This window comes from Shewanella pneumatophori (assembly GCF_023283895.1).
In the GTDB taxonomy this organism is placed as follows: Bacteria; Pseudomonadota; Gammaproteobacteria; order Enterobacterales; family Shewanellaceae; genus Shewanella; species Shewanella pneumatophori.
The window spans coordinates 1-115,343 of sequence record NZ_JAKILB010000004.1; the positions used below are offsets into that span (position 1 = coordinate 1).

Genomic DNA, 115,343 nt, shown 5'->3' on the forward strand with positions numbered 1-115,343 from the left:
GTTCCAATTGGTAGAACAGCGGTCTCCAAAACCGATGGTTGCGAGTTCGAGTCTTGCTACCCCTGCCAAATTCAGAAAAAGCCGAGCATTAGCTCGGCTTTTTCGTATCTGTCGTTTAGCATTATTTTACTTGTGAATTTTATACTGGTTGGCATTGACTGTTATTGTTGCTAAACGCTAATGTTGGCTGAAAAACCTGCAATTAGTCACTTACTCCTTAAATAGTGCTTTACCTTTTAAAGCAGTTTAAGCATAATGCGTTCCGTCAACAGGGGTATAGTTCCAATTGGTAGAACAGCGGTCTCCAAAACCGATGGTTGCGAGTTCGAGTCTTGCTACCCCTGCCAAATTCAGAAAAAGCCGAGCATTAGCTCGGCTTTTTCGTATCTGCAATTTAGCTTAATGTTATCGTCTGCTTGAGTTGCTTGAGTTGCTTGAGTTGCTTGAGATAGTTGCTGGGCTTGTGAGGTTGTTATTATAAACCTGTTTAACTAAGCGGGCGCTTACTGTTATGCTTTCGCTAATCCATTTATATCCTCTATTCGATTGAGTCGTCATGGAAAAGAATGCTTACCTTGATGCCATGGGCATTACTCGCTGGAAAAAAGCTGTGCCTCAAAATGAAGTACTCACAGTGCTGGTAAACCCACTTAGAATTAAAGAGGTTGATAGCCCTATCATTAGTAAAGTGCTTGCTTTGATAGGTGTTGATATTGCTCATTGTCGTTTTGCTGTTAGGGCTGAAGCTAACGCTAATGTGATTTGGGATATGCGTGGTAAGCAAGCGGTTGCTGGTGACGATAGACTCATTTCTGCTCCTATTAATGAACTTGAAGCAAATATTGAAGCTAAAAGGGCGTTGTGGGGCAACATGCAGGCTTATATGGCTAAAAAGGGAATATGATGCTTCCTGTATTGTTATCTGAAGATATGTCTTCTCAAATGGCTATTGTTGCTTCGAGAGCTCACAGTCACCCGATGAGTGAAGCAAGTATTAAGAGCTGTTTTGGTCATTTGTATACAAGCTTTGGGATTATCGAAGATGATTCGCTTTGTGGCTTTGCGATTTTGCATCAAATCTTTGAAGACGCAACCTTGATGGATATTTGTGTTGATCCTCTATCTCAAGGAAAGGGCTTTGGCAAAGCGCTACTAACAGCCGTTATTGCTGCAAGTAAAGAAAAGGGGGCTGAGGTACTTTTACTTGAAGTGAGACAATCTGGTTCTACTGCAAGAGCACTATATGAATCGCTTGGTTTCGAAACTACAGGTGTGCGTAAGGGCTACTATAAAACCCAAACTGGCACAGAGGATGCGATATTGATGCAGTTGGTATTAACCATTACAGACTAAAGCGAGTCGACTTAAGGCTAAATAAATTAGTACAAATAAAAATAGCGCCCAAAGGCGCTATTTTTATTGCTACAAAGAGGATATTACTTAACTTCTTTGCCTTGGGCTTGCAGATCTGCGTGGTAGCTTGAGCGAACTAGTGGACCACAAGCTGCATGAGTAAAGCCGATGCTTTCTGCAAGCTCTTTTAGCTCATCAAACTCAGCAGGCGATACATAGCGCTCTACTGGTAAGTGGAACTTAGATGGCTGCAGATACTGACCTAAAGTTAGCATTTCAACGTTATGAGCGCGTAAGTCATGTAATACTTGTGCGATTTCTTCGTTGCTTTCACCTAGACCCATCATCAAACCTGACTTGGTTGGAATATTAGGGTGACGATCTTTAAACTTCTTCAATAGATCAAGCGACCATTGATAGTTAGCACCTGGGCGCGCTTTGCGGTAATGCATTGGCGCCGTCTCTAGATTGTGGTTAAACACATCTGGTGGCTCAGTGGCTAAGATCTCCAGTGCTGCATCAATACGGCCGCGGAAATCAGGAACCAAAGTTTCAATCTTAATCTCTGGATTGAGTAAACGAATTTCGCGAATACAATCAGCAAAGTGCTGTGCACCGCCGTCACGTAAATCATCACGGTCAACTGAAGTAATAACAACGTACTTCAATTTCATATCTTTAATGGTTTGAGCTAATTTCTTTGGCTCTTCAGCATCAGGCTTTAGCGGACGACCATGGGCTACATCGCAGAATGGACAGCGACGAGTACAAATCGCGCCTAAGATCATAAAGGTCGCGGTGCCGTGGTTAAAGCACTCAGACAGATTCGGGCAAGATGCCTCTTCACAAACTGAATGTAAGCCATTTTTACGCAGAGCTTGTTTAATATCGGTAATACGCTGATTTGATGCAGGTAACTTTACTCGCAGCCAATCAGGCTTTCTAAGCATGGTGTCACGTTCAGATGGCACCACTTTCACAGGGATGCGCGAAACCTTATCGGCGTCTCTTAGTTTAACGCCAGGTTGTAATCTTTCAGGCCTATTCATATGACTCTGGTAATCCTTGGTGGTGAACTAGCTTATCTAAACCGAGTTCTTGGCTGAGAGTTTCAATTAGCTGCAGACCTGCGTCTTCGACGGTTTGTGGTCCACCAAGCTGCTTGCATTGGATCATTTCCATACCAGCGTAACCACAAGGGTTAATACGCTGAAATGGCGACATATCCATATCGACATTAAGGGCCAATCCATGGAATGAACATCCTTTACGGATCCGTAAACCTAAGGATGCAATTTTGCGTTCTTCAACATAAACCCCTGGTGCATCAGCTTTGGCATAGGCTTCTATCTGATGACGCTTAAGCATGTTGATAATGCTTTGCTCAATATGGGTGACAAGTTGGCGTACACCCACTTTAAGCCGCTTAATATCGAGGAGAGGGTAAACAACCAGCTGTCCTGGCCCGTGATAGGTCACTTGGCCACCTCGGTCAACCTGAATAACAGGAATGTCACCTGGGTTTAGGATGTGCTCACTCTTGCCTGCTTGGCCTTGAGTAAATACTGGATTATGTTCAACAATCCAGATCTCATCTTGACTGTTTTCATCGCGATTATCTGTGTAGTGCTGCATTGCATGCCACACAGTTTCGTAATCTTGTTTACCTAAATTGCGAATGTGCAAAGCGTTGTCGTACAAGGGCAACCTCTCCCCTCAAATATTTGTGGGGGCTATTATACGCTGCAAAATGACAAATGTAATCTAGATCACATTTATCATTGATGAGTAATATTTAAAGTACGCGTTTTACACCGTCAATTGCGGCCAATTCGGTGTAAAGTTGTTCAATGTGATCTTTACTGGTTACTGTTACGCGGATAGTTACTGAGTAGTAAGTACCTTTGCTTGATGCTTTAGTTGATGGTGCGTAGTCACCTGGAGCTAAGCTTTGTGCTACAGCTACAACGCGATCAGCTAGTGTTTCGCTTGCATCGCCAACAACTTTAAATGGAAATGAATTAGGAAATTCCATTAACTCATCAAATTTAGTCTCTAACATTTTTTTGCTCTCAACAATTTCAATTACACTTATATGGTGGCAATTATACCTAATTCAAGGCCGATGCGCTTGTTTGATAGTAATGCTTAGTAGATGTGGATTCACACTTTGGTTTTTGCCAATAAACTTACAGGTGAAGTGAACTACAAGAAGTTAGCTGCTGATGAGGGCGGGAACTGTTAAAATATTGATGCAAATAGAGATAAGTTAAAAAACTAAAAAGCCACCCGAAGGTGGCTTTTTGCTAGGTTACTTTAGCTTAGCTAAACCAGCCAGAAAACATCTGCTTAAAGTAATCCATTAATTTGCTAAACCAGCTACCTTCATTAACTTCTTGTAGAGTAACAAGTGGGAACTGAGCAATATCTTTACCGTTAAGTTGGAAATAGATACGACCAACAGTTTCACCTTTAGCAATTGGTGCTTTTAGCTCTTTGGTTAGTTCAAAGTTTGCTTGTAGGTTTTTAGCTTGGCCGCGGCTGATTGTGATTGGTGTATCAGTGGTTACACCTAGATCAACAGTTTCACGATCGCCGTACCATATCTTCTGGGTAACGAAAGTGTCACCTGCAGAATATGGAGTAACTGTTTCAAAGAAACGGAAGCCATAGTTAAGTAGTTTCTTACTTTCAGCTTTGCGTGCAGCTTCACTCTTAGTACCCATAACTACCGAGATTAGACGCATGCCATCTTTCGTTGCTGAAGTAACAAGGTTAAAACCTGCACCTGAAGTGTGGCCCGTTTTGATACCATCAACACTTAAGCTTTTATCCCATAACAAGCCATTACGGTTGTACTGCTTAATGCCGTTATAAGTGAACGATTTCTCTTTGTATACTGCGTATTCTTCTGGTACGTCACGAATAATCGCAGCACCTAGAATCGCCATATCGTAAGCGGTGGTTTTGTGGTTATCTGAATCTAAACCATGGCTGTTTTCAAAATAGCTATCTTGCATATTTAGCTGTTTTGCCCATGAGTTCATTAAATCAACAAAGCCGTCTTCGGTACCGGCAATATGTTCTGCCATAGCAACACAAGCATCGTTACCTGACTGAATAATAATGCCTTTGTTTAGATCTTCTACAGAAACGGTTTTACCGACTTCGATAAACATTTTTGAAGAGTCAGGGAAGTTCTTCGACCAAGCATTTTTACTGATGGTTACTTCATCGCTTGGAGAGATGTTGCCAACTTTTATTTCGTGACCAATAACATAACTGGTCATCATCTTGGTCAAACTGGCTGGATTTAGGCTTTCGTAAGCATTTTCTTCTGCGATAATTTGGCCTGTGTTGTAGTCCATTAACACATAAGCTTTAGCTGCTACAGTAGGTGCATTTGGGGTGACAACAGGAGCGGCTTGTGCTGACAATACGGCGACTGAGCTCGCAAGCAAAAGCGTTTTTAGAGGTTTGTTCAGTAAATTCATATTAATAATGCACGTCTTAATAGTTTGGTATGAAGAAAGTGTAATTCCTGCGAGTATATCATTAGTCGACAACGGAATTCAGCGTTGGTTCATTAAACATGGTTCATTCAGTAAGCAGATAACTGCTTGGGTAACCCTCTGTTTTTAGCTTTTCTGTTAGCTTATTGGCGAGAGTTGACTGAGAAATCGGTCCAAGTTGCAATCTATATAAGTTATCGCCGCTTTGAACTCGGCTTTTTACTTGGTATTTTTGCTCAAGGCTGTTAGCTAAACTTTCAATGCGCTCTTTACTCGAAGATGCGACAACTTGAATATAATGTTGCTTAGTACCTTTTAATTCTGCAAGCGCGGCTGATTCTGGAACGGCGATATAAATGACTTCTAAGCTAACGTTTGCTGTTCCTGTTTTTAGCATGTCGAGTCGGTGAGCGGCTGCATAGGAGAGATCGATAACACGGTCTTCATGGAACGGACCTCTATCGTTTACGCGCACTATAACGGTTTTGTCATTTTTAAGGTTAGTGACCTTTACGTAGCTAGGCAGTGGCAAAGTTTTATGAGCCGCTGACATAGAATACATATCATAGGTTTCGCCGTTTGAAGTCAGGTGGCCATGAAACTTAGCGCCATACCATGAGGCAATACCTTTCTCTGCGTAGCCTTCGCCTGTACTCATCACATTGTAGCTTTTACCTAAAACGGTGTAAGTGCTTTTGTTACCGCCGCGGCTGTAGGGCTCATACTTAGGGTGAGCGTCTTCTACTTTGGTTACATCTGGCGCAGAGGTGGGGGCCTTATCGTTGTCAATCTCATAACGACCGCTACTCGAACACGCTGAGAGCGCTGCAATGACAACTAAAATACTAAGGACTTTATTGAGTAACATAAGCTTTCTTTAATTCCTGACTAAACTGATAAACCGCCATAGCATACAGTGGGCTACGGTTATAACGGGTGATAACATAAAAGTTCTTAAGCCCTAACCAGTATTCATCGTGATCAGCTTGCTCAAGTTTAACTAACATAGCTGGCTGTGACACATCTAAATCCATAGACTCTGCTAGTGCGACTTCTGGTGATAAGATATCTGCAACCTTGTAGTGCAAGCGCTCACCAGACCATGTTTTTAGGTTATCAGGTAAGTCTTTATTCAAGGTTAATTGTAATGTTACCGGTTGACCTTTTTGCCAGCCATGCTGGTGAAAATAGTTAGCTACGCTGCCTATGGCATCTGCTTTACTGTTTAACAAGTCACGCTTACCGTCATTGTCAAAATCGACTGCGTAGTGGCGGTAGCTAGACGGAATAAATTGGCCAAAGCCCATTGCTCCAGCATAAGAACCTTTCAAGTTATTAATATCTAACCGCTCTTCCTTTACTAATGACTGCAAGTTTGCAAATTCACTGCGGAAGAACTTAGCTCTTGGTGGATAGTGGAAGCCTAAAGTATAGAGGGCATCTTTTACTGGGTAGTTACCCATATAACCGCCGTAAAAGGTTTCGATACCGATAATTGCTACGATAATTTGCGGGTCGACATTAAATTCTTTTGAAGCTTTAGCAATAAGATCCGCATGTTCATTCCAAAAGGCTAAACCTTTATCGAGACGCTTTTCAGTTAGAAAAATAGGGTAGTACTGATGCCAAGGTTTAGCTTCCCAAGGCTTAGTCATAGCATCAATTACTGCTTGGTTGTATTCGGCATTGGCAATGAATTGGCTGATTTCGTCAGGCTCGAAGCCTTTTTCAGTTTGAGTTTTCATAAACTCAGCTTTGAGTGCATCAACTTCAGCTGATGTTGGGGCTGCAATGGCAGAGCAAGAGAGAAAAGTGAAAGCCATAGGTGTAACTAAGCGCTTAAAAAAATTCATTTACAGGCAGTCCTTATTAAACGAATAGCATTGTGGTAGGTAATATTGAATGCGCCACAATGCTAATAATGTTGTGTATTGAGCTATTTTACCTATCGATAAAACGTCTATGAGTATGGATACTCATTAAGATGCCAAAACCGACCATTAGTGTCAGCATAGATGTACCACCATAACTGATTAATGGCAACGGAACACCTACAACGGGTAAAAGGCCTGAAACCATACCAATGTTGACAAAAATATAGACGAAGAAGGTTAAGGTAATACTACCCGCTAGTAAACGAGCAAAACTGGTTTGCGCGCGTGAGGCAATGACCAAGCCGCGGCCAATAATATAAAGGTAAAGTGCCAGCAGCAGTAAAGCACCGATTAAACCAAACTCTTCACCGATAACTGCAAAAATAAAGTCAGTATGACGCTCAGGTAAAAACTCCAATTGCGATTGAGTTCCCTGTAGCCAACCTTTTCCAAATAGACCGCCAGAACCAATGGCAATCTTAGATTGAATAATATGGTAGCCTGCACCGAGAGGATCTTTTTCTGGGTCGAGCAGGGTCAATACACGAGTACGCTGGTAGTCATGCATTAAGAAAAACCACAGTACAGGTAACATAGCCAGTACACTACCAATGAAACTACCTACAATACGCCAGCTCATACCCGATAAAAACAGTACGAAAATACCCGAGGCGGCAACCAAAATTGAGGTGCCAAGATCCGGCTGTTTAGCAATTAGGATTGTCGGAACGAGTAAGATTACCCCTGCACCAGCGAGATAGCGCTTTTTAGGTGGCAGTGGGAACTTACTGATGTACCACGCCATAGTAATAGGGAAGGCGAGTTTCATTAGTTCAGATGGCTGAAACTCCATAAAACCAAGGTTTAACCAGCGCTGTGCCCCTTTATTGATTTCACCAAAAAAGTGCACACCTATCAGTAGAATAATACCTGTTATATAGATTGGAAACGCCCAGCGTCTGAGTACCTCTGGGTTAATTTGCGCAACCGCGAACATCACCACTAACGATAAGCCCATGCGAAAAAGCTGACGATCCATCAGCGCGAGATCTTCACCGCCAGCAGAGTAAATCACGAAAAGTCCAAAGCCCATCAGTGCTAATAGACCGAATAACAGTGGCAAGTCTATGTGTAAGCGTTGCCAGATGTTTGGACGGGTATTGTGTGCACTCATTTTGTTTTATTCCATGAATCTCTTAATAAATACTCATCGAGCAGAGCTCGAGCAACAGGGCCAGCGTTAACACCACCCCAACCGGCGTTTTCAAGTACAACGGCTAGTACAATCTTAGGGTTTTCATAAGGCGCGTAGGCCACGATGAGGGCGTTATCGCGTAGGCGCTCATCAATATTTTCCGCATCGTATTCTTCATCTTGCGCCACACTAAATACCTGCGCGGTACCGGTTTTCATTGCTGCTGTGTACAGCGCATCGGTAAAGCGTGACTTATGGGCTGTATCACGCATCGCTTCATTGATGATGTCCCAGTTTTTAGGATCTTTTAATACAATCGGTGGCAACTCATCTGGTGGGGTGTCGATTTTTGCCGTTTGGTCTTGAATTGACTTGAGCATATGCGGCACAAAACGGCGGCCGTTGTTAGCTAAAATCGCCGTAGCATTAGCAAGTTGCAGTGGCGTGGTGGTCCAATAGCCTTGGCCAATACCTACAGAAATTGTGTCACCGATATACCAAGGTTGGTTATAGCGCAGACGCTTCCAGTCTTTAGATGGCATGATGCCTGCTGATTCTTCAAAAATATCTACCCCAGTGCGCTCACCAAAGCCAAATGGCTGCATAAAGTTAGCAATGGAGTCGACTCCTGTTTTGTAAGCTAAGTCGTAAAAATAGGTATCGCAGGAGCTAACGATTGCGCTGTTAACATCTACCCAGCCGTGGCCCCAACGTTTCCAGTCACGATATTTCCGTTCAACCCCTGGGATCTGCCAAAAACCAGGATCCCAGATACGGGTTTTTGCGGTAACAGTTTTGTTCTCTAAGCCAAGTAGGGCTAAGTGAGGTTTTACCGTTGATGCCGGTGCATATTGGCCTTGAGTAGCACGATTAATCAATGGGCGCGATTTAGAGTTTAAAAGCTCGCTATAAGCTTTACTGCTAATCCCGTGTACAAACTGATTTGGATCGTAAGTCGGGCTCGATATTAGCGCTAAAATGCCACCATCTCTTGGGTCTATCGCTACAATAGAGCCACGACGGCCATTAAGCAGTTCTAAGGCTTTTTTCTGTAGGTTAAGATCTAGCGTTAGATAGATATCTTGTCCTGGAACTGGGGGCTCTGATTTTAGGGTGCGAATAGTTCGACCGCGGTTATTGACCTCTTCTTCAAGGTGACCGGGTTTGCCAAGTAACATACTCTCATAGAACTTTTCGATGCCTTGCTTACCAATATCTTTGGTTGCGGCGTAATTTGCCCACAAATTGTTGCGCTCTAGAGATGTTTGGTCTCGGCTATTAATCTTGCCTACGTAACCTAAAGCATGGGTCATTAAACCGTTATAAGGATAATGGCGTTTTAGACCTGCCTCTACAGAAATCCCCGGGAAGCGATGCTGGTTAACACTAAATTCGGCAACTTGCTCTTCGGTAAGCTTGTTTTTAATGGTTAACGGTTTAAAGCGGCGGTGATATTTGAGCGCATCGAGTACGTTTTCTTTGTCATCAGCAGACAGTTCAATAACCTGACTTAACTCATCCAAAGTTTCGCTGACGTTTTTAACCTTTTCAGGCACCATCTCTAACGAGAAAAATGGTTGGTTTTCAGCGAGAAGCTGGCCATGGCGGTCGTAAATAAGACCACGGCTCGGGGCAATAGGAACAACACGAATGCGATTGTCGTTTGAGCGAGTTTCGTAATCTTTAAAAGAGGTGATTTGCAGATTATAAAGATTTGCGAGCAATAAGCTCAGCAGGATAAACACACATAAAAACGTAAACAGGGCACGACTTTTAAATAGCGACGCTTCGGCCGCATGGTCGTTCATGGTTATGCGCTTTCTTGGGGACACTTACATTCTCTCCTGCTTAAAAAAGGGTGCCAAGCACATATCCTATCCTGTTAAGGCCTGTTCAGTTTATTATGATGTCGATATTATTCTCTATGGTATGGATGATTATTATTAATGCTCCAGCCTCGATAAAGGCTTTCAGCAACAATCACACGTACCAAAGGGTGAGGCAGGGTTAATGCAGATAGACACCAGCTTTGTGCTGCGGCCTGTTTGCATTCCGGTGATAAACCTTCAGGGCCACCAATCAACAAGCTAACATCACGGCCATCGAGTAGCCATTTATTCATTTGCTCTGCTAATTGCGGTGTTGTCAGGTTTTTACCTGGTAGATCCAGGCTAACGATATGGTTCCCTTTAGGGATCGCTGCCAACATTAACTCGCCCTCTTTTTGCAGAATGCGAGCTATATCGGCATTTTTACCACGTTTGCCAGCGGGGATTTCAATTAACTCGAGCGCCATATCTCGAGGAAAGCGGCGCTGATATTCTTTGAAACCTGTTTCAACCCAATCTGGCATGCGGGTTCCAACTGCGACTAACTGAATCTTCATTACTCAGGCTTTTCTGACCAAAGTTTTTCAAGCTGGTAGAAATCGCGAGTTTGATCTTGCATTACGTGCATGATCACATCGCCTAGGTCTACAAGAACCCATTCACTGCTCTCACGGCCTTCAACACCTAAAATGCTAAGACCAGCACGCTTAGATTCAACCACTAGATTTTCAGCGATTGCTTTAACGTGTGTTTTTGAGTTACCAGTACATACAACCATAAAATCGGCGATGTTTGATTTCTCTGATACGTCCATTACAACGATATCTTTTGCTTTAAGGTCTTCAACCTTATCAATTACAAATTGCTTTAACTCTGCGCTTTCCACGCTGGTACCCCATTAATTTTAAGACAGCGCGATAGTATAGCAGTATTTCAGATCTAGATTAATAGCTCTGCCTATAAATATCTGCGTTTTGCGTAGGGTTTATTCTGTTTTGCTTAAGAAGTCGGTCTGGTAAAGCTGGTGTTGTTGAATATAAGTTTGAATGGATAGTGGCATTGTTGTAGCTGGAATACTGCCGTGCTGCAATTGCTGGCGTATCGCGGTTGATGAAATATCTTGCTCTAGGATATCAAGCATAAATATCTCGCCAGTACCTAATGTGCTTGGTTTTTCATTATTATGAATGTGTAGTTTGAGTAATGCTTGAATGGGGTCTTTATCTGTGAGCTGCCAGCCGGGGCGCTTACATACAACGATGTGGCAAAGACGAAATAATTGTTGCCATTGATACCATTTATTGAGATTTAAAAATGAGTCCATTCCCATGATGAAATAAAATTCATGCTGAGGGAAAAGCATATTGAGTTGCTCAAGGGTTTTTGCGGTATAAGAGGGGGTTTCTCTTTTAGCTTCAATATCACAGACTTTAAAGCCTGCTAGTTCGTCACAAACAAGCTGCGCCATCGCTAATCTATCTTGCGTGCTGACATGTGTCCCTTGTTTGTGAGGCGGAATATGGTTTGGCATCAGCCAGATCTCATCCAGCGCAAGCTGCTGCTTAACCTCTTGCGCTGGACGAATATGGCCGAAATGTATCGGGTCAAATGTGCCACCTAAAATGCCGATTTTCATTAGGCGAGATCAATATGGCTAAGTTTATGGTGAGCCTTAGGATCAAATAATAAGCTGACATGGCTTAGGCCTGTCCAATCCTCTATACCTTGCTGCTTAAGCTTTAACTCGATTGCTGAAGTGGCTGCAAGCAGGCTTTCAACATGGTTAAGCTCAAGGCGGTTGAGCGCGGTTTGATAGATAGGCTTGCGTTTATCCCAGATCCGCAGTTTACTCCATACCCCCTGTAGTGGCTGGCGATTATTTTGTGTGGACTTTAGTTGCATTAATATCCCGAGCTCTTTAAAGACTGACCAAAGAATAATCGGCATAGCAACGCCCCCGCTTTTAAGCTGCGACAGAATGTGCTGTGCTTTATCTTGCTGATTATTGAGCATGGCATCGGTTAGCTGAAATACGCTAAAACGCGATTGATCTTCAAAATATTGGCTCAGTTGATCGCAATCAATTGCTGCATTGGGGCTCAGCAACTGCAGTAGCTGTAAGGCTTGATCCGCAGCTAGCAAATTACCTTCATATAGGGCAAACAGCATTTCTCGCGGATCTCGTCCCATAGATAAACCATAGTGATTTATCCGTCCGTCTAACCAGCGCTGAAACTGTGCACCTTCTGGCGTAGTGCAAGGAACATATAGTCCCTTAGCATCTAGGCTTTTAAACCATTTACTTTTGGTTTGTTCACTGGCGAGCTTTGGCCCTGTTAATATCAGTAATACATCTGGGTTATCCATTTGCATTAATGATTGCAGCATGGCGCTGCCTTCAGTGCCAGGTTTCGCTTGGGGAAGTGTTAACTCAATAATGCGGCGGCTTGAAAACAAGCTCATTGCTTGCCATTGCTCATAAAGCTCATTCCAGCTAAACCCGGTTTCTTGGGTTAACTGAATTTTCTCTTCAAAGCCTTGGCGTTTCGCCTCAGTATGCAGTGCTGCTCGGCTTTGTTCGCATAACCACGGGTCATCACCGAAAATAAGGCAACATTGAGGTAAAGGAGAAAGCTGGCGCACTAGCTGATCTGGGTAGACCCGCATTAATTGACCTCTGCTGCCGCCAGAGTTTGAATAATTCTGTCAGCTGCTTGAATACGCATCTCTTTTAGCAGAAGTTCCATTTCACGGCTTTTTGCTAATGCGGTACGCGGATCATCAAGGTAATCACGGTGGATTGCTACGTCAAAGCGCTGTGATTCGGCTTCTGGTAGCTGTACTGCAAAACTAACCTGATAGGTAAGCTCATATTCAGCAACGTTACCAGTAGGATAGATTGAAAGGGTTGTACGGTCTAAAGAGTCGTTGATGATCCTTAGTGCTGCAACGTCGTCATTAGGAGACACCACTGCAATACTGTTTAAGCGAAGGCGTTCACGCACTAGGCGAGTTAGTTCGCTGTATTCATCTTGACTACTAAGGCTTAGGGTTTGTAGCTGCTCAGGAATAGAGTAGCTACCTTGTAACCTAAAGCCGCAACCCGCACTGAGTAAAATGCTCAGTGCTAAGGTTGCTAAAATTATGCGTTTAATTAGCATAGGCTTTATATTGTCTTCCTTGTGTATAAAGGATTAGTTAGCAACGATATTGAGCAGTTTGCCCGGTACGTAGATAACTTTACGAACTTCTTTACCTTCGGTGTGCTTGATCACGCCGTCTTCAGCCATACCTGCAGCTTCAACTTCTTCTTTGCTTGCATCTGCAGCAACGGTGATTTTAGCGCGAAGCTTGCCGTTAACCTGAACGATAATCAGCTTGCTGTCTTCAACCAAGGCAGATTCATCAACCTTTGGCCATAACACATCTTCAATTGCACCTTGGTTACCTAATTCATTCCATAATACAAAACATGTATGTGGAATGATTGGGTATAGCAGACGGATAACAGCATTTAATGCTTCTTGCATTAGTGCTTTATCTTGCTCTGTTTCAGTCGGTGCTTTTTGTAGACGGTTCATCAATTCCATGATTGATGCAATCGCGGTGTTGAACATCTGACGACGTTCAATATCATCACCCACTTTAGCAATTGTCTTGTGTAGTTCACGACGCAGCTCTTTTTGGGCAGCGTTTAGTGATTTAACATCAAGCTCAACAGTTGGGCCTGTTGCGATATGATCGTGTGCAGTTTTCCACAAACGTTTAATAAAGCGATGCGCGCCTTCAACACTTGATTCTTGCCACTCAAGCGTTAGCTCTGGTGGTGCTGCGAACATCATAAATAGACGTACTGTGTCTGCGCCGTACTTATCAACCATTTCTTGTGGGTCGATACCGTTGTTCTTAGACTTAGACATCTTACTCATACCGGTATAAACCAGTTCATTGCCTTCGCTGTCTACGGCCTTAACTGTGCGACCTTTGTCGTCAGTTTCAAGTACAGTTACATCAGATGGAGCAACCCAAATACGTGCGCCTTTCTCATTGGTGTAGTAGTAAGCATCAGCCAGTACCATACCTTGAGTCAGTAGACGTTTAGCTGGCTCATCAGAGTTCACTAGACCAGTGTCACGCAATAACTTGTGGAAGAAGCGGAAGTACAATAGGTGCATACAAGCATGCTCAATACCACCAATGTATTGATCAACTGGCAACCAGTAGTTTGCTTTTGCAGGATCAAGCATTTCGTCTGCATCAGGGCTACAGTAACGAGCGTAATACCAAGATGATTCCATAAAGGTATCGAAGGTATCTGTTTCGCGGAATGCTTCTTGACCATTAACAGTGGTTTTAGCCCACTCTTTATCAGACTTGATTGGGCTTTGGATACCATCCATAACCACATCTTCTGGCAAGATCACTGGTAATTGATCTTCAGGAGTTGGCATCACTGTGCCATCTGCCAAAGTGACCATTGGAATTGGTGCACCCCAGTAACGCTGACGAGAAACACCCCAGTCACGTAGACGGAAGTTTACTTGGCGCTTACCTTTACCTTCAGCTGTTAGCTTGGCATCGATTGCGTCAAATGCCGCTTGGAAGTCTAAACCGTCAAATTCAGCAGAGTTAAATAGCACGCCTTTTTCAGTGTAGGCTTCTTCGCTGATATCAACGTCGCCGTCAACAGGCTTAACAACTGCTTCGATGTTTAGGCCGTACTTTTTAGCAAACTCATAATCACGTTGGTCGTGAGCAGGAACCGACATTACCGCGCCGGTACCGTAGTTCATTAATACGAAGTTACCTACCCAGATTGGCACTTCTTTACCCGTGATTGGGTGAATAGCATTTAAGCCTGTAGCAACACCTTTCTTTTCCATTGCAGCCATAGCAGCTTCAGTGGTATCAGCGTTTTTACATTCTTCAATGAACTCAACAAGAGCTGGGTTGTTAGCGGCTGCTTGTTCAGCTAGTGGGTGAGCAGCAGCAATAGCAACATAAGTTACGCCCATAACAGTGTCAGGACGAGTCGTGTAGATATCAAAGCTCTGATCGCTACCTGCAACCTGGAACGTCATCTCGATACCTTCGCTACGACCGATCCAGTTACGCTGCATGGTCTTAACTTGCTCAGGCCACTCTTCTAACGTATCGATGTCGTTTAGCAGCTCTTCAGCGTACTCAGTGATTTTAATGAACCACTGTGGGATCTCTTTTTGCTCAACTGTGGTGTCACAGCGCCAGCAGCAACCGTCGATAACTTGCTCGTTGGCAAGAACGGTTTCATCGTTTGGGCACCAGTTAACAGAAGAAGTCTTTTTGTACACTAGGCCTTTTTCATACAGCTTAGTAAAGAACCACTGTTCCCAGCGATAGTATTCTGGGGTACAAGTTGCGATTTCACGCGACCAGTCATAACCGAAACCTAGCATTTTTAGCTGGTTCTTCATGTAGTCGATGTTTTCGTAAGTCCAAGGTGCTGGTGCAGTCTTGTTTTTGATTGCAGCGTTTTCAGCAGGCAGGCCGAAAGAGTCCCAACCGATTGGTTGAAGCACGTTTTTACCTTGCAGACGTTGGTAACGAGAGACAACATCGCCTATGGTGTAGTTACGTACGTGACCCATGTGCAGTCGACCCGATGGGTACGGAAACATAGAAAGGCAGTAGTACTTTTCTTTGTTTGCGTCTTCGGTAACTTCAAATGTTTTGGTGTCTTGCCAGTGCTGCTGCACTTTAGCTTCAATTTCTGAAGGAGTATATTGCTCTTGCATCAATCTATTTCCGGCCATGCCGCCTATTGTTTGATCTAGCGCTATAACAGCGCGAGTTATATCGACATAGAATAAACTAGAAGTGAGTCATTAAAAAGGTTCGTTGAAGGAGTATTTACCATGAGTGACCAAAGTACCGCGCTACTTTCGCTTTACGAAGCCCTAATTGAGCATATAAAAACTCAATATAGAGATGATAACTCATTGACAGTAAAGAGTTTGTATAAGCAAGTACAGGCGAGTAAGCAATACTTAGCAATAAAGCAGCAAGCAAAGGAAGAAGAGCTTGCTTTAGTGGAACAATTTTTAAAACGTGACATTGCCAGTTTCCTCCAAGAGCAAAATGCTTCCGATTTGAGTCATAGTCCGACAATGATTACTGTGGAAAACACGTTATGGCATTGGTTAAGTGAAATAACCGACCGTAGCCAATTGGAATGGCATGAGGTTGCGCAGGACTTTAAGCATCACGGATATTATGAAAGTGGTGAAATTGTCGGCCAAGGTAATATGGTGTGCACGGCCTGTGGTCATGAGTCTAAAATTGAGTTTCCGGGTGTGCTTTCTGACTGCACAGAATGCGATAATAATGAGTTTACCCGCGAGGCTTTAGCGCCTTAAGTTTGCAAGCTTGCGGTTACAAACTTTCTATCGCAATGACAACTGCATGAGTGGTAAATAAAACAGCCGTTAGATTTTAAATATCTACCGGCTGTAATTTTTATTTGCTTATTAATACGTTGAGTTAGCAACCAGTATTAATTGTGGAATACTGTGGCTGACTAGCAGCGGTTGCCGCTTGGACATATTTGAAATAGCACAAGTTATCGCTTACGTCGCCATCGTCATTATCATCGTAGCCAATATAAAGCTCACCACGTCCTTGTTCTTCAACCACAAAAACATCGTCTAGCTCTAGCCATTCGACGAGATCTTCATTGTCTAAGTAGCCATAGATCAGGCGAGTGTTGTAATTGCCATCACCATTAATATCGATATCAGTAATGTCGTCGCGACTGCCGTGCGGGCGTTTGTTAAGGCTAGGCATTTGTGTTTTGGCATAAACAAATGTGTTCGCAGTTTTCGCGCTAGCCTGAATTTGCTCAATTACTTCACTTTTGGCGTCACTTGATAAGTCGATAAACTTTGGTGCGGCAGTGACGGCTAAAATACCGAGGATAATGATCACTACGACCAGTTCTATTAACGTGAATCCTTTCTGTTTTGAACGTTGCACAACTTCTTCCTAATTACTGCAAGGGTCGCGATTATAAAGCTTATAAACAGTACAGGCCATTGCCCGAAAGTACTAAATAAAGTATGACCTTTCATTAGCTTAATGTCTGATACTAATACACCATCTTCAAATTGTGGTAGCTGCTGGGTGATATTCCCTTGTTCATCAACCACAGCGGTTACGCCGTTATTTGTTGCACGAACTAATGGTCGACCTAGCTCTACTGAGCGCATTTGCGCAATTTCCATATGCTGCAGCGGACCATTTGAGGTACCAAACCAAGCATCATTAGACACTGTCATTAACAGGTCTGTATTATCATTCATATTGGCGCGTAATTGTTCAGGAAAGGCAATTTCGTAGCAAATCGCTGGCGATACTTGGTGGCCAACAGCATTCAAATTTGGCTGAGTGAATTCACCTCGAGCGAACGATGACATTGGTAAGTTGAAAAATGGTGCTAGTGGTCGTAGCAATGATTCAAATGGCACAAATTCACCAATTGGCAGCAGGTGATGTTTCTTAAATTCATTACTGCCATCACCGAGGTAGTCTGGCTCGCTTTGTTGCTTATGGTTGTAATTACCCAGCACGATAAGAGAATTATAAAAAGCATCGCCTTGGTTGCTAATAATGCCAGTGATGATGGCTATATCATTTAAGTTAGCAACTTTACTAGCGTTATAGAGAAAATCCTTCACCATATATTCTGGTGCAGGAATAGCAGCTTCTGGCCAAATAATTAAATCGGCTGCAAATTCAGGCCGTGATAGATCCATGTATTTGAGCATGGTTGGCCATAAGGCGTCAGGATCCCATTTCATGCTTTGGGGAATGTTACCTTGTACTAAAGCAACTTTTATTGTTTCACCATTAGGCTCAACTTGTGAGGTCATCGGTGCAATAAACGTTAGCGCTGCAAGTGCAGGCACTGCGATGGCGAAACTTTGCCAGCGTTTAACAGCTAATAATGCGATAGCGCCAGCAAGCATCGCCACAATAAAGCTTAAGCCTAAGGTGCCAACCATTGAAGCAATTGGCTTTAACGGCCCCTCAGTTTGACTGTATCCGGCCCATAGCCAGGGAAAGCCGGTTAATACCCAGCCGCGCATCCATTCTGCAATGGTCCACAGCGCTGGAAACAGTAATAAATTTCGGCTAATAGATGTGTTTGGGGTTAGCTTTTGTAGCAAGCAACCAGCAAGAGCTGGATACAGAGCGAGATATAACGCCAGTAGCGCCATTAAGCCCATGGAGGCAATTAGCGGCATACCACCGTATACGTCCATACTGACATGAACCCAGCTAATACCAACAGAAAAGCAACCAAAACCAAAGCTTAGCCAATAACGGAAAGCTTGCTTTGCAGTTAGGTCTGCACTTTGATGGATCACAAAGGCCATGGCTACTAGGTAAAGTGGCCAAATAGAATAGGGAGCAAAAGAAAGCGCCGTAGTGGCACCGGCCAAGTAGGCCAGCACCATTTTCGAACGCGGATGATGGGCTAATGCCCGAAGTTTATTCAGCATACAGCCTCATCATTGGGTCGAGATAACGTTAGTCAGTGATTATGCTACCGACTCATCATGGCTATGATTGTTATCTGGGAACTTGACTCTAAGTTGGATTAAGCGACGAGTGTCTGCGTTAACCACTTTAAACTCAATATCTTGGATCATGACTTTTTCATCACGCTCTGGCAAATGGCCAAATGCGTGCGACACCATGCCGCCAACAGTATCAAACTCTTCGTCACTAAACTCAGTACCGAATGCTTCGTTGAAGTCATCGATAGGAGTTAATGCCTTAACCATGAATACTTGTTTAGCAACTTGTTTGATTTCAGTCTCTTCTGCAGAGTCATGATCAAACTCATCTTCGATATCGCCTACGATTTCTTCGAGAATATCCTCAATCGTAACAAGACCTGACACGCCGCCATATTCATCGACAACAATCGCCATATGGTAACGTTGAGAACGGAATTCTTTCAGCAAAACGTCAACACGTTTACTTTCAGGAACAACAACAGCAGGGCGAATTACTTGACGTAATTCAAACGGCTTTTCATTGTTTTTGAAGCCATACTGAAGTAAGTCTTTCGCAAGCAAAATGCCTTCGATATGATCTTTGTCTTCATTGACTACTGGAAAACGAGAGTGTGCCGAACTGATAACGGTAGAGAGAACTTCTTCTACGCTGTCGTCAATTTGGATAGCTACAATCTGCGCCCGTGGGATCATAATATCCCGCACACGTAGATCGGAAACTTCTAAAACACCTTTAATCATTTCGCGGGTGTCTTCGCTGATCACTTCACGCATTTCTGCGTCGTGAATTACGTCAACCAAGTCTTCGCGATTTCTTGGTTCGCCCTGGAACAACTGACTTACTTTCTCTAACCAGCCCTTCTTTTGGGCGTTAGTACTCGGTGGGATATCGTCACTCATAGTGTTTTCCTGACTCAGATGAGCCAATTATTGCTCCTTATAAGGATTGTTATAACCAAGGCTTTCAATGAGTTGAGTCTCTAGTGACTCCATCTCTTCAGCCTCGAGATCTTCAATATGATCATACCCTAGCAGATGGAGGCAACCATGTACAACCATGTGTGCCCAATGTGCGATTAGGGGTTTGTTTTGATCAATTGCTTCTTGCTCGACTACCGCCGCACAAATCACTAAATCACCTAGTAGTGGTAGTTCAATGCCCGGTGGTGCCTCAAACGGGAAAGACAATACATTGGTTGGTTTGTCTTTACCACGATAAGTACTATTTAAGCTTTGGCTTTCTTCGACGTCAACGATACGAATCGTTAATTCTGCCTCGCTCATTGTATCTCTGATTGCAGTTTTTACCCAAAGTTCCAATTCGGCAGCAGAAGGTAGTGTAAAGCCTTCTACTGCGATTTGAACATCGAGATCGATAATCAGTTGATTATCACTCATGGTTTACGGTTTCCTGTAGTTGGTATTGGCTGTCTTTGTTGCCTTTACCTGATTGTGCTTTTAAGTCGAATGCTTCATAAGCTTCAACAATGCGAGCCACCACTGGGTGACGCACAACATCTTTTGCTTGGAAGAAGTTAAAGCTAATCTCTTCCACTTCACCTAACACTTCAATCGAGTGACGTAGGCCAGACTTTTGATGCTTAGGTAAGTCTATTTGGGTAATGTCACCTGTAATCACTGCTCGAGAATTAAAACCGATACGTGTCAGGAACATTTTCATCTGTTCAACTGTGGTGTTTTGGCTCTCATCGAGAATAATAAACGCATCGTTTAAGGTACGTCCGCGCATATAAGCAAGTGGCGCGACTTCAATAACGTTACGCTCAATTAAGCGCTCAACCTTTTCAAAGCCCATCATTTCAAATAGTGCGTCATAAAGTGGACGTAAATACGGATCGACTTTCTGGCTCAAATCTCCCGGTAAGAAACCCAACTTTTCTCCGGCTTCTACTGCTGGACGAGTCAGCAAGATACGACGTACTTCTTGACGCTCTAAAGCATCAACAGCTGCTGCTACAGCAAGGTAAGTTTTACCGGTACCCGCAGGGCCAATACCAAAAGTAATGTCGTGATTAACAATATTGCGCACGTAGTCACTTTGGTTTGGATTACGCGGCTTAATAACACCGCGCTTAGTCTTTATATACAACTCACTTTCATCACGCGGCGTTTCCATATCAAGGGCAATCGCCTCTTGAATCGCGACATGAACAGCATCTGGCTCTAAGTCAGGTGTACTGCCTTTGAGTGGCTGAGTTTCAATATAAAGATCTTTCAATAGGTTGTTGGCCGTTAAGCAGTTTTTCGGCGCACCTACAATTTGAAAGTGGTTATTACGATAGCTAATTTCTACACCAATTCGGCGTTCTAATTGTTTGATATTGTCATCAAATGGGCCGCAAAGCGACGCTAGTCGGCGGGTTTCCGCAGGCTCTAAATACAGGTTGAGCGTGGTTAACTTATTTGACAAAAAATCACTCCATTAATCTTGGTCTAGTTATACGTCTTTCATGCTAGTTTACGAGCCATCTTTAATAATTGCGAATGGTATTTATCATAGGCAATTAAGAAGAAAAAAGCGGCATCTCAGGATGCCGCCTTTAGCGTGTTTCGAATTAGCGATTTTACCAGTTTAAGCAGGCTTAAACTGGGTTACACCTAAATCGTCATCTTTCTTATATTTGGCCATAATATCAGATGGGCGCAAATCACGACGTAAGTCCATTTCATCTTCACCACGGATAAACACACCGCGCAATGAGTTGGTGTAAACATCAACGATTTCTACATCAACAAAGCCACCAATGTGCTCTGGTGATGCTTCAAAGTTTACTACTCGGTTAGTCTCAGTACGGCCGCGAAGTTCCATTGGGTTCTTCACTGATGGGCCTTCAACTAAAATACGCTGTACAGTCCCTAACATTTGGCGGCTGTAGCGCATAGCTTGCTGAGTGATACGGTCTTGTAAGATAGCAAGACGCTCTTTTTTCTCATCAAGGCTAACATCATCTGGCAGATCTGCCGCAGGCGTACCAGGGCGTGCGCTGTAGATAAAGCTAAAGCTATGGTCAAACTGTACATCTTCAATCAGCTTCATAGTGTCGGCGAAATCTTGCTTAGATTCACCAGGGAAACCAATGATAAAGTCAGAGCTGATTTGAATATCTGGGCGTGCTTTACGCAGACGGCGGATAATCGACTTATATTCGATAGCCATATGGCCGCGCTTCATCTGAGTTAGAATTAGATCTGAACCCGATTGCACAGGTAAGTGTAAAAAGCTCACCAATTCAGGGGTGTCTTCATATACATCAATAATGTCTTGAGTGAACTCAATTGGGTGGCTGGTGGTAAAGCGTAAACGGTCAATACCGTCAATTGCAGCAACGTAACGTAAAAGCTCTGCAAAGGTACAGATCTCATCATCATGGGTTGCACCACGATAAGCGTTTACGTTTTGTCCAAGCAAGTTTACTTCACGTACGCCTTGCTCTGCCAACTGGGCGATTTCTAAAATGATATCGTCTAGCGGGCGACTGACTTCTTCACCACGAGTGTATGGCACAACACAGAAAGAGCAGTATTTACTGCAACCTTCCATAATTGATACGAAAGCACTTGGGCCTTCTGCGCGCGGCTCTGGCAGGCGGTCAAACTTCTCAATTTCTGGGAAGCTAACATCAATTACTGCTTTCTTACCGTCTTTAATCTGATCGATCATTTCAGGTAAACGGTGCAGAGTTTGAGGGCCAAAGATTAGATCAACACACTGTGCACGCTCTTTAATCGCTTTACCTTCTTGTGAGGCAACGCAACCACCAACACCAATAATCAGTCCTGGCTTTTTGTCTTTTAATGTTTTCCAGCGGCCTAGCTGATGAAACACCTTTTCCTGTGCCTTTTCACGAATAGAGCAAGTGTTAAGCAGCAGCACATCAGCTTCTTCAGCATCGTCTGTTAATGTGTAACCTTCGTATTCGTCAAGAAGATCAGCCATCTTAGAAGAGTCATACTCATTCATTTGACAGCCCCAAGTTTTAATATGGAGTTTTTTACTCATCAGTCTGTATCACTCTAGAAGCACCGAAAAAAATAGCGCGACATTTTAACGCCTAAGTTAGCTTGTGGCTAGCATTTGGCCATTAATAAGTGAATTTATTCTGCAGCGGTTAATCTCCATGTGCTGAGCATGGGGTTAGCTGACTCAAGTGCAATTTCAGAGTCATTGACTGTAAAACCTTGTGACTTAGCCATTTGCATACTGCTTTGTTTCGCTTGATGGATAATTTCGACTCTCATCTGCTGATTAAACTTTTGTAAGGTATCTTGGGTATATTGATATAGCGAATATTCAAATGGTGTACGATAAATCACGCTTATGTGTTCCATATCATTAGATACTGGCTCAGCGCTGCTTTGAAGTGACATCATTGATGACAGTGCGAGTATTGCCAAGGTAAGTGTCTTCATCGGTTCCTCACTCATTAGTATGTTGTAGCTGTAAATTAGATAGTTTTAGTGTATGTGATGGTTATAGATGAGCCTTTGTGGTTTGTAAGCAGGTGTGAGGAAAGCTTGCTTCAGACACATTTGTACACGTAAGAGCTGCCTTAGACATGAAACGACATATTTAGTGTTGGTTTATTTACAAAGCAGGCGGCGAGAATTTGCTGAGCATCAAATACTACAAACTTTCTTATATAAAGCGATTATTCGGATGTCATTTAGGTGTAAACTCGGAAACGAAGAATCGTTCAGGTGGCAGGAGATGCAACGCAGTGGAACAGACAGATACAAAAAGCAGCGTATATGACGCAGTTGTAGTTGGTGGTGGCATGGTTGGTGCTGCTACGGCTATTGGTCTTGCTCAGCTAGGATTAAACGTGGCTGTAGTTGAAGCGTTTGCGCCAAAGGCCTATGACAACGAGCAAGCACTCGATCTACGTGTATCTGCAATTAGCGCTGCATCAGAAGCGTTACTTGAGCGCTTAGGTGCCTTATCTGGGTTAGATGATGTGCGTAAAGTGGCCTATAAAGGATTAGAAACCTGGGAGCTTGAAGGCTGTATTACCCGCTTTCATAGTGATCAAATTGGTTGCTCTCACTTAGGTCATATCGTTGAAAATCGTTTGATTCAATTGGCACTTTGGCAGCGTATGCAGCAGCTCGATAACATCGCGCTTTTTTGTCCTGCAAAAATCGCCACTTTATCTAGAGAGACAGCGCAAGATGTCATTGCCGTGACGCTAGATAATCAAGATAGCTTTACAACACGCTTATTGATTGGGGCTGACGGTGCTAACTCTATGGTGCGCCAGTGGGCCAATATTGGTATTAGTGGCTGGGACTATGCTCAATCGGCCATGCTGATTAATATTGAAACCGCCTGCGCAGAGCAAGATGTAACTTGGCAGCAATTTACTCCAAACGGTCCACGTTCTTTATTACCTTTACCGGGGAATAATGCTTCGCTAGTTTGGTACGATGAAGCTAATAAAATAGCCCAGTTAACTCAGCTCAATAATAAAGCCTTACAAGCGCAAATTGATCAGCACTTTCCGAGCCGGTTAGATAGAGACTTTACCGTGGTAAGCAAAGCGAGCTTTAAGCTCACGAGGCGTCACGCGCAAACTTATTATCGCAATAACTTAGTGATCCTTGGTGATGCCGCCCATACTATCAACCCGTTAGCAGGGCAGGGAGTCAACCTCGGCTTTAAAGATGTCGAAGCTTTAGTGACAACGATTGGCAAACATCTTGAAGATAAGGATGGCTGGTGGCAAACGCCTGTGTTGGCTGAGTATCAAAAGTCTCGCTATCGTGACAATCAATTAATGATGTCGACGATGGATCTTTTCTATGCCAGCTTTAGTAATGATATTTTGCCGCTTAAACTGCTCCGTAATGGCGCATTAAAACTGGCCAATATAGATAGCCCAATTAAGAAGCAAGTGCTTAAGTATGCTATGGGCTTTTAAGTCATTAATGATTTAGAAAAAACCGAATGCAGTGCGTTCGGTTTTTTTATGCGGCTATTTAGTCATTGTCACTTTATTCTAACTAGATTTGCTTAAGATTAAAGTGAGCGGATTTAATAAAGCTGAAAGCAAATTTGCGTATAATTTGTTGGTAGCCTATTTGAGTGCTAAAATGTCGCGTTTTTAATTTTGCTGCTAGCGCAAATGCTCAGTGGCAAAACTTAAGTAAGGCGATAACAGACTGAGTACTATGAGCAATATTAAACTGATAGTTGGGCTTGCAAACCCCGGCGCGCAGTATGAGCGAACACGCCATAATGCTGGTGCGTGGTACGTAGAAGAACTCGCTAGAGTCTGTGGTGCCACATTAACATTAGATAGCAAGTACTTTGGCATGACAGCAAGAGCAACCTTGCATGGCAAAGATGTACGGCTGTTAATTCCGACAACCTTTATGAACTTAAGCGGTAAGTCGGTTGGTGCATTGGCGAATTTTTTTCGCATCGCACCAGAAGAGATATTAGTTGCGCACGATGAGCTAGATATGCCGCCGGGCGTTGCGAAGTTTAAGTTGGGTGGTGGCCATGGCGGTCATAATGGCCTTAAAGATATCATTGCAAAACTTGCGAATGATAAAGGCTTTTACCGTCTACGTATTGGTATTGGTCACCCAGGCGATAAAAGCCAGGTGAGCAATTATGTACTAAGTAAAGCTTCCCCAACCGATCAAGAGCTGATGGATGCTGCCGTTGATGAAGCAGTGCGTTCAACAGAAGTCTTGTTCAACCAAGATATGGCAAAGGCGATGCATAGACTGCATTCTTTTAAAGCTTAAACAAGTGCTTGGAGCTTTGCTTCAAGTCATTCATTGATATAAAGGTAACAATATGGGTTTCAAATGCGGCATCGTAGGCCTGCCAAACGTTGGTAAATCAACACTTTTCAACGCACTAACTAAAGCTGGTATCGAAGCGTCGAACTTCCCGTTCTGTACTATTGAACCAAATACAGGTGTGGTTCCTGTGCCGGATCCACGTCTAGATGCATTGGCTGAAATCGTAAAGCCAGAGCGTATCTTAGCAACAACAATGGAATTTGTTGATATTGCAGGTCTTGTTGCTGGTGCATCTAAAGGTGAAGGTTTAGGTAACAAGTTCCTAGCTAACATCCGTGAAACAGATGCAATTGGCCACGTTGTGCGTTGTTTTGAAGACGACAATATCGTTCACGTTGCTAACAAAGTGAGCCCTGCAAGCGATATCGAAGTGATTAACACTGAACTTGCTCTTGCTGACTTAGATTCATGTGAGCGTGCTATTACTCGTCAAGCAAAGCGTGCCAAAGGCGGCGATGCAGAAGCTAAGTTTGAAGTGGCTGTTCTTGAAAAGATGCGTCCAGTATTAGACGAAGGCAAAATGCTACGTTCTATGGAGCTAACTAAAGAAGAACTGGCTGCTGTTGGTTACCTAAATTTCCTAACGCTTAAGCCAACGATGTACATTGCTAACGTAGCTGAAGATGGTTTTGAAAATAACCCTCACTTAGATACAGTAAAAGCAATCGCAGCAGAAGAAAATGCCGTTGTTGTTGCAGTATGTGCTGCAATTGAATCTGAGCTTGCAGAAATGGATACCGAAGACCGTGAAGAGTTCATGGCGGACCTAGGTTTAGAAGAGCCAGGCCTGGATCGTGTTATTCGTGCAGGTTATGACTTATTAAGCCTACAGACTTACTTTACTGCTGGTGTTAAAGAAGTTCGTGCTTGGACGGTACGTGTTGGTGCAAGCGCACCACAAGCTGCTGGTGTTATTCACACTGATTTTGAGCGTGGATTTATTCGTGCACAAGTTATGGCGTACGATGACTTCATCACTTATAAAGGTGAAGCAGGTGCTAAAGAAGCTGGTAAGCTTCGTGTAGAAGGCAAAACTTACACTGTTAAAGACGGTGATGTAATGCACTTCCTATTTAACGTATAACTCTAATCATACGTTGGAAAGCAAACGGCGACTTACATAGTCGCCGTTTTTGTATGTGTAATTTGTCGTGCTAACCCGAATGCTTTTAATCTTCTCTGCCGTAAGTAGGTTAGCGAACGATATAAAAGTAGGCCTTTAGCATATAAAAAGTGGCCTGAAGTAAAAGAATGTACTGCGCTTAAGCGGTAAAATTCACTGTTACTGCTAATGAGACAACTAAAAAGCGCTAAATATCTCATGAAAAAGGCGCTTTTTTGGGTGTCTGTTGCTCAGTTTGGTGAACTTATCGCCGAACAATGCTTTTTCGATAGATTTGCAGAAAAAAGCAGTTGACCTGATTAACCCGAATAAGCATAATACGCCCCGTTCCCCAGACAGGGGGCAGTAAAGAAAGATGGCAATGTAGCTCAGCTGGTTAGAGCACAGCACTCATAATGCTGGGGTCGCAGGTTCAAGTCCCGCCATTGCTACCATCTTCTTTAGCTAACTTTGTTAGCAGCTTATCTTCTCAGGATGTAAAATATGAGCATCGTGTTCTGGATGTAAAACAGAGTCTGTGCGGGAGTGGTGGAATTGGTAGACACGCCAGATTTAGGTTCTGGTGCCGCAAGGTGTGAGAGTTCAAGTCTCTCTTCCCGTACCATTTAATTCAAGTGATGAGCTTAGGCTTGTAACTGAAAGCAAGATTTTTGGGGTATCGCCAAGCGGTAAGGCACCGGGTTTTGATCTCGGCATTCCCAGGTTCAAATCCTGGTACCCCAGCCATCTTTGGCAATGTAGCTCAGCTGGTTAGAGCACAGCACTCATAATGCTGGGGTCGCAGGTTCAAGTCCCGCCATTGCTACCATCTTTTCAAGATGTAAAATATGAACATCGTGTTCTGGATGTAAAGCAGACTCTGTGTTGGAGTGGTGGATGTTGATGTTTAGATACGCCGATTCAAACGCCATCTTAATCAAGATGTAAAACTAGATGCAGTGCGGGAGTGGTGGAATTGGTAGACACGCCAGATTTAGGTTCTGGTGCCGCAAGGTGTGAGAGTTCAAGTCTCTCTTCCCGTACCATTTAATTCAAGTGATGAGCTTAGGCTTGTAACTGAAAGCAAGATTTTTGGGGTATCGCCAAGCGGTAAGGCACCGGGTTTTGATCTCGGCATTCCCAGGTTCAAATCCTGGTACCCCAGCCATCTTTGGCAATGTAGCTCAGCTGGTTAGAGCACAGCACTCATAATGCTGGGGTCGCAGGTTCAAGTCCCGCCATTGCTACCATCTTTTCAAGATGTAAAATATGAGCATCGTGTTCTGGATGTAAAACAGAGTCTGTGAGGGAGTGGTGGATGTTGATATTAGACACGCCGATTCTAACGCCATCTTAATCTAGATGTAAAACTTGATGCAGTGCGGGAGTGGTGGAATTGGTAGACACGCCAGATTTAGGTTCTGGTGCCGCAAGGTGTGAGAGTTCAAGTCTCTCTTCCCGTACCATTTATTTAGCATGACTAGCCAAGGCTGGTTATGAGTAAGAAAGATTGATTGGGGTATCGCCAAGCGGTAAGGCACCGGGTTTTGATCTCGGCATTCCCAGGTTCAAATCCTGGTACCCCAGCCATTTTTAAAAGGTTGAGTAATTGACCTTGTCTTATAAGCTCTAGAGGTTGTAAGATGAAGCAAGGTAACTTGCAGTAAAGTTCGATGCGGGAGTGGTGGAATTGGTAGACACGCCAGATTTAGGTTCTGGTGCCGTAAGGTGTGAGAGTTCAAGTCTCTCTTCCCGTACCATCGAATTCAACAAAATTTATTGGGGTATCGCCAAGCGGTAAGGCACCGGGTTTTGATCTCGGCATTCCCAGGTTCAAATCCTGGTACCCCAGCCATTTTGTAGTTCATCTTAATCAAGATGTAAAACTGATTCAGTGTGAGAGGGGTGGTAGTTGATATTAGACACGCCAGCTTTGAACACCATCTTAATCAAGATGTAAAAACAGATGCAGTGCGGGAGTGGTGGAATTGGTAGACACGCCAGATTTAGGTTCTGGTGCCGTAAGGTGTGAGAGTTCAAGTCTCTCTTCCCGTACCATTTATTTAGCATAACTAGCCTAGGCTGGTTATGAGTTAGAAAGTTTGATTGGGGTATCGCCAAGCGGTAAGGCACCGGGTTTTGATCTCGGCATTCCCAGGTTCAAATCCTGGTACCCCAGCCATATAAAAGAAAGCTCATCTCCGGATGGGCTTTTTTGCGTTTGGCGTTTTATAATCTTTCGAATCGCTTTCGCATATCTTGTTATTCTATTCTGACCTGCACTTTAACGTTTTCAATGACAATGAAACTTTAGTCACTGAAAGTTGTAATCGAACAACTACAGTAACTGCATTTATATCATTGAATTACTTTGTTAAATATTACCTTGAGTGGATCAATTTCTATTTTTGCTAGGTATAATAAACTCGCAAAAATAATTGCAAATTACTACTGAGGTAAATTCTCTCGTTTATTTTAGTGGTGAAAACGTTGGCTACAGCTCCTATGGAATCAATGATGACACTTCCCTTTATATTGCATATCCCAAGTGCAACTCTTGCCGTTGAACTACAGTTACTCTCTCCCTTGCCTGATGGACGTAATACACTGCATTGGCAACTTGAGCTTAGTGAATTGCGTAGCGAACATGATATTAGCCTGGCTGAGTTTTATAACGATGCGGAATTTGTGGTGGCGGCCACTACAGGTCAGATCTATAAAGGTAATGTTGAAGGCGAGTTGAGTCTGGTATCAAGTTTGCCAGTGATGGGGATAGACGGTGGCAAAGGCTGGCTTGATAAAACAAGGCAAGAGTTTTGGTATGCCATTACAGCTGAAATGGATGATGAGCAAGGCGATCGACTTTATGGCTGGTCTTTAAGAGATTGGAGCCTTATTGCCGAAATGCAATTGCCAGAATATCTCGATATTCAGCAGCTACATCGTCGTAGTGACAGTAACTTTCTTTTTTATCACAAACGTAGCAGAGAATTGCATAAAAGAAGCCAAGGATTCTGGGTTATTAACCCTGTTACAGCAGAGGCTGACTATCATGCTCTCGACAGTCTTCCCGCAGCAGGTCGATTCAAAACTCGCAATATGCTTGCCCTTTGTCCTAAACGAGATCTCGCATTGCTGCCATGTGTCGACGCTCTGCCATGCAAAGAAAGCGATGCTGATCTGCAACTGGGATTTCAGCTGCAACTTATCGACCTAAACAGCTTCAACACTTTATGGGTAAGTACAGTCCGCTGGCTGGGTAATGATACCGAGCAGATGCTTGATATCGAGGTACGCCAGACTCTAAAAGCGTATTATGCTGGTGAAGAGATAGATGACGATGAGGTGGAAGATGCCCTTGAGGATTGGGTTGATACCCTTAAAGGTATTCGTTTTTGTGATAATGAAGATGCTTGCTGGGTGTGCTGGAAAGATGGCGGGTTACGTAAGATTTATTTGAGTCATCCTCAGCAAGATTATCAATTAGCAGGCGTGTCAGCGCTCGTGAAACCGACGCAACTAGATGAGTCTCAAGATTTGCCGAATCCACTGAATCAGGTGGCATTTAATCAATATGGTTATCACCTGCAGACGTTAAGTGAACAACAATTAGCAGTGATCGACTTTGATATTAAAGTGGTCGATATCAGCAAGGTTAAGCCTTGTGATAATGAATCTGCACAACTGATGGTTAGTTATCAACATGGCAAGCAAGCAGAATTAGATATGTCTGAGATATATAGAATGGCATATACCCAGGAAGGCCTCAACGTCATTAATATCGACTATCTAGCTTTGCCGAACTGTTTGCTTGAGGGGCTGCGGCAAATGCAACAGCGCATGGCTTGTTTGGCTGAGCATGTTAAAGGCAACCGTCTTGAGTGGCTGGTCGAGGATAGGGACGGCAGTCAGCGAACAGAAGCGGAGTTTGCAGCGATGGCTATTAAGTTACCGGGTGCTGCAGAGTTGATGGTGCAGATGGTTGAGGATTTCTGTGCTTATGCAGATGCTTACTCCCTGAGAAGTAGCCAACATAAAGCTGCCTTGTCAGATATTGTTTCGACGTTGGCTGAATTTGACATCGCACATTTAGCTTTAGTTAGTCGCTATTTGAATACTATTGATCTGGGCCGTTTCGGGGCCTGTCATATTCAGCATACATTACCACTTATTCAGCAGAAATACGGTCAGAGCCTGCTTAACAAACTTAAATACAACAAGTTTATCAAAAGTCTGCCTGCAGAATTGACCAATACTCATCTGTAAAATGATAGTCAGTTGAATGATACCAATCAGTATAAACATTTAGTCACTCAGCGAGAGTTTAGCGGTTTTGAGGTAAGGCAACGAGTGAAGAGCATAGTTGCTCTACGTTCAAGCTCGTTAACACAGCATCAGAATCGCTAAAACTCGCCATTTTGGAGCGTTTTTGGTTGCCTACTTCTACGTTGAATAGCTTGATAAGGGAATAACCATTATTGCAGCTATTCGTCTTGAATTAGTTTGCCAAAAACCGCTCTGAGTAGATCAAATCCTTATACTGATTGGTATAATCTGGACGCATAAAAAAACGCACTCAATCGAGTGCGTTTTTTATTACTGCTTGTTCAGCTTAATTCAGCAAGAATTAGTGCTTAAACATTGCAGAGATTGATTCTTCGTTGCTTACGCGGCGAATTGCTTCAGCCATAACAGTAGACATAGTTAACTGTGAAACTTTGTCTAGCGCAGCAATTTCAGGGCTCAATGGAATCGTGTCAGTAACAATGACTTCATCGATTACAGATTCAGCGATGTTCTTAGCAGCGTTACCAGAGAATACTGGGTGAGTAGCATAAGCGAATACGCGGTTTGCACCGTGCTCTTTTAGTGCTTCAGCAGCTTTACAAAGTGTACCGCCAGTATCGATCATGTCATCAACGATGATGCAGTCACGGCCTTGTACGTCACCAATGATATGCATAACTTGAGCAACGTTCGCTTGTGGGCGACGCTTATCAATAATTGCTAAGTCAGAATCATCTAGTAGTTTAGCGACTGCGCGTGCGCGTACAACGCCACCGATGTCTGGAGAAACAACAACAGGGTTCTCTAGGTTCTTAGCTAACATATCTTCTAGTAGTACTGGGCTACCAAATACGTTATCAACAGGAACGTCGAAGAAACCTTGAATTTGCTCTGCGTGAAGATCACAAGTCAATACGCGGTCAACACCAACGCTTGAAAGGAAATCCGCAACTACTTTAGCTGTAATAGGTACACGAGCACTACGAACACGACGGTCCTGACGCGCGTAACCAAAGTAAGGAATAACCGCTGTAATACGACCAGCTGATGCACGACGAAGCGCGTCAACCATAACGATAAGTTCCATTAGGTTATCGTTAGTAGGAGCGCAAGTAGATTGAATGATGAATACATCCGCACCACGTACATTTTCATTAATTTGGACACTGATTTCGCCGTCACTGAAAACGCCTACCTCTGCGTCTCCAAGTTTACAAAATAGACGATCGGCTATCTTCTTAGCGAGACTAGGTGTAGCGTTACCGGCAAAAAGTTTAATGTCAGGCACTGTAGGAACCTCAGGCGTATGCTTCATGATTGTGGCTGGGATTAAAAAAGGTTATCCCAGAAAGTGGTTAAGGTTGAGCTAATCTCAACATTAACGGCGATTTATTTGCCCCTTTTGCAACAAAGCCTTTTATTGATGCAGGCAGTTTCGCCAATACATCTTTAGCTTCATGCTCCTGTTCGAATTGACCAAAAACACATGCTCCGGTTCCGGTCATTCTGGACGGCGCATATTCTAGCAGCCAGTCTAAGGTTTTGGCAACTTGAGGGTGACGTTTTGCGACTAAAGCTTGGCAGTCATTTTTCCATTCGCTGCTCATTAATGCATCAAGGCTGACTTTTGCGGTATTTCGCGGCAGATCTGGATCTTGAAAAATCTCAGCGGTCGATACATGAACCTCTGGGATCAATACTAAATACCAAGGCTGGTTTGGCTCAACATTAACCAATTTCTCGCCAACACCTTCGGCAAATGCTGCGAAACCATTAATAAAAACAGGTACATCAGCACCAAGGCTTAATCCTATTTCCGCAAGTTCGCTGCTTGATAATCCCGTATTCCACAGTTGGTTTAACGCGACAAGTGTCGTGGCTGCGTCTGATGAACCACCACCGAGTCCACCGCCCATAGGTAGGCGTTTATCAAGCCAAATTTCTGCACCTAGCTGACAATTTGTACGAGTCTGTAGGGATTTTGCGGCCTTGAGAATTAAGTTATCGCTGTCGGCAACAACGCCAGCCATATTCGAGTGTAACTTTAGGGTTGGCTGATTTAAAACTTTGAAATCTAAATAATCACAATGTTCAACAAATTGAAATAATGTTTGAAGTTCATGGTAGCCATCTTTACGGCGGCCATTAATGTGCAGGAATAGATTCAGTTTTGCAGGGGCTGGCCAGCCCAATGAAAGTTGCGTAGTCATAAAGAGTTCTCAGTACCTGACAGTGGTTTTATCAGTGTTTGGTTTTCCGGGGCAAGCGCTTGCCATTTATTCAGCTGTAATTTGAGGCGCAGATCGTCGCGGGTTAAGTTGAGCAATCTTGGTACATCAGCCCCACTTTGTTTCTGCCAGCTTTTAAACTCAACTTGCCAAGGTGGTAATTGCTGAGAGTTAATTAACTTACTTGGCCTTTGCTGGCTATCGCTACTAATAAGCTTATCGCCTTCAGTAAGTTGGCCTGTTAGCCAAAGGGGTAAAGAGTCAATAGGAATAGGCCAACCAGAGACTCGGGTCAACAGACGTTGGGCATTGGTGTCTTGATAGGTTTTACCGTCGACATCAAGCGTAACAAGTCCCTCTTGACTAGTTAAAGACAATATCGTCGTGCCCAACATAGTGGTGAGGGTTAACTCGTCTCTTTGTGGGCTATGTAGCCAATATATATTAGTGCTAAACCTGTCTTGTGAGGTTCTCACGGCGAGTTTACCTTGCATTTCCCAGGCGCTAGCTTGCTGCACTTTGTTAACAGAGACGGGAATAAGGTTGTCTGGTATGGTAGTTGAGCAACCACTAATGAAAATAGTGCTAAGCATCACCCATAGATAAGTGTTTTTTGTGAACCGGCTCAAATTATTCATCTATTACTGATATAAAAGAGCCCTTATGATACGAGGGCTTGGATAAATTACCAATGCCCATATGCAAAAATAACCAATTGCACAATGCTCATTGCGGTCAAAGCGTAAAATATCTATGTGAAAATAGTTAAAAAAGTGATGCTAATTGAAAAAATGGGTAAGAACCGAGATTATTATTCGGTTTTGTTAAGCGTATTCTGTTTTTAACAAAATCAATTCAGTAGAATGGCAGCCATAAATGAGATGCCCAAGAGTCCAGAACGAGTCAAATGAGCCTTGTAGCAATCGGAATTAACCATAAAACGGCCACGGTCGACCTACGTGAGAAAGTAGCTTTCGCACCAGACAGAATTCATGATGCCATGAAGAGTCTTGCGTCTCTTACTCCATCGGGCGAAGCCGTCATTATTTCAACCTGTAACCGTACAGAACTTTACTGTAATAACAGTGAAGCCGCTGATGTGGTTGCGTGGCTGGAAGAATATCATCAACTGTCCCATGAAGCTGTTGAGCCTTGCCTGTACCAATACCAAGATCAAGAAGCAGTAAAGCATTTGATGCGTGTATCTGCTGGTTTAGATTCACTGATTTTGGGTGAACCGCAAATTTTAGGTCAAGTTAAGCAATCTTTTGTGAAGGCAAAAGAGGCAGGCAGTGTCGGTTCAACAATGGATAAGTTATTTCAAAATACCTTTTCCGTTGCTAAAAAAATCCGAACTGAGACTGAAATTGGGGCTGCTGCTGTCTCGGTAGCATTTGCTGCTGTGAGCATGGCAAAGCATATTTTCTCATCACTGAGTACGACCCAAGTATTATTGGTCGGTGCTGGTGAGACTATTGAGTTAGTTGCGCGTCACTTAAAAGACAATGGTGTGAGCACCATGGTGGTTGCAAACCGTACAATTTCACGTGCTGAAGCCATGTGTGAAGAGTTCGGCGCCACCGCTATTACACTCGAACAGATCCCAGATTTTCTCCCTAAGGCCGATATCGTGATATCCTCTACGGCTAGCCCTTTACCAATACTCGGTAAAGGCATGGTAGAAAAAGCGCTTAAGCAACGTCGTCATCAACCTATGTTATTGGTTGATATAGCAGTTCCTCGAGATATCGAGGCTGAAGTCGCGGATTTAGATGATGCATTCCTCTATACCGTCGATGACTTGCAAAGCATTATTGAACAGAATATGGCCTCTCGAAGAGAAGCCGCCCAGCAAGCAGAATTAATTGCAGACGATCAAGCTCATCAATTTATGGAATGGATCCGCTCATTAGAGTCGGTAGACAGTATCCGTGAATATCGCACCCAAAGTATGGCGATTAAAGATGAGTTGGTAGAGCGAGCGGTCAATAAATTGGCCCAAGGTGGTAACTGTGAGCAAGTCTTACTTGAACTTGCCAATAAGCTCACCAACAAGCTGATCCATGCGCCGACACAAGCGCTTACCGCTGCGAGTCGCCAAGGGGATTTAAATTCTCTTGGACAATTAAGAGCTGTGCTTGGACTAGATAAAGACTAAGGTTAGCGTTTAAATGAAGGACAGTGTGATTCGTAAGCTTGAAGGCTTACTTGAACGTAATGAAGAAGTATTGGCGTTACTGAGCGATGCTGGTGTTATCGCTGATCAGGAGCGTTTTCGCGCCTTGTCTAAGGAATACTCTCAATTAGAAGAAGTGGTTAAAGCTTTTAAAGCATTTCAACAAGCAGAAGAAGATTTAGAATCTGCCAAAGAGATGATGGAAGAAGACGACGCCGATCTTAAAGAGATGGCTCAGGAAGAGTACAAAGAAGCAAAAGCTACAATTGCAGTGCTAGAAGATGAATTGCAAATTCTGCTACTGCCAAAAGATCCTAATGATGACAATAACTGCTTTATCGAAATTCGCGCCGGTGCGGGTGGTGATGAAGCGGCTATTTTTGCTGGCGATTTATTCCGTATGTACAGCAAGTTTGCCGAAAGCAAACGCTGGCAGATTGAAGTCATGAACACCAACGAAGGTGAGCATGGCGGTTTTAAAGAAGTGATTGCTAAAATCAGTGGCGACGGTGTTTACGGTAAGCTGAAGTTTGAGTCAGGCGGACACCGTGTACAACGTGTGCCAGAAACAGAGTCTCAAGGCCGTGTTCACACCTCTGCTTGTACAGTGATTGTATTACCAGAAGTGCCAGAAGCTGAAGCAATTGAAATTAATAAAGCCGACTTGAAAGTGGATACCTTCCGCGCATCAGGCGCTGGTGGTCAGCACGTAAACAAAACTGACTCGGCAATCCGTATTACCCATATTCCAACGGGTATTGTTGTAGAGTGTCAAGATCAGCGTTCACAGCACAAAAACCGTGCCCAAGCGATGAGCGTACTTGCTGCACGTATTCAAGCAGTAGAAGACGAGAAGCGTCGCAGTGCAGAAGAAAGCACCCGCCGTAACTTGGTATCTTCTGGTGATCGTTCTGAGCGTATTCGTACCTATAACTTCCCACAAGGTCGTGTTAGTGAGCACAGAATTAACTTAACTCTGTACCGTCTAGGCGAATTTATGGAAGGCGATATCGATTGCGTTATCGAGCCTCTCATTTTAGAGAACCAAGCGGATATGCTTGCAGCACTAGGTGAAGCATAAGCTTCACCTCTCTCATACTGTGCTACAGATGAATAAGGATATTCCTTGCAACTAACTATTTCAGGGGCACTTAAATGGGCCTCTTCTCAGCTTGAAAGCATTTCAGACTCAGCATCACTCGATGCTGAGGTGATGCTACTTCACGTTATTAGCAAACCGCGCAGCTATCTATACACTTGGCCTGAAAAAAGCTTAGAGCCAGAAGAAGTGTCTGAGTTCAAGCAAATGCTCGCCAAACGCTTACGCGGTAATCCTATTGCCCACATTGTTGGCGAACGTGAGTTTTGGTCGCTGCCGTTTAGGGTTAATCCAACCACGCTTATTCCACGCCCTGATACTGAAATTTTAGTTGAGACGGCGCTGAATCTACCTTTAGCTGAAAACGCTAAAGTACTCGATTTGGGGACAGGAACTGGCGCGATTGCTTTGTCACTGGCCCATGAGCGCAATGAATGGCAAGTGTGTGCAATTGATAAAGTGGAAGATGCTGTTGCATTAGCCAAAGAAAATCGCACTAACCTAAAGCTTGAACAAGTTGATGTGTTTCAAAGTGATTGGTTTGATGCCGTTGAGTGTTACGACTTTAACTTAATCGTGTCTAACCCACCTTACATTGACGAAGAAGATGAACACTTATCTCAAGGTGATGTTCGTTTTGAGCCACAAAGCGCGTTAACCGCACCGTTAAGAGGTTTTGCTGATCTGTTTCATATTGCTGAGTGCGCACGTGATTACTTAGCACCTGGCGGTTACTTGCTGCTTGAGCATGGCTATCAGCAAGCGATTGAGCTTAGAGAAAAGTTAGTTGAACTGGGCTATGAGAACGTGGCAACAGTGAGAGATTTTGGCAGTAATGATCGCTGCACTATTGGTCGTTGGCCGCGTTAAATCGCTAACATCAGTTACTAAGAGGCACTATTTTTATAGTGCCTTTTTTATTGGCAGTTTTGTTTAAATTAAGAGATTTAAAAAAGTACAAGGCTAAACTTTGAGCAGTTCTACAGCTTGTATTCGCGGGATATTGGTTATGGATTCAGGTATGGGGTACACTAGCCGCCTTTATCAGCTAACAGACCTTTATTCATGGACACTTTTTACAGTTTATATCCAGCGTTTAAGCACATGCACATAACGCTTATCGCGACCAGCGTATTGTTTTTCTTAGTCCGTTTTGTGCTCCATATGCGTAAATCTCCTGTACTACAAAAGAAAGCCATTAAAATAGCGCCTCACGTTATTGATACTTTCTTACTGCTTTCAGGTTTGATCTTGTGCTTCCAAATTAAGCAGTATCCTTTTGTCGATCCTTGGATGACTGAAAAGTTGGGCGCTGTAGTTGCTTATATCGCATTAGCGACTATCGCACTTAAAGCAGATCGTAACGCGTTATTTAAAGTATTTGCGGCATTCGGCGCAATTGGTTGGGTTGTATATGCAGCTAAACTTGCGATCCTTAAGCAAGGGGTGTTACTCGGTTAATGGCTGATTTAACCCAAAAAGATTCTATTCAACTGCCAGAAACGGCTTTTGAAATTGCTGAGCATTTAGGTTTTTCTAAGCTTAAAAATGCCAACTGGGCTTGGTTAGAATTAGCCGGCTCAGTGCTGAGTTTTTACGTGGTCGATAGACATGAGCGTTTAAATGGACTATTTCGTTGGTTCTATAACGACTTAGGCTTTTGTCCTCGTCAAGACTATTACAGCGCAGAGTCAGCGGATCTAGGCAAATGCATCACCTCAAGACAAGGTAACAGCACCACCTTAGCAACGGTATTAATGCTGCTAGCAAAGCAGTTAGATTTGAAGCTTGAGCTGTTGTTATTGCCAGGTCAAACTGTTCTGTATAGCCGTATTGATGATGTGGTGCGCTACATTGACCCATTAACGGGTGCAGATTTGTCAAAACATCAGTTACATGTCTTTGTGCGCGGTGAGTTAGGTAATGCAGCTAAGTTTAAGCCTAGTTACTTAAAACCAGCGAGTGTTAAGCGCATTCTTTCGCGTATGCTTCATGAAATGAAAGCCGGCAGTATTGTTGCGCATAATTTCGAGCCTGCACTTGAATGTTGTAACTTGTTGCTGCAATGGCATAGCGACGATTTAAACTTAAATCGTGAACGTGCTTTTATCGCCCAGCAACTGGGTTGTATTAGTGTTGCTGCGGCTGACTTAACCCATTTTGTTGAGAACAGTCCGCACGATCCAGTGATTGAATTGGTGAAAATGCAATTGAAAGAACTTAAAGAGGAAGTTGAGACTTTCCATTAAGTAACACAACAGGGCCAATAAGGCCCTTTTGTGTTGATACACCCGTGTGAAATAGATTTACCTTAGTAAAAATAGCGCGCAGTGTTAACAAGCAATACGCACTAGCTGCGCAATAAAAACAAAAATAGCGACACCAACAAATTGATGTAAAAAATAATAATTAGGCAAAAACTGCCAATTTCAAGGGGATAGACTTCATGAGTAGTACGGATACAGTGACCAGTGCGCTGGTGACGAACGACGCAACCGCGTTAGGTATTTTGGCTGTAGTGCTTGGTTTTGTGTTTTACACCAGTAATAGCAGTAATGCGTTTTGGAAGAAGTTTTATACATTCGTACCTGCATTATTGATGTGTTACTTCCTGCCGTCTTTGCTAAATACTTTCGATATTATTGATGGTAATGCATCGCAGCTTTATTATGTCGCTTCACGTTATCTATTACCTGCTTGTTTGGTCTTATTGATTTTAAGTGTCGATTTAAAAGCGATTTTGTCATTAGGCCCTAAAGCGATTGTGATGTTCTTAACTGGTACTGTTGGTATTGTTATTGGCGGTCCAATTGCATTATTAATTGTCTCGGCAATTCACCCAGAAATTTTAGGTGTGACAGGGCCTGATGCTGTATGGCGCGGCATGACCACGCTAGCGGGTAGTTGGATTGGCGGCGGTGCCAACCAAGCCGCAATGAAAGAGATTTACGAAGCGGGCGGTGATATCTTTTCGATTATGATCACCGTTGACGTGATTGTGGCTAATATCTGGATGGCGGTGCTGCTGTTTATGGCATCAAAAGCTAAGCAGATAGATGCCAAAACTGGCGCTGACACGTCGGCGCTTGAAGCATTAAAAGATAAAGTTGAGAAGTACCACGCTGAAAACGCACGCATTCCAAGTTTAAATGACTTGATGATGATTGTAGCAGTTGGTTTTGGTGTCACAGGTCTAGCGCATATTGCCGCGGATTTCTTAGGACCATTTTTTGAAACTAATTATCCGTGGACCCGTGATTACAGCTTAACCTCGAAATTCTTCTGGTTAATCGTCACTGTGACATCAATTGGTTTAGCTATGTCATTTAGTCCTGTACGCCACTTAGAAGCGGCAGGAGCATCAAAAGTGGCTTCAGCGTTTTTATATATTCTAGTGGCGACCATTGGTTTGCATATGGATGTATCAAAACTCGCCGATACCGAAAACCTTTGGTACTTTGCCATTGGTATGATTTGGATGATAGTGCACGCAAGCTTTATGCTAATCGTGGCTAAATTGATTAAAGCGCCGCTGTTTTATATGGCGGTGGGTAGCCAAGCCAACGTTGGCGGAGCAGCATCGGCTCCTGTTGTTGCGGCAGCATTCCATCCAGCTTTGGCGCCAGTAGGTGTGCTCCTTGCGGTATTAGGCTATGCTTTAGGCACTTATATGGCATGGATTTGCGGCCAGATTTTACAAGCTGTGGCGAGTTAACGCGGCAGCGACAATGTATTTGAATAATGCCGAGGCAATGGCCTTGGCTCACGAAGAGAGAAAAGATTGATGAGCAATAAAATCATTAGTTTAGGTTCGATTGAGATCGCTAACGATAAGCCATTTGTGTTATTTGGTGGTATGAACGTGCTTGAGTCACGTGACTTAGCAATGCAAATTGCAGAGACCTATGCTGAAGTGACGCAAAAACTAGGGATCCCTTATGTGTTTAAGGCGTCTTTTGACAAGGCTAACCGCTCATCAGTGAACTCTTACCGTGGCCCAGGCATGGAAGAAGGCTTAAAGATTTTTGAAGAAATTAAGTCAACCTTCAACTTGCCATTAATCACTGACGTACATGAAGTACACCAGTGTGCGCCAGTTGCTGAAGTGGTTGATGTTATCCAGCTTCCTGCATTCCTTGCTCGTCAAACCGATTTGGTGGTTGCTATGGCAAAGACCGGCGCTATCATCAATGTGAAAAAACCACAGTTTTTAGCGCCACACGAAATGCGTCATATCATCACTAAGTTTAACGAAGCGGGTAATGATGAAATCATGCTGTGTGAACGTGGTTCAAGCTTTGGCTACAACAACTTAGTTGTTGATATGCTAGGTATGGATGAAATGAAGCAAACCGGCTACCCAGTGATCTTTGATGCGACTCATGCGCTGCAACGCCCAGGTGGACGTGCCGATAGTGCTGGTGGACGCCGCGCTCAAGCTACTGAACTTGCACGTAGCGGTATGGCACTTGGTTTAGCGGGTTTGTTCATTGAAGCCCATCCAGATCCTGATAACGCTAAGTGCGACGGTCCATGTGCATTGCCACTGCATCAATTAGAGAACTACTTAACACAAATGAAAGCCATTGATGATTTAGTTAAGTCGTTTGACCCTATCGACACTAGTAAGTAAGTTTAAAGTATTTTATTCTTCTAGTTAGTGGTTAAAAAATATAAAACCCTGTTTTATCACAGGGTTTTATTGTTTTTATCGATATGATTTAAGTTTAAATACAGATTGGGCATTTATTCTAGTAGGTTATAAAAATACTCGGTATTAAGCCGTATTATGGCATTTACAGCCATTTGTTCAGTTTAATGTGAGACATAATAAAATAGGTTGAATGATGAAAGCAGATAAACAGGCGCTTGAGGATCAAGGGCCGCAAGGGATGTTGGGTAAAGCGTTAGATAGCATTGAAAGAGTAGGTAACAAGTTACCGGATCCTGCAATGCTATTTTTGATTTTAATGTTTGCAGTATGGGCGTTATCGGCATTGTTGTCAGGCGTAAGCTTTGATGCCATAGACCCACGTACTAATTCACCGATTGTAGTGAATAACCTGTTAAGTGCTGATGCATTAACGCACTTTTTAACCTCGATGGTGACCACATTCACTGCATTTGCACCATTAGGCGTAGTGTTAGTGGCAATGTTAGGTGTGGGTGTTGCTGAGCATTCGGGTTTTATTAACACAGCGCTTAAGCGCATGTTGAAAATTACTCCTGCTAAGTTTCTAACTCCTGCAGTTGTGTTAGTCGGTATTATTTCTCATACCGCCACTGATGCTGGTTATGTGGTAGTTATTCCGCTTGCTGGTGTGATCTTCTTTACTGTTGGTCGTCATCCTTTAGCGGGTATTGCAGCAGCGTTTGCCGGTGTATCTGGTGGTTTCTGCGCTAACTTTATTCCATCAGGTATTGACCCATTGCTGCAAAGCTTTACTCAAGCTGCGGCACAAATTGTTGATCCAGATATTGAAGTTAACCCGCTAAATAACTGGTTCTTTGCAGCATCATCCTGTATTCCAATCACGCTACTTATTTGGTATCTAACAGATAAAGTGCTAGAGCCTCGCCTTAACCGCACGCACAAGGTTAACCGTGAAGAGGTAGATCTTCCTGCAATGGAAGAAGAAAAGCCATCTGAGATCAAAGCATTCCGCATCGCGACTTTAGTCATGGTTGTGGCGATTGCAGCATTCTTCTCGTTAACTGTGCCAGAAACCTCAACACTGCGTGACGCTGATGGTTCACTAACCAGTTTTAAAGCGCCATTGATGCAGTCAATTGTACCGCTTATTTTTATCTTCTTTATGCTGCCAGGTTTGGTATACGGTTATATGACCGGAGCCTTTAAGACTTCAGGCGATGTTGTTCAGGCTATGTCTAAATCGATGAGCGGCATGTCGCACTACATCGTTATGGCCTTTTTCTGTGCGCAGTTTGTGGCGGCATTTTCGGCATCTAACCTTGGTGCTTTGATTGCGGTTGAAGGTGCTGGTGGTCTTAAAGCACTTAACTTACCTGCTGAAATTACCGTTGTAGGTATGATTATTCTAGTGGGTTTTGTGAATCTATTTGTGGGTTCATCATCGGCTAAATGGGCATTGATTGGTCCTGTACTTGTGCCAATGTTAATGCAACTTAATATCAGCCCTGATCTATCCCAAGCGGCATATCGTGTGGGCGACTCAAGTTCAAACATCATTACACCACTGATGCCATACTTCCCGCTGGTTGTTGTTTATTGTCAGCGTTATGTGAAGAACATCGGCATTGGTACACTTATCTCTATGATGCTGCCATTTAGTTTAGCGCTGCTATCTATTTGGAGTGTGTGGTTACTGGCTTATTGGGCGTTAGGTTTCCCACTAGGACTCGGGGCTAGTTACACTTACGGGCTGTAATTTATTTATCGGGTTTACATCAAAAAGCCAAGTCAGTGATGATTTGGCTTTTTGTATTTTCAGTAGTTATTTTCAGTATTAGTGAATTAGTGCCAACAATGCATTTTGTGCTGGCATAATAACGTTTTTCTTAAGCCGCAATTTAATCTCTATGACTTGGATCTTTTTTACCTTTCTTGCAGCCTTTATGCAGGCGTGGCGCAATGCGTTTCAAAGTCAGCTCAGTAAAGATGTCAATATTGCAGGTGTGACGCTGGCGCGCTTTATTTGGGCAACCCCGATAGCTATCGCCTATTTGGTAGGACTATATATTTGGCAGCCCGTAGGTTTACCTTTTATTACCGTTAAATTTAGTGCCTATGTGCTGGGCGCTTCGGCAATGCAAATACTGGCAACAGCCTTAATGGTAAAACTGTTTAAAATGAAAAACTTTGCCGTGGGGGCTGGGCTTGCCAAGAGTGAAGCCTTGGTTGCAGCGATTTTAGGAGTGGTATTTTTTGGCACCGAGCTATCGTTTTTAGGTTGGATAGGCGTGCTGATAGGTGGTATCGCGGTATTTATGCTCAGTAGTAAAGGCGGCGTTAAACAGCTTTCATTTGCGACTATATTACTTGGGCTTGCCTGCGGAGCTGCCTTTGCGCTGACTTCCTTGTGGGTGCGGGAGGCGAGTTTAAATCTAGATTTACCGTTTCCGCACCGCGCTGCTTGGGTGCTGCTATTTGTGATTGCGATTCAAACCACTGTTCTGCTGATTTACTCAAGTCTTGTTGATAAAAATACCCTTGAGGGCTTAATGCAAAGGCCCAAACTGACGTTATTAACTAGTGCTACAAGCTGTATTGGTTCAATTGGTTGGTTTAGTGCTATGTCGCTACAAGCTGTGCCTTATGTAAAAACGCTTGGCCAAGTTGAGGTGTTCTTTACCTTACTTATCGCAACGCTATGGCTAAAAGATAAGGTAAAGATTAAGGATATGCTGGCGCTGATCTTAATTGCTGTAGCTGCAATATTGGTGATGTGGAGCTAAAACGGTTTGCGCTATGACTTGTTTGCAATAATCAGTTTACTTAGCTGGATTGATACTTGCGCGCAAAGTACACCTAAAGTAGCGCCAGCAAGTAGATCGCCAAGGAAATGATAGTTTTGGCCTAATTGCCCAGCAATTGCTCCCAACATAGCCGCTAACCAAAGCGGGTAAAACTTAGGCAAGCGCCACCAGAAAACACTGACAAGCGCAAAGGTAAACAGCGCGTGACCGGATGGAAACGAGTTATAGGCTGTACCTGCCATAAAAGGGTGAAACCCCTCAACACCGTGGGTTATCCAAGATGGATTTCCGCCACTGTCCAAATGCAACCAGGTTTCTGGCCAAGTCCTGCCAAATACCCATTTAGCACCAACTCTTAGAATGGTGGCACTCATTAAGGTGAAGACAAGTGCTAATGCCAGATCCGCTACTTTGCCTCGAAATTTAGCGACTAAACAGCTCAAAATAACCAACCCTGACAGCACTTCAAATAATAAAGGCATTTGGCTTAAAGGCTTAAACAAAGCACTAGCATCAATGTTGTGATGCATCCAAGTTGAAATGGGACGGTCTAGAAAAAGCACACTGAAAATAACTAAACAGCAACAAGCTAAATACAGCCATAAACTTGTTCTAAGTGATAGAAATGCGGTTGGCGCGGAGTATTGCTGCTTATTTAGTGTGGAATTATCAGGCGACATGCTTTTAGGTCATAAGCGAAGAATTGCTACGATTGTAGAGGCCAACATGGTCTGCTTCAAGCTGTTGTAATAAGGTTTATTGCTGAGCGTTACAAAGTGCAGGGTCGTTATCTACAAAAAACTTAGCGTAATCGACTAACAGTAGTCTACTTAGATTTCGCTGCTCGCATTGCAATTGCAATACACACTCCGGCACCGCCCCAAGTTATGGTTAATGCCAGAATCATCATAATAATTGCACCGGTAGTCATGTGCGGCTCTCCTCATCTCGCAGGTTTTTTATTTGGATCTCGCGAAACTAAGCTAATAAATATAGCGGCAAACAGCATGAGCGCAATCAAGCCCCAGCCGAGAAAAATCTGATCTGCAATTGGGTAATCTTCATAACCATTTCTTAAGGTATTGATTAGATTCTTAATCAATATGATGGCCAACATTATTGGCCCAATAAAGCGGAGGCAAAGGTTAAACCATTTACCGACACTGAACTCGCTGCATTGGTTGGCATAGTCACGGATATCGGCAATTTTAAATAACCAGGTCAGAATAATTAACTCGATAAGGCAGCTTGTTAGTAAGGCTATGTTATTTATAAAGTAATCGACTAGGTCTAAAAGCAGTAAACCACCATTACTTGAAAATGCCATTGAAACCGTAAACCCGGTGCCGCACACCATTAGCGCTGCTTTTTTACGTGATATTGCAAGTTTATCGATTACGGCCGCAACAACTGCTTCAATAATGGAGATATGTGAGCTAATGCCTGCAACAACTAGAGCCAGAAAGAACAGCGGCCCTAAAATGTAAGGCAGTGGCAGGAGGTTAATGGCTGCGGGGATTGTCACGAAAGCCAGACCTACACCAGATGTCACCACATCGGTTATGGGCTTGGCTTGCTCTGCCGCCATATAACCGAGCACCGCGAAGATCATAATGCCGCCTAAAATTGAAAAACCGCAGTTAATCAATACCGTCATAAAAGCATTGTTGTTGATATCTGATTTTTCAGGCAGGTAGCTGGAGTAGGCGAGCATAATGGCAAAACCAACACTTAAAGTGAAAAAGATCTGTCCATATGCCGCAGACCAAACTTTAACATCTAAAATCATGCTGAAATCAGGCCTAAATAGGTAATTAAGTCCGTCGAGCGCGCCGGGTAGCAACACAATCCTGCCAATTAATAGTAATACCATAATAAATAGCAGTGGCATCATTATTTTACTTGCTCGCTCAATACCGCCTTTAACGCCGCTAAAAACCGCTAACGAAGTAATTCCCCAAGCAATTGCCATCGGAATAGCTATATGAAATTGCAGAGATCCCAATTTAGTGGGCGAGTTATCACCAAGTTGCAGGTACTCGTTAAAAAAGAAACTATTGGTATCGGTGCCCCAACTTTGGGTGATTGAAAAGACAAAATAAGAGATGGCCCAGCCGATAATTGCTACGTAATAGATAGCGATAACGGCTGCGATAAAGACTTGAAACCAACCGAGCCATTCCAGCTTAAAGCCAAGCGACTCTCCAAGCTTGGCAAATACACGAGGAGCTGCGCCGCGATGTTTATGCCCTAGGCTAAACTCCATTATCATAAATGGGATACCGGCGGTTAACATGGCAAATAAATAGGGGATAAAAAATGCGCCACCACCGTTTTCGTACGCCATATAGGGAAAGCGCCAAATATTACCTAGACCAATCGCCGAACCAACTGCGGCGAGAATAAAACCTGTCCTTGAGTTCCATTGCTCTCTTTGCATGAGCTCTGCCTTTTTGTCTAACTACAAAAATGTAAATACAGAACTAATTCTAGTCAGGATTATAAAATACGTCGTATTAGTTTATGAATTATCAACTTTTTCTAGCTTTTATTGATTGTTAATAAACAGAGGTTTGCCTAGCCGCAGTTGTGTTGCTAGCGGCTAAATCTATAGGCATTGGGATAGATAGGGTGAGTAGGTGATATTGCTAGAACAATTAGAGGTGGCTTACTCGTATTTAGCTTCAATCTGTTTAATTTGCTGCAATAAAGATTGATTAACGGGGACTTTAAGCTGGTGGACAGCCGCTCTTTGCAATACAAAGCCGTTAATGGCATCAATCTCAGTTTTTCTTTGATGTTGTACATCTTGATGCATCGACGAGAAGTTATTCGCCGTTAGCTCAATAACTTGATAAACCCGTTGTAGAAGAACATCTAAATCAAGTTCAATGCCGTCATGCTTTGCTACCCCTACCAATTCGCTTACAGCATCTGCAATAACTTGATTATATTTGTCTGCAGCTAGCTCACCATTAGGACAATTGAAAATCGCGGTGAGCGGATTTATAGCAAGGTTAACAGCAAGTTTTTGCCACAATAGCGGTAAGATCTCGCTATACCAATTACTATGGGGAATAGCAGTTAGTAACAACTGTTTTAGCGGTACTGGCAGTTGCGGTAATTGCGTCAGCACTTGGCTGCTACCTAACTGAGTTAGGCCACTACCAGTTTGCTTTACCTGCCATTTATCTAATTTCAGCGCGCCTTGAGAAGTGGTGCCTAGACTTAGTCCGCGGCCTTTAAGTAGTGAGATAACCTCTAAGTGAGGGCCCATTCCATTGTGTAGCAATAGAATGTGTGTGCTAGTTGAAAGCAGCGGTAAAATGGGTTTAAGCGCATCACTGACTTGATAGGCTTTAACACAAACAATCAGTAGATCAATTTGGCTAAGATGAGTTTGATAGTCAGCTTGGCCGATAAGCGCAGCTTTACGGTTAATGATTTGCTCATCAAGAGTTGTAAAATGTAGCGATTGCACTGATGAAAAAGCGTCGCGGCTAATAAAACTCAACTGACTTTGTGATTGCTCAGCTAATTGATGATAAATAAGCTGGCCAATTGCGCCGGCACCTAAAATGCAGATCTTGATCAAGGCCGATTTTTTAATAGATTGTGTAGGCATTATTGGTTATCAGAATCGAAAAGTTTAGCTGCTTTAAAGTAACGATTGTAAAGCCAGTGGCTAGTATAAAAAAGTAAAATACCGACCATATCGGCGATGAAATCTGCAAATGAAGCGCTGCGATATGAAAGCTGGGATTGCACGATTTCGATAAATATAGCGTAGCCAGCTAGAATGACTGCAAGCAGGTACCACTTAGGCTTGAAGGCTAGGTAGGTCAGATAAGACAGCATAAAAAAGCTACCAACATGGCCAATTTTATCAAGGTTAGGGATCCCACTTGGATAGTAGTTTGGCTTAGAGAAAACCAAGTAACTTACTAAGATTAGCGTTAATGCTAGTGCCCACTTAAAAATAGCCTGTCTATTGATCACGTCATCGTCATTTGTGTTATTTGCGTCAATCATAAGAAAACCCATAGCTAAAGTCACCTCTAAGCCGAGATTTCAGACGATTTAATGGTTTATTTGCTTCAAGTTCAGCAGCGCAATGCGTAAAATACGCCCATAAACATTTTTAAGGATCAAACTTATGCCTTCAATGGATATTGTTTCAGAAGTAAATGAAGTTGAACTGCGTAACGCGGTTGATAATTCAGTTCGTGAATTGAAAGGACGCTTTGATTTTCGTGGCAAAGAAGCCACCATCGAGTACAAAGACCATGTGGTTACTCTCACTGCTGAAGATGATTTTCAGGTTCGTCAGCTAGTTGATATCTTACGTATGCAGATGAGTAAGCGTAACGTAGATCCTAAATCAATGGATGTTGATGAGAAAGCGGTTCACAGTGGTAAAACCTTCTCTTTAAAGGTGAGATTCAAAGAGGGTATTGAAACCTTAGTTGCTAAAAAGCTGATTAAGCTGATTAAAGACAGTAAGCTGAAAGTGCAATCATCTATTCAAGGTGATTCAGTTCGAGTGACTGGTAAGAAGCGTGATGATTTACAAGCAGTCATGGCGCTTGCTCGTGAGTCTGAACTAGGTCAACCATTCCAGTTTAATAACTTTAGAGACTAATCTACCTAGGTATTTTGTCTCTATAAGGGCTGCATTAGCAGCCCTTGTAATATGGATTAATCTTTTAGCTTATTAATTTCTTCGTTAACTTCATAACCTTTATCGGTGATGATTTTCTCCAAAACCACCAAACGATGCTGAATGCTTTTCACTTCATCAATAAGCTTCATTTTGTCACTACTATCTATTTTTGCTTCAAGCTGCTTCATGCGAAAGCGGTATTTAAAAAAGTCAGTTCCAAAGATGGCAAAAACAATGATTGCAACGATAATAATTTGACCGATATCCATATTCTTTCCTTTTACTATTCCAAGTTAGTTATTTTGTTAACATAGCTTAAAGCAAATAAAGGGCCAAGTTTAAAAGGCTTTTATTTCATGGCTTTAGATTTCTCTCCGTCAAAGCTGAATGTCTAAAGTCACAAAAATTATCGATATTACTCATTTGTTAGTGAGCTAAACCATCGTTAGAAATTGCCAAACTTAGCTTAATTTCCGAACTCCTTGGATCTATCTTGCTTTAGTAATTCATCTTGCTCCTGTTCATTTGAGGCAGGATTAGGTGCATATTTTTGTACTAGCATAATTAGCCCAAGTACAGGGAAGCCGATTAAGCTAGCTGCAATAAAGAAACTCACATAATCAAAGGCATCAATATAGGCGCCAGAGAAGCCAGCAACGAATTTAGGGAACAATAGCATAATAGATGACAATAATGCATACTGAGTCGCGCTGTAACCGCTGCTGGTTAAGCTCGATAGATAAGCGATAAAGGCGGCTGTTGCGATACCCGCGCTAAAGTTATCTACCGAAATCGCAAAGGTTAAAAAGCTAACGTTGTAACCAATCATGGCTTGGTAGGCGAATAATAAGTTAGTGACAGCAACTAACAGGGCGCCAAGAAAGAGTATTTTCATGGTGCCGTAGCGGGCGATTAATAAGCCACCTGCGCCAGCGCCAACGAGTGTCATAATCAAACCGTAGATTTTACTTAATGTGGCGATTTCAGTTTTTGAAAAGCCCATATCTACGTAAAACACGTTGGCCATAATCCCCATCACTATGTCGGAAATTCGATAACAAGAGATCAGCAGCAAAATAAGAATTGCACTACGACCATAGCGTTTAAAGAAATCAATAAAAGGCAATACGCTGGCGGTATAAAGCCAAGATAGACTGGCGGCAATAAATTTGGGGTATTTAGCGGCAAATTTATTTTTAAGTGCAGCTTCTTTTTCATCTGCATCTTTTGTTTCAACAGTGGGTTCGCTGCTAAATAATGTGGTTAAAATACCTATCATCATTAACCCCGCCATAGCGATATAGGCAGTTTGCCAAGAAACTAAGCTGTAAGCTTCGCTATCAGGCTCAATCCAAGCGGCAATGGTGAGCGCACCTGCGGTGGCTACAATCATAGCGCTACGATAACCGACTTGATATGCGGCGGCGAGCGCGGCCTGCATTTTTACCGGAGCGGATTCAATTCGAAAAGCATCGATAACAATATCTTGGGTCGCCGAGGCAAAGGCAACCATTAAGGCAAATAGCGCGAGCCTTTCAAGATCAATCAGCGGGTCGCTTTGGCTCATACCTAGTATGGCAATCACCAGCAGTAACTGAGCGAACATCATCCAGCCACGTCGCCGGCCTAAGAGTCGAGTAAATATAGGTAGTGACATGCGATCAACTAACGGCGACCATGCCCACTTAAAGCCGTAGGCCAGTGCTATCCAGCTAAAATAACCAATCGCGGTACGGTCAACGCCTGCCTCCCTAAGCCAAAAGGATAAGGTTGAGAATACCAACATTAAGGGCAGGCCAGCAGAAAAACCGAGCAGCAATAAGATGAGGACTCGTTTGTGACAATAGATGGATGCGGCGTCTTTAAAACGCGAAAAGAAAGAATGCACGGAGGCGGTTCACCTAAGTTTAACACTGAGTCATTCTAGCTTACGTAGGACAGTGGTAGGGTTCAAGATAATATTCAGTGCTGTGCCGAGTATGGTGCTTTTTATTGCAATCAAATATTGATGACTGCGACTAATAATATAGAAAGATAGGCAGCTCTTAAGCGTAATAAAAGTGATTATCAAATTGATATAATAAAAATTTTCCAATAAAAAGCCCAAACCATAATTGGTTCGGGCTTTGGTTGAGTATTCAATACTCAGGTGTAAACAATGGTATGGTTGCTAAGGTCTGATCCCTATACAGCCTTGAGGAATTTGACCTCCGAGACTTAAATAGTCGCAGCAGTCGTCAATTTGCTTTCGCAAAAATTGATTTCCTCTAATCGCCCAAGAGGGCCATTTATCAAAGGCATGTAGTAAGTGCCAAAACACTCGTTCCATATCTGTTTGCGCATCACCCTGATGATTGTACATCTGCCATTCTTCAAGGGTGTCCCATAGATACATCTGGATTTCATTGAAGTCGAGTTGATCACTCAAAAATGCTTTTCCATAGAAAGCCAGCTGGGGCGCCTTACCATCAATGAACTCATCCGCTGTCATTGAGCCGCCTCCTTAATTTTACCAAATAAGTATAGGCACATAATGACGGCGGCTGCTCGAAATATTTCGTTTTAACTGTACTTTTGTTGCAAACTCGTTAATTCTTAATCGGTTATTAAAGCCTATTAATTGAATCTTAAGTAATCTAGAGCTTGCGCGAAAATAACTCTTAATCTCGAGGTAGTAAGGTGGCTTTCTTTAGCACTATGTCTGTAACCGGAAAGTCAGGCCATTCTATTTTGGTATTAAATTCAGTTGGTACTAGAGACATTGCTTGGAGCACTTCCATACCTGAGCTGACTTCACCAAATACTGCGTAACCCCAGCGACGAGAAGAGGGATCTAATTTCTCGTTGTCTACCACGTTGAAATAAAACTGGCTGGTGGCAGTATGTGGCTCGCCTTCACGCGCCATTGCAATGGTGCCAGTGAGATTTGATAAACCGTTGCCCGACTCGTTAACAATAGGTTCTGCTGTTGGTCTTTCTTCTTTATTTAAGTCTAAGCCGCCACCTTGAACTACAAAGTCGGCGATAACGCGATGAAAGAGCGTATTGTCATAGTGACCTTTAACCACATAAGTCAGAAAGTTATCAACGGTTATTGGCGCGCGGGTTCTATCAAGTTCCACTACGATTTTACCCATGCTAGTATCTAACTCTACTTGCGGGTAAAGCGTGTTGGGTTGGATATCGACGGCATAGCTGAGCTGACTTGCAAGTAATAAGCTAATAGGTGCCAGCGCTTTTAAAATCCAAGATTTCATTTTATTTCCTTATATTTACGTAAGCGGCCTGGTTATTGTTGAATGAACTGGTTTAGTTCAGGATCGTTAATAATGTCGCGAGTCAATTCACCAATAAGTTTGTTCATCTCAAGTTCAAGCGTCGCAAAATCTGCTCCAAGAGGGCCTTTTAATAACCCTTTGGCACGATAGCGCTTTGTTAGTTCTTGATTAGCGTTTTTGGCTATGACGTTAATAATCACTTGGCTGTTAGCTTCAAAACCGAAAGTGCTTTCATGTACGTCAGTGAGTAACTGTTCTAGCTGAATTTGCATATGGTTTACTGCGCTTGGGTCGATTCGATAACCCGCTTGAGTAAAGCCTTGTCTAAAGACTTGATCCATCTGTACTCTTGGCGCTTCAGTTGGGCTGACTAGGCGTGCCGCTTTGTCGCCATCATTAAAGCGGACAATAAAGTTGGCAGAACGAGTATCTATCGTCTCTAGCGCTACAGGAAGTTCGGTCTCTGTTTGCACAGTAATCGCTGGAACTTCTGGATTTAATGCTATGTGAGATGGACCTTGGCTAGCGCAACCAACCATAGTTAAAGTGGTTGTCAGTATTAAAAGTAAAGATTTCATTATTATCGTAAATTAGCAAAAAATTGATGGCCTCAGCATACCAGAATAGCGTTGGTATTCCAGCGCTACACAGTTCTTTTTATTGATAGCTCAACGAGTGGTGATAATGTTATGTACGACATTTATTATCGCTATATGTGGCAGGATAGCTTTGGCGTTGAAGCGGGTTACTTTTCAGGAAGCGGCGGTATTATGAGCGCATTTGTGGGGATAATAGCCAAAGTTAATCACATAGAATATAACGGCTTTAGAACAGCTCTGTATGGCGAATATATGCTGTCTCAAAGCAATCGCCTTTACGCTAAATTGGGGGCTAGCGCTAATGAGCTTAGCTACGATTTAGAAGCTAGTAATGATAGCGTTAAGTCTATTAGTGATAGGGATGTTGACCTGTTCACCGCTGTAGGTTGGGGGATTCGATTTAAATCGGGTTTAGGTATGAACATTGAGTACCAATATATTCCAATTCAAGAACTAACTGTACAAAACTTGAGTATTGGTATGAGTTATCGTTTTTAATCCTTCTTGTGTAAGTTCCCCCTCTAAAGTAGCGCTACCTAAGGCGCTATTTTTGTGACTTATTCTCAGTTGATTTACAAGTACGCAACAAAAAGTCGCTGATTCACTTTTAACCAGCTTCAGTTCCAGTTAGAGTAAAAGGTCAAATACTCGCTTGGAGCTAACGATTGATACCTGCCAATGATCTGCCTTGGAGTCCTAAAAGGCTCACTAGTTCAAACGCACCTTTGAGCTTAATTGATGATGCTGGCTGTCCGGTTTACGGCCATTTTGACGGCCCGGTAACTCAGCTGGGAATTGAGCAGTTCAAGTACTTTAATGAAATGGATAACCCCGCATCTAAGTGGGCTAAGTATTTTGATTATAAGCAGTTTCAGTTTGTTAGCATCGTCACGCCGCATTACGTTATTGGTGTGGCATTGGCTGATATACGCTATGTAGGCAGTGCCTTTTGTTACCTTTACGATATAAAACAAAACCAGTTAATAGAAAGTAATTGGCTTAAACCTTTTGGCTTAGGCTATCAAAGTGCAGAGTCACCAATGCAAGGTATTGGCAAAATATCCAGCGGCAAAGGCTCTATAGCGTTTGTGATAAACGAAGGGGCGTGGCAGCTCAAGCTTGATACCTTAGGTATTGAGGCGGATTTGAGCTTGCAGCCTCAGGCGTTGAGCTTACCTATGGCTATGTGTAACCCGACTGGCTATAACGGCTGGACCTATACCCAAAAACATAACGGCTTAGCGTTGAAGGGGAGTTTAGTGATAAATCATGAGCCGCAGCCGCTGCAACGAGCCACTGCTGGTTATGATTTTAGTGCGGGTTATATGCGCCGTGATACCAGTTGGCGTTGGGCCAGTATTAACTGTATCAGCGAGCAGGGCACTATAGGCTTGAACTTAGCTGCCGGCGTTAATGAAACGGGCTGTCATGAGAATGTATTTTGGCATAACGGCGAGCGGCACTTACTTGGGGCTGTGCACTTTCAATTTACTCGTCCCAGAGGCAAAGATAGTTCTACTGGGCAATGGCGTATTTACTCAGATAATGGCCAAGTAGAACTCAGTTTTATGCCGAAAAACTGCCGCCAAGAGAAGCTTAACCTAGGGGTTCTAAAAAGTAACTTTAGGCAGTACATCGGCTATTTCGATGGCTATATCATAGATAGTTTTGGCGAGGAACATAGGTTAAACCGAGTGCTAGGGCTAACTGAAGATCACTTTGCCCGCTGGTAGCGACCGATGCATCGTCGGCGTATTCGAGCATTAGCGTCAGACTGATAAATACAAGGATAATAAAAGATGGATTTTAATTCACTGATTGCTCATCCCGAAGTGTTGCTACTGGTGTTAGCACCAGTATTCTTTGTGTGCATTTTACTCGAGTGGTATGTCGGTGACAGGCAAAACAAGTTACCCCTTAATGCTCGTTATCATTTACCTGAAGTACTGTGTAATTTCGGGTTGGCGGCTATGCATCAATTGACCGATATTCTCACGGGGTTATTGATTGCGAAATTGTACTTAATGTTTTTTGGTTGGCGCTTATTTGATATTGAAATGAATGCCGCAACTTTTGTGGCGCTAATGGTTGCGCAAGACTTTTGCTATTACTGGTTTCATCGTGCTAGTCATCGTGTTCGCTGGATGTGGGCAGCGCACGTAGCGCATCATAGCTCTGAAAACATGAATTTTAGTACTGCATTTCGTCAAAGCTTAATGTATCCATTAGCTGGCATGTGGATTTTCTGGTTGCCATTAGTGATTGTCGGGTTTGATCCGAATTGGGTAGTCTTTGTGGTGCTTTTAAACCTTGGCTTGCAGTTTTTTGTGCACACGCAATCAATTAAGTCGTTAGGCATATTTGAATGGGTGTTTAACACACCGTCACACCATAGGGTGCATCATGGTCGTAATCCGCAATACATAGATAAAAACTATGCTGGTATTTTGATTATTTGGGATCGACTATTTGGTACTTACGAAAAAGAGGTTGGGACTGTCGAGTATGGAATTACTAAACCAATAAATAGTTTCAATCCGCTGGTGGTCACATTTACAGAGTGGCGCGATATGTTTGCTGAGTGCTTTGCTCCTAATCGCACACTATCTCAGCGCTTAGGCGCCTTGTTTGCTCCGCCAAATACTCAAAAACCAGAGTTACCGCCACAAGTTGAGTTAACTCACTCTAAGGTTATAAAAGATAAATCTTAAGTTACTGGCGAATGGTCATGCTCGAGACAACCAATTGGCTTATCGTTATAAGCTATTTGTGATGGAGCTTATTGGTCGCGGGCATCATTCTGCTCAAGATTAGCTCTTTCTTGAATGACATCGGCACTGCAACTCGTTGATCGGGTATTGGTTGAAGAGAAAGCTAAAGGATAATTGCCTTAATGGTAAACGTGGCCCTATAAAAAGGTGAGCTTAATGCTCACCTTCAATTGTTTTGGCTATCGTTATTTTGACTTTGGCTTGCCGTAGAGCGCACTTTGAGGATGTGGCTCATCATTTGTTTGGGCTTCTAGATCTACTTGGGTATCAAAAGCATCCATATCTTGCGCCTTTTTGCTGATCTTTTGTGCCTGCAAAATAACGAACTTACCGTTAGAGGCAACCGTGGTGCAGTTTTTAAAGATCCGTTGTAATTTTATGTGGTAAGCCAAGTGACGATTACCTACAACATGTAAAATGCCGCCATTCTTTAAACGTCTAAAGGCGTCTAAAAACATCTGCCACGCAATATGGTCGGTGATAGCTTCACCTTGATGGAAAGGTGGGTTGCACAAGACAAGATCTGGGCGGAAGCCTTCGCTCATATTGGTTAAACAATCATCCCAGCCAAAAGTGGCTTGCTCACCGACAAGCGCAGGATTATCAAGTTTATTCGCTTGCCAGTTTTCTCTTGCTGACGCAACGGCCATTTCAGAGTCGTCAATAAAATGAATATAAGCTTCTGGGAAAACCTGTTTGGCGTGCAAGCCTAAAATACCGTTACCGCAACCTAAATCGACAATTGACTTAAAGTCACCCTTTGGCATGTTATCCAGCATGATGCGTGCGCCAATATCTAACTTATTAGCAGCAAATACATTGCTTAGGTTGCTGATCTGCAAATTAAGCTCTGGTACTGACCAAGTTGTGGCTTTTGGTAAAGTGCGAGCTTTGCCATCACTAACACAAGTGATAACTCGGGTCTTTTTCCAAGTCAGGCTGGCGCTCGCAGGGCCAAGATTTTGGCTAATGGTTTCTAATAACGATTTATTAATCGATTTAGCTTTAGCACCAATCAATACTTGCGTGCCTGCTGGCAGAACTTGTGACAGTCTGCTTAGCTGGTGGCCGAAGTAGTTAAGGTTTTTAGGTAACTTCATCAATACCAATTCAAGACCTTGTGGCAGCTCATCACGGCTATTTACCCAAGTTATGGTATTAGTGGCTAATTGATTACGTTCAAGGTTTTGGCTTGTGCCAAGTAAACTTGTTTTTGCGTCAGTTTCTAATGTTAGCGGCCAGCTTGGTGCTATTGATAATAGCCCAGCAGTTAGCGCACCGAAGTTATCGTTTATAACCGCAGTATTGACAGGTTTTTGCTCGCTATCAATTAAGTGCTTTATAAGGTGCTCATCGGCAGCGTCCCATGCCTGCAGATTCGATTCTTGTCTGCTAGGGTAACGGAAGAGTTCGAGTTCAACACCCGATACAGAAAATTGTGTAGTCATATGCCAATAAGTGCCAAATAAATTAGGGCGCATATTATCGCAGATTTATGATCTCAGGTATATGATGTCAATGATGGACTTTTCGACTCCGTAAGTGGCTATGATCAATAGAGCAAAAGCTAGAGGCAAAGATGAAGCAAGATGACTTTGATTTCGAGCAACTTGGGCGTGTGCAGAATAAGACTGAAGCTAAAGCTGACACTCATGGAAAACTTGATGATAACCATAGTGAAAAAGCTAATGCTAGTGTTGCTCATGACGCTCAGGCAGAGACAGTAATAACTAAAGTCAAAATAGATACTGCCAAGGCGGAACAAATACAAGCAGCTGAGCTATCTGCTCCATATACCCTTATTAAGGGCTATTTAAATACTGCTCAGCAGGCTGCTCTACTTAAAGAAGTTGAAGATTACCCGCTTACTCGTCCTGCGGTGTTTGTTTTCGGCAAGCATCATCCTATTCCACGCAGCCAAGTGTGGTTTGCTGATAAAGGTTGTGATTACTTTTATTCGGGTTTATTTATCGAAGCGCAGCCTTGGCCTTATTACGCGCAAAAGCTGCGTTTTAAACTGGAACGTGAATTTGGTTTACAAACCAATGGTGTTTTAGTCAATCGCTACGCAGATGGCCACGAGTCGATGGGCTGGCATAGTGACGATGAAAAAGAGATCCAGTCAGGTACTGATATTGCGTCGGTGACATTGGGCGCTAGCCGTGACTTTTTTATTCGCCATAAACAAACATTGCAAAAAGAGTGCGTGAATTTAGAGAGCGGTGATTTACTGATCATGCACTGGCCGATGCAGAGCGATTGGGAACACTCTTTACCTAAGCGGTTAAAAGTTGATGCAGCAAGGATCAATTTTACTTTTAGATGTTTAATACCTAATTACCATCAGCAAAAGTAGGACTTGGGGGGGATATACAGCTTAAGGCAGGTTTTATGCTCAGGACTGGTTTCTTGCTCAGGGCTGTGTTCAAGCTCAAGGCTGCTAGTCAGTTGACCTTTAAAGGCGTTAGCAGTACTCTGCCGCAATCGCATTTATGCCTTATTCGAGAACATCGTTATGTCAGTAGCACAGATCATTACCGAAAAACTCACCGCGGCTTTGTCTCCGTCGCATCTAGAAGTGATTAACGAAAGCCATAATCATCACGTACCGCCAAACTCAGAAACTCATTTTAAAGTGATTATTACTAGTAGCGAGTTTGAAGGTAAGCGTCTTATTGGTCGTCATCGTGCAGTAAATGAAGCCTTAGCTGATGAATTTGCTCAAGGCTTGCATGCATTATCAATGCACACATATACCCCACAAGAGTGGGTCGAAGAGACAAACGTGCCGGATTCGCCAAAGTGTAAAGGCTAATTTAGCCCTATAAGCCTGCATGGATAAATGAAAGCCACAGCAATTTGCTGTGGCTTTTTTGTATGTCGGTTTTCAAGCTTGAGCAAATACCTCTGTCATATTGCTGGAACAATATGTAGCTGTAATAGGTTTAACTTTTATGGGGACTACTCGTTTTATGTCTGCACTAGGCTTGGCTGCTGTTTGAGCGCAAATGTTATCAAATCGATTTTCATGAAAAAACTTTGTGATAGTTATTGTTGACTACAGCTCTAGGCTAGGTGAGTATCACTTGCTATAAAAATAGGCTTATTGTCTTTGAGATAAATAGTCAAATAAATAATAGGTTCACGGGCACGCGCTTTGTGAGTGTATATAACTTAGGTGAATTTGGAGAATTAGCATGCCGTTATTAGATAGCTTTACCGTTGACCATACTCGCATGAATGCGCCTGCAGTACGTGTTGCAAAATCGATGGCGACACCTAAGGGCGATACAATCACTGTGTTTGATTTGCGCTTTTGCGTGCCAAACAAAGATATTTTAAGTGAGCGTGGTATTCATACTTTAGAGCACCTTTTCGCAGGTTTTATGCGTGATCACTTAAATGGCGGAGATGTTGAAATTATTGATATCTCGCCAATGGGGTGTCGCACCGGTTTTTACATGAGTCTCATTGGTACGCCGAGTGAATCAGTAGTCGCAGATTCATGGTTAGCAGCAATGCAAGATGTATTGAAAGTTGCAGCGCAATCAGAGATCCCTGAACTAAACGAGTATCAGTGCGGAACTTACGAGATGCATTCATTGGATCAAGCCAAAGATATTGCCCGCAATATTATTGCCGCAGGTATCAATGTTAACCGTAATGATGACTTGAGCCTAAGCGATGAGATTTTAAAAGGTCTCTAATGAGATAAAGCGTTAGGTTAATGTCTAAAATATACGAAAAAGCAGCTTAGGCTGCTTTTTTTGTGTCCATTGCTCAATTATCCGATAAAACTAATTGTTGTTTGAACCTAAGCGGCGGCCATAGTCGGCTCCGAGCACTCTTAATGTTGGGGGATGATGTTTAAGTTAAATGCGCAACCTGAATTTAAGTTTTAGGTTTTTGCCAAACGACCATCGCTGCATATTGTTAACAATATGCATTCAGTTATTCGCTTATTTAGCTTTTATGCATGCTTTTGGCCCTGAATTACGGCTATTCGATTTTGCGATATGTGAGCCATTTTGCAGGGGTAAAACATAGCTTGAAGGGCGTTTTATTTGCCAAAATAGCTAAGTGACGTAGATCTCAAAAGCTTAATTAAGCACCACTTAGACAAAAGTGTAAATTTTATTATTAACAATAACTATAACAGTGTTATGAAAGCGTAAAAGTTAATTAACCTCTTTAAATGTATGGAGAATGTGGCCTGTAGCTATATTAATTGATTCTTAATATCTTCGCAGATTTAGGATGTTTGTTATAAAAATGGCTTCAAGCTTTTAAAACAGACACAATTTTCATGGCGAGTCGGTGATATTTGGGGTAAAATGCGCGCGACCAGCGTGATTTTGATCGCATTTTGGCGATAAATTAGCGCTAGCTCAACACGAATTAGAGGTTTGTTTAAAACTTGTGTGTTTAGCAGGAACGCGGCGCATTGTCTTTCCTTCATAACGTAGTGCTTGTGGATATGATTACAATAAAGAAAGGATTGGACCTGCCTATTGCAGGTGGGCCAGAGCAAGTTATCCATGATGGTAATACCATCAAACATGTAGCTATTTTGGGTGAAGAGTATATTGGCTTACGTCCTACCATGAAAATTAAGGTGGGAGATAAAGTTAAAAAAGGTCAGGTTCTTTTTGAAGATAAAAAAAACCTTGGCGTGATATACACAGCTTCAGCAAGTGGCACAATTTCCGAAGTTAACCGGGGCGCTCAGCGTGTTCTGCAGTCTGTTGTTATAGAAGTGGAAGGAGATGACAGTATCTCTTTTGCTAAATATGACGCCACTGCTATCGACACGCTAGAGTCACAGCAAGTACGTGACAACCTGATCCAATCAGGCTTGTGGACTGCTTTGCGTACGCGTCCTTTCAGTAAAGTACCAGGCGTTGATGCAACTGCCGCTGGTATTTTCGTCACCGCTATTGATACTCAACCATTGGCAGCAGACCCTGCTGTCGTGATTGCAGAGCATAAAGCTGACTTTGAAAACGGCTTAAAGCTACTTTCTAAGTTAACTGAAGGTAAGGTTTACCTTTGTAAAGCACCAGGCGCTGATATTCCAGCGGCTAATGCTCAGGTTGAAGAATTTGCTGGTCTGCATCCTGCTGGATTGCCAGGCACACACATTCACAACCTATTACCAGCTTCTGCTACGAGAACAGTTTGGCACATCAACTACCAAGACGTAATTGCGTTTGGTCAGTTGTTTACAACCGGTGAGATTAACGCTCAGCGTGTTGTTGCTATTGGCGGACCTAAGGCTGCTAAGCCTCGTTTAGTTCGCACTCAATTAGGCGCTTCTATGGCGCAACTAGTTGAAGGCGAAGTTGCTGATGGTACTGTTCGTTCTATCTCAGGCTCTGTTTTAAACGGCCGTAATGCGATGGGGCCTCATGCTTATCTTGGTCGTTACCATAGCCAAGTGAGCTTGTTAGAAGAAGGCACTGAAAAAGAACTATTTGGTTGGGCAATGCCTGGTGCAAATAAGTTCTCTATTACTCGTGCATTCCTTGGGCACCTTTCATCTTCTCGTCTATTTAACATGACTACGAGTACTGGTGGTAGTGACCGTGCAATGGTGCCAATTGGTAACTATGAGCGCGTGATGCCGCTAGATATTCTGCCAACTATGTTACTTCGTGATCTGGTTTCTGGTGATTACGACGGCGCAGCTACATTAGGGGCGCTTGAGCTAGATGAAGAAGACTTGGCACTGTGTACTTTCGTATGTCCTGGTAAATATGACTACGCGTCATATCTACGTGACTGCTTAGATACGATTCTGAGGGAAGGCTAATGGGCTTAAAACAGTTTTTCGAAAATATTGAACCGCAATTTGAAAAAGGCGGTAAATATGAGAAGTTTTATGCACTTTTTGAAGCTGCATATACTGTCTTTTATACGCCAGGTTATGTGAACAAGGGTCGTACCCATGTTCGTGATAACTTGGACCTAAAGCGTATGATGATTACGGTTTGGGCATGTACATTCCCGGCAATGTTTTTGGGTATGTTCAACGTCGGCTTACAAGCACAAGACGCTTTAGCTGCTGGCTTTGCTACTCCTGATACTTGGCAGGTAGCACTTTTCGGTATGTTTGGTACTGAGTTGACTGCAGATTCGGGGGTTGCCGCATTAATGTGGTATGGCGCCTGTTGGTTCTTACCCATATACGCTGTGACATTCGCTGTCGGTGGTATTTGGGAAGTGCTATTTGCATCAGTACGTGGGCATGAAGTTAACGAAGGTTTCTTTGTTACCTCAATCCTTTTCGCATTAACACTACCTGCAACAATTCCTTTATGGATGGTTGCACTAGGTATTACCTTCGGTGTTGTTGTTGCGAAAGAGATCTTTGGTGGTACAGGCCGTAACTTCCTAAACCCAGCACTAGCTGGTCGTGCATTCCTATTCTTCGCTTACCCGCTAAATATGTCTGGTGACACCACTTGGGTTGTTGCTGACGGCTACTCTGGTGCTACGGCACTGAGCCAAGCGGCACAAGGCACACTAGAATACGGTTTAACTCAAGACTGGTGGAATGCATTCTTCGGTTTCATTCCGGGTTCAGTTGGTGAAGTGTCTACACTAGCTATCTTGATTGGTGGTGCAGTTATCATCTACACCCGTATCGCATCATGGCGCATCGTAAGTGGTGTAATGGTCGGTATGATTGCCGTTTCTTACCTACTTAACTTTATCGGTAGCGATACTAACCCAATGTTTGCTATGCCTTGGTACTGGCACCTTGTTTTAGGTGGCTTTGCATTCGGTATGATGTTTATGGCGACAGACCCAGTTTCGGCGTCTTTCACTAATAATGCAAAATGGGCTTACGGTATTCTTATCGGTGCTATGGCAGTATTCATTCGCGTTATCAACCCTGCGTTCCCAGAAGGCATGATGTTGGCTATCTTGTTCGCGAATCTATTTGCTCCATTATTTGACCATTTCGTGGTTCAGTCGAATATTAAGCGGAGGATTGCACGTGGCTAGTAATAAAGATTCTTTCGGAAGAACACTATTTGTTGTTGTTGGTTTGTGTTTCATCTGCTCAATGTTCGTTTCGACGGCAGCAGTATTGTTGAAACCAACTCAGCAAGAAAACAAACTTCTTGATAAGCAAAAGTACATTCTAGAAGCTGCTGGTCTTATCAACCCTCGCGAAGGAAAAGTTGAAAAGTCTACAATTTTGTCAACATACGATAAGTATGTTGAAGCTAAGTTAGTTGACCTTAAAACTGGTGATTTTGTAGAAGGTGATGCCAACACTTTTGATACCGAAAAAGCAGCACGTACTCCAGCAACATCGTTTGTGCCACAAAATGACATTGCGTCAGTTAAACGTGTAGCAAATAAAGCCGTTGTATATTTAGTACATGATGACAATAAGCAGCTACAAACAGTGATTATTCCTGTTAAAGGTTACGGCTTATGGTCAACGATGTTTGCTTTCTTAGCGGTTGAGCCAGACTTGAACACGATTCGTAGTTTGGTTTACTACAGCTTCACTGGCTCTGGTGAAACTCCAGGTCTAGGTGGTGAAGTTCAAAACCCACAGTGGATCGCGAAGTGGACTGGTAAGAAGCTATATAACGACAAGGGTGAACTTGCGATTAGCGTAACGAAAAACCCTGCTGTAGCTGCTTCTCCATACGGTGTTGATGCATTGTCTGGTGCAACGCTTACTGGTAACGGTGTACAAAACTCACTTGAATTTTGGTTAGGTGAAGAAGGTTTTGCACGCTTTATCGAAAAGGCTCGCAATGGAGGGCTTAGCTAATGGCTGATGCTAAAGAACTTAAATCGGTTCTCATAGGACCTATTGTCAGCAACAACCCAATTGCTCTACAGATTTTGGGTGTATGTAGTGCCTTGGCTGTAACCAGTAAAATGGAAACCGCTTTGGTAATGACAATCGCACTTACTGCTGTATGTGCTTTGTCTAACCTATTTATCTCGCTGATCCGTAACCACATTCCAAGCAGTGTACGTATTATCGTGCAGATGACGATTATTGCGTCGCTAGTAATCGTGGTTGACCAAGTACTGCAAGCTTACGCTTACGATGTTGCAAAGCAGCTTTCTGTATTCGTTGGTTTGATTATTACTAACTGTATCGTAATGGGCCGTGCTGAGGCTTATGCGATGAAGACTCCTCCTATGATGAGCTTTATGGATGGTATCGGTAATGGCTTAGGCTACGGTGCAATCTTGTTATCAGTTGGCTTCGTACGTGAATTATTCGGTAATGGTTCACTATTTGGCATTGAAATCTTAAGCAAGATTTCAGACGGTGGCTGGTATCAGCCTAATGGCCTATTGCTGCTTCCTCCTAGTGCGTTCTTCCTGATCGGTGCATTGATCTGGATTATTCGTGTGATGAAGCCTGAGCAAGTTGAAGCGAAAGGATAAGCATAATGGAACATTATATTAGTCTATTAATCCGTTCTGTTTTCATTGAAAACATGGCGCTATCCTTTTTCCTTGGTATGTGTACTTTCCTAGCGGTATCTAAGAAAGTAAAAACAGCCATGGGTCTAGGTGTTGCAGTTATCGTTGTACTGGCGATTTCAGTACCAGTTAACCAAATCATCTATCAAAGTATTCTTGCTCCAGGCGCATTAGCTTGGGCAGGTGTTCCAGATGCTGACTTGAGCTTCTTGAAGTTCATCACCTTTATCGGTGTGATTGCAGCTTTGGTTCAAATCCTTGAAATGACATTGGATAAGTATTTCCCACCACTTTATAACGCGTTGGGGATCTTCCTACCACTTATCACTGTAAACTGCGCAATTTTCGGTGCGGTATCTTTCATGGTTGAGCGTGATTACAACCTAGGTGAAAGTTTAGTGTTTGGTATTGGTTCTGGTATCGGTTGGGCGTTAGCACTTGTGCTACTTGCTGGTATCCGTGAAAAGTTAAAATATGCTGATGTTCCTGATGGGCTTCGCGGCTTAGGTATTACCTTTGTTACCGCTGGTTTGATGGCTCTAGGTTTCATGTCGTTCTCAGGTGTGTCTCTGTAAAGAGGCACCATAACGACGTCTTAATTTGAACCTTTAAGGATAAGTTAATGGGTATTCTTGAATCTACACCAATCGATGTATATCTCGGTGTGAGTATGTTTACCGCAATCGTATTGGTCTTGGTATTAGTGATTTTATTCGCTAAATCAAAGCTAGTAGCAAGCGGTGACGTCACAATCGGCATCAACGATGATGCAGATAAAGCAATTAAAACTGCAGCTGGTGGGAAGCTACTGGGCGCACTAGCAGAAAGCGGTATCTTCGTATCGTCTGCTTGTGGCGGCGGTGGTACTTGTGGTCAGTGTAAAGTACACGTTAAGTCAGGTGGCGGAGATATTTTGCCAACTGAAATGGACCATATCAGCAAAGGTGAAGCTCGTGGCGGTTGTCGTTTATCTTGTCAGGTAAACGTAAAAACTGACATGGAGATTGAACTAGAAGAAGAGATCTTTGGTGTTAAGAAGTGGGAATGTGAAGTTATCTCTAACGATAATAAAGCCACTTTCATTAAAGAACTTAAGCTTGGTATTCCTGATGGCGAATCAGTGCCTTTCCGCGCTGGTGGTTACATTCAGATTGAAGCGCCTGCTCACCATGTTAAGTATGCGGACTTTGATGTTCCTGCAGAATACCGTGGTGACTGGGAACACTTTGGATTCTTTAACCTAGAATCGAAAGTTGATGATGAAACAATCCGTGCATATTCAATGGCGAACTATCCTGAAGAGGAAGGTATCATCATGTTAAACGTGCGTATTGCGACTCCACCACCACGCAATTTAACTTTGCCTTGTGGTAAGATGTCTTCGTACATCTGGAGCTTAAAAGCGGGTGATAAAGTGACTATTTCAGGTCCATTTGGTGAGTTCTTCGCTAAAGAGACTGATGCTGAAATGGTATTCATCGGTGGTGGTGCAGGTATGGCACCTATGCGTTCACACATTTTCGACCAATTGAAGCGTCTTAAGTCTCAACGTAAGATGAGCTTCTGGTACGGTGCGCGTTCTAGTCGTGAAATGTTCTATGTAGAAGATTTCGATGGCCTAGCGGCAGACAATAGTAACTTCCAATGGCATGTTGCACTGTCTGATCCTCAGCCAGAAGATAACTGGGATGGTTACACTGGCTTTATCCATAACGTATTGTACGAAAACTACTTACGTGACCATGAAGCGCCAGAAGATTGTGAGTATTACATGTGTGGCCCACCAATGATGAACGCTGCTGTAATCGGTATGCTTAAAGATCTTGGTGTCGAAGATGAAAACATCCTATTGGATGACTTCGGTGGCTAACCCTTCTCTTATTGGAGATCTAGGTCAATATGTTTAAGACCTTAGTAAATTGGCTGGCCCTTATCGGGTTAGCCTTTTTTATTTCAGCGTGTACTAAACAAGCTGAAGTGATTTCACTGTCTGGCAACACTATGGGCACGACTTACCACATTAAAGTCGTACCTAATGAAAGAATGCCAGATGTTCAGTTACTGCAAGCAGAGATCGATCTAGCCTTAGAGAAGGTTAACGATCAAATGTCGACTTATCGACCAAATTCAGAGTTATCTAAGTTTAACCAGATGACGCGTAATGAAAATGTTGAAGTGTCGGCTGATACTGCCAAGGTAATTGCTGAAGGATTAGCACTATATAAAACCACTGATGGCGCCCTCGATATTACATTAGGTCCATTAGTTAACTTGTGGGGCTTTGGCCCAGACAAAAGACCAACTCAAATTCCGACTCAGCAAGAGATTGATGAGGCAAGACAGCGTACAGGAATTGAGGCAATCGTTTTAGACGGTAATAAGATCAGTAAGCTTAACCCTGATATTTATGTCGATCTATCTTCGATTGCAAAAGGTTTTGGTGTTGATAAAATAGCCGCCTTGTTAGATAAGTATCAACCAGTGGGTTACTTGGTTGAAATTGGCGGAGAGATCAGTCTGCGCGGTACTAAGGCCGACGGTTCACCATGGCGCATTGCGATTGAGAAGCCTGGTAACAGCGGCAATGGTATACAGCAAGTTATTGCACCAAATAACATGGCGATGGCGACATCTGGCGATTATCGTAATTATTACGAAGAAGATGGTAAACGTTTTTCGCACTTGATTGACCCACGTACAGGGTACCCGATAAACCACAGATTAGCGTCTGTTACCGTCTTGCATAAAGAGTCTATGATTGCAGATGGATACGCAACTGCTATGATGGTTCTAGGTACTCAAGCATCACTAGAACTTGCTAAACGTGAGCATCTAGCGATAATGCTTATTGAAAAGCAAGATGATGGCTTTAAAGTTTTCTATAGTGAAGCTTTCAAACCTTTCGTTACTCAGTAGTTGGAGTCGAATATGAGCAATTTTATTGCGGCTTTTGTCGTATTAATCGGATTCTTTTTATTAATGTCGATAGGCTATTTAGTCAAACGACAAGCTGTCGCTGGCAGTTGCGGTGGCCTAGGTGCACTTGGTATTGAAAAGGCATGTGATTGTGATGATCCATGTGATAAGCGTAAAGCACGTATGGCAGAACAAGAACGCAAAGAAAAGTTAGCGCAAAACCGTATTATCTAATTTTGCATAACTAGCGACAATTAAGGCTCCTTTTTAGGAGCCTTTTTTATATCATTTTTTACTAAAACCCACCTTTATTGCAGCATCTACTAATATATACTCGGTCACGTGTTGTAAAAGCCCTCACGGTTTATAGCCTTCCAATAGGCTAATCGCCTAGTTTAACTGGATAAAAAGACACTTTACGCCGACTTGCTTTTAGTTGGGAATTGAAGCGCTAATGAGAATGGTTATCTTTATTAAGGCTTTGAAATATAAAGTTTATTTGTGTTTGGTTGTTTTTTGTTCTAGGTTGTTAATATTGATATAGATCAATTTAACTAAGGACAAACAAATGAAAGGACAACCTAAGGTCATTAGTCAGCTAAACAAAGTGCTGACCAGCGAGCTTACTGCCATCAACCAATACTTTTTACATGCGCGCATGTTTAAAAATTGGGGACTAGGAGAGCTTAATGAAAAGGCCTACAAAAAATCCATTCAGGATATGAAGCACGCCGATAAAATTATCGAACGTGTATTGTTCCTAGAAGGCTTACCCAATCTGCAACAGCTAGACAAATTGCGCATAGGCGAGCATAGCCAAGAGATGCTCGAGTGTGACAAGGTAATGCTTGAAGAAGAGCTGGTTGTGCTGCGCGAAGCTATTGCCTTGTGTGAGTCTGAAGCCGACTATGTTAGTCGCGATATTTTAGAAGATCTGCTTGAAGATGAAGAAGAGCACCTAGACTGGCTAGAAGCACAGTTAGAGCTGATCTCACTAACAGGTATGCAGAACTACTTACAATCTAAAATGGACTAATCGGAGGCTATTATGAAAGGTAACAAAGAAGTCATTGATACACTCAATAAATTGCTGACCGGCGAGTTATCAGCTATGGATCAGTATTTTGTTCACGGATTAATGTACGAAGACTGGGGATTGAATGAGCTGCATGAACGCATTTCCCATGAAAGTGACGATGAACGTGAACACGCTAAAAAGCTTGTTCAGCGTATTTTGTTTTTGGAAGGCACTCCAGATGTTGCTAGCCGTGAGCCACTCAATATTGGTAAAGATACCGAACAGATGCTGAAAAACGATCTCGCTTATGAATATCAAGTCGCTGATAACCTACGCAGTGCAATCGCGCTGTGCGAGGCAAAGCAAGATTATGAAACCCGTGAGATCTTAGAAGTCTTACTCGAGGAGACTGAGTCTGATCACATGTACTGGCTTGAAAAGCAGTTAGGCCTGATAGACAAAGTTGGTTTAGCTAATTACTTGCAAAGCAAGATGTAGTTTTTTGGCTCTAATTCATTCACAAAAGGCGCTTAATGCGCCTTTTGACATTATAAGAGCACGCTGGCAAAAAGTCCCTACCAGTTAAAAATTCTTGTCTATACTTTGAATATTGAAAAGGAGCCGATTCAATAGTCGCTGTACAGCAAGTATTCAGCTAGGCGGACCTATCCTATATAGGTCGTTTTAAATTGAGTCGAAATTTGATTGTTAGTGCTTAACTCGTGGACGTACTTTAGTTAACTGGTATCAGGGGGAGCATATGATTAATGTTGTTAAAGCCAATGCTGCTCGCCTGAGTCGAGAAAGCCAGTTTCAAGTGGAGTTTTTATTAGAATGCATTGAGCGCTACGAGCAACAACAGGCATTGCTCCAGAGTAACAGTAAGCCTAGTGCGCAACCTGCCATTAACACCATCACACCGAGATCTGTGCTTACCCGTGAAGAGTTAGCCATGCTAACAACCCTATTTTAACTGGGGTTACTCCCCTAGATCTTGGCCTTTATCTTTATTTTAGAACTAAATATTTACATATTATTTGTCGCACCTTAGTGGTAGCAACTTGAACTGATATTCCCTAAATGAATAGCCTATTATGTTGCTCTAGCTTATAGGTGTAATGAATTTGGCTTAATATTGGTTGCGGGTTAACCATTATTACTACTCTCTCCAACTGTACTTTTACTAACCTTGGCCATTCTGGCTAGATTAACTACTTTAATCTGTACTCTTTTCTGTTAGATTTGTGACTACCTGATAACGGAACCTACTTAAAAAAATAACAAAGAGGGGAGTCAATGCAGTGGTTTAAACGTTCATTGAGTATGCAGCTTGTTGTGACAATTGTTGGTGCACTTGCTGTGCTATTTACCGTGGTCGCGGTATTTCTGGTTAAAAATGAAAGTAGCAGTACCCGTCAGCAAATCGATAACGATCTCAGTAGTCTAGTTCAATTAAAGTCTACGGAAGTTCGTAGCTACTTTGAGGCTAAAGGCCAGCTCATTCATGCCATATTTGCCGATCCCACAGTTGTTAACTGGTTCAGCCAGTACAATGCGCGTTTAAGCGATCTCTCCCGCGATAAAGATTATCCATTAGTTGTTGAATATTTTAAGCACTTCTCTGATAAAGACAGCGATATTAAGTCTGTATTTTTTGGCTCGGCCAATACTTTTGAGTATTTCGATTTGAATGGTCGTTATAACGATAGTGAGTATTTTACGAATAAACGCCCATGGTGGCATGAGGCGATTGAGAAAGATGGCATGTTTGTTGGCGATCCAGCGGTTGATGCCAACGACGGTTCGATTTCTACAACAGTAAAAACCATTGTTAAAGATAAGTCTGGGCGATTTATTGGGATTGGCGGTATGGATATCTTGATTGATACCATAGGCAGCGAACTGCTAGCGCCGATTAAATACCAAGGTGAAGGTCAGGCATTTTTAACGACTGATGCAGGTAAGCTGGTTTATTTCCCTGGTTTTTCAGACAAGTTTCCACCGGGTTCTGAAGCAGCGAAAATTGATAGCCAATTTAAAGATTCACAAGGCTTTGCAGAGCTAAGTCGGCAAATGCAATCACAAAGCACGGGCTTTGCTGAAGTGATGTTTAAGGGCGAGTTACAACGAGTTATTTTTATTGATGTCGGCGGAGAGTATCCTGAGCAAAAATGGCACTTAGCCTTTATGTTACCAGTTGAGGTGATCGAAGCACCGGTTTCAGAAGCAATCGTTAATTCAATATTGCTGTCGATACTAATCATGGCGTTAGTGGGCATTACTGTCTGGGGGACTTTGTTACCGTTTAGAAAGCAGATCAATCAGTTGCTAGCCGCAATGGAAGATATTGCTGAAGGCGATAGCGATTTAGCTAAACGTATTGATATAAATCGTGAAGATGAATTGGGACAGCTTGGAGATGCGTTTAACCGTTTCGCGGCTAAAGTACAGGGAATGCTGCAAGAAACTCGTGAGCTAACACTGCAAGTAGAGCAAGGCGTAGCTGCGGCATCTGATGTCAGCTCTAGAGCGTTACAATCTGTAGCTCAGCAAAAGCATGAAATTGCTTCAGTCGCGACTGCGGCAACTGAAATGGCTCATACTAGCCAAGAGATGGCGGCAAGTGCGCAACGAGCGAGTGAGTTTGCCGATAAAGCCCAAACCCAATCTAATGAAGGTAGCCTGATTGTGGCACAAGCGACTCAAGGCATGCAGTCGTTATCAGTACAAGTTATTGAAGCCGCGAAGGTAGTTAAACAGCTTAGAACACGTTCAGAGCAGATTGGTGAAGTGCTTAATGTGATCCGCGGCATTGCCGAGCAAACTAATTTACTGGCGCTAAATGCGGCAATCGAGGCTGCTAGGGCGGGCGAGCAAGGACGTGGCTTTGCGGTTGTTGCCGATGAAGTAAGAACTCTAGCGTCACGCACTCAAGATTCAACAGCCAATATTCAAGAGATTATTCAAACCTTGCAGCTTAATGCTAACGAAGCGGAGCAAGTCATGGAAGCTGGAGTTGAACAGGCGAATATTGGCCAAGATCTTACCGCCAAAGTTGAAGTGGCATTAGGGGATATTACTGACGCGATTGAAGCTATTCAGCAGCAAACTATTGAAATCTCTGCCGCGGTAGGACAGCAAGCTGTTGTCGCAGAAGAAGTGGCCTGTAACATCGAAAATGTACGTACATTATCTGATGAATCACTCGCTGCAAGTGAGGCGCTATCGCATAACTTTGATGAGTTTACTCAGGTGAGCGAATCACTGGGTAACAACATTAAACAGTTTAAGATTTAGTATTTATCATTTGCTTATTGAAAGGAGCCATTTGGCTCCTTTTTTGTGGGTAGCAGGCTCTTTCTCAACCGTGAAAATGCGCTTTTTATTGTGCACTGTGTTTTTATACAGTATTATTGTTGGCGGAGGATATTGGCTTGCAAAAAATCATTCACGTTGACATGGATTGCTTTTACGCCGCAGTGGAAATGCGCGATTTTCCTGAATTAAGAGGGAAACCTATTGCCGTTGGTGGTCGCAGTGATCGCCGGGGGGTGATCAGCACCTGCAACTATGAGGCGCGTAAATTTGGTGTACGCTCAGCGATGGCATCGGCTTATGCCTTAAAGCTTTGTCCTGATTTGATCCTCGTTCCCGGACGTATGCAGGTCTATAAAGAGGTTTCTTGCCAAATCCGCGCTGTATTCGAGCGCTATACTGACTTAATTGAACCTCTGTCTCTTGATGAAGCTTATCTTGATGTTACTGATAGCGCGCATTGTAAAGGCTCTGCGACATTAATCGCTGAAGCAATCCGCGCCGATATACTGACTGAAACCGGGCTGACTGCTTCTGCAGGTATCGCCCCGGTCAAGTTTCTAGCCAAGATTGCATCTGATTTGAATAAACCTAATGGACAATATGTGATCCGCCCAGACATGATTGATGAGTTTGTAAAAACCTTACCACTGATAAAAATTCCCGGAGTGGGCAAGGTTACCGCTAAAAAGCTAGCTGACCTCGGTTTACACACTTGCAGCGATGTTCAAGCTTATCCAGAAGCAAAGCTCATCGAGCGTTTTGGTAAGTTTGGTGCGGTATTGATAGAGAGAGCAAAAGGTATAGATAAACGCGGTATTTCACCTAATCGTGAACGAAAATCAGTGGGTGTAGAAACCACATTAGCCAAAGACATTCATACCCTAGAGCAGTGCCGTGCAGTGATGCCACAGTTAATTCAAGAACTGGGTGTTAGAGTCAGTCGTGGTGCCAAAGATAGAGTGATCAATAAACAAGTTGTAAAGCTTAAGTTTGAAGACTTTAAACAGACAACCATTGAGCATCGTAGTGATGAGATCTCGGTGAACCTGTTTTATCAGTTACTTGAGCAGGCAATGGAGCGGCAGCATGAGCGCGGGATCCGCTTACTCGGTGTATCGGTTGGTCTCGCATCTAATCAAGTGAATGACAATAATGTAGATATCGACCAGTCACAGATGGACTTAGGTTTTTAATCTCTAATTTTTCGTCATATAAAAAAGGCCACTTATTGCTAGATTAATCAGCTAAGTGGCCTTGCATTATGTAAGGTATTTAAACCAATGGTTAGTCTTTAGCTGGAGTACGTTCAAGTACGGCTAACAGTAGCTTCCAGTATTGACCTACAGTGGTAATATTCACTTTTTCATCTGGGCTATGCGGATAACGAATCGTTGGGCCAATTGATACCATATCCATATCTGGATAAGGTTTCTTAAATAGACCACACTCAAGACCAGCATGGATCACCATGATCGTTGGCTCTTTGTTGTAGATGGCTTCGTAAGTTTCACGTACGCTTGCCATAACAGGTGAGCTATTATCTGGCTTCCAGCCTGGGTAAGCACCGCTAAATTCAACACCAGCGCCAGCAAGGTTGGCAAGTGAGGTTAATACCCCTTCAACTTCAGTGCGACCAGAATCAATCAATGAACGGATAAGGCATAGGATCTGTACATTTTCATTATCAGTACTGATAACACCAACGTTTAACGAAGTTTCAGTTACCCCCTCAACTTCATCACTCATGCGGATCACCCCGTTAGGACAAGCATTAAGCAGGTCAACTAAGATCTGCTGCGAGTCTTCACTCATCACTTGTTTTTCAGCTGGGATTTCGTCGAGAGTTAACACCGTCCCTGGATCTGCGATTGCCAGTTCTTCACGTACTAGCGCTTGGAACTCACCGATACGAGTTTGCAGTAGCTTTAGATTTTCTGGTGGTAGCATAAAGCTGATTTCAGCTTCACGTGGGATTGCATTACGCAGTGAACCACCAACAAATTGAGTGAGTTCGATAGCAAGCTCATCAGCATAGTCAAATAAGAAACGCGCTAAAAGCTTGTTGGCATTACCGCGGCCTAAATGAATGTTAACGCCTGAGTGGCCACCTTTAAGGCCTGAAATTGACAGTTTATAACTGGCATTTGTAGGCTCTGGCGATTGCCAAACCATAGGCACTGTTAGCTGGGCATCAACACCGCCAGCACAGCCCATGTAGATCTCACCTTCTTGCTCTGAGTCGGTATTGATTAAGATCTCAGCTTCAAGCATACCTGCTTCTAAACCGAAGGCGCCTGTCATGCCAGCTTCTTCATCAATGGTTAATAGTACTTCAAGTGGGCCATGAGGAATGTCATCGGCACCTAATACTGCAAGGGCTGATGCCATACCGATACCGTTATCAGCACCTAAGGTTGTACCTTTAGCTTTAACCCAGTCACCGTCGACATAAGCTTCGATTGGATCTTTTTCAAAGTCATGCACTTTATCGGCATTTTTTTGTGGCACCATATCAATATGAGCCTGCAACACTACAGTTTTACAGTGTTCCATACCTGCAGTTGCTGGCTTTTTGATAATAAGGTTACCCACCTTATCTTCAACAACGTCGAGTTGTTTGTCTTTAGCCCAAGCTTGAATATGGGCGCTTAGTGCCTGCTCATGTTTAGATGGATGTGGAATAGCACAAATTTGTTCGAACCATTGCCAAAGTGCTTGTGGTTGTAATTGACTTAGAGTGGTCACTTATAATCCCCTATTTTAATAAAATGCGCAGCAAAATTGGTTTAACTTAAGTGCGCTTGAGGCTTGAAATAGTCACAGTCTAACATAGTCTAAGTGCGCTGCGGAGTCGTTTACAGAGGCCGCAGTCTTAGCTTGTCAGCCTAAGTTTCCACTGACTTTTTCATGTTGCATAAAGTGATTGGTAATCGGAACATATTCGGGGAATAATGCGTTAGCAAATGAGTTGTTTTGCCACATAAACAAGCTGGCACGATGACAAAATAAAATATAAGAAGGAAAGGTTATGGGGTCAGTAAAGTTTGTTGATGTGTCAGAGCAAGATGCGATTTTTGAGGGTAATGGCTGGGATGCATTGGTTGTTGTCACCGCTGATGTGACATCGATTCAGCTTGATGAAGTAGCAATGTTGGCAAGCCATGGGCAAAAGGTCGATCAGCGTGTCGGTAAATCGGTAACCTTACTTTTTGCTCCGGGTATGGCTGGCGGAAGATTGATTATTGCACCTGTTAAACACGCAGATGATGACTACCAAGATGTGCGGATTTTTGCCGATGCGGCTCGCGAAGGGATTAAGGTTGCGAAAGAGGCGGGCGCTAAGAGGCCACTTTTACTTGTAGATAGTATCAACCAACAGCGTTATCAACATGCTCAGCACGTTGCAGCGCTTGCGTGTGGCCAAGCACTTTGGCAAGCACTAGAGCTAAGAGAAGCCGGTGGTGCAGATGAGCCATTAGAAGCAATTGGTATATTAAGTGGCAATAATGGCGCTGTGCTAACAGCTATTGAAGCAGGGCGAGTATTGGCTCGTGACTTATGCGGTACTGAACCTGAACGTATGTCAGCGCCTGCTTTTGCTGATTACTGTATTGATGCATTGCAAGACTCTGGTCTAGCAATGAGTGTAGTGGAAGATAGAGATATTCTAGAGCGTGACTACCCATTACTTTGCGCTGTTGGCCGTTCCTCTTTTGCTGTGCTTAGGCATCAACCACGGGTAGTTAAGCTTGAGTATGTTGGTGAAGGGGATATTGAAAAAACCTTCCTATTTGCAGGTAAAGGAGTGGTGTATGACACCGGCGGCGCTGATTTAAAAATCGCTGGTGGTATGGCGGGTATGAGCCGTGATAAAGGCGGAGCAGCTGCAGTTGCTGGGTTAATGAAAACCATTAGCTTACTTAAGCCTAAAGGTATAAGAGTCGTCGCAGAGTTAGGTTTAGTACGCAACAGCATTGGTAGTGAAGCGTTTGTAACAGATGAGATTATTACTGGCCATGCGGGCAAGCGTGTGCGTATCGGTAATACTGATGCCGAAGGGCGCTTAGTGCTGGCAGACTTGCTCTCACATCTACGTTTGAAGGCGGTTAATGCGGTTAAACCACAAATGTTCTCGGTCGCGACACTAACCGGCCATGTGGTGCGCTGTTATGGCGGTTATACCGCAGTGGTTGAAAATAGCGTGGCTAAGCAAGCAAATGTGGCTAACAGTATGCAGGCAAAAGCTTCAATATGGGGCGAGCCTATAGAGGTGAGCCAATTACGTCGCGATGACTTTAGTAAGATTGTCGACCCATCTGCAGCGGCTGATATGTTGTCATCGAATAATGCACCGTCATCGGTCACAGCTCGTGGGCATCAATATCCTGCAGCGTTCTTAATTGAAGCATCAGGTTTGAGTCAGCACGGCCTTAACGCTACAACGCCAATTGCCTATAGCCATATTGATATTGCTGGCAGCGCGACTGAAGGTCACCCACAATACGGTACGCCAACGGCTACTCCGTTAGTTGGACTATTTGCTTACATGACGGAACAATAGATTTCGAGCTATTGTTGAGCCTGTTTATCATTAAAACCGATACTGCTTCAGTGTCGGTTTTTTTTATTTAAAGCAGGTTTGTGGTGATCGAATAATATCGAAGGCTAATAAGTAATGTAATAAAATAACGTAAAATGCACTTTTCTGAGTTTTTTGAAGAAAAAGCTTGTAATAAAATTACAGTTATTTATAATTATCTTCGTCGGGTAAGCAATGGTGCTTATCGGCACTTAGTCTATCCAGGAAGGATAATTCTCCAAGGAATCGAGCGGCAAGTTGACTCTACAAGCCAAAGAACGGCTTTTACGAAAGTAGAGTATTAGGAATTCAACTTTGTTTGGAGTAATCATTATGTTTTTTAGTCACACTATTTATTCGCAAAGCGCTTGGTTAAATACAGATGTTTTGCGTGGCGGTTTATACGCCATGGCCTTTAAGGGCTAACCCTCCTTAGGTCGTATCAGTTTCCATCAACCTTTATTGCATCTTTTAGATGTTTATAGACCAAGTCGCAAATTGCTTTAGTTAGATTACTGAGCAGCTTGCCATTGATTATCGCTGGCGCGCTAACCAATTTCCGCTAGGAACACTTGAAATGTCTTGCCCACTCTTTGAGTGGGCTTTTTTTTAGCCAAATTTTATTAATAATCTTAATGCTTGCTGATTTTGGTTTTTTATTACCAATCATTTTGCTGTTGAGCTGTAGTTTTTTTGATCGGATTTGCTGTTTGTTTGTGAAATAAACATGGAAACCGCCGTTTAATGTGACGCCTGTCACTGTTGGTTGTTGTAAAATTACTCTTTACGCACTATTTGAGTATTTTTTAACACAAACTATTGTAATAAAATTACAGAAGGCTATAATTGTTTTCGTTGGTTAGGCATAGTCCTTCCAATACTTTAGTCTATCCAGGAAGGATAATTCTCCAAGGAACCGAGCGACAAGTTGCCTCGTTAAATTAGTTTGGCTCAACCCCATAAACTAATTTAATTTGAGATGCTTAATACAACTTTGCTTGGGAGTACAGACAATGTCTTATAGCGGACAAATGACGATTTATTGGCAAAACACTTGGTTGGATTCAAATGTTTTGCGCGGCGGTTTATACGCCATGGCTTTTAAGGGCTAACCTCCTTTTAAAGTGGTTCCATCATCCATCATCCATCAACCTTATAACACCCTTTGGGTGTGTTTAGACTCAAGTGGTATGTCGACCTTGTCGAATACCATTGATTAACGCTAGCGCGCTAACCGATTTCCTTTTGGAACACTTGAAATGTCTTAACCAGCTCCTTGAGCTGGTTTTTTTTTGCCTAGAATTTAATGGTTGCTAACGGTCACGGGGAGTAATAGTGAGGTTGCAGTGAATTGACCCTAGCAAGATTAAGCCGATTTCCTTTTTTACTCTTTATTCGAGATGCTTGAAACATGTCTCGCTAGCTTCTTGGGTTGGTTTTGGCGTGGTAGTTTATTGGCTGTTAAAAACAGACTAACTCAGTTGAATTAGTCTGTTTAGGAGCTTGAGGATTAAATCGTTACAGTAAACAGTTAACTGCGAGTGCTTTACACTTTCAAATCATCAAGCACACTCTTATGCAGATAATTCTTTGCGGACGATTGCTGCACCAGCGGTTAACGCATGAAGTTTAGCTGTTGCTATCTCGCGTGGTAATGGCCCCATACCGCAGTTAGTGCAAGGGTAAAGGTTTTCAGCGTCAACAAAATGCAATGCTTTTCGCAATGTATCGGCAACTTCCTCAGGCGTTTCAATAGTATTACTTGCGACATCAATTGCACCGACCATGACTTTTTTACCGCGGATCAGTTCTAGTAACTCAAGTGGTACGTGAGAGTTGTGGCATTCTAACGAGATAATATCGATGTTAGATTGTTGCAACTTAGGAAATACCTCTTCATATTGTCGCCACTCAGTACCTAAGGTTTTTTTCCAATCTGTATTGGCTTTAATGCCATAGCCGTAACAAATATGGACAACAGTTTGGCATGTTAACCCTTCGATGGCTCGCTCTAAGCAAGCAATTCCCCAATCATTCACTTCATCGAAAAAGACATTAAACGAAGGTTCATCAAACTGAATGATATCAACTCCGGCAGCCTCTAAATCTTTAGCTTCTTGATTGAGTATTTTGGCAAATTCCCAAGCGAGTTGTTCACGGCTTTGATAATGATCATCATAAAGGGTATCGATCATGGTCATTGGGCCGGGTAAAGCCCACTTTATGGGTTGCTTGGTTTGCTGACGTAGAAACTTAGCATCTTCTACAAAGACCGGTTTTTGTCGCGAAACAGCGCCCACAACCGTTGGGACACTGGCATCATATCGGTCACGAATTTTAACAGTTTTACGCTGTTCAAAATCAACACCGTTAAGATGCTCAATAAAGGTAGTAACAAAGTGCTGTCGTGTTTGCTCGCCATCACTAACTATATCTATCCCTGTGTGTAGCTGATCTTGTAATGACACACGCAAAGCATCTTGTTTTCCCTCGGTTAGCGCCGGTTCTTGGAGTTTCCAAGGTGACCAAAGGGTCTCTGGCTCTGCAAGCCAAGACGGTTTAGGTAGGCTGCCAGCTGTTGAAGTAGGTAATAACTTTTTCATAATAAATACCGCTATAACTTAAGGTTAAAAGGTGCAATCTGCCGACCATTGCTCAAGCACTATTTGATATGGCTTGATGAAGTGCTCTTCTGCGAACTTGCCTTGCTCAATTGCCAACTGGCTGCGTTCAGCTCGATCATAGACAATCTGAGTTAACGAATGATCTAGGTTTTTTAAGTTTGGTTGATAGCATTTTCCCGCCGCGGCATTAGCATTATAAATTTCTGGTCGGTATATTTTTTGGAAGGTCCCCATGGTGCTTATTGTGCTGATAAGCTCAAGATTGCTGTAATCATTAAGCAAATCACCGAAGAAATAAAAAGCTAAAGGGGCAACACTATTTGGTGGCATAAAGTAGCGAACTTGTAGGCCCATTTTTTTGAAATATTGTTCAGTTAATGAAGATTCATTAGGATGATATTCAACACCTAACACCGGATGTTGATTCTCCGTTCTATGATAGGTTTTATTATCAGAAACACTGAGACAGATCACCGGCGATTTATTAAAGTTTTGCTTATAAGTATTAGAATTAATAAAGCTCTTGAATAACTTTCCATGCAGCTCGCCGAAATCATTTGGAATACTAAACTGGGTTTTGCCCTTATTATGCTCTAAAAGCAATACACTGAAATCATAATCTCGAACATAGGATGAAAAGTTATTACCAACTATTCCTTCAATACGTTCGTTTGTTTGTTTATCAATAATATTGGTTTTTAATACTTCGATTGACGGGAATGTGTCTCCACCGCCATCAATATCCATATCAACAGAGATGATTTCTAGTTCTACAGAATAGCGTTCGCCAGTAGGATTATCCCAATGAGCTAAGGCGTTAAAGCTATTATCAATCATCTTCAATGCATTACGTAAGTTTTCTTGGCGGCTGTCGCCCCTAGCCAAGTTAGCAAAGTTAGTGGTGATACGAGTGCTGTTTGCAGGATGATAGTTCTCATCGAGGCTTACACTCTTAATAGTAAAGTTAAAGTCCTTATTCATCGTAATCTATGTCCTATGGTTTGAGGCTAAAGCTAAATGTTTTTCTTACGCTATTGACCTTTTTGACTGTTGGTACTTATTTGCCTTAGTTAGTTTTGTTTTTATTATTTGTTACTGACTAAGCGGCTAATAATTTAAAAGGGCTACATATGCTTAAGATTTCAATATCTGTTATACGTTGTTGTGCCTAATAGTCATAACGGGTTTATTTCACCTGCAACATGAGGGAAATTCATGGTCAATTTTGTTTGAATATTAATCTGTGGCTAAGTTATATTGACCGCCCCGAATTGAACATTGTTTGATTGTTTAATCCCCTAGCTAGAAAATGAGATTAATTGAATGAGTGAATTACTGTTATTGATAATATTTTGCGCTGTACTGGGTAGCGGCGTCGGATTTTTGGCTGGGCTGTTAGGGATTGGTGGGGGCTTAATTATTGTTCCAGTGCTGAGTAGTATTTTGCTTCACTTTAATATCCTACCTGCAGAGCAAGTGGTGGTAACAGCTATTGCAACATCATTAGCATCAATATTATTTACTTCAACATCTTCAGCTATTGCCCACCATAAAAACGGTAACGTTCCATGGGAACTGGCTCCTTGGGTAATGATTGGCGTTGCACTTGGTGCACTTATCAGCGGTTTTATCGCGGCATTATTGCCTGAGAAAATTGTACGTATTGTGTTTGCCGTTAGTGTGGTATTGATAGCATTTAAGATGCTTTACAGCAGCAAAAGTAACTCTATTGCAGAGCGACCTATGGCGGGCAAAGCTCTGTTAACTTTATTTACGACAATAATTGGCGGATTATCAGCCATGATAGGGATCGGTGGTGGGGCTCTATTGGTGCCAATGTTAACCTTTTTCTCCGTTGATATGAAAAAAGCCATTGGCTGTGCATCCGCCTGCGGAATAGTTATCGCTCTCTTTGGTTCTGTCGGGTATATCAGTTCTGGTAGTCGCTATTTAGCGCTTGAAGATGGGTTTGCCGGTTTTGTCTACTTACCAGCTCTACTCGGTATTGTATGTACTTCATGGTTTACTGCGCCTTTAGGGGCAAAAGCGACACAACATCTACCTGTTTCTTTGATTAAAAAAATCTTTGCGGCGTTATTGGTTGTGATTGCTGCAAAAATGGTTATTTCATAGATCGTCGGGTTCACGACGATAAAATGTCGCTGTTTCAGTCGATGCGGTTTTTATTTAGTTTGGTGCTGCTTTATGTCAAAAGGGGAAATGCCCCAAAGTCGGTTAGCCTTTGAATGAAGGCCGATTACATTTATTTTGGAATTGGTGTTACTAAGTAGAGTGTTTGAACTTGTAACTTCATAGCTATCAATCGCCTGCCGCGGGTGCTGGACAGGATGTCCGAATGTCGTGATCACATGGTCAATGATGTTCCCTACATCATAATGACATTTCCCATATCCCTATGGGTCAGATGTGAAGGAACGACCTTATGTGCAGATACTGCCTTGACACGCTATAAATACATCCTTGTAAGCTCGGCCATGACGTCCATGTCATTGACGGTCACGGCCGCATCTACACTTGATAATTGGTGTTCCATTTGAGGAGCCATGATTCGATATTTAACTGGGAAATGCCCCAAAATGTGTTACAAGCAATTGCTAATAGCATAAACATACCTAATGATTAGTAACAGAGTTAGAACTTATTCATACATAATAATGAAAATTGTTTTATCACCGTCAAGGTTAATTGTCGCGCAATAAGAGAGAGTGAAGTGTCTAAAAAAAATGGCGATGGCCGAGACTTTGAAATTGCTGCAAAAGTATTACGTCTGAAACATGATGGTTTTAGCCATACTCAAGTTGCTATAAAAGTATATGCGGGAGGAGATAATCAGGCGAGAAAGAGTGAAGTAGATAGCGAACGTTCAAGGGTTAAGAAAATTCTGAGGAAAGCAAAAAAGGTATATATCGATACCCCAGAAGGTAAAAATCAGACAGATTTAGCTAAAGAGTATGAATCTGAACTCAATTGTATTTTGATGGCTATGTTATGTGAATCCACAAACATTCAAGAGTATGACGCTATACCTAAGGATGGATATCTAAGCCTTGTTGATCTTGATGGCGGTCTATACGGGAATGCCAGACCAATGACTAAAACTGAGATTTTTGATGCGTTCAAAGCTATGGATGAAGAAACACAAGCATGTTTTGGTAAAAAATCAGAGAAGTAATGGTTTTGAGCTATAACGGCACCCCCTTCACAAACTCTCTTTGTGACATATTGGCCTCATACTTTAACTGCATGAGGCATAAGATACATGAATCTATTAATTGATATTCCAGAGCTAAAAAAATTCATCCGCACACTGTGGCGATGGATTCGTGATGGAAAAACTCAAAAATTGCTCAGGATTATTTATTGGTTAATTTCTGTATAACGAGTAACTAACCATTAAATATGCATGCTATTGGAAGATCTTATTCTATGGCTAGCTTGTAACCTTTAGTTCTTTTAGTTTGGAGAGAAATGGCTTGAATTTTGCCCCAACTATAGCCATTTCTTCTCGCCCAAAAATAGAAACCGAATAGGTGTCGATATGTTGAACACGCATTTTCACCTGTTTGGCATTTGCCATTTTGATGAAGTCCTCAATTGGCATAGCCATTCTACGAGTGGAATAGACTGAGCTCATATCACCGAAGCTGAGATTTTTTTCGGGATATTGAGTCAGATGACCTACAGTTATGGGGCTTGGTATGTCTTTGCCATCAATCTTAAAATCAGCCCCCATTATGTTCTCTATACCTGATATGCCTACAGTCAGAATTATTTCGCTTGGTATACTGCTTTTCCATTCAAAACCTAAGCCTGTTTGGTGGTCAGAGAAGCTACTATTAGCAGGGACTATCGGTTGCTTAATTATTAACGTGTCATCAAATCGATCTTTAGTTACTGAAAGGGAAGGAGTCATAGCGTCATTTATCGAGGTGCAGCCTGTCATGACTAGGAATAAGATCACAGTGAGAAAGGTTGATTTGGAAATATTCATATTTAACATTATGTTGGTATCAAGAGAGTCCAATTTTATCTTCAGAAAAGTGCTTAACAATAGTGTTTGCAGTATATGGGGCTGACAATATTCAAAAAATGAGACGAAAGTTCAGCTTTATCAAGATGTGCGGCGTCAGTGTAAACTGACGTTGCTTGCCTTACATTTACTAATCCCATGACCTACTTTGATAACTTTGCACTAAATGATTTTTGTCCAAAAGTGAGCTGGAAGCTCACGACCTTTTATCAAACGAAGTTTGATTGCTTCAACGCTTAGTTGTTAGACCCACTCTAACTTTCTCGTCGAAAACTCGACCGTTCCCAATTGTCATTAACAGCAAAACAATCAGCCCACTAAATCTGATTAAAACTGGCTTAAACTAAAATAAGCATCCTCCAGAGTTGTTAAACTCAAATGCAAACAGGTGTTTTAAAGCGCTAGCCTCTAGGGTGAACCCTCCGTATAATCGCTGCGGAATGTACTTTGCGGACAACTTTTGTACAGAGCTATATTCGTACTCTGTTAACTTAGACTCACGCTAAGTCAAACAATGATTGTTTGCCAACTCGAAAAGTCTTGCTTAGATTGGCAATGAATACACCCTATAAATCAATATAATAAAATTCAAGGGACTTAGTTCCATGTTAGAAAAACTATTCAAATTAAAACAGAATCAAACAACGCTAAAGCAAGAAGTGGTTGCAGGCTTAACCACTTTCTTGACCATGGCTTATATTATTTTCGTTAACCCTATGATGCTGGCCGATGCCGGAATGGATCACGGTGCGGTATTTGTTGCGACATGTTTAGCGGCGGCGATTGGCTGTTTGGTAATGGGGCTTGTCGCTAATTATCCAATTGCACTTGCACCAGGAATGGGACTTAACGCCTTTTTCACTTATACCGTAGTGGGTGAGATGGGTTACTCATGGGAGACTGCTTTAGGTGCTGTATTCCTATCTGGTATTTGCTTTTTGGTCTTATCGCTTGTGCGGATTCGCGAGTGGATAGTCAATAGTATTCCTATGTCATTAAGAGTCGGCATTGCTGCTGGTATTGGTTTATTTTTGGCGCTACTAGGCCTTAAAAGTGCAGGGATAGTGGTTACTAGCCCTGCAACTTTAGTAACTATGGGGGATATCACTGCTTTTCCTGCTGTGATGGCGGCACTAGGCTTCTTTTTGATTATTGCTATGGTGCATCACGGCATGAAATCAGCAGTGGTCATTAGCATTCTTGCGATTACACTGCTTGGGGTATTGTTCGGGGATGTTCAGTACCAAGGCATTGTGTCTGCGCCGCCATCAATTATGCCAGCATTTATGAAAATGGACCTATCTGGCGTGCTCGAAATCAGTATGCTCTCTGTGGTTTTTGCATTTCTATTTGTTGATCTGTTTGATACCTCAGGCACCTTAGTTGCGGTTGCCCAGCGCGGTGGTTTCTTGGATGATAAAGGTCGACTACCACGACTAAACCGTGCATTAACAGCAGACAGTACCGCAACGATTGCTGGCGCAATGCTTGGTACTTCAACCACAACTAGCTATGTAGAAAGTACAGCTGGTGTTAGCGCTGGTGGCCGTACAGGGTTAACAGCGGTTGTGGTTGGTTTATTGTTTATAGGTGCGCTGTTTATTTCACCGCTTGCGGGTATGGTGCCTGCTTATGCTACGGCGGGTACTTTGTTTTATGTGGCTATTTTGATGATGTCGGGTCTAGTGCAAGTTGAATGGGAAGATATTACTGAAGCTGCTCCTGTTGTGGTGGTGTGTATTTTAATGCCGCTGACTTTTTCTATCGCCACAGGGATTGCGATGGGCTTTATTTCATATGCAGTGATAAAGCTGATGAGTGGCCGTTATAAAGATTTAAGTATTGGTGTTGTGATTTTAGCGGCGCTATTTATCGCTAAATTCATTTATGGATAAAATTACTTAAGCTTATATGTTGGATAACACTAAAGTTATCGATGTAAGTTTTTCTGAGACAATTTTCGGCTCCAATATACGCTAAGTTAATCTCGATGAAACGCATAAAGAAAGCCACACTGAGTGTGGCTTTTCTGTTATATCTATTAAAAAATATCGCACTAAACTTAATGCTTGTGCTAATTCTTGCCTAAATAATATGAGATCTCGCTAAAACAGGTATTTTTTTTAGTTTCTTTGTTGGTGCTTACTACCATTTCAAACCTATATTGGGTATAAGGTTTTATTCAATGTAATTTAGTCAGCAAATAATGAACTTAAGTGAGATTGGCTACCGCCGTGTAGTGGTAAAATTGGGAACAAGTGTACTGACATCTGGCAGCTTGAAGTTAGATAGAGCACACATGGTTGAGTTGGCAAGACAAATGGCTTGCTTAATGAAAGCAGGCGTTGAAGTTGTATTATGTACTTCTGGAGCGATTGCTGCAGGTAAAGAGCACCTAAGTTACCCCAAACTCCCCGATACCATTGCAAGTAAACAGCTGCTTGCAGCCGTTGGTCAAAGCCAATTAATTCTTGCTTGGTCGCAACTATTCAGTATCTATGACCTACACGTAGGCCAGTTATTATTAACTCGCGCCGATCTGCATGATCGTGAACGTTACCTAAACGCTCGTGACTCACTTAATGCGTTACTTAATAATGGTATTATTCCAATTATTAACGAGAACGATGCCGTTGCAACTGCTGAAATTAAAGTTGGCGATAATGACAATTTATCGGCTCGTGCCGCGCTATTATGTGACGCCGATCTGCTGATCTTATTGACCGACCAAAAGGGCCTATTTGACGCTGATCCGCGTAAAAATCCAGATGCTAAGTTAATTACTGAAGTTCAGAAAATTGATGATAGTTTACGTATGCTTGCTGGTGGGGCTGTATCTGGTCTTGGCACTGGTGGTATGGCTACCAAGCTTGAAGCTGCAGATATTGCGCGCCGTGCAGGTATTGAAGTGGTTATTGCTTCTGGTCACCATAAAGATGTTATTCAAAATGTAGTGTGTAAAAAGCCAGTAGGTACTCACTTTACTGCGCTTGAACACCCATTGGAAAGTCGTAAACAGTGGATTTTAGCGGGTCCTAAAGCCCGTGGTCAGGTAGAGCTAGATGTTGGCGCTATTACTGCTGTTACAGAAAAGGGTAGAAGTTTACTTTCTAAAGGTATTATTAAGGTCAATGGTGAGTTTTTACGTGGTGATACCATTGAGTTAATTGATTCCAAAGGTAAGGTTTACGCTAAAGGTATGTCGCGCTATGGTTCTATCGATGTCGATAAGATTGCAGGTAAACATTCTGACAGCATTGAAGAAGTATTAGGGTACGATTACGGTGATGCGGTAGTGCATCGTAACGACATGGTTGTGCTGTAGGTTTTGTTATAAGCCATGAGCAAAAATGGGCCCGTTATCTGATAGACAGTTAATGGGCCATTTTATAACTGACGTTAATACCAATCAGCATTACCATTTTCTTGCCACTCTGGAGCGTTTTTGGCTGCTTACTTCTGCGTTGAATGAGCAGATCTAAAAAGCGCTCTGTGTAGATCAGATTCTTATTTTGATTGATATAAGCTGAGTATTGGGATTTTCAGTTAGTTTTTATTTGTTACTTATTGCATAAAATAGTCATTGCAAATTTTTAGCAAATAATCGTTTTTTTATTATGCGGCTTTAGCTTACTTAATATATCAGTATGTTGAGATAATATTACAGTCTAAAAGATAAGCATTATTAGATATACTTAAATCATCTTGTGAATTTTTATGCGTTTTTTGTAACTGGCTACCATTTGAGGGCTAGATTCGGTATAACGTTAATAAAATGTAACGCAAGTTAGTGGCAAAATGAATTTAAGTGAGATTGGCTACCGCAGAGTAGTGGTTAAATTAGGTACCAGTGTACTGACATCTGGCAGTTTAAAGTTAGATAAAGCACATATGGTTGAGCTTGCTAGGCAAATGGCTTGCTTAATTGAAGCTGGTGTTGAAGTGGTTTTATGTACGTCTGGCGCGATTGCTGCAGGTAAAGAGCACTTAGATTACCCTGATTTACCCGATACAATTGCCAGCAAGCAGATGCTTGCTGCTGTTGGTCAAAGTCAGCTTATCCTCGCTTGGTCACAGTTATTTAGTATTTATGGTTTACATGTCGGTCAGCTGTTATTAACTCAGGCAGATCTATATGATCGTGAGCGTTATCTTAATGCGCGTGACTATCTTAATGCTTTGTTAAAAAGTGGCATTATTCCGATAATTAATGAGAATGATGCTGTGGCCACGGTTGAGATAAAAGTCGGAGATAATGACAATTTGTCAGCAAGAGCGGCGTTACTTTGTGATGCTGATTTACTGATCTTATTAACCGATCAGAAAGGGTTGTTTGACGCTGATCCTCGCAAAAACTCAGATGCAAAGTTAATAACCGAAGTGGCAAGTATTGACGACAGTCTACGTATGCTCGCGGGTGGTGCGGTATCAGGGCTTGGTACTGGTGGGATGGCAACAAAACTGGAAGCGGCTGATATTGCCCGTCGCGCCGGCGTTGAGGTGGTTATTGCCTCCGGCCATCATAAAGATGTGATTCAAAATGTGGTGTGCAAAAAGCCAGTCGGCACCCACTTTAGTGCACTCGAACATCCGTTAGAGTGCCGAAAACAATGGATTTTAGCTGGGCCAAAAGTGCAAGGGCAAGTGATATTAGACCCGAGTGCAATCGCTGCAGTGACCAAAAAAGGCAGTAACTTACACTCAAAAGGAATTGTGGAAGTTAAAGGGCTATTTGAGCGCGGTGACACGATTGAGTTTACCGACGCTAAAGGCAAAGTTCATGGAAAAGGTATGAGCCGATATGGCTCAATTGATGTAGATAAAATTGTAGGCAAGCATTCTGAAAGTATTGAAGCTGTGCTTGGTTATGACTACGGTGATGCGATTATTCATCGTAACGACATGGTGGTGTTATGAACAACAACGAATACTTAACGGCTTTAGGCCAAAACGCTAAGCAAGCAAGTTATGCCTTAGCGAATTTATCTGGTCAGCAAAAAACAGCATTACTTCGCTGTATCGCAGCTAAACTAACTGCAGCAAAGGCAGAGATCGTCAGTGCTAACCAGCAAGATGTTGCTAACGCAAAAGACAATGGCTTATCTGATGCAATGATTGATCGCCTGTTACTCGATGAAACTCGTTTAATGGGGGTGATTAGCGATATCGATAATGTGATTGGATTAACCGATCCAGTCGGCAGCGAAATCGACAGTCGTTTACTCGATAACGGTTTACGTTTATCACGTCGTCGTGTGCCACTTGGCGTAATTGGTGTGATCTATGAAGCGCGTCCGAATGTAACGGTCGATATTGCCGTGTTAGCACTAAAAACCGGTAACGCGGTTATTCTGCGTGGTGGTAAGGAAACGCTAGCATCAAATAAGGCACTTTGTGAGGTTATTCGCAGCGCCATGGTTGAGCAAGGTTTGCCTGCTGACTGCGTACAGTTAATTGATAACCCTGACAGAAGCTTAGTATCAGGGCTATTAAAGCTTGATAAATACGTTGATATGATTGTGCCGCGTGGCGGACAAAATCTGCAGCGCCTATGTGCTGAGCAAGCCACTATCCCAGTTATTTTGGGCGGTATTGGTATTTGTCACATTTATGTTGATGTTGAAGCGAACCTAGAAAAAGCGATTGCAGTTATTGAAAACGCCAAAGTGCAACGTCCAACAGTGTGTAATGCGCTTGATACTGTGTTGATTAACCAAAGCCAAGCTCAGCAATTTATCCCTGTTTTAGCTAAACATCTTGCTCAATTGGGCGTGAGTTTTTATGGCTGTGAGCAAACCCAAACATTATTAACTGCTGAAGGGGTTGCTGTTAATCCTGCTAATGATGAGTCATTTGCAACTGAGTGGTTGTCACTAACACTAGGCGTAAAAGTCGTTGCCGATCTGGATGAAGCCGTTGCGCATATTCGTGCCTTCTCAAGTGGCCACTCAGAGTCAATTTTGACGGATAATATCCATACCGCGAGTGATTTTATGAATGCCGTCGATTCAGCCGCTGTTTATGTTAACGCAAGCACGCGTTTTACAGATGGTGGTGAGTTTGGTTTAGGTGCTGAAGTTGCTGTTAGCACGCAAAAGCTACATGCTCGCGGCCCTATGGGACTAGAAGCACTAACTACATACAAATGGTTAGCTTGGGGCGATTATACGGTTCGTTAATTGGAACTGTATTTTGCTCAAAAAATACCAAGCCGCTTAATGCGGCTTTTTTTATGTCTCTAACTTGGCTTAATTCGCTTAATGGGGAAAAGCTGGAAAAATTGTTAGATCAAAGCTAATCACTTGGTGAATGTAAATGGCTAAACAAATCGCGGCCATAGCGCTAGTGTAATACTTTAACGGCGCAATAAACTCACTCATTTGGGTAAAAAACTGATGTTGGTAATTGCTGCTTAGGTAAATTGATGGGATCAAAAAGAAGCAATAAAGGCAAGCAAAGTACCATGTAGATGAACGTGTCTGCTCTAGCTCATTGAGCAGTATCATCACCGCGCAAAGCATCGCGCCCATCCTAACGGCAGTAATGAATTTTGGCTGCTTAAAGAACAAAAATGACTGGGTTAGTTTACTATACATAACTAATATCCATTTGGTTACGTTGTCTTTTTATACCGCTATTGAGAGGGATTTACAAATAGCGACGAGTAAAATGTACATAAGTTGCAGTTTATTAATGCTGTCTTAATCGCCGCGCTATGCATTCACAGAGGTTTTAATCATAAAAAAAGCCGGCTTATTTAAGCCGGCTTTAAATTTATATTAGTTAGAGCTAGTGAGCTATACGCTTTTTAGTTCGCCACTGGCCAACTTTAGGCAGTACTTGCTGCAGTGCTAATGCGAGAATAATGAGACCAAGGCCAACATAAGTCGATTTCTCAATACTTTCTTGTAGTACCCAGGCGATAAAACCAATCGACATCACCGGGGTGATAAACACTAATGTACTGATACTGGCGGTGCGCTCGGCTTTCTTTAATGCTATTAACCACAGTACAAAAGTGACCCCCATTTCAAACAGGCCAACATACACACCAGCAGCTAGGGCTTTAAAGTCTAAGCTAGGTAAAGATTGAGTCATAAGTAAGGCAACAATAATAAACGGTAAGCCAACTAAAAAACTCAGCAATAGGCTGACAACAGGGTCACCTTTATCTTTAGTGTTCACAATCCAGTAAAGCGACCAAAGTAGGGTGCTGGTTAGTGCAAGAGCCACGCCGGTCATGCTTTCAAACTGAACGCCAGTAATGTTGCCTTTCGTCGCAATGAAAAACACCCCGCAATAAGCAACAAGAGCTGCTGTAATATCGCTTTTACGTAGTTTTTGCCCAAGTAGTGGTACAGAAAGCAGTGGCAATAAAATTGCCCAAGTGTAGTTGAGTGACAATGCTTGCTGAGCTGGCAGTAAGTCATAGGCTTTAAATAACACTAGATAATACAAGAACGGATTTAATAAACCGGTCTGCAAGTAAAACCAAGGCCGGTCAGTAAACTGCTGCTTGATTAGTGGCAACTTTTTTTGAGCAACTAAAATTGCGCCGAGGGCGACAATAGACGTCGTGACAGCTACAAAAACTAATTGCAATGGCGTGTAGTGAGCAAGTGCTAACTTAAATGCTGTGGCGACAGTGGACCATAAAAATATGGCTCCAATGCCGAAAGCATAAGCTTGATGGGATGATTTCAATGTTTACTTCTCTTACAGCGAGATAACGACTCAGCTCATTGTCAGAGTTTCTCCGCAATGTGCTACCTCATAGATTGCATGCATTATACGTTTTTGAGTGGTTTTGATACAACGCGCTAGATCAAATTAATCCACACTTCAGATAATTTTTATAATTCTCCCTTGTAATCATCTTAAACGTCCCAATATAGGGGGTAAGAGAAGATTTAGGGTGATAAAAAGACTTGAAAAACATTCGGTCTGTCCCCACTTCATAAACCAGATAACAAATTTAGTTTTTAAAAAAGTTTTTCGGAGGACTCCATGGGTAGAATTATTGGTATCGATTTAGGCACAACTAACTCTTGTGTTGCAGTATTAGATGGCGACAAAGCGCGCGTATTGGAGAATGCTGAAGGCGATCGTACTACACCCTCAATCATCGCATACACTGCTGATGAAACTTTAGTTGGTCAGTCTGCAAAGCGTCAGGCTGTTACAAACCCAACAAACACAGTATTTGCTATTAAGCGTCTTATCGGTCGTCGTTTTAAAGATGACGAAGTTCAACGTGACGTAGATATCATGCCATTCAAAATCATCGGCGCTGACAACGGCGACGCATGGGTTGAAGCTCAAGGCAAGAAAATGGCTCCACCACAAATCTCTGCTGAAATCTTAAAGAAGATGAAAAAGACTGCAGAAGATTACTTAGGTGAAGAAGTAACAGAAGCGGTTATTACTGTTCCTGCATACTTTAACGATTCACAACGTCAAGCAACTAAAGATGCGGGTCGTATCGCAGGTCTTGAAGTTAAGCGTATTATCAACGAGCCAACAGCTGCTGCACTAGCTTACGGTATCGATAAGAAGCAAGGCGACAACATCGTTGCAGTTTACGACTTAGGTGGTGGTACATTCGATATCTCTATCATCGAAATCGACAGCGTTGATGGCGAGCAAACTTTCGAAGTTCTTGCTACAAACGGTGACACTCACTTAGGTGGTGAAGACTTTGATAACCGTATGATCAAGTATCTTGCTGACGAGTTCAAAAAAGAGCAAGGTCTAGACCTACGTAACGATCCACTAGCTATGCAACGTCTAAAAGAAGCGGCAGAAAAAGCTAAGATCGAACTATCAAGCACTAGCCAAACTGAAGTTAACCTGCCATACATCACTGCTGATGCAACAGGTCCTAAGCACTTAGTGGTTAAAATCACTCGTGCAAAACTTGAGTCACTAGTTGAAGATTTGATCAAACGTTCTTTAGAGCCACTAAAAGTTGCTCTAGCTGATGCTGACCTATCTGTATCTGATGTTAACGAGGTAATCCTTGTTGGTGGTCAGACACGTATGCCTAAAGTACGTGAAGAAGTTTCTGCATTCTTCGGTAAAGAACTACGTCAAGACGTTAACCCAGACGAAGCGGTTGCTATCGGTGCTGCGGTTCAAGCGGGCGTACTATCTGGCGACGTTAAAGACGTATTGCTACTAGACGTTACTCCACTATCTCTAGGTATTGAGACTATGGGTAGCGTAATGACTAAGCTTATCGAGAAGAACACCACTATCCCGACTAAAGCTTCACAAACATTCTCGACTGCTGACGACAACCAAAGTGCTGTGACAATTCACGTACTTCAGGGTGAGCGTAAGCAATCAAGCGGTAACAAGTCTCTAGGTCAATTCAACCTAGAAGGTATCGAGCCAGCTCCACGTGGCATGCCACAAATTGAAGTTGCTTTCGACATCGATGCTGACGGTATCTTGCATGTATCTGCTACAGACAAGAAGACTGGTAAAGCACAAAACATCACTATTAAAGCCTCTTCAGGCCTAAGTGATGAAGAAGTTGAAGCTATGGTTCGTGATGCTGAAGCACACGCTGACGAAGATGCTAAATTCGAAGAGCTAGTAACTGCTCGTAACCAAGCTGATGGCATGGTTCACGGCACTAAGAAGCAAATCGAAGAAGCGGGCGAAGCGCTACCAAGCGACGAGAAAGAAAAAATTGAAGCTGCAATGGCTAACGTTGAAACTGCTGCTAAAGGCAATGACAAAGAAGCGATTGAAAAAGCAACTCAAGAGCTAATGGAAGCGTCTGCTAAGTTAATGGAAATCGCTCAAGCTAAAGCGCAAGCACAACAAGGTCAACCAGAAGGCGAAGCTAAAGCTGCTAAGCAAGATGACGACGTAGTTGACGCTGAGTTTGAAGAAGTTAAAGACGACAAAAAATAATGACGGGTAACTCCTAAATTATTGTAGCGGGCGTTACGAGGAAACTCTAACGCCCGTTTGTGCAACTTTAGCAAAGAAAATAAAACACTATGTCAAAGCGCGATTATTACGAAGTATTAGGTGTCGGACGTGACGCCAGCGAACGCGAAATTAAGAAAGCTTACAAGCGTTTAGCAATGAAATTCCACCCAGACCGTAATCCGGGTGATAAAGAAGCCGAAGCTAGCTTTAAAGAAGCTAAAGAAGCTTATGAAATTTTAACCGACGGCGATAAGAAAGCGGCATATGATCAGTTTGGTCATGCTGGCGTTGATCCAAACCGCGGCGGTGGTGGTTTCGGTGGCGGCGCCGATTTTGGTGACGTTTTCGGTGACGTATTTGGTGATATCTTCGGCGGTGGACGCCGTGGTGGTCAGCGCCAAGCGGCTCGCGGAAGTGATTTACGTTATAACCTTGAGCTGTCTCTTGAAGAAGCGGTGCGTGGTTTAACTAAAGAACTACGCATTCCTACGCTTGCAGCCTGTGATGTCTGTGATGGTAGCGGCGCTAAAAAAGGCACTACGCCAACAACTTGTGGCACCTGTCATGGTCAAGGCCAAGTACAAATGCGCCAAGGTTTCTTTGCGGTGCAGCAAGCTTGTCCAACCTGTCATGGCCGCGGCAAGATCATCAAAGATCCTTGTAATAAGTGTCATGGCGAAGGCCGTGTTGAAAAGAGCAAAACGCTTTCAGTTAAGATCCCAGCAGGTGTCGATACAGGCGATCGCATTCGTCTATCTGGCGAAGGTGAAGCGGGCGAGTATGGTGCTCCCCCTGGCGACCTATACGTACAAGTTAGCGTACGTGAACATGCTATTTTCCAGCGTGATGGCAACAACTTATATTGTGAAGTGCCAATTTCGTTCAGCAAGGCTGCATTAGGTGGCGAGATTGAAGTGCCAACACTTGATGGTAAAGTAAATCTTAAGATCCCAGCAGAAACCCAAACTGGTCGTATGTTCCGTATGCGCGGCAAGGGCGTTAAGTCTGTGCGTAGCCATGCTGTAGGTGATTTGCTATGTAAGGTTGTGATGGAAACACCCGTTAACCTTAACGAGCGTCAAAAAGAACTATTACGTGAATTTGAAGAGACACTAACAGGCCAATCAAAGAAACACAGCCCTAAAGCTGAAGGTTTCTTCGACGGTGTGAAGAAGTTTTTTCAAGATCTGAATAGCTAATTTTATTTCAAAGCGCTATCGCTGAAATTAAATTTATAAAACCTCGCAAAGCGAGGTTTTTTTATGGCAGAAAAAATTGCTCTTTAACTAATAGAAATCGGTATAACTTAATTGTGATATTGACTCTAGAGTCAAAAAGTAATGGAAGTTTGATAGAATCTTTTTAGAACCTAAATATTGGTCTAGCAATACAAAGGACTACCATTGATGAAAATCTTTCCACTATTACTTCTTTCTGTATTAATCACCTCGGGCTGCGCAACACATCAATCACCAACAGGACGTGGGCAAACGCTACTGTTTTCCACACAGGAGATGTCAACGCTTGGTGAGTCTTCATTTGCTCAGATCAAACAACAAGAAAAAGTCAGCCAAGATAAGGCGGTTAATGCCTATGTGAAATGTGTGGCAGATAGAGTGACCGATGCTTTACCGGATCAAAGCTTACCGTGGGAAGTGGTTGTATTTGAATCTGAACAAGTTAATGCCTTTGCGCTGCCTGGTGGCCATATTGGCGTATATACTGGCTTGCTTGATGTTGCTACAGACTCGGACCAACTTGCAACAGTGATAGGTCATGAAATTGCCCATGTGCTTGCCAACCACAGTAATGAGCAGGTATCGCGTGCACAAATGACCGGTGCAGGTATGCAGCTGGCTGATATTGCATTAGGTGCCGGTGGTATAGCTGATAAAGAACTCTACATGGCAGCGTTAGGTTTGGGTGTGCAGGTGGGCTACATATTACCCTATGGTCGCAGCCAAGAATCGGAAGCCGATATTATTGGGGTTGAACTGATGGCAAAGGCGGGTTTTGATCCCGCTGCAAGTGTCGAACTTTGGCAGAACATGTCAAAAGCAGGGGGGGAGCAGGGCCCAGAGCTACTTTCTACTCATCCATCTCATGGTCAACGTATTGCGCAATTGCAGCAAATGCAGGCAAAAGCACAGCCGTTATATCTGCTAAGCAAATCGAGTGTGAAAAATATTTGTCAAAGGCCAAAATAGCGACAGTTTTTAGGGCAATATCACAATAAATATGATAAAGTTGCGCGCGAAAATTCATTGAATCATTGAGAGTACAATCATTATGTCTGATAAGTTCAGTACAATTGAAGGTCAAGCAAGTTACGGTGTTGGTCGTCAACTTGGTGAGCAACTAGCTGCTAATTCGTTTGAAGGTATCGATATTTCAGCCGTTCAATTGGGTCTATCTGACGCATTCGAAGGTAAAGAAAGCGTTGTATCTATGCAAGATATGCAAATTGCATTCACTGAAATCAGCCAGCGTATCCAGAAAGTACAAGAAGAAGCTGCTGCAGCTGCATCTGAAGAAGGTGATAAGTACCTTGCTGACAACGGTGCGCGTGAAGGCGTTGTAACGCTAGAGTCTGGTCTACAGTACGAAATCATTACTGAAGGTAATGGTGACAAGCCTGGTTACGATTCTACAGTACGTACTCACTACCATGGTACTTTCATTTCTGGTGACGTGTTCGATAGCTCTGTTACTCGTGGTGAACCTGCTGAATTCCCAGTTTCTGGCGTTATCGCTGGTTGGACTGAAGCACTACAACTTATGCCTGTAGGTTCTAAGTGGAGACTATTCGTACCACAGCACCTTGCATACGGTGAGCGTGGCGCAGGTGCTGCGATCCCACCTTATTCAACTTTGGTATTCGAAGTTGAACTATTAGATATTATCTAAGTTAGACAATAAGCCTAAGTTAATACTTAGGCTTTTTTTTGACATTTGCAGGGAGTAACTGAGATGACTGAACGCGTAAGAGTGGCAATAACCGGCGGCAGCGGCCGTATGGGACGTACTCTTATTGAAGCGGCAAAACAAAATGAACTTATTTTGTTAGGTGCTGCGATTGAACGAGCGGGATCGACCCTAATGGGTGTCGATGCGGGTGAGCTTGCAGGTGTTGGTGCAATGAATGTAGCTATCACGGATTCACTCGATAAAGCGGTAGATGACTTTGATGTACTTATCGACTTTACTTCGCCTGAAGCGTCTGTAATTCACACCGACTGGTGTGCAAAACATGGCAAGGCAATCGTAATTGGTACCACCGGGTTTAATCATGCTCAAAAAGAGCAAATCTCAGCTTATGCCGATCAGGTGCCAATTGTGATGGCGCCGAACATGGCTGTTGGCGTTAACCTTATGTGGAAACTGCTTGAAGTTGCCGCAGAGGTGATGGGTCACTACAGCGATATTGAAATCATCGAAGGCCACCATAGATATAAAAAAGATGCACCGTCTGGCACTGCGCTTAAAATGGGCGAAGTGATTGCAGAAACCTTAGGTCGTGATTTAGAAAAATGCGCGGTTTATGGTCGTGAGGGCATTACGGGTGAACGTGACAGAGAAACCATAGGTTTTGCCACTGTACGTGCCGGTGACATTGTGGGTGAACATACTGCATTGTTTGCTGACATTGGTGAGCGCTTAGAGATCACTCATAAAGCATCAAGTCGAATGACCTTTGCTAACGGCGCCATGCGCGCTGCAACTTGGTTAGTTGATCAAAATGCTGGGCTTTATGATATGCAGCAAGTCTTAGGCTTGAAAGCATAATTATTTAAAACCGCTATTAGCGGTTTTTTTTTGCTAAAAAATTTTTTTGACAAATTTCTTACCTGTACTATAGACAGATTTTAATTTTACATATAAAATTGGCGGAATTTGTCAAAATTTTGCATTTTAGCGAAAGTTGGTATTTTAAAAACACATAAAAAACAATTAATTTCAATGATTTGGCTCTTTCCGGAGGTCGCGTTGACAAAGTCTGCCTTACTCGTACTTGAAGATGGAACCATTTTTTCTGGCACTGCTATCGGTGCTGAAGGGATGTCTGTTGGTGAAGTCGTATTTAACACTTCAATGACTGGTTACCAAGAAATTTTGACTGATCCATCATATTCACGTCAAATGGTCACCCTCACTTATCCACATATTGGTAATACTGGTACCAATGAAGAAGACACAGAATCTGATTCTGTTCATGCTTGTGGCCTTATCATTCGAGACTTGCCATTAGTGGCAAGTAACTTTCGAAATCAGCAATCTTTAAGCGATTATTTGATCGCTAACAACGTTGTTGGTATTGCTGATATCGATACCCGTAAATTAACTCGTATCCTACGCGAAAAAGGCGCCCAAGCCGGTTGTATCATGGTTGGTGATTTAGATGAAGCTAAAGCGCTAGCTGCAGCTAAAGCCTTCCCTGGTCTTAAAGGCATGGATTTAGCTAAAGAAGTTACAACAAATGAAACTTACTCATGGCGCAGCGGCAGCTGGCGTTTAGTTGGCGGTTTGCCATCTGACACTCCTGAAGCTGAACTAAAGTATAAAGTGGTTGCTTACGACTATGGTGTTAAGCGCAACATCCTACGTATGTTAGTTGACCGCGGTTGTGACGTAACAGTAGTTCCAGCTCAAACTCCTGCTAGCGAAGTGCTAGCGATGAATCCTGATGGGGTTTTCCTATCAAACGGTCCTGGCGACCCAGAGCCATGTGATTATGCTATTGCGGCGATTCAAGAGATCTTAAAGACTGATATTCCAGTTTTTGGTATCTGTTTGGGTCACCAGTTACTCGCGCTAGCTTCAGGTGCTAAAACACTGAAAATGAAGTTTGGTCACCATGGTGCTAACCACCCAGTGAGCAATATCGAGCAAGGTAATGTGATGATCACCAGCCAAAACCACGGTTTTGCCGCTGATGAAGCAACACTACCAGCCAACATTAAGGTGACGCATAAGTCACTGTTTGATGGCTCATTGCAAGGTATTCACCTAACTGATAAGCCAGCATTTAGTTTCCAAGGCCACCCTGAGGCGAGCCCTGGACCACATGATGCCGCGCCGTTATTCAATCATTTCATTGATTTGATTGAGTTGTACCGCAAAAACGCCAAGTAGTAACTTCATCCGGGAGAAGATTTAAGCAATGCCAAAACGTACAGATATAAAGAGTATTCTTATCCTAGGTGCTGGACCAATTGTGATTGGTCAAGCCTGTGAGTTTGACTACTCAGGCGCCCAAGCCTGTAAAGCCCTACGCGAAGAAGGCTACCGAGTTATTCTAGTTAACTCTAACCCTGCAACCATTATGACAGACCCTGAGATGGCCGATGCAACATACATCGAACCAATTCAGTGGGAAGTGGTACGCAACATTATTGCTAAAGAGCGTCCAGACGCGATTTTGCCAACAATGGGCGGCCAGACAGCACTTAACTGTGCACTTGAGCTTGAAAGCCGCGGCGTACTAAAAGAGTTTAATGTTGATATGATTGGCGCAACAGCTGATGCAATCGACAAAGCGGAAGACCGCAGCCGTTTCGACAAAGCAATGAAGTCGATTGGTCTTGAGTGTCCGCGTGCGGGTATCGCACATACTATGGAAGAAGCTTACGGCGTATTAGACCAAGTTGGTTTCCCATGTATTATTCGTCCGTCTTTCACCATGGGTGGCAGCGGCGGTGGTATCGCTTATAACAAAGAAGAGTTTGAGGATATCTGTTCTCAAGGTCTTGAGTTATCACCAACTAACGAACTGCTTATCGACGAATCTTTGATTGGTTGGAAAGAGTACGAGATGGAAGTGGTCCGTGACCGCAACGATAACTGTATTATTGTTTGTTCTATCGAAAACTTCGACCCAATGGGTGTTCACACTGGTGACTCAATCACTGTTGCGCCAGCGCAAACATTGACTGACAAAGAATACCAGTTGATGCGTAATGCATCGCTAGCAGTGCTACGTGAAATTGGTGTTGAAACCGGTGGTTCAAACGTTCAGTTTGGTATCAACCCGAAAGATGGCCGTATGGTTATCATCGAGATGAACCCACGTGTATCACGTTCATCTGCATTAGCATCAAAAGCAACAGGCTTCCCGATTGCTAAGATTGCAGCCAAGCTAGCGGTTGGTTTCACTCTTGATGAGCTAAGCAATGACATTACTGGCGGCGCAACACCTGCGTCATTTGAACCAGCAATCGATTACGTGGTAACTAAGGTTCCTCGCTTTAACTTCGAGAAGTTTGCGGGTGCAAACGATCGTCTAACCACACAGATGAAGTCTGTGGGTGAAGTAATGGCAATTGGTCGTACGTTCCAAGAGTCACTACAAAAAGCCCTTCGTGGTCTTGAAGTTGGTAAAAATGGTTTATGCCCACACATCGACCTGGCTGATAGCGAAGCGCTAACTCGCATTCGTCATGAGCTGAAAGAGCCAGGCGCAGACCGAATTTGGTACATTGCTGATGCATTCCGCGCTGGTCTTTCTGTTGAAGATATCTTTGGTCTAACTAACATCGATCCTTGGTTCCTTGTTCAGCTTGAAGATCTATTAAAGTCTGAAGCAGAAGTCGCTGAGAATGGCCTTGCTGGTCTAAATGAACACACATTACGTCAACTAAAGCGCAAAGGTTTCGCTGACTCTCGTTTAGCGGCACTGGCTGGTGTGAGCGAAAGTGAAGTACGTAAGCTACGTACTCGTTTTGAAATTCACCCTGTATACAAGCGCGTTGATACTTGTGCAGCTGAGTTCTCAACTGATACAGCTTACATGTACTCTACTTATGAAGAAGAGTGTGAAGCTAACCCGTCTAACCGTGACAAAATCATGGTACTAGGCGGTGGTCCAAACCGTATTGGTCAAGGTATTGAGTTTGACTACTGTTGTGTACACGCAGCGCTAGCGCTACGTGAAGACGGTTATGAAACCATCATGGTTAACTGTAACCCTGAAACGGTTTCTACCGACTATGACACATCAGACCGTTTGTACTTCGAATCAGTGACATTTGAAGACGTGCTTGAAATTGTACGTATTGAGAAGCCAAAAGGCGTTATCGTGCAGTACGGTGGTCAAACACCACTTAAACTTGCACGTGACCTAGAAGCTGCTGGTGTACCAATTATCGGTACTAGCCCTGATGCCATCGACCGCGCTGAAGACCGTGAGCGTTTCCAGCAAGCGATTGAACGTTTAGGCATGAAACAGCCTGAAAACGATACAGTAACCACAGTAGAAGGCGCGGTTATTTCAGCAGAGCGCATCGGTTATCCGCTAGTTGTTCGTCCATCTTATGTACTAGGTGGCCGCGCAATGGAAATCGTATATGACGAGCAAGACTTACGTCGCTACTTCAACGAAGCGGTAAGCGTATCTAATGCGTCTCCAGTATTACTAGATCACTTCTTGGATAACGCAATTGAAATCGACATCGATGCAGTATGTGATGGCGAGACCGTTGTGATTGGCTCAATCATGGAGCATATCGAGCAAGCGGGTGTTCACTCTGGTGACTCAGGTTGTTCACTGCCGCCATATAGCCTAAGCCAAGACATTCAAGACCGCATGCGTGAGCAAGTGGGGAAACTTGCAATGGAGCTAGGTGTAGTGGGTCTAATGAACGTACAGTTTGCGGTGAAGGATAACGAGATCTACATGATTGAAGTTAACCCTCGTGCAGCACGTACCGTGCCATTTGTATCGAAAGCGACAGGTGTGCCGCTAGCTAAAATCGCAGCACGTGTGATGGCTGGTCAAAGCCTTAAGTCACAGAACTTCACCGAAGAAGTTATTCCGCCATTCTACTCTGTAAAAGAAGTGGTATTGCCGTTTAACAAGTTCCCTGGTGTTGACCCTCTGCTTGGCCCTGAAATGCGTTCAACCGGTGAAGTAATGGGTGTGGGTGACACATTTGCTGAAGCCTATGCGAAAGCACAGCTTGGTGCGACATCAGAAGTACCTAAGTCTGGCCGCGCATTACTGTCTGTACGTAATAGCGATAAAGCACGTGTAGCTGATTTGGCCGCTCAATTAATTGAGCTTGGTTACCAAATTGACGCCACTCACGGTACTGCGGTTATCTTAGGCGAAGCGGGTATTAACCCACGTCTAGTAAACAAGGTACATGAAGGTCGTCCACACATTCTTGACCGTATTAAGAATGGTGAGTACACCTACATTGTTAACACGACTGAAGGTCGTAAGGCGATTGAAGACTCACGTCAGCTACGTCGTGGTGCACTGCGTTACAAAGTGAACTACACAACGACCTTGAATGCGGCATTTGCAACTTGTATGGCACACTCTGCGGATGACCGCTCGAATGTGACTTCAGTACAAGAACTGCATAAGCGCATTACCAAGTAAGTTAAGCGAAACTTGAAAATAAAGGCCGCTTTAAGCGGCCTTTTTTATTGTTTGTGGTTAATTGCTGCGATAGGGCAACTACGGAACAGACATTAAATAAATATTTATGCAGCTTTGCTAGCAACTAGGCTGAAGGTTGAGTAAGCTCTACTGTCTTGTTTCGCCATTTGAATCAAATATTGTATTGCTAGCTTGAGAGATAGCTAGATCGCGAGCAAGTACAGATTTGGGTGCATCGATTGCCCTCTGCGTTTACAATAACGTAATTCCACCAGATTTTACCTTGCCAACGATAAGTATTGAGCAAGGCCTGCTTTTGTTTTAAAGGAGACGAAAGAAGCTTATGAGTACGGTTCCAATGACCATTATCGGTGCTGAACAGCTACGTAAAGAATTAGATTATCTTAAGTTTGAGCGCCGTCCAAAGATTGCAGAAGCAATTGGTGAAGCGCGCGAGTTAGGTGACTTAAAAGAAAACGCTGAATACCATGCAGCTCGTGAAGAGCAAGGTTTATGCGAAGCGCGTGTTCGAGATATTGAAGGTAAGTTATCTCACGCGCAAATTATCGACGTAACCACTATGGCTAACAATGGCCGCGTGATCTTCGGCTCTACCGTTACTATTTTGAATGTAGATACAGACGAAGAAGTAACCTACCGCATTGTGGGTGAAGACGAAGCTAACATTAAAGAGAACCTGTTATCTGTTAGCTCACCGATTGCTCGTGGTCTAATTGGTAAAAACCTTGATGATGAAATCTCTATCGTAACGCCGGGTGGCACTAACGATTACGAAATCATTAAAGTTGATTACATCTAAATTTTGTAGCCTTGTTGTTTAATCGCTGCTTAGATGAAGATTCAAAAACCGCTTTTTAGCGGTTTTTTGTTTAATACCAATCAGTATAAACATTTAGTCACTCAGCGAGAGTTTAGCGGTTTTGAGGCAAGGCAACGAGTAAAGGGCATAGTTGTTCTACGTTCAAGCTCGTTAACACAGCATCAGAATCGCTAAAACTCGCCATTCTGGAGCGTTTTTGGCTGCCTACTTCTGCGTTGATTAGCTTTGTAAGGGAATAACCATTATTGCAGCTATTCGCCTTGAATTAGTTTGCCAAAAATCGCTCTGAGTAGATCAAATTCTTATACTGATTGGTATAACTGCGGGCTAAGCCGAATAAAAACAATTTAAGCGTTGGTAACACTAGACATCTGGGTATAGTATAGCGCCTATTGTAAAGAAAATTGAATTGGGTACCAGTGCAGTTATTTTGGCGGTTTGGATTAGTAATGTTGTTCATAGGGGGATTTTTCCTGTCACCTATGCAGGCAGCTGCGTCTGAACAAAACCAAAACCAGCAGCAAATTGTAACCAGTACAGAGCTTCAACAATCTAACCACTACTCAAATGATTTGCGCAGAGTCACTACAGAGTTAGCTTCAAAGGGGCTACCTGTTACGTTAAAAGAGCACCCTGCGAAACAATCAAGTGGTAACGACTCTGAGTATATTCAGGCTGTTTCACAACGCTTTATTAGTTTTTCACAGCATGATCCACAGCAAAGTCGGCCACAATATGAATTGGCGTTTGAGTTTTCATCACCACCGGTTCCTTCTTTCGCTATCGGTTATCGAGTTGATGTTAAACCCGCAGCTGATTGGGTGCTGCACGTCAATAGTTGTGCACATCGCCTTGCCGCCTGGAAAGAATCCAACCTGTTATACCGTTTCTCTCAAGCTAGAGCTTAGCTCCTCTTGATAAGCCCTAGGGTTTATCTCATTTCATTGTAAACAATACTGCTACCGAGATTGGCCTAGGCTATAGCGCCTTTATATAAGCTTTTATATGAATTTATGTTTAGCTGCTTATAAACCAATGCCTAAATCATCGACTTTATTTACATTGGCCTAGATAACACATGTTGGCTAATGCATTTAATGCGACGCTATTGCTAACCTGCTGCCTGTTAACAGCCTATTTTTAGGCGCTAAGGCTGTGGTATATAAACCAAGCTAGCACACTCGGTAACGAAAAATGAATAGCCTTTTAATGCGGCAGAGTCGTAATTATTCGGCTGTTCACCATCGCGTATTTAGTGAAGAGCAAAATATGAGAGAGCAAAATAAAGCAACAATTTTAAACCATTATTCAGCATGGAAGTATGTGCTGTTAGTGGTCACAATTACCGTAATGCTATTTAGTGCATTACCGACATTTTTTGGTGAAGATGCAGCGGTGCAGGTTGCGCCGGAAGCCGGGCTTAATGTTAACCCGCTGGAGCTGCATCAGTTATTAGTATCCCACGGCATAGATTTAAAGCGAATCGATCAGGCTCACGGGCAAACCACCGTTATTCTTGCTGACAATACACAGCAGACACAGCTTAAAACTTTGCTGAGTGAGCAAGTAAAAGATCCGTCTAAACTGACATTAACCTTAGCGCCAGCAGCACCAAACTGGCTGCTGTCTTTAGGTTTCAACCCTATAAAACTTGGACTCGATCTCCGCGGTGGAGTGCAGTTCTTACTAGATGTTGAGATTGAGCCCGTTTATAAGTTGCACAACAATGTTTTCGTCGAAGCGGTTCGCCAATTTGTGCGTCAAGACTCGTTGTTTGGAGTGAGTGTACAACAGCAAGTTGATGGCGGGGTGCATATCTCAGCTACTGATCTTAACCAACGCGCCGCTATTCGTGAGTTCATTAATAGCCAATATCCGAACTGGCAAATGTCTAATGCCGGCGACAAATCATTACAAGTTGTTTTGTCTGAGGCTGAAAAGCTCAACATTCGCGATTTGACCGTAAAGCAAAATCTGCAAATTATGCGCAGCCGTATTGAGCAATTAGGTATTACTGAAGCTGTGGTGCAGCGCCAAGGAGAGCACAGGATTCGTATTGAACTACCAGGAGTGCAAGACCCTGCAGCCGCTAAATCAGTAATAGGCGCTACCGCTAGCCTAGCTTTCTATCAAGTTAAGCAGCCTGGTTCAGTGAATGCGCAAACATTAACAGATGAGCACGGCCAACCAGTGTACGTTGCGAGACGTCCAGTTTTAGGTGGCGAGCATATTGTCGATGCTAGAGCGAGTCTTGGCGAAATGGGGTTGCCAGAAGTGGTTATCCACCTAGATAGAGAGGGGGGGGCGATGATGTCGGACTTCTCTCGTGACAACATAGGCAAACCTATGGCGACCTCCTATAGCGAATACAGTCGCGATGATGAGGGCACAATTCGACAAACAACAGAGGTGATTAGTGTTGCAACTATCCAATCGCAGTTAGGTGACCGATTCAGTATTACGGGGGCTGGGAATTACGCCGAGGCTCAGCAGTTAGCGCTTTTACTCAGAGCAGGCTCAATGACTGCGCCTGTCACCATAGTTGAAGAACGGACTATTGGACCGAGTTTAGGTGAAGAAAATATTACTAATGGTTTTTCTGCACTGGCATTAGGCATGGGCGTGACTTTGTTATTTATGGGACTTTGGTATCGCCGCCTTGGTTGGGTTGCCAACGTGGCACTTATGGCCAATATGATTTTAATTTTTGGCTTAATGGCACTGATCCCCGGCGCTGTTTTAACTTTACCTGGTATAGCTGGGTTAGTACTTACTGTTGGTATGGCAGTTGACACTAACGTACTTATCTTTGAGCGAATTAAAGATAAGCTCAAAGAGGGCAGAAGTTTCGCTCATGCCATCGATAGAGGTTTTGACAGTGCGTTTTCAACCATTGTTGATGCTAACTTCACCACTATGATCACCGCAGTTGTACTTTATGCCATTGGTAATGGGCCTATTCAAGGTTTTGCCTTGACCTTGGGACTTGGTTTATTGACCAGTATGTTTACTGGAATATTTGCCTCGAGAGCTCTGATCAACTGGGCTTATGGTCGTAACTTTAGTCGTAACGTGAAGGTGTAATATGAAACTCAATAATATAAGCAGTTTAAGCAAATTAACTAAAGCACGTTACCTGTCTAGTGTGTTTTCATTACTCATCATGCTGGCATCGATTGCGATTATTGTGGTCAATGGATTCAATTGGGGCCTTGATTTTACAGGTGGTATTGTTACTGAGGTCAAGTTAGACCCAAATATTAAAGCGGCGCAAATAAGTCAGGTACTTGGTAAAGATTCAGCTCAAGAAGTGAGTGTTATTTCGGCGGGAGAGCCGGGACGTTGGGTGCTCAGATACGCTAAAGTTGATAGCGCCGCTTCTGCTGATATTCAGGCTGTATTGGCGCCATTAACTGATAATGTTGAAGTGCTTAATTCGAGTATCGTTGGTCCGCAAATCGGTCAAGAGTTGGCTGAGCAAGGTGGACTTGCACTGCTGGCTGCAATGTTGTGTATTTTAGGCTATTTGAGTTTTCGCTTTGAATGGCGTCTGGCTAGCGGTGCATTATTGGCGCTATTTCATGATGTTATTTTTGTACTGGCATTTTTCTCGCTAACGCAGATGGAATTTAATTTAACCATCCTAGCGGCTGTACTGGCGATTTTAGGTTACTCGCTTAACGACTCAATCGTGATTGCTGACAGAGTTCGGGAGGTGCTTGTTGCAAAACCTAAGATGGCCATTGATGAAATTTGCAGTAGTGCAGTGAAGGCGACCTTCTCACGAACCATGGTGACCAGTGGCACCACGCTGTTTACTGTGGCTGCGCTGTGGATAATGGGCGGGGCCCCTTTGCAGGGATTTTCAATCGCTATGTTTCTGGGCATTATGATTGGTACAATTTCGTCAATTTCGGTAGGAACTTGCTTACCTGAGTATTTAAAGGTGAGTGCTGAACATTATAAAGTTGAACCGATTAGTGAAACGCCATAGTAAAAGCTTTAGGCAACATGAATAGATAAAAAAAGAACCGCTGACTGATCAGCGGTTCTTTTTATTCATCTTGCATTGACGGCTTTATTGATTAAAGCCGTGTTTGCGAATTACTTTGCCTTAGGCACAGCAATTTTCATTTCTTCAGACTGACGGAACAGTACTAAGACGTGACCGATAAGCTGTACTTTTTCAGCTTGAGTTTCACGTACAATGGCGTCTACGATAGCGTTTTTAAGCTCTCTGTCACCAGAGGCTACTTTCACTTTAATCAATTCATGATGAGAAAGTGCATTATCAATTTCAGCCAGTACTCCTTCAGTCAGGCCGTTGCCACCAAGCATCACTACAGGCTTGAGACTGTGCGCTAAGCCTTTTAAGTGCTGTTTTTGTTTGGTTGTTAAGTTCATTTATACCAACTTTATGCTGAGTTACTGTTGAAAACCCGCTATTCTACCCTTATATAGGCTTTGTGTAACTCTCAATTTTGTTGCGGATTTTAAATGTCAGGAAAAAAACGAACGGCTAGCTCTTCTCGCTGGATGCAGGAACATTTCGACGATCACTATGTCAAACTGTCGCAAAAGCGCGGTTTAAGGTCGCGTGCGGCCTTTAAGCTTGAAGAGATCCAAGAAAAAGATAAACTCATTCGTCCGGGAATGACTGTTGTCGATTTAGGTGCTGCACCAGGTGGTTGGTCGCAAATCGCAGTTAAATTGGCTGGTGATAAAGGTAAAGTTATTGCGTGTGATATCTTACCGATGGATCCTATCGTTGGTGTTGATTTCCTACAGGGCGATTTTCGCGAAGAAAAAGTACTGGATGCATTATTAACCCGTGTTGGTGATGCTAAAGTTGATGTGGTGCTGTCAGATATGGCACCTAATATGAGTGGTTCAGGTGGCGTTGACCAACCGCGAGCCATGTATTTAGTAGAGCTTGCGTTAGATATGTGTCATCAAGTATTGGCACCAAACGGATGCTTTGCAGTTAAAGTCTTTCAGGGGGAGGGCTTTGATGAATACATGAAAGCGGTTAAAGAGGCGTTTAAAACGGTTAAAACTCGTAAGCCCGATTCTTCACGACCACGTTCTCGTGAAGTCTATCTTGTGGCGACGGGCTACAAGTTATAGTAATCTATCGTAAGTACTCTAACATTTGTTTTCGAAAGACTTTAAAAGAGGTCGAGTAATTTGAGTGACATGGCAAAAAATTTAATTCTCTGGGTTGTCATCGCTGTAGTGTTGATGTCAGTTTTTCAGGGCTATTCCCCCTCTTCATCAACTAAGACGAAGATGGATTATTCAACCTTTTTGGATGATGTTCGCTCAGGACAGGTTAGTACTGTCGAAGTAAAAAGCGATCAGCGTACGATTGAAGGTACCACTCGTTCTGGTGAGAAGTTTGTCACCATTATGCCTATGCCAGATCTTGATTTAATCAATGATCTTGACCGTAAAGGCATCATGATGAAAGGCCAAGAGGCTGAGGAGTCGGGTTTCTTAACTCAAATCTTTATCTCTTGGTTCCCAATGCTATTGCTTATCGGTGTGTGGATTTTCTTCATGCGTCAGATGCAAGGTGGTGGCGGTAAAGGCGCTATGTCGTTTGGTAAGAGTAAAGCCAAATTGATGAGCGAAGACCAAATTAAAACGACTTTTGGCGACGTTGCAGGTTGTGACGAAGCGAAAGAAGACGTTAAAGAATTGGTTGATTACCTAAAAGAGCCGACCAAATTCCAAAAGCTAGGTGGTCGTATTCCTACTGGTGTGTTGCTAGTTGGTCCTCCTGGTACAGGTAAAACTTTGCTTGCTAAGGCGATTGCCGGTGAAGCGAAAGTACCATTCTTTACCATTTCAGGTTCTGACTTCGTAGAAATGTTTGTTGGTGTTGGTGCATCTCGTGTACGTGACATGTTCGAGCAAGCTAAGAAGTCTGCGCCTTGTATCATCTTTATCGATGAAATCGACGCTGTAGGTCGCCAACGTGGCGCCGGTGTTGGTGGTGGTCACGATGAGCGTGAGCAAACACTTAACCAAATGCTAGTAGAGATGGATGGTTTCGAAGGTAACGAAGGTATTATCGTTATTGCTGCGACTAACCGCCCAGACGTACTAGATGCCGCATTACTTCGTCCAGGTCGTTTCGACCGTCAAGTGGTCGTTGGCCTACCTGATGTACGTGGTCGTGAACAGATCCTTAAAGTGCATATGCGTAAAGTGCCTTTAGCTGATGGCGTTAAAGCAAGTGTAATCGCTCGTGGTACACCGGGTTTCTCTGGTGCAGACCTTGCGAACCTTGTAAACGAAGCGGCATTGTTTGCTGCTCGTAACAGCCGTCGCGTTGTAGGCATGGAAGAGTTTGAAAGTGCAAAAGACAAAATCATGATGGGTGCTGAACGCCGCACTATGGTGATGTCTGAAGACGAAAAAGAGATGACTGCTTACCATGAAGCAGGCCATGCAATCGTAGGTTGTTTAGTTCCAGAGCACGACCCTGTGCACAAGGTGACTATTATTCCACGTGGTCGCGCATTGGGTGTCACTTTCTTCTTACCTGAAGCTGATGCAATTAGCCAAAGTCGTCGTAAACTTGAGAGTCAAATCTCGGTTGCTTATGGCGGACGTATTGCTGAAGATATTATTTACGGCAGCGAAAAAGTATCGACTGGCGCGTCGCAAGATATTAAGTATGCCACATCTATTGCGCGTAACATGGTTACTCAATGGGGCTTCTCTGAAAAGCTAGGCCCAGTGCTTTACGCTGAAGATGAAAATGAAGTTTTCCTAGGCCGTAGCATGGGTAAGTCACAGCATATGTCTGATGACACTGCGCGCATTATTGATGCAGAAGTTAAGCAGTTAATTGATTCAAACTATGAGCGTGCACATACTTTCTTAACAGAAAATATGGACATCTTACATGCGATGAAAGATGCGTTAATGAAGTACGAAACCATTGATGCGAATCAAATTGATGACTTAATGGCCCGTCGTGAAGTTCGTATGCCTGCTGAGTGGGAAAAAGACCAGCAGTCTAATGATAACGACAGCAACAGCAACAATGCTTCATCTGCTAAGAAAGAAGAAGCGGCTAAAGAAGAAATCAAGCCAACTCAAGAAGACAAGCCTGATGTCAGTGATGCTGATGAATCTCCGGCTAAGTAAGCTCTAGGTTGATTAAAGAAAACCCCTTTTTGGGGTTTTCTTGTTTACGGAACATTATTTTGTCTAAATTAATCTGCGGTAGTACAACACTCGATTTGAGCTCTCCTGTGGTTATGGGGATCCTTAATGTTACCCCTGACTCATTTTCTGATGGTGGTGAATATTCATCGTATATGGTGGCTTGCCAGCAGGCAGACCTAATGGTCGCTCAGGGCGCTAAAATCATCGATATTGGTGGTGAGTCAACCCGGCCAGGCGCTAAGGATGTGTCAGCTGAAGAAGAGATTGAACGGGTCATTCCTCTAATCGAGTATGTCGGTAAAACTCATGATGTCTGGATTTCAATCGACACCAGTAAGGCCGTTGTCATGGAAGCAGCAGTTAATGCTGGCGCACATTTAATTAATGATGTTAGGGCATTACAAGAGCCAGATGCACTAGAGACAGCGGCCAAGCTTAATGTGCCAGTATGCTTAATGCATATGCAAGGGCAACCAAGAACTATGCAGGACTCGCCTGAATATAAAGATGTAATTGCTGATATCAGTGAGTTTTTTAACGAGCGTATCAATGCTTGTCTTCAAGCTGGTATAAAACGCGAGCATATAGTGCTTGATCCTGGTTTTGGTTTTGGTAAAACCTTGTCACACAACTATGAGTTACTGCATCGAATGAATGAGTTTGAGGCCTTTAAGTTACCTATTTTGGCTGGCTTATCCCGCAAAAGCATGTTCGGCCAGTTACTAGGACGTGAAGTATCACAAAGATTAAGTGCAACACTTGCTGGTAATATGTTGGCAATTCAAGCAGGTGCAAAAATAGTGCGCGTCCATGACGTACAAGAAACTTGCGATACGATTGCGGTGATGCAGGCTGCAAACGACTTTAAAAACTTGTTTTAATCATCTGCTTTAAAGCCATCGTTTAAAGTTTTAGTTTAGAAACACTGTTTAAATATTTAGCTTAAAGGCCGATCTTTATTTGGCTTGAGTAAGTTAAATCTGAAAACTGGAAAGTGATAGGACTTAATATGTCACTATTCAGCTAAGGTATACATTTTTTCGGTAGAATCAATGGAATTAGATCTACTGCTTTAGTTAAATTGGAGTTCAAGTGAAACAAAGACAATTTTTTGGTACTGACGGCATTCGTGGCAAAGTTGGTGCAGGCAAAATGACCCCTGAATTGGCACTAAAGCTAGGTTGGGCTGCTGGGCGTGTTTTATCTCGCGCTGGTACCCATAAAGTCATTATTGGTAAAGACACTCGGATCTCTGGTTACCTGTTTGAATCAGCGCTTGAGGCGGGTCTTTCCGCTGCGGGCCTAGATGTGATGTTAATTGGCCCGATGCCAACACCTGCTGTTGCTTATCTTACGCGTACTTTCCGCGCTGAAGCAGGTATTGTTATTAGTGCATCACACAACCCATATTACGATAACGGTATTAAGTTTTTCGCTAATGATGGTAGCAAGTTAGATGATGAAGTAGAGCTTGAAATCGAAGCTGAACTAGAAAAGCCATTGACCTGTGTTGAATCTCACTTATTAGGCAAGGTTGCTCGTATTGATGACGCAGCAGGCCGTTATATTGAATATTGCAAGAGTCACTTTCCAGCAGAGCAAACTTTAAGTGGGCTTAAGATTGTGGTCGATTGTGCCCATGGCGCAACTTACCATATTGCACCTAACGTATTTAGAGAGTTAGGCGCTGAAGTGATCGCTATTGGTGATAAGCCAAATGGTTTAAACATCAACGATAAAGTTGGTGCCACCTCCATGGCAAAAATCTGTGAAACAGTTTTGGCTGAAAACGCAGATCTTGGTATTGCGCTAGATGGCGATGGTGACCGCATTATGATGGTCAACCGTCATGGTCGCGTAATTGATGGTGACGAAATTCTTTATATTTTAGCTGCAGATGCGCAAAAAAGTGGCGTGCTTCGTGGCGGTGTTGTCGGTACCTTGATGTCAAATCTAGGTTTAGACCTCGCACTGCAAGCGCTTAATATTCCTTTTGTGCGTTCCAAAGTAGGTGACCGTTATGTCATGGAGCTGCTTAAAGAGCATGATTGGCGTATTGGTGGTGAAAACTCGGGTCATATATTAAATCTTGATCATGGCACAACTGGTGATGGTATTGTCGCTGGTATCTTAGTTTTAGCTGCAATGCAGCGCCAAAATGCAACGCTTGAACAGTTGACAGAAAGTATTACAATGTTGCCTCAAGTACTTGTAAACGTAAGGTTTGAAGGCGATAACGATCCATTGGCTTCAGCAAGCGTATTGGCAGCTCAAGCTGAAGTAGAGCAAAAGCTTGGCGCTCGTGGGCGTGTATTACTGCGTAAGTCAGGCACTGAGCCACTATTACGTGTAATGGTTGAAGGTGATGATCAAGCAGCAGTAACTGAATATGCCAATTATATTGCTGATGCAGTGCGTAATTTAGTTTAGCTTTTAATGGATTAAATAGGTTGAGTAGCGTCGTTTCGGTTAATTAAAAAACAAAATAATCATTAATCGTACGACCTACTTCTTGGTAGCGTAAAAAATATGCGTTTGCACCGAGATTATTAAAAATAACGCCTTTAGGTATTGTAACTTAACAAGTGGTTCGCTATTATTCACGCCGCTTTCAAAGGAGACAGTGATGGCACTTAGACGTCCGATGGTTGCTGGTAATTGGAAAATGAACGGCAGTGCGCAGTTAGCGCAAGAGCTTTTCAAAAAATTCGCTACCAAGCTCCAAGATGATTCAGCGGAAGTGGTATTATGTCCACCTTCTATTTACTTAGAAAGTGTACGACAGCTACTAGATGAAAACAAAGAAGCCTTAAATGGTTGCTTAGTCAGAATGGGTACCCAGAATATAAGTCAACACGACTTTGGGGCTTACACTGGTGAAATATCTGGTCAGATGTTGAAAGATTCAGGATGTCGATATGTTATTATCGGTCATTCAGAACGTCGCCGTATGTACGGAGAGACGAGTGATATCGTAGCAGAGAAATTTGCTGCAGCTCAGAAACATGGTTTGACGCCAATATTATGTGTTGGTGAGTCGGGTCCAGCTCGTGAAGCAAGACGTACTTTCGAAGTTATTGCTGAAGAGTTAGATGTGGTCATTGAAAAAAATGGCACCATGGCTTTTGACAACGCTATTATCGCTTACGAGCCATTATGGGCAGTAGGGACAGGTAAGAGCGCTACGCCAGAGCAGGCTCAAGAAGTTCACGCGTTTATTCGCAAGCGCCTCTCTGAAGTATCTCCATTTATCGGAGAAAATATCAGGATTTTGTACGGTGGTAGCGTAACACCGAGTAATGCAGCAGACTTGTTTGCTCAGCCTGATGTAGACGGTGGGTTGATTGGTGGTGTAAGCCTCAATGCTACCGAATTTCTCAGTTTATGTACGATAGCGATGAGCGCATAATATGTATGAAGTTCTAATGGTTGTTTACTTGGTGGTTGCGATTGGTCTAGTAGGCCTGATCTTAATCCAGCAAGGTAAAGGTGCTGACATGGGTGCTTCTTTCGGCGCCGGTGCTTCAGGTACGCTTTTTGGTTCATCAGGTTCTGGTAACTTTTTAACTCGCTCAACGGCGATTCTAGCAGTAGCGTTTTTTGCATTAAGTTTAACTATTGGTAACTTAAGCGCAAACCACACTAAAGCTGAAGGTGCTTGGGATGAGCTAGGAAGTGATGCAGCACAAGTTGTTGAACAAGTTCAGCAAGAAGCTGAAAAGTCAGAAGACAAGATCCCTGACTAAATCATAAGTAAACTTATGATGGTATCAATCAAAACTGGTTGATACCGACTGTAAGACTACTATTAACCTCTTAACGTAGTAGTTAACTAACACAGTCAAACCACGGTTTTATGCGGATGTGGTGGAATTGGTAGACACGCCATCTTGAGGGGGTGGTGAGCTATGCTCGTGAGGGTTCAAGTCCCTCCATCCGCACCAAATCTTTGGTTTCGTTTATAACGAAATTGAGGATAATAAAGCGGCTATTGAGCCCTTTATTATTGCAAGTTGAGAGCTTTCTCAATATACTTGCACAAGTTGTCGCGGGGTGGAGCAGTTTGGTAGCTCGTCGGGCTCATAACCCGAAGGTCGTCGGTTCAAATCCGGCCCCCGCAACCAGCTTCCCAGTAAAGAAATTTATTTCTATGCTGTTACAGGTTCTGGATATATCAACCTCGTCATTACGGGGTTTTTTGTTATCTGGAACTTATAAAACGGTCACTTTTTGTGACGTGTACTGGGGCTATTAGGCCCTTTTTTGTTTTTCTGGGGGTTACCTTGGCTACATTAGAACGCAAACTGGTAGAGCTGCTAAAAGCGCCAGTTGAAGCATTAGGCCATCAGCTTTGGGGCTTGGAATATATCCAGGCGGGCAAACATTCTATCTTGCGTCTATATATAGACAACGAAAAAGGCGTCTTCATTGAAGACTGTGCCGAAACAAGCCGCCAAGTCAGTGCTGTTATGGATGTTGAAGATCCAATCTCAACTGAATACACATTAGAAGTTTCTTCTCCTGGTGTAGATAGACCGCTATTTACTGCTGAGCAGTATCAGGCTTACATCGGTGAGACTGTAAAAGTACAACTAACGATGCCTGTTGCAGGCAGTCGTAATTTAAAAGGCACCGTTACTGGCGTTGATGGGCAAATGCTTAATCTGTCGGTAGATGGTAACGAACTTACCGTTGCTTTGGATAATATCCGTAAAGGCAACTTAATCGCTAAGTTTTGATGAATTCAAGGTGAACGAGGCAAGACAATGAATAAAGAGATTCTGCTAGTCGCTGAGGCGGTTTCAAACGAGAAAGGTGTACCGCGCGAAAAGATTTTTGAAGCGCTGGAAATTGCACTAGCTACAGCAACCAAGAAAAAGTACGAAGGTGATATCGAAGTTCGCGTTGCTATCGACCGCAAAACGGGTGCTTATGAAACTTTCCGTCGTTGGATGGTTGTTGAAGATCAAGGCGTTCCATTGGAAAACCCTTTCCGTGAAATTACGCTAGAAGCAGCAAAGTTTGACGATCCAGAAGTTGAGCTAGGCGGTTTCATTGAAGATGAAATCGAATCAGTAGCATTCGACCGCATTACAACTCAAACAGCTAAGCAAGTCATCGTACAGAAAGTACGTGAAGCTGAGCGTGCTCAAATTGTTGATCAGTTCCGCGATCGCGAAGGTGAGCTAATTGTTGGTGTTGTTAAGAAGAGCAACCGTGAAAGCGTAGTTGTTGATTTGGGCAACAACGCAGACGGCGTACTGTACAAAGAAGATTTGATTTCACGTGAATCTTTCCGTCCAGGCGACCGCGTTCGTGCATTGCTTTACTCTGTGCGTCCTGAAGCTCGTGGCGCTCAGTTGTTCTTAACACGTACTAAGCCAGATATGCTTATCGAGCTATTCCGTGTTGAAGTACCTGAAATTCAAGACGAGATGATCGAAATCATGGGCGCTGCTCGTGATCCAGGTTCTCGCGCTAAGATTGCAGTTAAGTCTAACGACCGTCGTATCGATCCAATCGGTGCGTGTGTTGGTATGCGTGGCGCACGTGTTCAAGCCGTTTCTAACGAGCTTGGTGGTGAGCGTGTTGATATCGTGCTTTGGGATGATAATCCAGCTCAATACGTAATCAACTGTATGGCGCCAGCTGACGTTGCTTCTATCATCGTAGATGAAGATAACCACTCAATGGATATCGCTGTAGAAGCTGACAGCCTAGCGCAAGCAATTGGTCGTAACGGTCAAAACATTCGTCTAGCAACTCAACTATCTGGTTGGGAACTAAACGTAATGACAGTTGATGACATGAAAGCTAAGCATCAAGCTGAAAGTGCAAAAGTAGTTAACTTATTTATCCAAGCATTAGATGTGGATGAAGAGTTCGCACAGCTGCTTTCTGACGAAGGTTTCACTTCTCTAGAGGAAGTGGCTTACGTACCAGAATCAGAACTATTAGAAATTGATGGATTCGATGAAGATATCGTTGAGTCATTAAGAGAGCGTGCAAAAGCTGCAATCTCTACTCGTGCTCTTGCGACTGAAGAAGCGCTAGATGGTGCTGAACCAAGTGAAGATCTTCTTGCATTAGAAGGTTTAGATAGACACCTGGCATTCGTAATGGCAAGCAAAGGCGTAATTACGCTTGAAGATTTGGCCGAACAAGGCATTGATGATCTGATCGAAATTGAAGAATTGACAGAAGAAAAAGCAGGTGAGCTTATTATGGCTGCCCGTAATATCTGTTGGTTTGGCGAAGAAGCATAAGTCGATCAGCAGAGGGGAGTTTTAAATATGGCGGATACTACAGTAGAAAAACTAGCCACAGAAGTTGGGAAAAGCGCTGATCGTTTAGTTGAGCAGTTTTCTCAGGCTGGTATTAAGAAATCGGCAACAGATACGGTTTCTGAATCTGAAAAACAGCAGTTGCTTGATTTCCTTAAGAAGCAACACGGCGGCGATGCAGCCCCACAGAAAATGACATTACAACGCAAATCAGTTTCAACACTAAGTGTTGCTGGTAGCGGTGGGCAGTCAAAAGACGTTAAAGTAGAAGTTCGCAAAAAGCGCACTTTTGTTAAGCGTGATGAAGCAGCTGAAGCGGAACTAGCAGCAGCTAAAGCAGAAGAAGCGAAGGCTGCAGCAGAAGCTGAAGCAAAAGCAAAAGCTGAGGCAGAAGCAAAGGCGAAAGCTGAAGCAGAAGCTAAGGCAAAAGCTAAGGCAGAAGCCGAAGCTAAGGCAAAAGCAAAAGTGCAAAATGATAAACCAGCAGAAACTGCTGAAGATAAAGCAGCAAAAGCTGAAGAAGCTAAATTATTAGCAGCTCAAGAAGCAGCAGCAAAAGCAAAAGCAGACGAAGAAGCGGCAGCAGCAGCTGCAGAAGCTCGTCGTTTAGCTGAAGAAAACGAAAAGCGTTGGGCTGAAGAAGAAAAAGCACGTAAAGAAGCTGAAAAATCAGTTGATCACCATGTGACTACTTCTACAGAAGCGCGCGCTGCTGAAGATACTGCTGATGCAAATGCTGAAAAGCGTGGCCGTCGTCCACGTAAGCCAGCGGCTAAAGCGGGCAATGAAGCAAGCAATAGCCCAGCCGGTAAAGGCAAAGGTAAGCGCGGTGGTAAAGACAACCGTCGTGATAGCCGCAACTCACGCAACTCTCGTAACAATCGTAGCGTAGCGCCAGAGTCAATGGATCACGC

At 43.1% G+C, this 115,343-nt stretch carries 105 protein-coding genes and 16 tRNA genes (1 of these 121 running past the window's edge); 79 read left to right on the forward strand and 42 right to left on the reverse strand.

Features of this window, described 5'->3' with window-relative positions:
• Nucleotides 1–270: 270 nt before the first annotated feature.
• From L2740_RS07145 to rimI, 3 genes are all read left to right on the forward strand, one after another.
• Nucleotides 271–347, forward strand: a tRNA-Trp gene (locus L2740_RS07145).
• Between the two features lie 209 nt (nt 348–556).
• Nucleotides 557–904, forward strand: coding sequence for a hypothetical protein (locus L2740_RS07150; RefSeq protein ID WP_248949399.1), 348 nt, complete (start codon nt 557–559; stop codon nt 902–904).
• Nucleotides 904–1,353: a ribosomal protein S18-alanine N-acetyltransferase gene (gene rimI / locus L2740_RS07155; protein ID WP_248949691.1), complete on the forward strand. Its 450-nt coding sequence runs from the start codon at nt 904–906 to the stop codon at nt 1,351–1,353. The genes L2740_RS07150 and rimI overlap by 1 nt, the downstream gene beginning before the upstream one ends.
• An 83-nt stretch (nt 1,354–1,436) precedes the next feature.
• Here rimI and lipA read toward each other — a convergent pair whose 3' ends face one another.
• The 14 genes from lipA to leuS form a co-directional block, all read right to left on the reverse strand.
• A complete protein-coding gene (gene lipA, locus L2740_RS07160; protein WP_248472711.1) occupies nt 1,437–2,402 on the reverse strand; it encodes a lipoyl synthase in 966 nt (321 codons plus the stop codon).
• Complete coding sequence (gene lipB, locus L2740_RS07165) at nt 2,395–3,054, reverse strand: lipoyl(octanoyl) transferase LipB (RefSeq protein WP_248472713.1); 660 nt, start codon at nt 3,052–3,054, stop codon at nt 2,395–2,397. Before lipB ends, lipA begins: the two co-directional genes overlap by 8 nt.
• 94 nt (nt 3,055–3,148) lie before the next feature.
• Complete coding sequence (ybeD, locus tag L2740_RS07170; protein ID WP_248949400.1) at nt 3,149–3,415, reverse strand: DUF493 family protein YbeD; 267 nt, start codon at nt 3,413–3,415, stop codon at nt 3,149–3,151.
• Between the two features lie 259 nt (nt 3,416–3,674).
• Nucleotides 3,675–4,847, reverse strand: a complete 1,173-nt coding sequence (locus tag L2740_RS07175; RefSeq protein ID WP_248472717.1) for a serine hydrolase — start codon at nt 4,845–4,847, stop codon at nt 3,675–3,677.
• 103 nt (nt 4,848–4,950) lie between these two features.
• A complete protein-coding gene (locus L2740_RS07180) occupies nt 4,951–5,733 on the reverse strand; it encodes a septal ring lytic transglycosylase RlpA family protein (RefSeq protein ID WP_248949401.1) in 783 nt (260 codons plus the stop codon).
• Complete coding sequence (mltB, locus tag L2740_RS07185; protein ID WP_248949402.1) at nt 5,720–6,718, reverse strand: lytic murein transglycosylase B; 999 nt, start codon at nt 6,716–6,718, stop codon at nt 5,720–5,722. The genes L2740_RS07180 and mltB overlap by 14 nt, the downstream gene beginning before the upstream one ends.
• 88 nt (nt 6,719–6,806) lie before the next feature.
• Entirely contained in the window at nt 6,807–7,913 is a 1,107-nt protein-coding gene (gene rodA / locus L2740_RS07190; RefSeq protein WP_248949403.1) for a rod shape-determining protein RodA, read from the reverse strand.
• Nucleotides 7,910–9,766 (reverse strand): penicillin-binding protein 2, encoded by a 1,857-nt coding sequence (gene mrdA / locus L2740_RS07195; protein ID WP_248949404.1) that lies wholly within the window; start codon nt 9,764–9,766, stop codon nt 7,910–7,912. Before mrdA ends, rodA begins: the two co-directional genes overlap by 4 nt.
• Before the next feature lie 83 nt (nt 9,767–9,849).
• A complete protein-coding gene (gene rlmH, locus L2740_RS07200; RefSeq protein ID WP_220780082.1) occupies nt 9,850–10,320 on the reverse strand; it encodes a 23S rRNA (pseudouridine(1915)-N(3))-methyltransferase RlmH in 471 nt (156 codons plus the stop codon).
• Complete coding sequence (gene rsfS, locus L2740_RS07205) at nt 10,320–10,649, reverse strand: ribosome silencing factor (protein ID WP_248949405.1); 330 nt, start codon at nt 10,647–10,649, stop codon at nt 10,320–10,322. Before rsfS ends, rlmH begins: the two co-directional genes overlap by 1 nt.
• A gap of 99 nt (nt 10,650–10,748) precedes the next feature.
• A complete protein-coding gene (gene nadD / locus L2740_RS07210) occupies nt 10,749–11,399 on the reverse strand; it encodes a nicotinate-nucleotide adenylyltransferase (RefSeq protein ID WP_248949406.1) in 651 nt (216 codons plus the stop codon).
• Complete coding sequence (gene holA, locus L2740_RS07215) at nt 11,399–12,430, reverse strand: DNA polymerase III subunit delta (protein WP_248949407.1); 1,032 nt, start codon at nt 12,428–12,430, stop codon at nt 11,399–11,401. The genes nadD and holA overlap by 1 nt, the downstream gene beginning before the upstream one ends.
• Nucleotides 12,430–12,924 (reverse strand): LPS-assembly lipoprotein LptE, encoded by a 495-nt coding sequence (locus tag L2740_RS07220; RefSeq protein WP_248472731.1) that lies wholly within the window; start codon nt 12,922–12,924, stop codon nt 12,430–12,432. Before L2740_RS07220 ends, holA begins: the two co-directional genes overlap by 1 nt.
• A 33-nt stretch (nt 12,925–12,957) precedes the next feature.
• Entirely contained in the window at nt 12,958–15,537 is a 2,580-nt protein-coding gene (gene leuS, locus L2740_RS07225) for a leucine--tRNA ligase (protein ID WP_248949408.1), read from the reverse strand.
• Nucleotides 15,538–15,657: 120 nt separating this feature from the next.
• On the opposite strand from leuS, the gene L2740_RS07230 reads away from it, so the two are divergent.
• Nucleotides 15,658–16,158, forward strand: a complete 501-nt coding sequence (locus L2740_RS07230; RefSeq protein ID WP_248472736.1) for a zinc ribbon-containing protein — start codon at nt 15,658–15,660, stop codon at nt 16,156–16,158.
• Between the two features lie 124 nt (nt 16,159–16,282).
• Here the strand turns inward: L2740_RS07230 and L2740_RS07235 are convergent, their stop codons facing one another.
• The 7 genes from L2740_RS07235 to L2740_RS07265 form a co-directional block, all read right to left on the reverse strand.
• Nucleotides 16,283–16,774: a type II secretion system protein gene (locus L2740_RS07235; RefSeq protein WP_248949409.1), complete on the reverse strand. Its 492-nt coding sequence runs from the start codon at nt 16,772–16,774 to the stop codon at nt 16,283–16,285.
• Nucleotides 16,741–18,303 (reverse strand): apolipoprotein N-acyltransferase, encoded by a 1,563-nt coding sequence (lnt, locus tag L2740_RS07240; RefSeq protein WP_248949410.1) that lies wholly within the window; start codon nt 18,301–18,303, stop codon nt 16,741–16,743. The genes L2740_RS07235 and lnt overlap by 34 nt, the downstream gene beginning before the upstream one ends.
• Before the next feature lie 39 nt (nt 18,304–18,342).
• On the reverse strand, nt 18,343–19,224 hold the full coding sequence (corC, locus tag L2740_RS07245) for a CNNM family magnesium/cobalt transport protein CorC (protein ID WP_248472742.1): 882 nt from the start codon (nt 19,222–19,224) through the stop codon (nt 18,343–18,345).
• Nucleotides 19,225–19,251: 27 nt separating this feature from the next.
• Nucleotides 19,252–19,722 carry an rRNA maturation RNase YbeY gene (gene ybeY / locus L2740_RS07250; RefSeq protein ID WP_248949411.1) on the reverse strand — a complete coding sequence of 157 codons (471 nt, stop codon included), beginning with the start codon at nt 19,720–19,722 and terminating at the stop codon, nt 19,252–19,254.
• Entirely contained in the window at nt 19,715–20,755 is a 1,041-nt protein-coding gene (locus L2740_RS07255; RefSeq protein WP_248472746.1) for a PhoH family protein, read from the reverse strand. Before L2740_RS07255 ends, ybeY begins: the two co-directional genes overlap by 8 nt.
• 162 nt (nt 20,756–20,917) lie before the next feature.
• On the reverse strand, nt 20,918–22,345 hold the full coding sequence (gene miaB, locus L2740_RS07260; RefSeq protein ID WP_248472747.1) for a tRNA (N6-isopentenyl adenosine(37)-C2)-methylthiotransferase MiaB: 1,428 nt from the start codon (nt 22,343–22,345) through the stop codon (nt 20,918–20,920).
• A gap of 95 nt (nt 22,346–22,440) precedes the next feature.
• On the reverse strand, nt 22,441–22,755 hold the full coding sequence (locus L2740_RS07265) for a hypothetical protein (protein WP_248949412.1): 315 nt from the start codon (nt 22,753–22,755) through the stop codon (nt 22,441–22,443).
• 365 nt (nt 22,756–23,120) lie between these two features.
• Between L2740_RS07265 and L2740_RS07270 the strand changes: the two genes are divergently transcribed.
• The 17 genes from L2740_RS07270 (at nt 23,121) to L2740_RS07350 (ending at nt 30,526) form a co-directional block, all read left to right on the forward strand.
• Entirely contained in the window at nt 23,121–24,263 is a 1,143-nt protein-coding gene (locus tag L2740_RS07270; protein ID WP_248949692.1) for an FAD-dependent monooxygenase, read from the forward strand.
• Between the two features lie 250 nt (nt 24,264–24,513).
• Nucleotides 24,514–25,098, forward strand: a complete 585-nt coding sequence (pth, locus tag L2740_RS07275) for an aminoacyl-tRNA hydrolase (protein WP_248472779.1) — start codon at nt 24,514–24,516, stop codon at nt 25,096–25,098.
• A gap of 52 nt (nt 25,099–25,150) precedes the next feature.
• Nucleotides 25,151–26,242 (forward strand): redox-regulated ATPase YchF, encoded by a 1,092-nt coding sequence (gene ychF, locus L2740_RS07280; protein ID WP_248949413.1) that lies wholly within the window; start codon nt 25,151–25,153, stop codon nt 26,240–26,242.
• 396 nt (nt 26,243–26,638) lie between these two features.
• A tRNA-Met gene (locus L2740_RS07285) sits at nt 26,639–26,715 on the forward strand.
• An 85-nt stretch (nt 26,716–26,800) separates the two neighbouring features.
• Nucleotides 26,801–26,885: transfer RNA gene (locus L2740_RS07290), tRNA-Leu, on the forward strand.
• Nucleotides 26,886–26,932: 47 nt separating this feature from the next.
• Nucleotides 26,933–27,007, forward strand: a tRNA-Gln gene (locus tag L2740_RS07295).
• 5 nt (nt 27,008–27,012) lie between these two features.
• Nucleotides 27,013–27,089 (forward strand) — tRNA-Met (locus tag L2740_RS07300).
• 132 nt (nt 27,090–27,221) lie between these two features.
• Nucleotides 27,222–27,306 (forward strand) — tRNA-Leu (locus L2740_RS07305).
• Between the two features lie 47 nt (nt 27,307–27,353).
• Nucleotides 27,354–27,428: transfer RNA gene (locus tag L2740_RS07310), tRNA-Gln, on the forward strand.
• A 5-nt stretch (nt 27,429–27,433) separates the two neighbouring features.
• A tRNA-Met gene (locus tag L2740_RS07315) sits at nt 27,434–27,510 on the forward strand.
• A 131-nt stretch (nt 27,511–27,641) separates the two neighbouring features.
• A tRNA-Leu gene (locus L2740_RS07320) sits at nt 27,642–27,726 on the forward strand.
• Nucleotides 27,727–27,775: 49 nt separating this feature from the next.
• A tRNA-Gln gene (locus tag L2740_RS07325) sits at nt 27,776–27,850 on the forward strand.
• An 85-nt stretch (nt 27,851–27,935) separates the two neighbouring features.
• Nucleotides 27,936–28,020, forward strand: a tRNA-Leu gene (locus L2740_RS07330).
• 20 nt (nt 28,021–28,040) lie between these two features.
• A tRNA-Gln gene (locus L2740_RS07335) sits at nt 28,041–28,115 on the forward strand.
• Between the two features lie 118 nt (nt 28,116–28,233).
• A tRNA-Leu gene (locus L2740_RS07340) sits at nt 28,234–28,318 on the forward strand.
• Nucleotides 28,319–28,367: 49 nt separating this feature from the next.
• Nucleotides 28,368–28,442, forward strand: a tRNA-Gln gene (locus tag L2740_RS07345).
• A gap of 335 nt (nt 28,443–28,777) precedes the next feature.
• Entirely contained in the window at nt 28,778–30,526 is a 1,749-nt protein-coding gene (locus L2740_RS07350; RefSeq protein ID WP_248949414.1) for a hypothetical protein, read from the forward strand.
• A 361-nt stretch (nt 30,527–30,887) separates the two neighbouring features.
• On the opposite strand, the gene L2740_RS07355 is transcribed toward L2740_RS07350, so the two are convergent.
• From L2740_RS07355 to lolB, 3 genes are all read right to left on the reverse strand, one after another.
• Entirely contained in the window at nt 30,888–31,835 is a 948-nt protein-coding gene (locus tag L2740_RS07355; RefSeq protein ID WP_028769213.1) for a ribose-phosphate pyrophosphokinase, read from the reverse strand.
• A 67-nt stretch (nt 31,836–31,902) separates the two neighbouring features.
• Entirely contained in the window at nt 31,903–32,757 is an 855-nt protein-coding gene (gene ispE, locus L2740_RS07360; RefSeq protein ID WP_248949415.1) for a 4-(cytidine 5'-diphospho)-2-C-methyl-D-erythritol kinase, read from the reverse strand.
• Nucleotides 32,754–33,413, reverse strand: coding sequence for a lipoprotein insertase outer membrane protein LolB (lolB, locus tag L2740_RS07365; RefSeq protein WP_248949416.1), 660 nt, complete (start codon nt 33,411–33,413; stop codon nt 32,754–32,756). Before lolB ends, ispE begins: the two co-directional genes overlap by 4 nt.
• A gap of 269 nt (nt 33,414–33,682) precedes the next feature.
• Between lolB and hemA the strand changes: the two genes are divergently transcribed.
• From hemA to L2740_RS07410, 9 genes are all read left to right on the forward strand, one after another.
• Nucleotides 33,683–34,933 (forward strand): glutamyl-tRNA reductase, encoded by a 1,251-nt coding sequence (hemA, locus tag L2740_RS07370; RefSeq protein WP_248949417.1) that lies wholly within the window; start codon nt 33,683–33,685, stop codon nt 34,931–34,933.
• 13 nt (nt 34,934–34,946) lie between these two features.
• The gene (gene prfA, locus L2740_RS07375; RefSeq protein ID WP_248949418.1) at nt 34,947–36,032 is read left to right on the forward strand and encodes a peptide chain release factor 1; all 1,086 of its coding nucleotides are present in this window, start codon (nt 34,947–34,949) and stop codon (nt 36,030–36,032) included.
• 45 nt (nt 36,033–36,077) lie between these two features.
• Entirely contained in the window at nt 36,078–36,920 is an 843-nt protein-coding gene (gene prmC, locus L2740_RS07380; RefSeq protein WP_248471054.1) for a peptide chain release factor N(5)-glutamine methyltransferase, read from the forward strand.
• Nucleotides 36,921–37,115: 195 nt separating this feature from the next.
• Nucleotides 37,116–37,511 (forward strand): SirB2 family protein, encoded by a 396-nt coding sequence (locus L2740_RS07385; RefSeq protein ID WP_248949419.1) that lies wholly within the window; start codon nt 37,116–37,118, stop codon nt 37,509–37,511.
• Nucleotides 37,511–38,299 (forward strand): transglutaminase family protein, encoded by a 789-nt coding sequence (locus L2740_RS07390; protein WP_248949420.1) that lies wholly within the window; start codon nt 37,511–37,513, stop codon nt 38,297–38,299. Before L2740_RS07385 ends, L2740_RS07390 begins: the two co-directional genes overlap by 1 nt.
• Nucleotides 38,300–38,496: 197 nt before the next feature.
• On the forward strand, nt 38,497–39,765 hold the full coding sequence (locus L2740_RS07395) for a DUF819 family protein (RefSeq protein WP_248949421.1): 1,269 nt from the start codon (nt 38,497–38,499) through the stop codon (nt 39,763–39,765).
• Nucleotides 39,766–39,834: 69 nt separating this feature from the next.
• A complete protein-coding gene (kdsA, locus tag L2740_RS07400) occupies nt 39,835–40,683 on the forward strand; it encodes a 3-deoxy-8-phosphooctulonate synthase (protein WP_248471050.1) in 849 nt (282 codons plus the stop codon).
• Nucleotides 40,684–40,897: 214 nt separating this feature from the next.
• Entirely contained in the window at nt 40,898–42,460 is a 1,563-nt protein-coding gene (locus L2740_RS07405) for an AbgT family transporter (RefSeq protein ID WP_248471049.1), read from the forward strand.
• 151 nt (nt 42,461–42,611) lie between these two features.
• Nucleotides 42,612–43,487, forward strand: coding sequence for a DMT family transporter (locus L2740_RS07410; protein ID WP_248949422.1), 876 nt, complete (start codon nt 42,612–42,614; stop codon nt 43,485–43,487).
• 11 nt (nt 43,488–43,498) lie between these two features.
• On the opposite strand, the gene L2740_RS07415 is transcribed toward L2740_RS07410, so the two are convergent.
• The 5 genes from L2740_RS07415 to L2740_RS07435 form a co-directional block, all read right to left on the reverse strand.
• Nucleotides 43,499–44,188 carry a phosphatase PAP2 family protein gene (locus L2740_RS07415; protein ID WP_248949423.1) on the reverse strand — a complete coding sequence of 230 codons (690 nt, stop codon included), beginning with the start codon at nt 44,186–44,188 and terminating at the stop codon, nt 43,499–43,501.
• 146 nt (nt 44,189–44,334) lie between these two features.
• Nucleotides 44,335–44,439: a MetS family NSS transporter small subunit gene (locus L2740_RS07420; RefSeq protein WP_248949424.1), complete on the reverse strand. Its 105-nt coding sequence runs from the start codon at nt 44,437–44,439 to the stop codon at nt 44,335–44,337.
• A 12-nt stretch (nt 44,440–44,451) separates the two neighbouring features.
• The gene (locus tag L2740_RS07425) at nt 44,452–45,948 is read right to left on the reverse strand and encodes a sodium-dependent transporter (RefSeq protein ID WP_248949425.1); all 1,497 of its coding nucleotides are present in this window, start codon (nt 45,946–45,948) and stop codon (nt 44,452–44,454) included.
• 228 nt (nt 45,949–46,176) lie between these two features.
• Nucleotides 46,177–47,133, reverse strand: coding sequence for a ketopantoate reductase family protein (locus L2740_RS07430; protein ID WP_248949426.1), 957 nt, complete (start codon nt 47,131–47,133; stop codon nt 46,177–46,179).
• The gene (locus L2740_RS07435) at nt 47,133–47,540 is read right to left on the reverse strand and encodes a VanZ family protein (protein ID WP_275974089.1); all 408 of its coding nucleotides are present in this window, start codon (nt 47,538–47,540) and stop codon (nt 47,133–47,135) included. Before L2740_RS07435 ends, L2740_RS07430 begins: the two co-directional genes overlap by 1 nt.
• Before the next feature lie 124 nt (nt 47,541–47,664).
• Between L2740_RS07435 and L2740_RS07440 the strand changes: the two genes are divergently transcribed.
• The gene (locus tag L2740_RS07440) at nt 47,665–48,150 is read left to right on the forward strand and encodes a YajQ family cyclic di-GMP-binding protein (RefSeq protein ID WP_248949427.1); all 486 of its coding nucleotides are present in this window, start codon (nt 47,665–47,667) and stop codon (nt 48,148–48,150) included.
• A 56-nt stretch (nt 48,151–48,206) separates the two neighbouring features.
• Here L2740_RS07440 and L2740_RS07445 read toward each other — a convergent pair whose 3' ends face one another.
• From L2740_RS07445 to L2740_RS07465, 5 genes are all read right to left on the reverse strand, one after another.
• Complete coding sequence (locus L2740_RS07445) at nt 48,207–48,440, reverse strand: hypothetical protein (RefSeq protein WP_220780053.1); 234 nt, start codon at nt 48,438–48,440, stop codon at nt 48,207–48,209.
• Between the two features lie 197 nt (nt 48,441–48,637).
• A complete protein-coding gene (locus L2740_RS07450) occupies nt 48,638–50,059 on the reverse strand; it encodes an AmpG family muropeptide MFS transporter (RefSeq protein ID WP_248949428.1) in 1,422 nt (473 codons plus the stop codon).
• A 282-nt stretch (nt 50,060–50,341) separates the two neighbouring features.
• A complete protein-coding gene (locus L2740_RS07455; RefSeq protein ID WP_248471037.1) occupies nt 50,342–50,662 on the reverse strand; it encodes a hypothetical protein in 321 nt (106 codons plus the stop codon).
• A gap of 169 nt (nt 50,663–50,831) precedes the next feature.
• Nucleotides 50,832–51,428, reverse strand: a complete 597-nt coding sequence (locus L2740_RS07460) for a peptidylprolyl isomerase (RefSeq protein WP_248949429.1) — start codon at nt 51,426–51,428, stop codon at nt 50,832–50,834.
• 32 nt (nt 51,429–51,460) lie between these two features.
• Nucleotides 51,461–52,027: a YajG family lipoprotein gene (locus L2740_RS07465; protein WP_248949430.1), complete on the reverse strand. Its 567-nt coding sequence runs from the start codon at nt 52,025–52,027 to the stop codon at nt 51,461–51,463.
• Nucleotides 52,028–52,078: 51 nt separating this feature from the next.
• On the opposite strand from L2740_RS07465, the gene L2740_RS07470 reads away from it, so the two are divergent.
• From L2740_RS07470 to L2740_RS07480, 3 genes are all read left to right on the forward strand, one after another.
• The gene (locus L2740_RS07470) at nt 52,079–52,546 is read left to right on the forward strand and encodes an outer membrane beta-barrel protein (protein WP_275974090.1); all 468 of its coding nucleotides are present in this window, start codon (nt 52,079–52,081) and stop codon (nt 52,544–52,546) included.
• A gap of 170 nt (nt 52,547–52,716) precedes the next feature.
• Complete coding sequence (locus tag L2740_RS07475; protein WP_248949696.1) at nt 52,717–53,781, forward strand: DUF2804 domain-containing protein; 1,065 nt, start codon at nt 52,717–52,719, stop codon at nt 53,779–53,781.
• Nucleotides 53,782–53,847: 66 nt separating this feature from the next.
• Nucleotides 53,848–54,759: a sterol desaturase family protein gene (locus L2740_RS07480; protein ID WP_248949432.1), complete on the forward strand. Its 912-nt coding sequence runs from the start codon at nt 53,848–53,850 to the stop codon at nt 54,757–54,759.
• 245 nt (nt 54,760–55,004) lie between these two features.
• Here the strand turns inward: L2740_RS07480 and L2740_RS07485 are convergent, their stop codons facing one another.
• Nucleotides 55,005–56,267 carry a methyltransferase gene (locus L2740_RS07485; protein ID WP_248949433.1) on the reverse strand — a complete coding sequence of 421 codons (1,263 nt, stop codon included), beginning with the start codon at nt 56,265–56,267 and terminating at the stop codon, nt 55,005–55,007.
• A 131-nt stretch (nt 56,268–56,398) separates the two neighbouring features.
• Between L2740_RS07485 and L2740_RS07490 the strand changes: the two genes are divergently transcribed.
• From L2740_RS07490 to dinB, 16 genes are all read left to right on the forward strand, one after another.
• On the forward strand, nt 56,399–57,175 hold the full coding sequence (locus L2740_RS07490) for an alpha-ketoglutarate-dependent dioxygenase AlkB family protein (RefSeq protein ID WP_248949434.1): 777 nt from the start codon (nt 56,399–56,401) through the stop codon (nt 57,173–57,175).
• Between the two features lie 159 nt (nt 57,176–57,334).
• Complete coding sequence (locus L2740_RS07495) at nt 57,335–57,634, forward strand: BolA family protein (protein ID WP_248949435.1); 300 nt, start codon at nt 57,335–57,337, stop codon at nt 57,632–57,634.
• A 382-nt stretch (nt 57,635–58,016) separates the two neighbouring features.
• A complete protein-coding gene (gene luxS / locus L2740_RS07500; RefSeq protein WP_248471027.1) occupies nt 58,017–58,526 on the forward strand; it encodes an S-ribosylhomocysteine lyase in 510 nt (169 codons plus the stop codon).
• Nucleotides 58,527–59,296: 770 nt separating this feature from the next.
• Nucleotides 59,297–60,631: a Na(+)-translocating NADH-quinone reductase subunit A gene (locus tag L2740_RS07505; RefSeq protein WP_248949436.1), complete on the forward strand. Its 1,335-nt coding sequence runs from the start codon at nt 59,297–59,299 to the stop codon at nt 60,629–60,631.
• Complete coding sequence (locus L2740_RS07510) at nt 60,631–61,830, forward strand: NADH:ubiquinone reductase (Na(+)-transporting) subunit B (RefSeq protein ID WP_248949437.1); 1,200 nt, start codon at nt 60,631–60,633, stop codon at nt 61,828–61,830. Before L2740_RS07505 ends, L2740_RS07510 begins: the two co-directional genes overlap by 1 nt.
• Complete coding sequence (locus L2740_RS07515) at nt 61,823–62,617, forward strand: Na(+)-translocating NADH-quinone reductase subunit C (protein WP_248949438.1); 795 nt, start codon at nt 61,823–61,825, stop codon at nt 62,615–62,617. Before L2740_RS07510 ends, L2740_RS07515 begins: the two co-directional genes overlap by 8 nt.
• A complete protein-coding gene (locus tag L2740_RS07520) occupies nt 62,617–63,249 on the forward strand; it encodes an NADH:ubiquinone reductase (Na(+)-transporting) subunit D (protein ID WP_028769180.1) in 633 nt (210 codons plus the stop codon). Before L2740_RS07515 ends, L2740_RS07520 begins: the two co-directional genes overlap by 1 nt.
• A 5-nt stretch (nt 63,250–63,254) precedes the next feature.
• Entirely contained in the window at nt 63,255–63,863 is a 609-nt protein-coding gene (gene nqrE / locus L2740_RS07525; RefSeq protein WP_248949439.1) for an NADH:ubiquinone reductase (Na(+)-transporting) subunit E, read from the forward strand.
• A gap of 47 nt (nt 63,864–63,910) precedes the next feature.
• Nucleotides 63,911–65,158: an NADH:ubiquinone reductase (Na(+)-transporting) subunit F gene (gene nqrF / locus L2740_RS07530; protein WP_248471023.1), complete on the forward strand. Its 1,248-nt coding sequence runs from the start codon at nt 63,911–63,913 to the stop codon at nt 65,156–65,158.
• Between the two features lie 29 nt (nt 65,159–65,187).
• Nucleotides 65,188–66,204 (forward strand): FAD:protein FMN transferase, encoded by a 1,017-nt coding sequence (locus tag L2740_RS07535; protein WP_248949440.1) that lies wholly within the window; start codon nt 65,188–65,190, stop codon nt 66,202–66,204.
• Nucleotides 66,205–66,216: 12 nt separating this feature from the next.
• Complete coding sequence (gene nqrM / locus L2740_RS07540; protein ID WP_248471021.1) at nt 66,217–66,438, forward strand: (Na+)-NQR maturation NqrM; 222 nt, start codon at nt 66,217–66,219, stop codon at nt 66,436–66,438.
• 334 nt (nt 66,439–66,772) lie between these two features.
• Nucleotides 66,773–67,240, forward strand: coding sequence for a bacterioferritin (gene bfr, locus L2740_RS07545; RefSeq protein WP_248949441.1), 468 nt, complete (start codon nt 66,773–66,775; stop codon nt 67,238–67,240).
• Nucleotides 67,241–67,252: 12 nt separating this feature from the next.
• The gene (gene bfr, locus L2740_RS07550) at nt 67,253–67,720 is read left to right on the forward strand and encodes a bacterioferritin (RefSeq protein WP_028769174.1); all 468 of its coding nucleotides are present in this window, start codon (nt 67,253–67,255) and stop codon (nt 67,718–67,720) included.
• A gap of 262 nt (nt 67,721–67,982) precedes the next feature.
• Nucleotides 67,983–68,195 carry a hypothetical protein gene (locus L2740_RS07555; protein WP_248949442.1) on the forward strand — a complete coding sequence of 71 codons (213 nt, stop codon included), beginning with the start codon at nt 67,983–67,985 and terminating at the stop codon, nt 68,193–68,195.
• Nucleotides 68,196–68,518: 323 nt separating this feature from the next.
• Nucleotides 68,519–70,519 (forward strand): methyl-accepting chemotaxis protein, encoded by a 2,001-nt coding sequence (locus L2740_RS07560; RefSeq protein ID WP_248949443.1) that lies wholly within the window; start codon nt 68,519–68,521, stop codon nt 70,517–70,519.
• Nucleotides 70,520–70,656: 137 nt separating this feature from the next.
• Nucleotides 70,657–71,733 carry a DNA polymerase IV gene (dinB, locus tag L2740_RS07565; RefSeq protein WP_248949444.1) on the forward strand — a complete coding sequence of 359 codons (1,077 nt, stop codon included), beginning with the start codon at nt 70,657–70,659 and terminating at the stop codon, nt 71,731–71,733.
• 91 nt (nt 71,734–71,824) lie between these two features.
• Here dinB and L2740_RS07570 read toward each other — a convergent pair whose 3' ends face one another.
• Nucleotides 71,825–73,285, reverse strand: coding sequence for an aminoacyl-histidine dipeptidase (locus L2740_RS07570; protein ID WP_248949445.1), 1,461 nt, complete (start codon nt 73,283–73,285; stop codon nt 71,825–71,827).
• 283 nt (nt 73,286–73,568) lie between these two features.
• Here L2740_RS07570 and L2740_RS07575 point away from each other — a divergent pair, with 283 nt between their 5' ends.
• A complete protein-coding gene (locus tag L2740_RS07575) occupies nt 73,569–75,101 on the forward strand; it encodes a M17 family metallopeptidase (RefSeq protein ID WP_248949446.1) in 1,533 nt (510 codons plus the stop codon).
• A gap of 1,592 nt (nt 75,102–76,693) precedes the next feature.
• On the opposite strand, the gene L2740_RS07580 is transcribed toward L2740_RS07575, so the two are convergent.
• Nucleotides 76,694–77,722 (reverse strand): methionine synthase, encoded by a 1,029-nt coding sequence (locus L2740_RS07580; protein WP_248949447.1) that lies wholly within the window; start codon nt 77,720–77,722, stop codon nt 76,694–76,696.
• Between the two features lie 24 nt (nt 77,723–77,746).
• The gene (locus L2740_RS07585; protein WP_248949448.1) at nt 77,747–78,724 is read right to left on the reverse strand and encodes a DUF1852 domain-containing protein; all 978 of its coding nucleotides are present in this window, start codon (nt 78,722–78,724) and stop codon (nt 77,747–77,749) included.
• Nucleotides 78,725–79,066: 342 nt separating this feature from the next.
• Here L2740_RS07585 and L2740_RS07590 point away from each other — a divergent pair, with 342 nt between their 5' ends.
• Nucleotides 79,067–79,876, forward strand: coding sequence for a sulfite exporter TauE/SafE family protein (locus L2740_RS07590; RefSeq protein WP_248949449.1), 810 nt, complete (start codon nt 79,067–79,069; stop codon nt 79,874–79,876).
• Between the two features lie 598 nt (nt 79,877–80,474).
• A complete protein-coding gene (locus tag L2740_RS07595; RefSeq protein ID WP_248949450.1) occupies nt 80,475–80,936 on the forward strand; it encodes a hypothetical protein in 462 nt (153 codons plus the stop codon).
• A gap of 258 nt (nt 80,937–81,194) precedes the next feature.
• Here the strand turns inward: L2740_RS07595 and L2740_RS07600 are convergent, their stop codons facing one another.
• Nucleotides 81,195–81,755: a hypothetical protein gene (locus L2740_RS07600; protein ID WP_248949451.1), complete on the reverse strand. Its 561-nt coding sequence runs from the start codon at nt 81,753–81,755 to the stop codon at nt 81,195–81,197.
• Between the two features lie 644 nt (nt 81,756–82,399).
• Here L2740_RS07600 and L2740_RS07605 point away from each other — a divergent pair.
• The 4 genes from L2740_RS07605 (at nt 82,400) to L2740_RS07620 (ending at nt 87,973) form a co-directional block, all read left to right on the forward strand.
• Nucleotides 82,400–83,689 carry an NCS2 family permease gene (locus L2740_RS07605; RefSeq protein WP_248949452.1) on the forward strand — a complete coding sequence of 430 codons (1,290 nt, stop codon included), beginning with the start codon at nt 82,400–82,402 and terminating at the stop codon, nt 83,687–83,689.
• Nucleotides 83,690–84,000: 311 nt separating this feature from the next.
• A complete protein-coding gene (proB, locus tag L2740_RS07610) occupies nt 84,001–85,119 on the forward strand; it encodes a glutamate 5-kinase (RefSeq protein ID WP_248949453.1) in 1,119 nt (372 codons plus the stop codon).
• 473 nt (nt 85,120–85,592) lie between these two features.
• Nucleotides 85,593–86,711: a glutamate 5-kinase gene (proB, locus tag L2740_RS07615; RefSeq protein WP_248949454.1), complete on the forward strand. Its 1,119-nt coding sequence runs from the start codon at nt 85,593–85,595 to the stop codon at nt 86,709–86,711.
• Nucleotides 86,708–87,973, forward strand: a complete 1,266-nt coding sequence (locus L2740_RS07620) for a glutamate-5-semialdehyde dehydrogenase (protein WP_248949455.1) — start codon at nt 86,708–86,710, stop codon at nt 87,971–87,973. Before proB (L2740_RS07615) ends, L2740_RS07620 begins: the two co-directional genes overlap by 4 nt.
• A gap of 78 nt (nt 87,974–88,051) precedes the next feature.
• On the opposite strand, the gene L2740_RS07625 is transcribed toward L2740_RS07620, so the two are convergent.
• Both L2740_RS07625 and L2740_RS07630 read right to left on the reverse strand, forming a co-directional pair.
• Nucleotides 88,052–88,390 (reverse strand): hypothetical protein, encoded by a 339-nt coding sequence (locus L2740_RS07625; protein ID WP_248949456.1) that lies wholly within the window; start codon nt 88,388–88,390, stop codon nt 88,052–88,054.
• A gap of 193 nt (nt 88,391–88,583) precedes the next feature.
• On the reverse strand, nt 88,584–89,498 hold the full coding sequence (locus tag L2740_RS07630; RefSeq protein WP_248949457.1) for a DMT family transporter: 915 nt from the start codon (nt 89,496–89,498) through the stop codon (nt 88,584–88,586).
• A gap of 303 nt (nt 89,499–89,801) precedes the next feature.
• Here L2740_RS07630 and dnaK point away from each other — a divergent pair, with 303 nt between their 5' ends.
• The 11 genes from dnaK (at nt 89,802) to secF (ending at nt 104,957) form a co-directional block, all read left to right on the forward strand.
• Nucleotides 89,802–91,718 (forward strand): molecular chaperone DnaK, encoded by a 1,917-nt coding sequence (gene dnaK / locus L2740_RS07635; protein ID WP_248949458.1) that lies wholly within the window; start codon nt 89,802–89,804, stop codon nt 91,716–91,718.
• 89 nt (nt 91,719–91,807) lie between these two features.
• Nucleotides 91,808–92,938 carry a molecular chaperone DnaJ gene (gene dnaJ, locus L2740_RS07640; RefSeq protein ID WP_248949459.1) on the forward strand — a complete coding sequence of 377 codons (1,131 nt, stop codon included), beginning with the start codon at nt 91,808–91,810 and terminating at the stop codon, nt 92,936–92,938.
• A gap of 207 nt (nt 92,939–93,145) precedes the next feature.
• The gene (locus L2740_RS07645; protein ID WP_248949460.1) at nt 93,146–93,946 is read left to right on the forward strand and encodes a M48 family metallopeptidase; all 801 of its coding nucleotides are present in this window, start codon (nt 93,146–93,148) and stop codon (nt 93,944–93,946) included.
• An 82-nt stretch (nt 93,947–94,028) separates the two neighbouring features.
• Nucleotides 94,029–94,646: a BamJ family beta-barrel-assembly machinery protein gene (locus L2740_RS07650; RefSeq protein ID WP_248470998.1), complete on the forward strand. Its 618-nt coding sequence runs from the start codon at nt 94,029–94,031 to the stop codon at nt 94,644–94,646.
• A gap of 63 nt (nt 94,647–94,709) precedes the next feature.
• Complete coding sequence (dapB, locus tag L2740_RS07655) at nt 94,710–95,525, forward strand: 4-hydroxy-tetrahydrodipicolinate reductase (RefSeq protein WP_248949461.1); 816 nt, start codon at nt 94,710–94,712, stop codon at nt 95,523–95,525.
• 174 nt (nt 95,526–95,699) lie between these two features.
• Nucleotides 95,700–96,872 carry a glutamine-hydrolyzing carbamoyl-phosphate synthase small subunit gene (gene carA, locus L2740_RS07660; protein ID WP_220761615.1) on the forward strand — a complete coding sequence of 391 codons (1,173 nt, stop codon included), beginning with the start codon at nt 95,700–95,702 and terminating at the stop codon, nt 96,870–96,872.
• 28 nt (nt 96,873–96,900) lie between these two features.
• Nucleotides 96,901–100,122: a carbamoyl-phosphate synthase large subunit gene (gene carB / locus L2740_RS07665; RefSeq protein ID WP_248949462.1), complete on the forward strand. Its 3,222-nt coding sequence runs from the start codon at nt 96,901–96,903 to the stop codon at nt 100,120–100,122.
• A gap of 343 nt (nt 100,123–100,465) precedes the next feature.
• Nucleotides 100,466–100,942: a transcription elongation factor GreA gene (greA, locus tag L2740_RS07670; RefSeq protein ID WP_248470995.1), complete on the forward strand. Its 477-nt coding sequence runs from the start codon at nt 100,466–100,468 to the stop codon at nt 100,940–100,942.
• A 470-nt stretch (nt 100,943–101,412) separates the two neighbouring features.
• Nucleotides 101,413–101,871: a hypothetical protein gene (locus L2740_RS07675; RefSeq protein WP_248949463.1), complete on the forward strand. Its 459-nt coding sequence runs from the start codon at nt 101,413–101,415 to the stop codon at nt 101,869–101,871.
• A gap of 361 nt (nt 101,872–102,232) precedes the next feature.
• Nucleotides 102,233–104,047 (forward strand): protein translocase subunit SecD, encoded by a 1,815-nt coding sequence (gene secD, locus L2740_RS07680; protein ID WP_248949464.1) that lies wholly within the window; start codon nt 102,233–102,235, stop codon nt 104,045–104,047.
• 1 nt (nt 104,048) lies between these two features.
• Complete coding sequence (secF, locus tag L2740_RS07685; protein WP_248949465.1) at nt 104,049–104,957, forward strand: protein translocase subunit SecF; 909 nt, start codon at nt 104,049–104,051, stop codon at nt 104,955–104,957.
• A 110-nt stretch (nt 104,958–105,067) separates the two neighbouring features.
• Here the strand turns inward: secF and yhbY are convergent, their stop codons facing one another.
• On the reverse strand, nt 105,068–105,367 hold the full coding sequence (gene yhbY, locus L2740_RS07690) for a ribosome assembly RNA-binding protein YhbY (protein ID WP_202721862.1): 300 nt from the start codon (nt 105,365–105,367) through the stop codon (nt 105,068–105,070).
• A 93-nt stretch (nt 105,368–105,460) separates the two neighbouring features.
• On the opposite strand from yhbY, the gene rlmE reads away from it, so the two are divergent.
• The 11 genes from rlmE to infB all read left to right on the forward strand — a co-directional run.
• Nucleotides 105,461–106,090, forward strand: coding sequence for a 23S rRNA (uridine(2552)-2'-O)-methyltransferase RlmE (rlmE, locus tag L2740_RS07695; RefSeq protein WP_248470992.1), 630 nt, complete (start codon nt 105,461–105,463; stop codon nt 106,088–106,090).
• A 69-nt stretch (nt 106,091–106,159) separates the two neighbouring features.
• Nucleotides 106,160–108,124 (forward strand): ATP-dependent zinc metalloprotease FtsH, encoded by a 1,965-nt coding sequence (gene ftsH, locus L2740_RS07700; RefSeq protein ID WP_248949466.1) that lies wholly within the window; start codon nt 106,160–106,162, stop codon nt 108,122–108,124.
• Between the two features lie 59 nt (nt 108,125–108,183).
• A complete protein-coding gene (gene folP, locus L2740_RS07705) occupies nt 108,184–109,026 on the forward strand; it encodes a dihydropteroate synthase (protein ID WP_248949467.1) in 843 nt (280 codons plus the stop codon).
• 211 nt (nt 109,027–109,237) lie between these two features.
• A complete protein-coding gene (gene glmM / locus L2740_RS07710) occupies nt 109,238–110,575 on the forward strand; it encodes a phosphoglucosamine mutase (RefSeq protein WP_248949468.1) in 1,338 nt (445 codons plus the stop codon).
• Between the two features lie 196 nt (nt 110,576–110,771).
• Entirely contained in the window at nt 110,772–111,554 is a 783-nt protein-coding gene (tpiA, locus tag L2740_RS07715) for a triose-phosphate isomerase (protein WP_028769143.1), read from the forward strand.
• 1 nt (nt 111,555) lies between these two features.
• Nucleotides 111,556–111,891 carry a preprotein translocase subunit SecG gene (gene secG / locus L2740_RS07720; protein WP_248470988.1) on the forward strand — a complete coding sequence of 112 codons (336 nt, stop codon included), beginning with the start codon at nt 111,556–111,558 and terminating at the stop codon, nt 111,889–111,891.
• A gap of 112 nt (nt 111,892–112,003) precedes the next feature.
• Nucleotides 112,004–112,089: transfer RNA gene (locus L2740_RS07725), tRNA-Leu, on the forward strand.
• Nucleotides 112,090–112,192: 103 nt separating this feature from the next.
• Nucleotides 112,193–112,269 (forward strand) — tRNA-Met (locus L2740_RS07730).
• A 159-nt stretch (nt 112,270–112,428) separates the two neighbouring features.
• Complete coding sequence (rimP, locus tag L2740_RS07735) at nt 112,429–112,884, forward strand: ribosome maturation factor RimP (RefSeq protein WP_248470987.1); 456 nt, start codon at nt 112,429–112,431, stop codon at nt 112,882–112,884.
• Nucleotides 112,885–112,911: 27 nt separating this feature from the next.
• Nucleotides 112,912–114,411 (forward strand): transcription termination factor NusA, encoded by a 1,500-nt coding sequence (gene nusA, locus L2740_RS07740; RefSeq protein WP_248949469.1) that lies wholly within the window; start codon nt 112,912–112,914, stop codon nt 114,409–114,411.
• Between the two features lie 27 nt (nt 114,412–114,438).
• Nucleotides 114,439–115,343, forward strand: partial view of a translation initiation factor IF-2 gene (gene infB, locus L2740_RS07745; protein ID WP_248470985.1) — the 5' portion only. It continues 1,777 nt past the right edge of the window; 905 of the gene's 2,682 nt are visible here — the first part of the coding sequence; the start codon lies at nt 114,439–114,441; the stop codon falls past the right edge of the window.

Bases quoted from the DNA above. Each gene is read 5' to 3' on its own strand.
- L2740_RS07150 (WP_248949399.1), top strand. From the start codon at position 557: ATGGAAAAGAATGCTTACCTTGATGCCATGGGCATTACTCGCTGGAAA.
- rimI (WP_248949691.1), top strand. From the start codon at position 904: ATGCTTCCTGTATTGTTATCTGAAGATATGTCTTCTCAAATGGCTATT.
- lipA (WP_248472711.1), bottom strand. From the start codon at position 2,402: ATGAATAGGCCTGAAAGATTACAACCTGGCGTTAAACTAAGAGACGCC.
- ybeD (WP_248949400.1), bottom strand. From the start codon at position 3,415: ATGTTAGAGACTAAATTTGATGAGTTAATGGAATTTCCTAATTCATTT.
- L2740_RS07175 (WP_248472717.1), bottom strand. From the start codon at position 4,847: ATGAATTTACTGAACAAACCTCTAAAAACGCTTTTGCTTGCGAGCTCA.
- L2740_RS07180 (WP_248949401.1), bottom strand. From the start codon at position 5,733: ATGTTACTCAATAAAGTCCTTAGTATTTTAGTTGTCATTGCAGCGCTC.
- mltB (WP_248949402.1), bottom strand. From the start codon at position 6,718: ATGAATTTTTTTAAGCGCTTAGTTACACCTATGGCTTTCACTTTTCTC.
- rodA (WP_248949403.1), bottom strand. From the start codon at position 7,913: ATGAGTGCACACAATACCCGTCCAAACATCTGGCAACGCTTACACATA.
- rlmH (WP_220780082.1), bottom strand. From the start codon at position 10,320: ATGAAGATTCAGTTAGTCGCAGTTGGAACCCGCATGCCAGATTGGGTT.
- nadD (WP_248949406.1), bottom strand. From the start codon at position 11,399: ATGAAAATCGGCATTTTAGGTGGCACATTTGACCCGATACATTTCGGC.
- holA (WP_248949407.1), bottom strand. From the start codon at position 12,430: ATGCGGGTCTACCCAGATCAGCTAGTGCGCCAGCTTTCTCCTTTACCT.
- L2740_RS07220 (WP_248472731.1), bottom strand. From the start codon at position 12,924: ATGCTAATTAAACGCATAATTTTAGCAACCTTAGCACTGAGCATTTTA.
- leuS (WP_248949408.1), bottom strand. From the start codon at position 15,537: ATGCAAGAGCAATATACTCCTTCAGAAATTGAAGCTAAAGTGCAGCAG.
- L2740_RS07230 (WP_248472736.1), top strand. From the start codon at position 15,658: ATGAGTGACCAAAGTACCGCGCTACTTTCGCTTTACGAAGCCCTAATT.
- lnt (WP_248949410.1), bottom strand. From the start codon at position 18,303: ATGCTGAATAAACTTCGGGCATTAGCCCATCATCCGCGTTCGAAAATG.
- corC (WP_248472742.1), bottom strand. From the start codon at position 19,224: ATGAGTGACGATATCCCACCGAGTACTAACGCCCAAAAGAAGGGCTGG.
- ybeY (WP_248949411.1), bottom strand. From the start codon at position 19,722: ATGAGTGATAATCAACTGATTATCGATCTCGATGTTCAAATCGCAGTA.
- miaB (WP_248472747.1), bottom strand. From the start codon at position 22,345: ATGAGTAAAAAACTCCATATTAAAACTTGGGGCTGTCAAATGAATGAG.
- L2740_RS07265 (WP_248949412.1), bottom strand. From the start codon at position 22,755: ATGAAGACACTTACCTTGGCAATACTCGCACTGTCATCAATGATGTCA.
- L2740_RS07270 (WP_248949692.1), top strand. From the start codon at position 23,121: ATGGTTGGTGCTGCTACGGCTATTGGTCTTGCTCAGCTAGGATTAAAC.
- pth (WP_248472779.1), top strand. From the start codon at position 24,514: ATGAGCAATATTAAACTGATAGTTGGGCTTGCAAACCCCGGCGCGCAG.
- ychF (WP_248949413.1), top strand. From the start codon at position 25,151: ATGGGTTTCAAATGCGGCATCGTAGGCCTGCCAAACGTTGGTAAATCA.
- L2740_RS07350 (WP_248949414.1), top strand. From the start codon at position 28,778: ATGACACTTCCCTTTATATTGCATATCCCAAGTGCAACTCTTGCCGTT.
- ispE (WP_248949415.1), bottom strand. From the start codon at position 32,757: ATGACTACGCAACTTTCATTGGGCTGGCCAGCCCCTGCAAAACTGAAT.
- lolB (WP_248949416.1), bottom strand. From the start codon at position 33,413: ATGAATAATTTGAGCCGGTTCACAAAAAACACTTATCTATGGGTGATG.
- hemA (WP_248949417.1), top strand. From the start codon at position 33,683: ATGAGCCTTGTAGCAATCGGAATTAACCATAAAACGGCCACGGTCGAC.
- prfA (WP_248949418.1), top strand. From the start codon at position 34,947: ATGAAGGACAGTGTGATTCGTAAGCTTGAAGGCTTACTTGAACGTAAT.
- L2740_RS07385 (WP_248949419.1), top strand. From the start codon at position 37,116: ATGGACACTTTTTACAGTTTATATCCAGCGTTTAAGCACATGCACATA.
- L2740_RS07390 (WP_248949420.1), top strand. From the start codon at position 37,511: ATGGCTGATTTAACCCAAAAAGATTCTATTCAACTGCCAGAAACGGCT.
- L2740_RS07395 (WP_248949421.1), top strand. From the start codon at position 38,497: ATGAGTAGTACGGATACAGTGACCAGTGCGCTGGTGACGAACGACGCA.
- kdsA (WP_248471050.1), top strand. From the start codon at position 39,835: ATGAGCAATAAAATCATTAGTTTAGGTTCGATTGAGATCGCTAACGAT.
- L2740_RS07405 (WP_248471049.1), top strand. From the start codon at position 40,898: ATGAAAGCAGATAAACAGGCGCTTGAGGATCAAGGGCCGCAAGGGATG.
- L2740_RS07410 (WP_248949422.1), top strand. From the start codon at position 42,612: ATGACTTGGATCTTTTTTACCTTTCTTGCAGCCTTTATGCAGGCGTGG.
- L2740_RS07415 (WP_248949423.1), bottom strand. From the start codon at position 44,188: ATGTCGCCTGATAATTCCACACTAAATAAGCAGCAATACTCCGCGCCA.
- L2740_RS07420 (WP_248949424.1), bottom strand. From the start codon at position 44,439: ATGACTACCGGTGCAATTATTATGATGATTCTGGCATTAACCATAACT.
- L2740_RS07425 (WP_248949425.1), bottom strand. From the start codon at position 45,948: ATGCAAAGAGAGCAATGGAACTCAAGGACAGGTTTTATTCTCGCCGCA.
- L2740_RS07430 (WP_248949426.1), bottom strand. From the start codon at position 47,133: ATGCCTACACAATCTATTAAAAAATCGGCCTTGATCAAGATCTGCATT.
- L2740_RS07435 (WP_275974089.1), bottom strand. From the start codon at position 47,540: ATGATTGACGCAAATAACACAAATGACGATGACGTGATCAATAGACAG.
- L2740_RS07440 (WP_248949427.1), top strand. From the start codon at position 47,665: ATGCCTTCAATGGATATTGTTTCAGAAGTAAATGAAGTTGAACTGCGT.
- L2740_RS07445 (WP_220780053.1), bottom strand. From the start codon at position 48,440: ATGGATATCGGTCAAATTATTATCGTTGCAATCATTGTTTTTGCCATC.
- L2740_RS07455 (WP_248471037.1), bottom strand. From the start codon at position 50,662: ATGACAGCGGATGAGTTCATTGATGGTAAGGCGCCCCAGCTGGCTTTC.
- L2740_RS07460 (WP_248949429.1), bottom strand. From the start codon at position 51,428: ATGAAATCTTGGATTTTAAAAGCGCTGGCACCTATTAGCTTATTACTT.
- L2740_RS07465 (WP_248949430.1), bottom strand. From the start codon at position 52,027: ATGAAATCTTTACTTTTAATACTGACAACCACTTTAACTATGGTTGGT.
- L2740_RS07480 (WP_248949432.1), top strand. From the start codon at position 53,848: ATGGATTTTAATTCACTGATTGCTCATCCCGAAGTGTTGCTACTGGTG.
- L2740_RS07485 (WP_248949433.1), bottom strand. From the start codon at position 56,267: ATGACTACACAATTTTCTGTATCGGGTGTTGAACTCGAACTCTTCCGT.
- L2740_RS07490 (WP_248949434.1), top strand. From the start codon at position 56,399: ATGAAGCAAGATGACTTTGATTTCGAGCAACTTGGGCGTGTGCAGAAT.
- L2740_RS07495 (WP_248949435.1), top strand. From the start codon at position 57,335: ATGTCAGTAGCACAGATCATTACCGAAAAACTCACCGCGGCTTTGTCT.
- luxS (WP_248471027.1), top strand. From the start codon at position 58,017: ATGCCGTTATTAGATAGCTTTACCGTTGACCATACTCGCATGAATGCG.
- L2740_RS07505 (WP_248949436.1), top strand. From the start codon at position 59,297: ATGATTACAATAAAGAAAGGATTGGACCTGCCTATTGCAGGTGGGCCA.
- L2740_RS07510 (WP_248949437.1), top strand. From the start codon at position 60,631: ATGGGCTTAAAACAGTTTTTCGAAAATATTGAACCGCAATTTGAAAAA.
- L2740_RS07520 (WP_028769180.1), top strand. From the start codon at position 62,617: ATGGCTGATGCTAAAGAACTTAAATCGGTTCTCATAGGACCTATTGTC.
- nqrE (WP_248949439.1), top strand. From the start codon at position 63,255: ATGGAACATTATATTAGTCTATTAATCCGTTCTGTTTTCATTGAAAAC.
- nqrF (WP_248471023.1), top strand. From the start codon at position 63,911: ATGGGTATTCTTGAATCTACACCAATCGATGTATATCTCGGTGTGAGT.
- L2740_RS07535 (WP_248949440.1), top strand. From the start codon at position 65,188: ATGTTTAAGACCTTAGTAAATTGGCTGGCCCTTATCGGGTTAGCCTTT.
- nqrM (WP_248471021.1), top strand. From the start codon at position 66,217: ATGAGCAATTTTATTGCGGCTTTTGTCGTATTAATCGGATTCTTTTTA.
- bfr (WP_248949441.1), top strand. From the start codon at position 66,773: ATGAAAGGACAACCTAAGGTCATTAGTCAGCTAAACAAAGTGCTGACC.
- bfr (WP_028769174.1), top strand. From the start codon at position 67,253: ATGAAAGGTAACAAAGAAGTCATTGATACACTCAATAAATTGCTGACC.
- L2740_RS07555 (WP_248949442.1), top strand. From the start codon at position 67,983: ATGATTAATGTTGTTAAAGCCAATGCTGCTCGCCTGAGTCGAGAAAGC.
- L2740_RS07560 (WP_248949443.1), top strand. From the start codon at position 68,519: ATGCAGTGGTTTAAACGTTCATTGAGTATGCAGCTTGTTGTGACAATT.
- L2740_RS07575 (WP_248949446.1), top strand. From the start codon at position 73,569: ATGGGGTCAGTAAAGTTTGTTGATGTGTCAGAGCAAGATGCGATTTTT.
- L2740_RS07580 (WP_248949447.1), bottom strand. From the start codon at position 77,722: ATGAAAAAGTTATTACCTACTTCAACAGCTGGCAGCCTACCTAAACCG.
- L2740_RS07585 (WP_248949448.1), bottom strand. From the start codon at position 78,724: ATGAATAAGGACTTTAACTTTACTATTAAGAGTGTAAGCCTCGATGAG.
- L2740_RS07590 (WP_248949449.1), top strand. From the start codon at position 79,067: ATGAGTGAATTACTGTTATTGATAATATTTTGCGCTGTACTGGGTAGC.
- L2740_RS07600 (WP_248949451.1), bottom strand. From the start codon at position 81,755: ATGAATATTTCCAAATCAACCTTTCTCACTGTGATCTTATTCCTAGTC.
- L2740_RS07605 (WP_248949452.1), top strand. From the start codon at position 82,400: ATGTTAGAAAAACTATTCAAATTAAAACAGAATCAAACAACGCTAAAG.
- proB (WP_248949453.1), top strand. From the start codon at position 84,001: ATGAACTTAAGTGAGATTGGCTACCGCCGTGTAGTGGTAAAATTGGGA.
- proB (WP_248949454.1), top strand. From the start codon at position 85,593: ATGAATTTAAGTGAGATTGGCTACCGCAGAGTAGTGGTTAAATTAGGT.
- L2740_RS07620 (WP_248949455.1), top strand. From the start codon at position 86,708: ATGAACAACAACGAATACTTAACGGCTTTAGGCCAAAACGCTAAGCAA.
- L2740_RS07625 (WP_248949456.1), bottom strand. From the start codon at position 88,390: ATGTATAGTAAACTAACCCAGTCATTTTTGTTCTTTAAGCAGCCAAAA.
- dnaK (WP_248949458.1), top strand. From the start codon at position 89,802: ATGGGTAGAATTATTGGTATCGATTTAGGCACAACTAACTCTTGTGTT.
- dnaJ (WP_248949459.1), top strand. From the start codon at position 91,808: ATGTCAAAGCGCGATTATTACGAAGTATTAGGTGTCGGACGTGACGCC.
- L2740_RS07645 (WP_248949460.1), top strand. From the start codon at position 93,146: ATGAAAATCTTTCCACTATTACTTCTTTCTGTATTAATCACCTCGGGC.
- L2740_RS07650 (WP_248470998.1), top strand. From the start codon at position 94,029: ATGTCTGATAAGTTCAGTACAATTGAAGGTCAAGCAAGTTACGGTGTT.
- dapB (WP_248949461.1), top strand. From the start codon at position 94,710: ATGACTGAACGCGTAAGAGTGGCAATAACCGGCGGCAGCGGCCGTATG.
- carA (WP_220761615.1), top strand. From the start codon at position 95,700: ATGATTTGGCTCTTTCCGGAGGTCGCGTTGACAAAGTCTGCCTTACTC.
- carB (WP_248949462.1), top strand. From the start codon at position 96,901: ATGCCAAAACGTACAGATATAAAGAGTATTCTTATCCTAGGTGCTGGA.
- greA (WP_248470995.1), top strand. From the start codon at position 100,466: ATGAGTACGGTTCCAATGACCATTATCGGTGCTGAACAGCTACGTAAA.
- L2740_RS07675 (WP_248949463.1), top strand. From the start codon at position 101,413: ATGTTGTTCATAGGGGGATTTTTCCTGTCACCTATGCAGGCAGCTGCG.
- secD (WP_248949464.1), top strand. From the start codon at position 102,233: ATGAGAGAGCAAAATAAAGCAACAATTTTAAACCATTATTCAGCATGG.
- secF (WP_248949465.1), top strand. From the start codon at position 104,049: ATGAAACTCAATAATATAAGCAGTTTAAGCAAATTAACTAAAGCACGT.
- yhbY (WP_202721862.1), bottom strand. From the start codon at position 105,367: ATGAACTTAACAACCAAACAAAAACAGCACTTAAAAGGCTTAGCGCAC.
- rlmE (WP_248470992.1), top strand. From the start codon at position 105,461: ATGTCAGGAAAAAAACGAACGGCTAGCTCTTCTCGCTGGATGCAGGAA.
- ftsH (WP_248949466.1), top strand. From the start codon at position 106,160: ATGGCAAAAAATTTAATTCTCTGGGTTGTCATCGCTGTAGTGTTGATG.
- tpiA (WP_028769143.1), top strand. From the start codon at position 110,772: ATGGCACTTAGACGTCCGATGGTTGCTGGTAATTGGAAAATGAACGGC.
- secG (WP_248470988.1), top strand. From the start codon at position 111,556: ATGTATGAAGTTCTAATGGTTGTTTACTTGGTGGTTGCGATTGGTCTA.
- nusA (WP_248949469.1), top strand. From the start codon at position 112,912: ATGAATAAAGAGATTCTGCTAGTCGCTGAGGCGGTTTCAAACGAGAAA.